84 protein-coding genes and 2 tRNA genes (2 of these 86 only partly in view) are annotated in these 115,343 nt (G+C 58.5%); 41 read left to right on the forward strand and 45 right to left on the reverse strand.

All coding sequences use genetic code 11. The features are described 5' to 3' along the window. Both H4317_RS02090 and H4317_RS02095 read left to right on the forward strand, forming a co-directional pair. Positions 1-807, forward strand: the 3' portion of a protein-coding gene (locus H4317_RS02090; RefSeq protein WP_185888545.1) for a DUF3616 domain-containing protein. The gene continues 300 nt to the left of window position 1, outside the view; the window shows 807 of its 1,107 coding nt (coding positions 301-1,107); its start codon lies off the left edge, out of view; the stop codon is at positions 805-807. Between the two features lie 120 nt (positions 808-927). Beyond that, the gene (locus tag H4317_RS02095; protein ID WP_185888546.1) at positions 928-1,434 is read left to right on the forward strand and encodes an acyl-CoA thioesterase; all 507 of its coding nucleotides are present in this window, start codon (positions 928-930) and stop codon (positions 1,432-1,434) included. A gap of 125 nt (positions 1,435-1,559) precedes the next feature. Here the strand turns inward: H4317_RS02095 and H4317_RS02100 are convergent, their stop codons facing one another. Together H4317_RS02100 and H4317_RS02105 are read right to left on the reverse strand one after the other, a co-directional pair. Continuing rightward, positions 1,560-2,087, reverse strand: coding sequence for a DUF6992 family protein (locus H4317_RS02100; RefSeq protein ID WP_185888547.1), 528 nt, complete (start codon positions 2,085-2,087; stop codon positions 1,560-1,562). 80 nt (positions 2,088-2,167) lie between these two features. Continuing rightward, positions 2,168-2,857, reverse strand: coding sequence for a porin family protein (locus tag H4317_RS02105; protein WP_185888548.1), 690 nt, complete (start codon positions 2,855-2,857; stop codon positions 2,168-2,170). A 198-nt stretch (positions 2,858-3,055) separates the two neighbouring features. On the opposite strand from H4317_RS02105, the gene H4317_RS02110 reads away from it, so the two are divergent. Both H4317_RS02110 and H4317_RS02115 read left to right on the forward strand, forming a co-directional pair. Beyond that, positions 3,056-3,130: transfer RNA gene (locus H4317_RS02110), tRNA-Val, on the forward strand. 76 nt (positions 3,131-3,206) lie between these two features. Further along, the gene (locus H4317_RS02115) at positions 3,207-4,115 is read left to right on the forward strand and encodes a histone deacetylase family protein (RefSeq protein WP_185888549.1); all 909 of its coding nucleotides are present in this window, start codon (positions 3,207-3,209) and stop codon (positions 4,113-4,115) included. 28 nt (positions 4,116-4,143) lie between these two features. Here H4317_RS02115 and H4317_RS02120 read toward each other — a convergent pair whose 3' ends face one another. From H4317_RS02120 to H4317_RS02130, 3 genes are all read right to left on the reverse strand, one after another. After that, entirely contained in the window at positions 4,144-4,890 is a 747-nt protein-coding gene (locus H4317_RS02120; protein ID WP_185888550.1) for a methyltransferase domain-containing protein, read from the reverse strand. Positions 4,891-4,916: 26 nt separating this feature from the next. After that, the gene (locus H4317_RS02125; protein ID WP_185888551.1) at positions 4,917-6,023 is read right to left on the reverse strand and encodes a type III polyketide synthase; all 1,107 of its coding nucleotides are present in this window, start codon (positions 6,021-6,023) and stop codon (positions 4,917-4,919) included. Between the two features lie 148 nt (positions 6,024-6,171). Continuing rightward, a complete protein-coding gene (locus tag H4317_RS02130; protein WP_185888552.1) occupies positions 6,172-7,287 on the reverse strand; it encodes an NAD(P)/FAD-dependent oxidoreductase in 1,116 nt (371 codons plus the stop codon). Between the two features lie 186 nt (positions 7,288-7,473). Here H4317_RS02130 and H4317_RS02135 point away from each other — a divergent pair, with 186 nt between their 5' ends. Then, complete coding sequence (locus tag H4317_RS02135; protein ID WP_185888553.1) at positions 7,474-7,851, forward strand: T9SS type A sorting domain-containing protein; 378 nt, start codon at positions 7,474-7,476, stop codon at positions 7,849-7,851. 329 nt (positions 7,852-8,180) lie between these two features. Here the strand turns inward: H4317_RS02135 and H4317_RS02140 are convergent, their stop codons facing one another. The 3 genes from H4317_RS02140 to H4317_RS02150 all read right to left on the reverse strand — a co-directional run bounded on the left by H4317_RS02140 (position 8,181) and on the right by H4317_RS02150 (position 14,268). Beyond that, positions 8,181-9,236, reverse strand: a complete 1,056-nt coding sequence (locus tag H4317_RS02140) for a flavin-containing monooxygenase (RefSeq protein ID WP_185888554.1) — start codon at positions 9,234-9,236, stop codon at positions 8,181-8,183. Between the two features lie 51 nt (positions 9,237-9,287). After that, entirely contained in the window at positions 9,288-12,839 is a 3,552-nt protein-coding gene (locus tag H4317_RS02145; RefSeq protein WP_185888555.1) for a PAS domain S-box protein, read from the reverse strand. Between the two features lie 64 nt (positions 12,840-12,903). Beyond that, the gene (locus H4317_RS02150) at positions 12,904-14,268 is read right to left on the reverse strand and encodes a sigma-54-dependent transcriptional regulator (RefSeq protein WP_185888556.1); all 1,365 of its coding nucleotides are present in this window, start codon (positions 14,266-14,268) and stop codon (positions 12,904-12,906) included. 756 nt (positions 14,269-15,024) lie between these two features. On the opposite strand from H4317_RS02150, the gene H4317_RS02155 reads away from it, so the two are divergent. Beyond that, positions 15,025-16,749: a T9SS type A sorting domain-containing protein gene (locus H4317_RS02155; RefSeq protein WP_185888557.1), complete on the forward strand. Its 1,725-nt coding sequence runs from the start codon at positions 15,025-15,027 to the stop codon at positions 16,747-16,749. 87 nt (positions 16,750-16,836) lie between these two features. On the opposite strand, the gene H4317_RS02160 is transcribed toward H4317_RS02155, so the two are convergent. Next, on the reverse strand, positions 16,837-18,456 hold the full coding sequence (locus tag H4317_RS02160) for a hypothetical protein (RefSeq protein WP_185888558.1): 1,620 nt from the start codon (positions 18,454-18,456) through the stop codon (positions 16,837-16,839). 327 nt (positions 18,457-18,783) lie between these two features. Between H4317_RS02160 and H4317_RS02165 the strand changes: the two genes are divergently transcribed. Then, positions 18,784-19,668, forward strand: a complete 885-nt coding sequence (locus tag H4317_RS02165; protein WP_185888559.1) for a DNA/RNA non-specific endonuclease — start codon at positions 18,784-18,786, stop codon at positions 19,666-19,668. Positions 19,669-20,038: 370 nt separating this feature from the next. Here H4317_RS02165 and H4317_RS02170 read toward each other — a convergent pair whose 3' ends face one another. Further along, on the reverse strand, positions 20,039-20,587 hold the full coding sequence (locus H4317_RS02170) for a DUF4468 domain-containing protein (RefSeq protein ID WP_185888560.1): 549 nt from the start codon (positions 20,585-20,587) through the stop codon (positions 20,039-20,041). 1,011 nt (positions 20,588-21,598) lie between these two features. Between H4317_RS02170 and H4317_RS02175 the strand changes: the two genes are divergently transcribed. The 11 genes from H4317_RS02175 to H4317_RS02225 all read left to right on the forward strand — a co-directional run bounded on the left by H4317_RS02175 (position 21,599) and on the right by H4317_RS02225 (position 34,566). Next, positions 21,599-22,462: a dihydroorotate dehydrogenase gene (locus H4317_RS02175; protein ID WP_185888561.1), complete on the forward strand. Its 864-nt coding sequence runs from the start codon at positions 21,599-21,601 to the stop codon at positions 22,460-22,462. After that, positions 22,450-23,211 (forward strand): orotidine-5'-phosphate decarboxylase, encoded by a 762-nt coding sequence (gene pyrF, locus H4317_RS02180; RefSeq protein ID WP_185888562.1) that lies wholly within the window; start codon positions 22,450-22,452, stop codon positions 23,209-23,211. The genes H4317_RS02175 and pyrF overlap by 13 nt, the downstream gene beginning before the upstream one ends. Before the next feature lie 325 nt (positions 23,212-23,536). Next, on the forward strand, positions 23,537-24,166 hold the full coding sequence (gene pyrE / locus H4317_RS02185; RefSeq protein ID WP_185888563.1) for an orotate phosphoribosyltransferase: 630 nt from the start codon (positions 23,537-23,539) through the stop codon (positions 24,164-24,166). A 124-nt stretch (positions 24,167-24,290) separates the two neighbouring features. Further along, the gene (locus tag H4317_RS02190; RefSeq protein ID WP_185888564.1) at positions 24,291-27,317 is read left to right on the forward strand and encodes a phosphoribosylformylglycinamidine synthase subunit PurL; all 3,027 of its coding nucleotides are present in this window, start codon (positions 24,291-24,293) and stop codon (positions 27,315-27,317) included. A gap of 2 nt (positions 27,318-27,319) precedes the next feature. Beyond that, positions 27,320-28,381 carry a phosphoribosylformylglycinamidine synthase subunit PurQ gene (locus tag H4317_RS02195; protein WP_185888565.1) on the forward strand — a complete coding sequence of 354 codons (1,062 nt, stop codon included), beginning with the start codon at positions 27,320-27,322 and terminating at the stop codon, positions 28,379-28,381. Positions 28,382-28,420: 39 nt separating this feature from the next. After that, positions 28,421-29,356 (forward strand): phosphoribosylaminoimidazolesuccinocarboxamide synthase, encoded by a 936-nt coding sequence (locus H4317_RS02200; RefSeq protein WP_185888566.1) that lies wholly within the window; start codon positions 28,421-28,423, stop codon positions 29,354-29,356. A gap of 1 nt (position 29,357) precedes the next feature. Beyond that, positions 29,358-29,741, forward strand: a complete 384-nt coding sequence (locus H4317_RS02205; RefSeq protein WP_185888567.1) for a nuclear transport factor 2 family protein — start codon at positions 29,358-29,360, stop codon at positions 29,739-29,741. Positions 29,742-29,807: 66 nt separating this feature from the next. Continuing rightward, the gene (purD, locus tag H4317_RS02210; RefSeq protein WP_221899178.1) at positions 29,808-31,091 is read left to right on the forward strand and encodes a phosphoribosylamine--glycine ligase; all 1,284 of its coding nucleotides are present in this window, start codon (positions 29,808-29,810) and stop codon (positions 31,089-31,091) included. Then, on the forward strand, positions 31,030-31,722 hold the full coding sequence (gene purN / locus H4317_RS02215; RefSeq protein WP_185888568.1) for a phosphoribosylglycinamide formyltransferase: 693 nt from the start codon (positions 31,030-31,032) through the stop codon (positions 31,720-31,722). Before purD ends, purN begins: the two co-directional genes overlap by 62 nt. Before the next feature lie 92 nt (positions 31,723-31,814). Beyond that, positions 31,815-33,320, forward strand: coding sequence for an amidophosphoribosyltransferase (gene purF, locus H4317_RS02220; RefSeq protein ID WP_185888569.1), 1,506 nt, complete (start codon positions 31,815-31,817; stop codon positions 33,318-33,320). Positions 33,321-33,447: 127 nt separating this feature from the next. Continuing rightward, positions 33,448-34,566, forward strand: a complete 1,119-nt coding sequence (locus H4317_RS02225; RefSeq protein WP_185888570.1) for an AIR synthase-related protein — start codon at positions 33,448-33,450, stop codon at positions 34,564-34,566. 131 nt (positions 34,567-34,697) lie between these two features. Here the strand turns inward: H4317_RS02225 and H4317_RS02230 are convergent, their stop codons facing one another. The 5 genes from H4317_RS02230 to H4317_RS02250 form a co-directional block, all read right to left on the reverse strand. Then, positions 34,698-34,913 (reverse strand): heavy-metal-associated domain-containing protein, encoded by a 216-nt coding sequence (locus H4317_RS02230; RefSeq protein ID WP_185888571.1) that lies wholly within the window; start codon positions 34,911-34,913, stop codon positions 34,698-34,700. Positions 34,914-35,236: 323 nt separating this feature from the next. Further along, on the reverse strand, positions 35,237-37,396 hold the full coding sequence (locus H4317_RS02235; protein WP_185888572.1) for an ATP-binding protein: 2,160 nt from the start codon (positions 37,394-37,396) through the stop codon (positions 35,237-35,239). 40 nt (positions 37,397-37,436) lie between these two features. Next, positions 37,437-37,949 carry a VOC family protein gene (locus H4317_RS02240; RefSeq protein WP_185888573.1) on the reverse strand — a complete coding sequence of 171 codons (513 nt, stop codon included), beginning with the start codon at positions 37,947-37,949 and terminating at the stop codon, positions 37,437-37,439. 24 nt (positions 37,950-37,973) lie between these two features. Then, positions 37,974-38,567, reverse strand: coding sequence for a hypothetical protein (locus H4317_RS02245; RefSeq protein ID WP_185888574.1), 594 nt, complete (start codon positions 38,565-38,567; stop codon positions 37,974-37,976). 68 nt (positions 38,568-38,635) lie between these two features. Continuing rightward, entirely contained in the window at positions 38,636-39,184 is a 549-nt protein-coding gene (locus H4317_RS02250; RefSeq protein ID WP_185888575.1) for a hypothetical protein, read from the reverse strand. Between the two features lie 599 nt (positions 39,185-39,783). On the opposite strand from H4317_RS02250, the gene H4317_RS02255 reads away from it, so the two are divergent. Beyond that, the gene (locus tag H4317_RS02255) at positions 39,784-40,758 is read left to right on the forward strand and encodes a YitT family protein (protein WP_185888576.1); all 975 of its coding nucleotides are present in this window, start codon (positions 39,784-39,786) and stop codon (positions 40,756-40,758) included. Between the two features lie 63 nt (positions 40,759-40,821). Beyond that, positions 40,822-44,025 carry a cyclic nucleotide-binding domain-containing protein gene (locus tag H4317_RS02260; protein ID WP_185888577.1) on the forward strand — a complete coding sequence of 1,068 codons (3,204 nt, stop codon included), beginning with the start codon at positions 40,822-40,824 and terminating at the stop codon, positions 44,023-44,025. 14 nt (positions 44,026-44,039) lie between these two features. Here the strand turns inward: H4317_RS02260 and H4317_RS02265 are convergent, their stop codons facing one another. Then, a complete protein-coding gene (locus H4317_RS02265) occupies positions 44,040-45,527 on the reverse strand; it encodes a nicotinate phosphoribosyltransferase (protein ID WP_185888578.1) in 1,488 nt (495 codons plus the stop codon). A 56-nt stretch (positions 45,528-45,583) separates the two neighbouring features. On the opposite strand from H4317_RS02265, the gene H4317_RS02270 reads away from it, so the two are divergent. Then, the gene (locus H4317_RS02270) at positions 45,584-46,273 is read left to right on the forward strand and encodes a DUF1345 domain-containing protein (protein ID WP_185888579.1); all 690 of its coding nucleotides are present in this window, start codon (positions 45,584-45,586) and stop codon (positions 46,271-46,273) included. Here H4317_RS02270 and H4317_RS02275 read toward each other — a convergent pair. After that, positions 46,260-46,649: an STAS domain-containing protein gene (locus H4317_RS02275; RefSeq protein WP_185888580.1), complete on the reverse strand. Its 390-nt coding sequence runs from the start codon at positions 46,647-46,649 to the stop codon at positions 46,260-46,262. The genes H4317_RS02270 and H4317_RS02275 overlap by 14 nt on opposite strands. 276 nt (positions 46,650-46,925) lie before the next feature. After that, on the reverse strand, positions 46,926-47,570 hold the full coding sequence (locus H4317_RS02280; protein WP_185888581.1) for a response regulator: 645 nt from the start codon (positions 47,568-47,570) through the stop codon (positions 46,926-46,928). Positions 47,571-48,023: 453 nt separating this feature from the next. Between H4317_RS02280 and H4317_RS02285 the strand changes: the two genes are divergently transcribed. Further along, positions 48,024-48,674: a response regulator gene (locus tag H4317_RS02285; protein ID WP_185888582.1), complete on the forward strand. Its 651-nt coding sequence runs from the start codon at positions 48,024-48,026 to the stop codon at positions 48,672-48,674. A 3-nt stretch (positions 48,675-48,677) separates the two neighbouring features. On the opposite strand, the gene H4317_RS02290 is transcribed toward H4317_RS02285, so the two are convergent. The 3 genes from H4317_RS02290 to H4317_RS02300 form a co-directional block, all read right to left on the reverse strand. Next, the gene (locus tag H4317_RS02290) at positions 48,678-49,034 is read right to left on the reverse strand and encodes a hypothetical protein (RefSeq protein WP_185888583.1); all 357 of its coding nucleotides are present in this window, start codon (positions 49,032-49,034) and stop codon (positions 48,678-48,680) included. A 199-nt stretch (positions 49,035-49,233) separates the two neighbouring features. Beyond that, positions 49,234-49,305, reverse strand: a tRNA-Arg gene (locus tag H4317_RS02295). A 49-nt stretch (positions 49,306-49,354) separates the two neighbouring features. Next, a complete protein-coding gene (locus tag H4317_RS02300; protein ID WP_185888584.1) occupies positions 49,355-50,602 on the reverse strand; it encodes a Pycsar system effector family protein in 1,248 nt (415 codons plus the stop codon). A 251-nt stretch (positions 50,603-50,853) separates the two neighbouring features. Between H4317_RS02300 and H4317_RS02305 the strand changes: the two genes are divergently transcribed. Together H4317_RS02305 and H4317_RS02310 are read left to right on the forward strand one after the other, a co-directional pair. Further along, positions 50,854-54,744 (forward strand): metallophosphoesterase, encoded by a 3,891-nt coding sequence (locus tag H4317_RS02305; RefSeq protein ID WP_185888585.1) that lies wholly within the window; start codon positions 50,854-50,856, stop codon positions 54,742-54,744. 180 nt (positions 54,745-54,924) lie between these two features. Further along, positions 54,925-56,061 (forward strand): DUF6268 family outer membrane beta-barrel protein, encoded by a 1,137-nt coding sequence (locus H4317_RS02310; RefSeq protein WP_185888586.1) that lies wholly within the window; start codon positions 54,925-54,927, stop codon positions 56,059-56,061. Positions 56,062-56,152: 91 nt separating this feature from the next. Here the strand turns inward: H4317_RS02310 and H4317_RS02315 are convergent, their stop codons facing one another. Next, the gene (locus H4317_RS02315) at positions 56,153-56,566 is read right to left on the reverse strand and encodes a hypothetical protein (RefSeq protein ID WP_185888587.1); all 414 of its coding nucleotides are present in this window, start codon (positions 56,564-56,566) and stop codon (positions 56,153-56,155) included. A 194-nt stretch (positions 56,567-56,760) separates the two neighbouring features. Between H4317_RS02315 and H4317_RS02320 the strand changes: the two genes are divergently transcribed. Next, positions 56,761-58,002: a hypothetical protein gene (locus tag H4317_RS02320; protein WP_185888588.1), complete on the forward strand. Its 1,242-nt coding sequence runs from the start codon at positions 56,761-56,763 to the stop codon at positions 58,000-58,002. 41 nt (positions 58,003-58,043) lie between these two features. Here H4317_RS02320 and H4317_RS02325 read toward each other — a convergent pair whose 3' ends face one another. From H4317_RS02325 to H4317_RS02360, 8 genes are all read right to left on the reverse strand, one after another. Then, on the reverse strand, positions 58,044-58,457 hold the full coding sequence (locus H4317_RS02325; protein WP_185888589.1) for a hypothetical protein: 414 nt from the start codon (positions 58,455-58,457) through the stop codon (positions 58,044-58,046). 331 nt (positions 58,458-58,788) lie between these two features. After that, positions 58,789-59,124, reverse strand: a complete 336-nt coding sequence (locus H4317_RS02330) for an ASCH/PUA domain-containing protein (protein WP_185888590.1) — start codon at positions 59,122-59,124, stop codon at positions 58,789-58,791. A 121-nt stretch (positions 59,125-59,245) separates the two neighbouring features. Further along, entirely contained in the window at positions 59,246-61,360 is a 2,115-nt protein-coding gene (gene ppk1 / locus H4317_RS02335; RefSeq protein WP_185888591.1) for a polyphosphate kinase 1, read from the reverse strand. A 106-nt stretch (positions 61,361-61,466) separates the two neighbouring features. Further along, the gene (locus tag H4317_RS02340) at positions 61,467-61,964 is read right to left on the reverse strand and encodes a SixA phosphatase family protein (RefSeq protein ID WP_185888592.1); all 498 of its coding nucleotides are present in this window, start codon (positions 61,962-61,964) and stop codon (positions 61,467-61,469) included. Between the two features lie 184 nt (positions 61,965-62,148). After that, the gene (locus H4317_RS02345; RefSeq protein ID WP_185888593.1) at positions 62,149-63,861 is read right to left on the reverse strand and encodes a GEVED domain-containing protein; all 1,713 of its coding nucleotides are present in this window, start codon (positions 63,859-63,861) and stop codon (positions 62,149-62,151) included. 330 nt (positions 63,862-64,191) lie between these two features. Next, positions 64,192-65,463, reverse strand: coding sequence for a M43 family zinc metalloprotease (locus H4317_RS02350; protein WP_185888594.1), 1,272 nt, complete (start codon positions 65,461-65,463; stop codon positions 64,192-64,194). Positions 65,464-65,679: 216 nt separating this feature from the next. Next, positions 65,680-67,014, reverse strand: coding sequence for a GTPase HflX (gene hflX / locus H4317_RS02355; protein WP_185888595.1), 1,335 nt, complete (start codon positions 67,012-67,014; stop codon positions 65,680-65,682). Positions 67,015-67,095: 81 nt separating this feature from the next. After that, positions 67,096-67,887 carry a c-type cytochrome gene (locus H4317_RS02360; protein WP_185888596.1) on the reverse strand — a complete coding sequence of 264 codons (792 nt, stop codon included), beginning with the start codon at positions 67,885-67,887 and terminating at the stop codon, positions 67,096-67,098. 204 nt (positions 67,888-68,091) lie between these two features. Between H4317_RS02360 and H4317_RS02365 the strand changes: the two genes are divergently transcribed. Next, complete coding sequence (locus H4317_RS02365) at positions 68,092-69,207, forward strand: glycosyltransferase family 4 protein (RefSeq protein WP_185888597.1); 1,116 nt, start codon at positions 68,092-68,094, stop codon at positions 69,205-69,207. 84 nt (positions 69,208-69,291) lie between these two features. After that, positions 69,292-69,834: a dTDP-4-dehydrorhamnose 3,5-epimerase gene (gene rfbC / locus H4317_RS02370; protein WP_185888598.1), complete on the forward strand. Its 543-nt coding sequence runs from the start codon at positions 69,292-69,294 to the stop codon at positions 69,832-69,834. 139 nt (positions 69,835-69,973) lie between these two features. Here rfbC and H4317_RS02375 read toward each other — a convergent pair whose 3' ends face one another. After that, positions 69,974-71,278 (reverse strand): UDP-N-acetylmuramoyl-tripeptide--D-alanyl-D-alanine ligase, encoded by a 1,305-nt coding sequence (locus H4317_RS02375; RefSeq protein ID WP_185888599.1) that lies wholly within the window; start codon positions 71,276-71,278, stop codon positions 69,974-69,976. 76 nt (positions 71,279-71,354) lie between these two features. Between H4317_RS02375 and H4317_RS02380 the strand changes: the two genes are divergently transcribed. Next, a complete protein-coding gene (locus H4317_RS02380) occupies positions 71,355-73,649 on the forward strand; it encodes a T9SS type A sorting domain-containing protein (RefSeq protein ID WP_185888600.1) in 2,295 nt (764 codons plus the stop codon). A 95-nt stretch (positions 73,650-73,744) separates the two neighbouring features. Here the strand turns inward: H4317_RS02380 and H4317_RS02385 are convergent, their stop codons facing one another. The 4 genes from H4317_RS02385 to msrA all read right to left on the reverse strand — a co-directional run bounded on the left by H4317_RS02385 (position 73,745) and on the right by msrA (position 77,692). Further along, on the reverse strand, positions 73,745-74,548 hold the full coding sequence (locus H4317_RS02385; RefSeq protein ID WP_185888601.1) for an amidohydrolase: 804 nt from the start codon (positions 74,546-74,548) through the stop codon (positions 73,745-73,747). 248 nt (positions 74,549-74,796) lie between these two features. Beyond that, positions 74,797-75,957 (reverse strand): methionine aminotransferase, encoded by a 1,161-nt coding sequence (locus tag H4317_RS02390; protein ID WP_185888602.1) that lies wholly within the window; start codon positions 75,955-75,957, stop codon positions 74,797-74,799. Positions 75,958-76,045: 88 nt separating this feature from the next. After that, positions 76,046-76,846, reverse strand: a complete 801-nt coding sequence (locus H4317_RS02395) for a PAS domain-containing protein (RefSeq protein ID WP_185888603.1) — start codon at positions 76,844-76,846, stop codon at positions 76,046-76,048. A gap of 162 nt (positions 76,847-77,008) precedes the next feature. Next, positions 77,009-77,692, reverse strand: coding sequence for a peptide-methionine (S)-S-oxide reductase MsrA (gene msrA / locus H4317_RS02400; protein ID WP_185888604.1), 684 nt, complete (start codon positions 77,690-77,692; stop codon positions 77,009-77,011). A 279-nt stretch (positions 77,693-77,971) separates the two neighbouring features. Between msrA and H4317_RS02405 the strand changes: the two genes are divergently transcribed. Continuing rightward, complete coding sequence (locus tag H4317_RS02405; protein WP_185888605.1) at positions 77,972-78,235, forward strand: hypothetical protein; 264 nt, start codon at positions 77,972-77,974, stop codon at positions 78,233-78,235. A 359-nt stretch (positions 78,236-78,594) separates the two neighbouring features. Here the strand turns inward: H4317_RS02405 and H4317_RS02410 are convergent, their stop codons facing one another. Then, a complete protein-coding gene (locus tag H4317_RS02410; protein WP_185888606.1) occupies positions 78,595-79,302 on the reverse strand; it encodes a hypothetical protein in 708 nt (235 codons plus the stop codon). 140 nt (positions 79,303-79,442) lie between these two features. On the opposite strand from H4317_RS02410, the gene H4317_RS02415 reads away from it, so the two are divergent. The 4 genes from H4317_RS02415 to H4317_RS02430 all read left to right on the forward strand — a co-directional run bounded on the left by H4317_RS02415 (position 79,443) and on the right by H4317_RS02430 (position 86,201). Then, positions 79,443-79,913 carry a Clp protease N-terminal domain-containing protein gene (locus tag H4317_RS02415; RefSeq protein ID WP_185888607.1) on the forward strand — a complete coding sequence of 157 codons (471 nt, stop codon included), beginning with the start codon at positions 79,443-79,445 and terminating at the stop codon, positions 79,911-79,913. A 143-nt stretch (positions 79,914-80,056) separates the two neighbouring features. Continuing rightward, complete coding sequence (locus H4317_RS02420) at positions 80,057-80,506, forward strand: DUF2141 domain-containing protein (protein WP_260625786.1); 450 nt, start codon at positions 80,057-80,059, stop codon at positions 80,504-80,506. Positions 80,507-80,638: 132 nt separating this feature from the next. Next, entirely contained in the window at positions 80,639-83,509 is a 2,871-nt protein-coding gene (locus H4317_RS02425; protein WP_185888608.1) for a TolB-like translocation protein, read from the forward strand. Between the two features lie 145 nt (positions 83,510-83,654). Next, positions 83,655-86,201 (forward strand): TonB-dependent receptor plug domain-containing protein, encoded by a 2,547-nt coding sequence (locus tag H4317_RS02430; protein ID WP_185888609.1) that lies wholly within the window; start codon positions 83,655-83,657, stop codon positions 86,199-86,201. A gap of 4 nt (positions 86,202-86,205) precedes the next feature. Here H4317_RS02430 and H4317_RS02435 read toward each other — a convergent pair whose 3' ends face one another. Further along, the gene (locus tag H4317_RS02435) at positions 86,206-86,691 is read right to left on the reverse strand and encodes a YdeI/OmpD-associated family protein (RefSeq protein WP_185888610.1); all 486 of its coding nucleotides are present in this window, start codon (positions 86,689-86,691) and stop codon (positions 86,206-86,208) included. A 268-nt stretch (positions 86,692-86,959) separates the two neighbouring features. Between H4317_RS02435 and H4317_RS02440 the strand changes: the two genes are divergently transcribed. From H4317_RS02440 to H4317_RS02465, 6 genes are all read left to right on the forward strand, one after another. After that, positions 86,960-89,239, forward strand: coding sequence for an NADP-dependent malic enzyme (locus H4317_RS02440; RefSeq protein ID WP_185888611.1), 2,280 nt, complete (start codon positions 86,960-86,962; stop codon positions 89,237-89,239). A gap of 192 nt (positions 89,240-89,431) precedes the next feature. Next, the gene (ruvA, locus tag H4317_RS02445) at positions 89,432-90,037 is read left to right on the forward strand and encodes a Holliday junction branch migration protein RuvA (protein WP_185888612.1); all 606 of its coding nucleotides are present in this window, start codon (positions 89,432-89,434) and stop codon (positions 90,035-90,037) included. Positions 90,038-90,075: 38 nt separating this feature from the next. Beyond that, the gene (gene sov, locus H4317_RS02450) at positions 90,076-97,566 is read left to right on the forward strand and encodes a T9SS outer membrane translocon Sov/SprA (RefSeq protein WP_260625787.1); all 7,491 of its coding nucleotides are present in this window, start codon (positions 90,076-90,078) and stop codon (positions 97,564-97,566) included. 162 nt (positions 97,567-97,728) lie between these two features. Beyond that, complete coding sequence (gcvH, locus tag H4317_RS02455; RefSeq protein ID WP_185888613.1) at positions 97,729-98,109, forward strand: glycine cleavage system protein GcvH; 381 nt, start codon at positions 97,729-97,731, stop codon at positions 98,107-98,109. A 25-nt stretch (positions 98,110-98,134) separates the two neighbouring features. Then, positions 98,135-98,542, forward strand: coding sequence for a VanZ family protein (locus H4317_RS02460; RefSeq protein ID WP_185888614.1), 408 nt, complete (start codon positions 98,135-98,137; stop codon positions 98,540-98,542). Between the two features lie 26 nt (positions 98,543-98,568). Continuing rightward, positions 98,569-99,948: a M28 family metallopeptidase gene (locus H4317_RS02465; RefSeq protein ID WP_221899179.1), complete on the forward strand. Its 1,380-nt coding sequence runs from the start codon at positions 98,569-98,571 to the stop codon at positions 99,946-99,948. A gap of 83 nt (positions 99,949-100,031) precedes the next feature. On the opposite strand, the gene H4317_RS02470 is transcribed toward H4317_RS02465, so the two are convergent. The 4 genes from H4317_RS02470 to H4317_RS02485 all read right to left on the reverse strand — a co-directional run bounded on the left by H4317_RS02470 (position 100,032) and on the right by H4317_RS02485 (position 106,310). Beyond that, positions 100,032-100,577, reverse strand: coding sequence for a hypothetical protein (locus H4317_RS02470; protein ID WP_185888615.1), 546 nt, complete (start codon positions 100,575-100,577; stop codon positions 100,032-100,034). Between the two features lie 325 nt (positions 100,578-100,902). Further along, entirely contained in the window at positions 100,903-101,799 is an 897-nt protein-coding gene (locus H4317_RS02475) for a YicC/YloC family endoribonuclease (protein ID WP_185888616.1), read from the reverse strand. A gap of 140 nt (positions 101,800-101,939) precedes the next feature. Then, a complete protein-coding gene (locus H4317_RS02480) occupies positions 101,940-103,376 on the reverse strand; it encodes a beta-helix domain-containing protein (protein WP_185888617.1) in 1,437 nt (478 codons plus the stop codon). 51 nt (positions 103,377-103,427) lie between these two features. Beyond that, positions 103,428-106,310, reverse strand: a complete 2,883-nt coding sequence (locus H4317_RS02485) for a TonB-dependent receptor (protein ID WP_185888618.1) — start codon at positions 106,308-106,310, stop codon at positions 103,428-103,430. A 257-nt stretch (positions 106,311-106,567) separates the two neighbouring features. On the opposite strand from H4317_RS02485, the gene H4317_RS02490 reads away from it, so the two are divergent. Next, positions 106,568-107,746 (forward strand): glycosyltransferase, encoded by a 1,179-nt coding sequence (locus tag H4317_RS02490; protein ID WP_185888619.1) that lies wholly within the window; start codon positions 106,568-106,570, stop codon positions 107,744-107,746. Positions 107,747-107,798: 52 nt separating this feature from the next. On the opposite strand, the gene H4317_RS02495 is transcribed toward H4317_RS02490, so the two are convergent. The 4 genes from H4317_RS02495 to H4317_RS02510 all read right to left on the reverse strand — a co-directional run bounded on the left by H4317_RS02495 (position 107,799) and on the right by H4317_RS02510 (position 113,955). Next, positions 107,799-110,957, reverse strand: a complete 3,159-nt coding sequence (locus H4317_RS02495; RefSeq protein WP_185888620.1) for an FG-GAP-like repeat-containing protein — start codon at positions 110,955-110,957, stop codon at positions 107,799-107,801. A gap of 181 nt (positions 110,958-111,138) precedes the next feature. Further along, complete coding sequence (locus tag H4317_RS02500) at positions 111,139-112,263, reverse strand: MBL fold metallo-hydrolase (RefSeq protein WP_185888621.1); 1,125 nt, start codon at positions 112,261-112,263, stop codon at positions 111,139-111,141. 141 nt (positions 112,264-112,404) lie between these two features. Further along, entirely contained in the window at positions 112,405-113,286 is an 882-nt protein-coding gene (locus tag H4317_RS02505) for a universal stress protein (protein WP_185888622.1), read from the reverse strand. Between the two features lie 183 nt (positions 113,287-113,469). Then, positions 113,470-113,955, reverse strand: coding sequence for a DUF4890 domain-containing protein (locus tag H4317_RS02510; RefSeq protein WP_185888623.1), 486 nt, complete (start codon positions 113,953-113,955; stop codon positions 113,470-113,472). Positions 113,956-114,251: 296 nt separating this feature from the next. Between H4317_RS02510 and H4317_RS02515 the strand changes: the two genes are divergently transcribed. Beyond that, a protein-coding gene (locus tag H4317_RS02515; protein ID WP_185888624.1) for a lipopolysaccharide biosynthesis protein crosses the window boundary here: on the forward strand, positions 114,252-115,343 show its 5' portion. It continues 168 nt past the right edge of the window; the window shows 1,092 of its 1,260 coding nt (coding positions 1-1,092); the start codon lies at positions 114,252-114,254; its stop codon lies beyond the right edge, outside the window.

Here is a 115,343-nt window from a genome sequence, read left to right on the forward strand (position 1 = left end):
CTCAAGCGCAAGCAGCCCAAGCCCGACGAGGAGGATGTCGCTAAGCAAATTGCGAAGCTGGCGAAAGTAGAGGAGGAGCCCAGCCGCTACCTGCTGGCCCGGGTGCCGCTACTGCTGAATCCCGAAACCGGCGACTACGAGCTGTTCAAGGAAGCTCCACACCCCACTGATTCTACGCAGACTCTGCGCGCCGCCCAGATTCGGGCCGACGACACCACCAACGACCTGCTCGATTTGTTGGCGAAGGACCCGCACCTGAAACCTTTCATGCAGATTCCGGGCAAGGATAATGGCTTCGATATAGAAGGGCTGGCCGCTGCGCCTGATGGGCGGCTGTTTGTAGGCTTGCGCGGACCCGTGCTCCGTGGCTGGGCCATTGTGCTTGAACTACTGCTCCGGGAGGATAAGCACGGCCGTCTGCGTCTCGATGAGGTGCCTGGCGCCACGGAGAAATACTACAAAAAACACTTTCTGGACCTGGGTGGCATGGGCCTGCGCGAACTGCGCCAGCGCGGCAACGATATGCTGTTGCTTGCCGGTCCCACCATGGACCTCGACGGCACTATTGCGGTATACTGCTGGCCTGATGCACTGCGCCAGGAGCAAGACAGCCTGATTGGGCCCGATAAGTTGCAGCGCCTGTTTGATGTGCCGCATGGCTCGGGCCCCACTGCTGGCCAAGACAAAGCCGAAGGAATGGCCATACTCGATAAGGAACACGTGCTCATCGTGTTTGATAGCCCCACCGACGCCCGCAAAAGCCAGCCGCACTGCGTGGTAGCCGATGCCTACCGAGTAGAACAGTAAACAGCAGCTAGGCTGGCCGAAACAAAAACAACAGTTACTGCTTGCTGAGAGGCAACAACCAAACGCGCGCACTTTTGGTCCGCGTTTTCCTGCTTTTATTCCTCTCCACACGCCACACCTATGGTTCGCACCCCCGAAACCACGCACCGCATCCACTTCCAGGACTGCGACATGCTGGGCCACCTCAACAACGCCCGATTTCTAGACTACTTCCTCAATGCCCGCGAGGAGCAGGTTATTCAGCACTACTCCCTGAACATGGGCAAACTGGCCCGCGAGCAGAACGGGGCCTGGGTGATTACCAAGCACCACGTAAGCTACCTGCGGCCCGCCAACCACGGCGAACTGGTCCGCATTCGTACCCAGCTCATCCACTTCGATAACTCCAACCTAGTAGTGGAAATGCAGATGCTCAGCGAAGACAGCCAACGGCTGAAAGCCTTGCTCTGGTCGGAAATGGCATTTGTGGCCGTGAAATCCGGTACCCGCTCCGAGCACTCTGATGAGCTGATGGATTTGCTGGAAAAGCTGGACGTAGACGAAATTGACTACGACCCTGATGGGTTCGATGACCGGGTAAGAATGGTGCGCAAGCAACTCAAGCAGCTACGCCGCGACGAAGAATAGGCAGCACTAATGCAACTCAAGTGGCAGCTTCTGCACCAACAACCTGCTACTGTTAGCGAGCTTATATCTACAAAAAAGCCGGAATGCACTAAGCATTCCGGCTTTTGCTTTCTGCCCAATTCCGCTTAGGGTACCAGCTGCAGCAGAAGCGCGGCATAGCGGTGATACACTACGTAAAAACTGATATCAAACAGCAGCAGAAAAATGCCTTGCACCCATAAGGAGCGGCCAAAACCCCGGAGCCGTTCGGGTTTGAGAGCCGCTGTGCCGGCGCGGGCACGCAGCCAGCTCCCAATGCAGATGTATGCGGCATCGAGGCCGACATTGAGCAGCAGTATCTTCTCAAAATTGAACTGAGCCGTAAGGCTGTCGGTGAGTGTGAGGCCGGCCACCTGATTGGGGTGCGCCTGCACCAAGCCCCAGACGGCTAGCAGCGCATTCACAAATCCCCACCCGATGTTCATCTGGTGAAAATAATGCTGCTCAGAACGGGTGTCCGTACGCGTGACGTAGTAGCCACTTACCAGCAGGTTGAGTAGCGCCCAGGCCCCCAATACACCCATGCCACGTTCTGCCAGCAGTTCGCGGGCTGTATTAAGCGCAGGCAAAACGGTAGCAGCCGACAACGACAGAAATACAGATGTAACTGCCATGCAGGAAAGGTAGAAACGGATACAAAAAAGGGAAGCCGAAGCTTCCCTTTTTGATTATACAGAACGCAGTAGCAGTAAGGCTAGTTGTTGAAGCCCACGCCTACATACAGCTGGAACACGCCGTTCTTTACGTTGTCGTAAGCGCCGGCACCAGCATCTTTAGGGTCGTTGTAGATGTCGGCCAGGCCCAGGTCGTAGCGGGCACCAATGCGGGCAGGACCAACACGGCCTTCCACACCGCCTACTACACCATATTCGAGGCTATTGAGGCCTACGCTGGAAATCTGACGCTCCGTACCGGCATACTTGGCCTTCACCAGCAACGATACCTGCGGCCCAACGTGCACGCTCACATTATCAACAATGTTGTACACCAGCAGCACGGGTACCTGAATGTAGTCTAGGCGCGTTTCGCGCGTTTCGCCCGTGGTCTGGCCCGGCGTCGTCGACTGAACGGTGAACTGCTCAGCATCAAAGCCTTTGCGGGTGAACAGTATCTCTGGTTGCAACGACACTTTATCGTTGAAGCCAAACTGCGCATATACACCCGCGTGGTAGGTTTTCAGGCTGGACAGGTTCTTATAGGCGTCTTTGTCGCCGCCGCGCAGGTCAGCCAGATTGAAGCCGGCCTTTACACCAAACCCATTATTGCGCGAGTCGCTGGTACCTGGAGCGTAGTCTGTGGAAGAACGCGTGCCGATAGGACCGTCTTGGGCTTGAGCAGCCATGCCAGCACCAAACAGGCAGAGGAGAAGGAAAATCTTTTTCATATGGAAGAGAAGTGAACGGGAGAGAAGTGTGGCTGCAAACAGAGGTAGCAGGCCGGTTTTACAGCGCTATACTTGCCCGGCCGTGTAAGTGTTGCATGTCGGCCCGAAACCAGGGCATAATTTTTTGTTGGATCTATGCCGCTGCATTGCGTGCAGCTACTATCTTTGGCGCTTTCCGGCCGCCGCCAGAGGGTTTGCGGGGCGTTAGCTCAGTTGGTTCAGAGCACTACCTCGACAAGGTAGGGGTCACTGGTTCGAGCCCAGTACGCCTCACGCATTCCTTCCCCGAATCCGAAGTAACCGCTCTATAGGGCGGTTATTTTCGTGTAAAAGCCAGCCTGCCGCTCCTATGATTTCCATTGCCTGGGCTCCACTGTATGCCCATCCGCTGCCCGCCAACCACCGGTTTCCTATGCTCAAGTATGAATTGCTGCCGGAACAGTTGCTACGGGAAGGTGTGGTAGCAGAAAGCGCATTTTTCCGGCCCGTGCCACCGCCGGCTGAGGACATTATGCGCACCCACACGACCGACTATTACCAACGGCTATGTAGCGGCCAGCTCACGCGCCATGAGGAGCGCGCCACCGGCTTCCCGTGGAGTGCGCAGCTGATTGAGCGCGAAGTCATGATTCTGGGAGGCACGCTGGAATGTGCCCGCCGGGCGCTGCAGGGCGGTGTAGCGCTGAATATTGCCGGCGGCACCCACCATGCCTTTCGTGACCGGGGCGAAGGGTTCTGTTTGCTCAACGACCAGGCCGCGGCCGCCGACTATCTGCTGGCCCAGCCTGAGTTTGGTGTCAGCAAGGTGCTCATTGTGGATCTGGATGTGCATCAGGGCAACGGAACAGCCCGTATTTTTCAGCACGAGCCGCGAGTCTTTACGTTCAGCATGCACGGAGCCCGCAACTATCCGCACCGCAAGGAACAATCTGACCTCGACCTGGCCCTGCCCGATGGCACCGACGATGCGACCTACCTTAGCTTGCTACACGACACACTGCCGCGCCTGTTACAGGAGCAGCAGCCTGACTTTATCTTCTACCTAAGTGGGGTAGATGTGCTGGAAACCGACAAGCTCGGCCACCTTGCCCTGAGCCGTGCCGGCTGCCGCCAGCGCGACGAATTCGTGCTTGGTCTTTGTCACCGCCACCAGATTCCGGTGGTGGTATGTATGGGCGGCGGCTATTCCCCGCGCATCGCCGACATTGTGGAGGCGCACGCCAACACCTTTCGCGTAGCAGCTGATTTGTGGAGCTGAGAGGTGGAATGGCGACAATGTGAATCCGCTACCTAGTTTGCTCTTCTGGGGCTGGGCTACTCTTGTGCTCCCGCCGAAGAATCAACTGCCAGCGGAAGGCCCACCGCCAGCGCAACGCATAAGTTGTGATGCCTGCTGCAGCTAGCAACTGTTGCCAGTCGGGGCGAGTGAAGGCACGGGCTACGGATAGGGGCGCATCGTGCTGCACAAGGTAGGAGCCCCGAAACAGGCGCGTCAGCCAGCGGATGCTGTAATAAGCCAGCGGGTGCCGGTGCAGGTCGTTGATGATGACCGCCAGACCCGCCTGCTGCTGCCACTGCGGAAGCAGCTGCGCCAGCGCCGCATCAGAGAAATGGTGGCAAAACAGACTGCAGGTCAGGATATCGAAGGGCTGCTGCTGAAAATCGGCGGAAAAGATGTCTTGCTGCCGAAATCTGATTTCAGGATAATTCCGGGCTTTTCGAGCCGCATACTCCAGCATAAATGGGTTGGCATCAATACCGACCAGTTCTATGGGCACTGCGTGTTTCCGGGCCCAGCGGGCAATATGCCGCAACGTGTCGCCGCCGCCACTACCTAAGTCGGCGAGGCGAAGTGGGCGGTTTTGAGGAAACTGGGGCCGCAGCTTTTCCAGGGCATTCAGTACCGGCGCGTAGCCTCCCAGCCAGGTGTTGATGGTTTCCAACTCGTCGAGGTTGCGGCGCAACGCGTCCGACGCCAGCGACAGGTCGTCCATCAACTCCTCTTCCGTCGCACGGCTCGAAAAATCAGGCATAGCTATACCGATGAAGACATGGCCGGCTACACCACGCGCAGCAGCATGGCCTCCAGCGTGAGGCCGGGCCCGAAAGCAAAGCTGAGCACCGGGGCGCCGCTGTCGGCTGCCGTGAAACCGGCCAGCAATTCGCGCAGTACAAACAGCACCGTTGCCGACGACATGTTGCCGTATTCGCGCAGCACGTGGTAGGCCGGCCGGTTGTCCTGGGTAGTGAGGCCCAGTTCCTGCTCAATGGTTTCCAGAATGCGCCGCCCGCCCGGATGAATGGCGAAATGCCGGATGTCGCGCAGCTGCACGGGCAGGTTGCGTAGCAGGTCGTCGGTGAGGCGCCGGATGCCGCGCTGAATCAGCTTGGGAACGTAAGAAGAGAGGGTCATCTCAAATCCGAAGTCGTTGACGTGCCAGGCCATATCAGCGTGCCCGTCGGGCTCCAAGCCACAGTGGAAGGCTTCCAGGGCTAGGTGCGGACGGTCGCCGGAGGGCCGACCCAGTACCAGAGCCGCCGCCGCACCGTCGCCGAATAACGCGTTAGAAATGAGGTGATCTTCTTCGTGATGCTTCTGGAAGTGAATGGTACACAGCTCCGTGCAAACTACCAGCACGCGGGCGTCGGCGTCGGCCCGGCAAATGGCATCGGCCAGCTTCAGAGCATTGAAGGCAGCATAGCATCCCATAAAATTCACGCAGGTGCGCTGCACATCAGGCCGCAGCCCCAAGCGGTTTACCAGCTCAATATCCAGCCCTGGCGCATACATACCCGTGCAACTCACTGAAATCAGGTGTGTCAGCGAATTGGCAGGCACGTCAGGTGCTTGGCTCAGGCAGCTCTCAGCAGCGGCGGCAGCCAGCGGCAGTGCCTCCTGGCGGTATATCCGCATCCGGGCTCCTACCGACGGAAACGGCTCCAGGTCCGGTGTATTGGGAAAGAAGGTGAATTCGCCGTTGGTGCGGCCGTAATCGGGTAGCACGGTATAGCGGTGCCCAATGCCCGACACCCGGTAGAGGGCCCGCAGCTTACGGGTCTGGTCAGTATCGAATTGCAGGGCGCGGGCCATGAAATCCCCGATCTGGGCTTGTGGAAGACGGTGGGGCGGGTTGGCCGTGCCAATGGCACTCAGGTAGCTGATCATTCGGTGCAGTATACGCAATTAGGAGGCGGTCAGAACAGGGCAGGGGCAGAATGCAAAAAAACTATACGGTGCTACAACCTATGCAGCGCCATTTGCTACTCAGCACGTGTAGCAGCGTGTTACTTACGTTATTTTATTCGATGGAGAATCAGAAAGCGGTGCCGTGCGTACGACGCATAAGGGCCTGTACGCCATCTTGCCAATGGCGCAGGCCGCCTACTACCGCCTCACTCAGCACAGGCCGCCCGAATAGGCCCTGTACCAGCCGTCCCACTTGCAGCCGCTGCCCAAACTGTGCCTGCCAGCTGTGGCGGTAGCGCGTTTCCAATGTCGTGCGGGTGATACGGCCTTGCAGAAACTCATGCAGGTGGGTGCTGGCCAGATAGGCACCGTGTATAGCCATAGCCATACCGTTGCCGCAGAGCGGCGTAATCAGGCCAGCTGCGTCGCCGCAAAGTAGCATGTGGTCTTCCACACAGCTTTTGGGCGCGAAGGAAATTTCGTTGATGACTTCCGGTTGTGGATACAGAAACTCGGCGGTTTCCAGAATTCGGCGCAGGTGTGGATTGCGGGCCAGTACATTCTGTTCCAGTGCGGCAATGGTGCCCTGCTGCTTCAGGTTGTGGCGCGTGGTGAGGTAGCAGAAGCAGTAGCGCCCGTCTTCCACCGCCGAGATGCCCGCGTAGCCGTCCTCAAAATTATGCAGCGCAATCTGGTCAGTCGGGTAGTCGAGGCGCAGGTGGTGCTTCACACCGAGGTACGGAGAGCGTTGCTGAAAAAATGGCCGTTGCAATTGCCGGTCGAGGGCACTGCGCTTGCCGAAAGCCCCCAGCACAACGCGTGCTTCCAGTTGCTGCCCGTCGGCCAGCGTTGTGATGTGGCTGTCAGTGGCTGACGCATAGGCTACCGCTGCCACGGTAGTCCGCTGGAGCACCACAACGCCACGGGCCTCTGCCAAGCCCGCCAGATGATAGTCGAGAGCGAAGCGGCTGATGCCGAATCCACCCATGTCAAGCGGGGCGGATAGCGTGCGCCCCGCCGGCGACGACAGTTGAAACCGGGTAATCCGGGTTGGGCGCAGCTCCGCCGGATCGGCATCAAGGCGGCGCAGATACGGCAGCACTTCGTTGGAGATATACTCGCCACACACCCGATGAAACGGATAGTGCTGCCGTTCCACCACCGTTACGCTGTAGCCACGGTCTCGTAGGTCGAGGGCAGCGGTGAGGCCTCCCAGGCCGCCGCCAATAATGAGAACGTCCAACTTGTTTTGTCTAGTAAAGGGTTGGTTCAGAGGGTGAAATAGGGCGGTTAGTCGAAGATGAGTTATATTTTGTTCATCTAATGAATAATACCCGGTATCTTTGCAAACCTAAATGGTTGCCTAACGTTTTAGCAGGTATCCTATCCGCGCCTTTTTTACGCCCCATTTCCACCCTTACGGCCCGCTATGATGCCACGCCTACTCTACTTTCTGTTTTTGATGCTTCTAGCCATCGGTCCGGTGCGCAGCAGCATATCTTCTGCTTCCGCTACCCCAATCGGAGTTACTAAGCGCGCCGGCCGCCCAGCCGATGAGCGTACGATTTTGGTGTACCCGAATCCCAGCACAGGCATTGTTCATATTGCCATTAATGGCTTCGAAGGCCGTAAGCTAGAATTGCGCGTGCTCAACGTAATTGGCTCGGTAATTTACCGCGAAACCATTACGGAACTCAACGACCGGTTTACCAAAACCTTGGATCTAAGCAAGTTTGCTAGCGGCCTGTATTATGTGAAGCTCGAGGGCGACAACGCCAGCGAGATGCGCAAACTGGTAATCCGGTAGCTGCCAGAACTGGTTTTCATTCAGTTAAGCTCAAAAGAAAAGCCCCATCTGCTACAGATGGGGCTTTTCTTTTATCGGATCAACGACTTAGCGGCGGTTTTTAGCGCGAACCGGTATCGGTTTCAGGGACGCTTTTACTTGTTCAAACGTATTGAGGGCAAGCAGGGCCGTGGCAAGTGCTACGCCTAGAAAAATCAGCAGAGACATCGTAGGGAAGGTTAGAAGAACGAAAGAAAGTGCGTCAACGGTGCTATCCGGAAGGATAGTATGCCCGAGCAGGCGCGTATATGTTCTAGAACCGCGAAAGGGCCCAAGTAGTTGCAGTATAATTATGTGCTGCCCAGTAACTGCGCCACTACGTAGCGGGCATCGGTGCCTACGCCGCCCATCAGAGCCGAACTGCGGCTATTCAGCCACGGAAGTCCTAAAAACGCAATACCCCGCGCCTCAGTAAGGCCGTAGTGGTGGCGTGGCGTGCCGTCGGCCTCAAAAATGGGCAGCTTTATCCAGTCAAATCCAGGCCCGAACCCGGTAGCCCAGACAATGGCATCGAGCGGCGGTGTTGCCAGCCGTTGGCCCTGTAAGCCGCCAGCCGGTGTGCTGCTGCTGGCCCGACCAATAAACTGCGCGTTAGAAAAGCGGCGCAGCCGTTGCAGGTCGCCTCTTACCACTGGCTCTGGCTGCAGCATAGCATAGCGGCCTAGGGCATTGTAGCGCGAAATGCCGAGCATTCCGGTGCCTTTCAGCAGTGCCCAGGTGGCTTGGTTATTCGGAAAGGAGGGCGTGCTGTCGTCGAAGGCAGCATAAACCGGGCGAATGGTGGCTACATCGGCGGCAATCTGTAGGGCCGAATTGCCGCTTCCTACTACCCCTACCGCTCCGGTGCCTGGTAGCTGCTGCGGGTTGCGGTATTGGCTGCTGTGGAGCTGCTGCACGGCAGCCGGCAGCTGCGCCGCAAAGCCTGGTATACGCGGCATAGAATAGGCACCGGTACTCACAATCACGCGATGCACATGGTACAGTTGCCCTGTGGCCGTCTGCACGGTGTACCCATTGCCTACTGTGGCCGGTGCTAGACTAACGGCACGTTGCCCGGTATGTATCGGAAACCGGAAATGCGCTGCATACTGACGCAGGTAGGCTGCCGCTTCGTCTTTGGTTGGGTAGCCGAGGGCGCTGCCGGGCCAAGGTAGCCCCGGTAGGCCGCTGGCCCAGCGCGGCGAAAACAGCCGCAGTGCATCAAACCGGGAGGCCCATACGTCGCCGACAGCAGCGCGCTCTTCCAGCAACACAAAATCGATGTTGCGCTGCTGCAGATAGTATGCTGCCGCCAGCCCTGCCTGGCCCGCCCCAATAACGAGTGTATCAAAAGAAAATTCAGTCATGTAGCGCCTTTAAAGGCGGAAGATACTGCATGTGGTACTGGAGCTGCTTGGCTACAGTCCCGGAAAATCCCGCCGCAGTCCGGCCATCACCTGCTCGGTCACCTCACGAACCAGGGTTACCAGCTGTTGCGCTTCCTGTGGTTCCAGAGGCGTGTCGCGGCAGGCTTCCAGGCGGCGGATGGGCGCGTGCAACTGCCGGATGTGCAGTCCATCGAGGGAGCTTTTGAGGTGATGAGCGGCAGCGGCTAGCTGCTCGCACTGCCCGGATGCGGCATGTTGCTCCAGCTCACGAACGGCCGGCGGAGTAGTCTGGATAAACAGATGCGCGAGGCGCCGCACAAATTCCTCGTTGCCGTGTGCCAGCCGCCGAATACCACTCAGGCTGTAAAGTGGAGCGTTAGCCGTTTCTGCACCGGAAATAAACTCCGCTGATTCTACCGCCGGCCGCTTACCCAACGCGGCAGCAATAGTCCGGAAAAGGTCTTCTTCCCGAAATGGCTTGGATAGATACCCTGAGAAGCCCGCTTCCGCGTAGCGCTCCGCCTCGCCGCGCAGGGCGTGGGCCGTGAGAGCCAGCACCGGCGTAGCGGCTCTCTGCGCCTCCGGATGTTGACGCAGGCGCCTAGTAGCGGCCACTCCATCCATACCGGGCATCTGAATATCCATCAAGACAATATCGTAGCTGTGTTGGTCAAACAGTGCCAGCGCATCCGGGCCGGTGCTGGCGGTATCTACCGTCCAGCCCCAGCCCCGCAGCAATGATTCTACCAGAAACTGGTTTACGGCATTGTCTTCGGCCAGCAGCACCCGGCGGGCCCCCAGCTCCCGGTAGTTGGTGGCTGCTTTGGCCGGCACTTTCACGGCGGTAGGCTCAGCGGGGCGGAAGGTGAGCGTAAAGCCGAAGGTGCTGCCTTCGTGCAGGCGGCTTTCGGCCATCATGGTGCCTCCCATCAGGTCTACCAAGCCGCGCGAAATGCTCAGGCCCAGGCCGGAGCCGCCATATTCGCGGGCCGTGCTGGCCGAAGCCTGCGTGAAGGGCTCAAACATTTCTTGCAGCTGATCGGGTGGAATACCGGGCCCGGTATCCAGCACCTGGAACTGAAACAGGGGCTCTTCGCCGGGCTGGCTGAGGCGGCGGCACGTGAGGAGCACCTGCCCGTGCTCGGTAAACTTTACGGCATTGCTGAGCAGATTAAGCAACACCTGACGCAGCCGATGCGGGTCGCCGAGCACGGTAGTGGGCACGGTGGCCGGCGGCAGCTCCAGCTCAAGCGCAATACCTTTCTCCTGTGCCCGTGGCAGCAACGACTCCTGACTGGCCCGCAGTACTTCCCGCAAATCAAAAGGAATATTTTCCGGCCGGATTTTGCCGGCTCCCAGCTGCGCCATTGCCAGCACATCATTGATGACGACTAGTAGATGGTCGGCGGAGTGGCGGATGTGGCCCAGGAACTGGCTCTGCTGGTCGTCGAGCGGCGTCTTGGATAGCAGCCCGGCCATGCCCAGAATCCCGTTGAGCGGTGTGCGGATTTCGTGACTCATGTTGGCCAGGAAGTTCTGCTTGGCCTGTGCGTTTTCTTCGGCTGCTTCCTTGGCAGCGTGCAAATCAAGCTGCGTGCGTTTCAGCTCCGTGATGTTGATATCAACACCCAGCACCTGCATATTGCCATCGGCCAGCACAAACGGGCGTTTGATGCTGTAAAACCAGAGAATCTCGCCGTCGGGCTTGGTAAACGTTTCTTCCTGGATGAGCTCCTGCCCGGTGCGCAGCACTTGTTCGTCTTGCTGGCGGTAGCGCTGTCCATCGGTCAGCATGGCCGGCAGCTGGTCGGGCTGAGCGCCTACAATCTGCTCCGGGGTCATGCCGTATAGCTCGGCGGTGGCGCGGTTGGCCAGCAAATAGTTGCCTAGGTTGTCTTTGAGGTAGATGAGGTGCGGCGTAGTGTCGATAACTTGGCGGAAAAGACGGTTTTGCTCGGCCAGCCGCCGGTTGGCAGTGCGGCGCTGCTCATCGGCTACTTTCCAGCGCGTAATGTCTTCTCCAACGCCTACTATCTGGCGCACTTGCCCGGCCGCATCCCGCTCAAAAGGAGTGTCCGTAACGCGCAGCCAGCGGGCTGATCCATTGCGGTGGGTGAGATGAAATTCCAGGGACAGGATTTCACTGTCCGCTAGTTGGGCTACGTGCTCATAATGTTCCCGCAACCGCTGTACTTCCGTCGGGGGCATCAGCCGCTCCAGCACTTCCCCGCCCATTTCCTGGATTTCCTCCTCCGTATATCCCAGCATGACTTCGATGTGCCGGTTGGAGTACACATTGCGCTTTTCAGCCAGGTCGTAGATGTAGATAAGGTTGGGGGCTGTGTAGGCGACGCGTTCCACCAGCAACTGGCTTTGGCGCAGGGCTTCTTCGGTGGCTTTACGCTGAGTAATATCCTCGGCGCTGCACAGCACTTGGTACACGAGGCCGTTTTCGTCGCGCGTGAAAGCCGTGCTCCGAATCCAGAGCCACCGCCAGTTGCCGTTCTGGTGCCGTACCCGGTACTCGCCGGTGCTAAGTTCCCCATCTGGCAACGCCTGCAGGTAGCCCCGTTTGTTGAACAGACTCCGCAGATCCTCCGGATGAATAATCTGCTGCAACAGCCCCGCCTGGGTTTCAATGGTCTGCTCGGGGTAGCCTAGTACCCGCTCTATCTGCCGGTTGATGTAGTTGAGGCGGTGTGCCTGCAGATCGTAGAGAAAAACAACCGCCGGAATGGTGTCGTTGATGCGGGCCATGAGCAATTGGCTGTGGCGCAGCTGGGTTTCGGCCTGGCGGCGGGCCGTAATATCGGTGAGGTAAATGTTAGCTGCTTCCTCTTGGAGCAGCGGTACAATGGTCCAGTGGTAAAACGCCCCATCGAGCTGACGCTCCACAATGCGGGAGGTATTCTCCTGCAGAGCCGATTTTACTTGCTGGTGCAGAAACTCCCGGTCGGGTTGCCACTCTGGCCTAGCCAGGGCCCGGAGTACTGGGCCAGCTGCCGGATTGGCGTAGCGGGCCTGGCCGTCGTGCCCGAAACAGATAATAGGGTCCGGGCTCTGCTCTGCCAGCTGGCTGAGTTCCTGCACGTGGGCCTGCACCTGCCGCTGGCGAGTTACGTCTTCGTAGCTCCAAAGGTGTAGCATCGTGCGCCCGTTCTGTACCACCGGCAGGTACTCGCGCTGCAGAACACGACCGTTGGCCAGCTCTACCAGCTCGGCCCGGCGCAGCTGAGCCCGCATCGCCTCATCCGCCTGCTGCAGCACGTCGTCGGGCCGTCGGAAAGCTGCCGACTGGCGCAGAACCTGATGGCAGTCCTGGCCAATGTAGGCTGCGGGAGGATCGGGTAGCGCCAGCAAGTCGCAGAGCCGCTGATTGATGAGCTTGATGTGGCAATGTTCGTCCTGCGCTAGTAGGCCGGTGCTGATTGTCTGGAGCAGCGCGGTAAGCTGCCCAGCGGCAGCCTGGCTCTGTAGGTGCGACTGTTCACGCAGTTGCTGCAGTTCCTGCCGCAACGCTTGTTGGGCTTGCTCCGCGTGCCGGAGGCGGCGCTGTAGCTGGCGTTGACTGATAGAGCTCATAGCACACGGTTTCAGGCAAGAAGGGGAAAGGCAGCCTGAGTGTCAGTGGCACGCCTGCACAACATTAGCGCAACCGCACCTCGTTGTTCTGAGCCATACGATAAATAGTAGACTTCCCGATTTGCAGCTTGTCGGCAACCTGCATAATATTTCCTTGGTGTGCATCTAAATAGCGCTGCACAATGGCCGCTATCTGAGTCCGCAGCGACTCGGCGGCTGGGGCCTGCCCATTGGTGCTGCTACCCTGTATGCGCAACGACAGGTCCTGGGGCAGAATGGTATCCTGCTCGGCCAGCACAGCCGCCAGCTCTATAATGGCTTTCAACTCGCGCACGTTGCCAGGGAAGGGGTAGCGCAGCAGCAGGTTGCGGGCCTCATCAGAAAGGCGGCAGGGAGTCATCTTATTCTGGTGGCAGAAATCACTCAGGAATGACTCTGCAAGCATCAGGATGTCTTGGCCACGCTCACGCAGGGGGGGGAGCACAATCGGCAGGCCCAGCAGCCGGTAGTACAGGTCTTCGCGGAAACGGCCCTTCTGTACTTGCTCTGCCAGATCATGGTGGGTGGCCACCATCAGGCGGGCATCGAATGCAATGGGCTGGCCTCCACCTACCCGCAGTACCTCCCGTTCCTGCAGCACTCGCAGCAGCTTAGCCTGCAGGTCCAGTGGCATTTCGGCAATTTCATCGAGAAACAGGGTACCGCGGTGCGCTTCCTCAAACCGCCCGATGCGGCGGCTGATAGCTCCCGTAAACGCCCCTTTCTCATGGCCGAACAGCTCACTTTCCAGCAACTCCCGCGGAATGGCTGCTACGTTTACGGCCACGAATGCCTGCTCGCGGCGTGGCGACAAATAATGAATGGCTTTGGCCACCAGCTCCTTGCCAGTGCCAGTTTCGCCGCTCAGCGACACGGTGATATTGGTGCGCGCAGCTTTTTCGATAAGGGTGCTGAGCTGCTGCATCTGAGGGCTGCTACCCAGAATGGCGCGGCCCGGCTCGTACTTCATGCCAATCTGCTCACGCAAACGCTCGTTTTCACGGCGTAGCAGCAGCTGCTTGCGCACGTTATTCACGGAGTTCCAGAGGCGGTCAGCAGTTTCCTCATCTTTCACTAGGTAGTCATACGCTCCCTGGCGCAACAGCCCGATAGCCGTACGCACATCTTCCTGACCCGAAATAATGATGACAGCTACCTCGGGCAGGCGCTCCTTAATCTGACGCAGTACCTGGTCGCCTTTGCCATCAGGCAGCGAGTAGTCCAGCGTAATCAGGTCAGGCTTTTCACTCAGATGGTCGAAGCACGCTTGGGCAGTAGTGAAGCGCTGGACCTGATAGTCAGGGTTCTGGGCAAGCTTATATTCTAGAAGCTCGCCATACCAGGCGTTGTCCTCGACAATAAAAATATTAACAGCGGAAGAAACAGACATTTGAATCAGAAGGGATTAGCCTGCCGTAGCCTGAATAATTGGATAGCAGAAGCACCTGCCAATTGCTGAAGTACCACGCATTGGGAAAGGGTTTCATACCAATTATACAGTTTTCAATAGCTCAGGTAGGAGTGGATGGAGGCGGAGTGCGAGTATAGGGGGGGAAAACGGGCTTTGCCATATTTTCTCTAAATGGGAAGCGTAATCTACTATTGGGAAAATATATAATTTATATTATATTATTAAGGTATTGATAATCAGTGTGTATAATTTAAAAATATACAATGGCAACTGTATTGTACAAGTAGGGATAACGCTCTTGGGATTGGTCCGGGAGCTTATTTCTGCTCTACTATGGAACGCACCTTCTACTCCCGTATACTCGCACTAGCTGCCCTGTGGCTGCTAGGCACCTCTACCAGCATGGCCGCCAGGCCCGCCATCTATGGCTCAGGCCCAGCACAAGAAATAGTTTCGTGTGGGGTTTCGCTTACCTGTGGCTCAGTTTCATTCAGAAACAGGGCTTCAAACAATGATTTTACTGATTATGCCACTCTCAACCTGCCCTTACTAGGACTCGGGGTTGTGCCGGTTGGGGTCAAAGTGGAGATGTCGGACCGGGTGCTGAAGAATTCACGCGCCGGATTTGTAATCGGTTCCAGCAGCATCTTATCGGCGATAGGTCCTATCAGAATTAAAACATACGACGGAACAACAGAGAAAGAGTCTCTGCTAGTTACGTCTCTTGCCACCACGGTGCTTGGCTCCGGCACGCCAGGCCGGCTGGAATTCGTCGCGAAAGAGGAGTTCGACCATCTGGAAATTATAGCCACCTCACTAATAGGAGTCGACTATGATATTCGGGTGTACTATGCCTACGGGGTAGATGCCAACGTGGTAGAAACAGCCACAGGGGTAGTGTCGCGGTTTCCGAGCCCAGCTGCCGGTGTGAACTACAGCACGGAGGTAGTAGATAATGGCGTAAGCGTCTGCGTTAATTCCGGTGTTCAGAACCCGTCGTTCGCGGCCGATGCGTCCCTGACTAACCACGCCACCTTCAACTCCGTGCTAGGAGTAAGCTGCCCGAACTCCCTGAAAGTAAAGCTAGAAAACAGCGTGCCGGGTGGCTACTATGCCGGGTTTGTAGTAGGTAAACAAGGTCTTGCCGATATCAGTCTGCTGGGCGGGTTGCGCATCACGACCTACCTAAATGGCGAGCCACGGGAAAGTGTCACCGGCTTTGATCTGCTAACAGTTACGGCGCTGCCCAACGGCCAGTATCAAATCAGCTTTCCAACAAATCGGGCGTTTGATGAGGTGAAGTTGACGCGCAGCAGCGGGTTGAGCGTGCTAGACGGCCTGGAAGTGTACTATGGCTTTGGCCTGGAGCCGGGTGTATTCAAAGACCAGACCCCAGTGCGCTCAGACTTCTCTAGTGGTGCTGCCGGCCAGGTTACCTACTCGGGAAGCGGTAGTATCCAAAATCCGCAAAACATAGCCAATGCCAGCCTTACTGATTATGCCGAAATCAGAACTAGTGTGGTAGGCGTACTGACTTCGAACACTGTGCGCGTGAACCTCAACGGTAGTGGCCAGGCGGGCAATGCTGCCGGCGTAGTGCTGAACACGGGTGCCGGGCTGCTGAATACGCAACTGCTCAACGACATCACCATTCGCACCTACGACAGCAACAACCGGTTGCTGGAAACAGCTAGCGGTGCGTCGCTGCTTTCACAGGGTTTGCTGACCAACGGGAATACCGAAGTGTATTTCAATACCACGCAGAACTTCCAGCGAGTAGAAGTAGAAATCAACACAACGCTGTCTGTATTCGACCGCACCCGCATTCTGTATGCCTTTGCCGAAGACCGTCCCAACGGCTTCCCGCTGACAATCACGGCACCCGGCCCGCTGCCGGTTGAGCTGGCTGCTTTCGATGCCAAGGCTTCCGGGCTAGCAGTAGATGTTGCTTGGAGAACGGCATCCGAAACTAACAACAGCTATTTCCTGGTAGAGCGGGCACTGCAGGCCAAAGATGGTTTCAAAGCGGTAGGCCGGGTAGAAGGAGCCGGTACCAGCACGGGCCGCGCCTATAGCTTCCGCGACGAAACCGCTGGCAAGGCAGGAGCTGCTACCCTTTACTATCGTCTACGTCAGGTTGATACCGACGGCACCAGTCAGTATTCCCCGGTGGCAGTGGTAACATTGAACCTACCCAAAGCTGAGGTGCTGGCCGTATATCCTAATCCTGCTACCAGTTCCGACGCGGTAACGATTGAGCTGCAGGCTTTCGGCGAGAATGCACTTGGCCTCTTGAAAATCTATGATACTCAGGGAATGTTGGTTCGTCAGATACCTGCTTCCAAGTCGGTCATGAGCCTGCAAGGCGAGGTGCTGCCCGCCGGCCTCTACAACGTGGTGCTAACCGGTAGCCAGGGCCAAAAGCTGGGCAGCCAGCGTCTGGTCGTAACAGGGCGCTAGTAACACAGCCGCCTCACGCATGTGAGGCAACAAAAAGGCCCGCCGGTAGTACCGGCGGGCCTTTTTGTTGTGGGACTGGACTGTCTGCTATTCTGTGTCTGAGCGGAGCAAGCGGGCCACCTGGCGGCCGTCTGCGGTGCGGGCCAAATACAAACCAGGTGCCACCGAAGCAGCTGGCTGCCATTTCACTTCACCGGCTGCCGAGCTGCGCAGCGTTGCTACCTGCCGTCCGAGCCGGTCGAATATGGTTACGGTCTGCACGCCGGCCTGCGCCAGCTGGAAGCTTACTTGGCCTGAGAACGGTGTAGGCACAGCGGCGAGAGTCGTTACTGCCTTGGCAGTTGAAGTAGCCAGCGTTGTGTTCGTGACGCGGAAAGTAAGCGTCTGTTGGGTCACGCCTTTGATGGGGCAGGCATTATCTGTAGTGCTGACCGTGCAGTAGTACAGGCCGGGGCGTAGCGTAGTAGGAGGGAGCCAATTGAGCTGCGCCGTAGGCTGCGCGCTAGGAGCCGAAGGAGTAAATTCGGAATTAGGCAGCATCTGCTCAGCGTTGCTGGTCAGCGTAATGACCTGATTGGGATTGGAATCAATGCCACTCAGGTTCAGACTGATAAGGCGACCAGCTGTGACTGGAATAACGGCGCTAGCTTGTTGAGAAGTGCCTCCAATCGTGACAGGGCCCAGCGAAGGATTCACGTTGCTGCCACAGTCCGACACGACAAACACCATTTCGCGCCGCACGCTGCCGATATGGAAATACGTGTTGCCGGGCTGCCGACGGTACTCATCCACTTTCACGACTACCACATACTTGTTCTGGGCCTGTAGCATCGTAGTGTTGCCCGGTGTGAACAGCACTGGGGTAAACGACATTGAACCCATGGCCGGGTTGAACAGGAAGCTGGGCACAGCCGTTTTCACGGGGCAAGCGCCCGTAAAGGCCAAGGAAGGAAGCGGGAATGTGGGGCTGTACGTAGTTAGTGAAGCGGGAAGCGTTGCTACGCAAGGAGCACCGGTAGTGGGCAAGGAGATATACGTGGCCCCTGCATTGAACTGATTGTAGACATTAGGGCTACCGCAGGACATTAGAGGCCGTTCCAACGAGTAGACCAATGAGTCACCGTCCGTATCATAGGCCAAGTGGCTGAACGTAGTTGGCAGGTTCCAGCCCACGAATTGTACCGCATTGGTTGCAAATACTGGTGAGTGGTTTTGGAAGGTTTGGCCATTTCCCATATTGCTCAGTGTGGCCTCGTAATAGATGTCCGTGTTGCCGTTGATATTGGCCAGATCCGGACGAGCATTGTCCTGTACGCTGATACGCCATTCGGCGGCCGGAGGCAACGTAACGATGGTTTCGTAGCGAGCCATTTCTGTGTTTACCGGAAGGCCTGCACCACATGGGGCAGCGCCACCCGGAGCACCCGGGCAATAGGGCGTACCAATGGTTGAGTTCAGCAGCGGTGCGACAGAAGTAATGGCTCCTGTGCCAGTAGTTGTGCAGCCCGTAGATCGGCACACAAATGTGGCAGTGGTATACACGCTGACACCGCTACAGTCCCGGAATACGGTAAGGGCTAGCTTGTAGCGGTTGTTGCCAAGAGCCTCATAGGTCAGGTCGCCGCCAAGGAAGTGGGAGGCTCGTGCCGCAGGAAACTGTAGCAACAGTAGGGCGGCTAGTAACAGGAAGGGTAAGCGTTTCATCATGGAATAAAAGATATGGTGGAGAAAAATTGCAGATACAAGAACCATGCTTAAAAATATAATTCCAACTATATGGCTATTGATTTTTTCAAGTGTTATGGATTTGCGTTTTAGGGGCGCTGTACATGATTATGGCTGCTGGTCAGGATATTGATATTTTCTGATTAGTATTCGTCAGAAATAAGCAAAATCCAGACATAGCAACAGAATGATAATATTCCTTGCTGTTGCCGCTGTATGCTTTGTCGCACTTTTGCAGTAGCTCCCCCTGCTACTGCTGTGGCCTCCTACCTTCTGCTCTCTTCGCTTTTCGTCCCACTTTCCCTTTCCATGACCAACTCAACTACCCGGTTCCTCGCATGGGGAATGCTCCTGGCCTTGGCCGTGTCGTGTTCTAAAGACGAGCTACCGGCTCCGCAGGCCGGCACTGCCGTCCAGTCGTCGGATGCTAGCGCCACCCGCGACGGCAACCTGGCGCTCGGCAACCCCAGCGGTGCCGTTACGGATGCCAGCCAGTACTGGAATTACCTGCTCGTAAAGCCCCAGTTCACCATGTCCTATCACCGCGACCGGGCTGTGCCGAACTGGGTGAGCTGGCACCTGAGCAGTGCTTGGCTGGGCAGCACGCCTCGCCAAGACAATTTCGCGCCTGACAATACGCTGCCCTCCGGCTGGTTCAAAGCCAGCAGCAGTAGCTACAGCGGCTCCGGCTTCGACCGGGGCCATAATTGCCCCAGCGCCGACCGTACCGGCTCCGTAGCCGACAACACGGCGACTTTTCTGATGTCGAATATGATGCCGCAGGCTCCCAACAACAACCAGCGTACCTGGGCAAATCTGGAAAACTACTGCCGGACGCTGGTTGATGCCGGCAATGAGCTATACATCATCTGTGGTAGCTACGGCAAAGGCGGCACGGGCTCCAGCGGCTACGCTACCACCGTAGCCAGCGGCAAGATTACTGTACCGGCACGTTGCTGGAAAGTGGTGGTTGTGCTGCCCAATGGCTCCGGCGATGCCAGCCGTGTCACGAGCAGCACCCGCATCATTGCCATCAACACTCCCAACGACAATTCTCTGAACACAAGCTGGGGCACCTACCGCACCTCCGTCGATGCAATTGAGCAGGCTACTGGCTACAATCTGTTGTCAGCGGTGAGCACTACTGTACAAAGCGCCATCGAATCACGGGTGGATACTGGCCCCACCAATTAGCCATGTTGTATCTAGGTCAGCGGTTTTTGGACCCAACGCCTACCAATATTCACCGTTTTGCCGGAAGCCGGAATAGCAAGCGTGATTCTGAGGATCACCGACTTAAGAAGTATATTAACATTCTGTTATTCTGACTTTCGCCTCAACTTCCCGACCTACCATCTCGTACCTTTGTAGTGAGTGAAGTAAGTGGGAAATGTGAAGAGGATGGAGAGCCGCGCTGCAACGCGGCTCTCTGCATTTATGCCCATCTGCGCCTGTGCTACTTCGGCCAGCACACGTAAATGGCAGAATCTATTGTCTACGAAAAAGCCCCGCGCATTTCCTGATCCGGAAAGGTCTCGGGGCTTTTTCGTAACTGACAACTGTCTTATTCTACGGCACCAGCAGCGGGCCGGCTATTCATATAGGAGCGAAATGACATGGCAATTTCGCTAGTGAGCGAGCTGGCCTGAGCAGTTACCCGGCGGTCATTGTGCGTGCGGGCATTGGTCCGTTCGGCCGCCAATTGGGCCACAAATTCCTCGAAAGGCACGGTTTCATCGGGCTTCTTCGGGTCAGGCGCTATTCGCAGCTGGCCTACGCTGTAGTCGTAGCCGGAAGCAAGTGTGTGGAAGACAAATTCGAACTGAACAGGTCGTTCCTGAAGCTGGCCTGATGTAGTCGTGGTTTTGACTTTCACGGTGCCCTCAGCCCGTAGCTCTCCTTTCGCCGCATCAGTGCTGATCAGCTTTTTGGGAGAGTACGAGAAATGGTTTTCTACCCAGTCGGAGGCACGGCGAAATAGTACTGTCTGGTCGGGCTCCTCATCCGCTACCCGTTCGGTATAGCCAGCAGGCATTGCAGTGTCTTGGGCCTGCGCAGTAAGTGCCAGGCTCAGGCATCCACCAATCAAAAAACTGAGTACTACTTTTTTCATCAGGTAGGAAGCAAAAGCAAAGAAACGAGTGACGTACTTTCTAGTGACCCGTCACTTGTACTTGGTGAGGTGATGTATGATTTTAGCAAGAAAGCCCAAGTCCACTATATACCCGAATCGGGGGCTATGGTTGCACCTCAAAAAAGACCCTTGTTTACATCACTTAACAAAAACAAGTAGTTAGTGTAAAGTAGGATTATTTATATGCAAAGACTGTGCGCGAGCTGCAGGATATTGTTGGGTGCCAGGCAACTGCCACAAAGGTAAGGAGGAATGATGGTATGAAGGATGAAAAATATGGTTAAGTAAAGTTGTTGATAGTCAGATTCGTACCGAGCTCTATTACTAGTAGGTGTTAGGAGGTGAAATAGCTCGCCTAATGAGAAGAGACAAAGTTTTCTCCACTAAAAAGTGGGAGCAGTATTTGGTGGCAATAAAACGAAGTAGTACTTTTGAGCCGTGCTTCAACTGAATCAATATCATTTGATGAAGCGTGGGACTGAGCGAAATGCTGTCCTGCGAGATGACCGGAAGGTCATTTCTCCCGTTGACTCTTTCGGTTTTATTGGTTTTGCTTTTTTCACCGCTTCCGTTTTCGAAGCGGTTTTTTTGTGCCCGGCCCACTCGGTCGGCAGCGCCAAGACCATCCTTTCTCCTAGCATTTTCTAACTTCTTCTCACCCTACACTGGTACCCACCATGAACGACACCACCACTCTCACCCAGCAGATGGTAGCCGCCGCTCCTGTTGCCACCCGTAACGTGAATCTGAGCACGGACCCCAATCAGATGGCTGTGTTGCGCTAAAGCAAGCCCGACAAAACCTGGCTCCGGAGGCCGGGGAGGGGTGGCTCGACCAACGGGGTGATGGAAGATCAGAGGGGATTCTGGCGCAAGTCGGTCCGTGGTTGACCACCCCGTTTCGGGCGGTATGTTTTGTTTACACCTAGTCCTGACGAACAGCAAGGGAGTGTTCCTTGCCAACCGATGGATTTTTCTATTTCCAGAACCTATGCAACTCGGACAACTTACGCTGCGGAACCCCGTGTGCCTAGCCGCCGCCAGCTGGCAGCTGGAAGGCGCGGGCTACGAGCGGCTGGGGGCTATCTTCACCCGCACCGTCACGATGGAGCCCCAGCCCGGGCTCTACGAGGAAGGCATCTGGCAGGTAAACGAGCAGACCTTGCTCAACGCCACCCACATGCGCACCGAAAGCGCCGAGATTCTGGTGCAGGAGCACTTGCCCAACCTGCGCCGCTACGGCGTGCCGGTGTTTGTGAGCATCACAGCCCCTGGCATCCCTGGCTTCCGCAAGATTGCCCGCTTCCTGGCCCGCGAAACCGCCGGCCTGATTGCCGGCGTGGAAGTGTACATTGCCCAGCCTGACGCCGGGCAAGGGGAGGAGTTGACCGCGCAGTTTGTGCGCGACGCCACCCAAGCCGTGCGCAACGAGCTAGGCCCCGCGGCTGCAGTCATCGTGAAGCTGCCGCCGTGGCCCGAGCATATTCGGAGCCTGGCGCTGGGGGCGCAGGAAGGCGGGGCCGATGCGTTGGCTGCCACCAACTTGCTCAAAGCCCTGCATTTACCCGACGATGCTACGGCCGCGCCGATGGTCGGGGGATTGTCGGGAGAAGCACTGCGGCCGGTGGCGCTACGGTGCGTGTGGGAACTGGCACACGATGAGCGGATTACGCTGCCTATCTTCGGAACGGGCGGCGTGTTCACGGCCAGCCATGTGACGGATTACCTGCGTTGCGGGGCCTCGGCTGTGCAGATTGCCAGCGGTGAGTGGCTGGAGCCCGGCCTCACGGCCCGCCTAGCCACCGAGTGCGCCCACCTTCACCCTGAAACCGTTTCCTCCGAATGGAAAAGCTAACCCAACGAGTTCAGTACGCCAACAGCCTGCTTTGCGTGGGCCTCGACCCGGTGGGCGACGATGCGCAGGTAGCGCGCCGGCTGGCCGAAGTCATTGACCAAACCAGCGAATACGCCGCCGCCTTCAAGCCCAATCTGGCCTTTTTTCTGAGCCGGGAAAACGGCGTGCAGCTGCTGCGCGAAACCGTGCGGCGCGTGCCGGAAGGCATTCCAGTGATTCTGGACGGCAAGTTCGGCGACATTGCCAACACCGCCGACCACTACGCCCGCTTCGCCTACGACATCATCGGGGCCGACGGCGTGACGGTGAACCCCTACATGGGCGACGACGCCATTGTGCCCTTCGCCCGGCCCGGTAAGCTGGTGTTCGTGCTGGCCAAAACCTCGAACAAGCCCGCGCACTCCTTGCAGGATGTGGCCCTCACCCGCGGCGGCAGCCTCTCGGATTGCGCGGCCACCATTGCCCGCAAGCTCGATGAAGTGCACGGCGGCATTGGGCTGGTGGTAGGCGCCACCAACGCCGAGGCCGTAGCCCGCATGCGCGCCCTCTGCCCCGAACAGTGGTTTCTGGTGCCCGGCGTGGGTGCCCAGGGCGGCGACCTAGCCGCCACCCTTCGCGCCGGCCTCCGCCCCGACGGCGCCGGCCTGCTCATCAATACGTCGCGCGCGTTATGGCAGGCCGAAGATGCCGGCGCCGCCGCCCGGGAGCTGGTGGAGCAAATGAATCAGCTGCGGCCGGTAACGGTGTAAGGCCCTAAATAAGACAGTAGGCTATATGGCAAGCATCTTTAAGCTAGGCGATATTTTGGAAATGGACGGTTTGCCCTGTGTAGTCGTCGGGCTAAGTGGCCAAACTCTTGACAAGATGGATAAAGACGAAGTGCCGGTTCCAGAGGACCATATTGCTGTCTGGTTTGGGGATAACAGTACCAAGAGGAGATCTGAAGGAGGAAGACCAATAACAATGACTGATGTATGGTACATCCCTGAAGATTGTTTCGAGGAAGGGCCACAACCAAAAATCAGACACTAGAAATCAGAGTGCAGAACCACGCTTAGGACACTAATTCAAACAATGACTGTAATATCCGCACACACTCCTCCCACTCCCTTCACCCCCGAAACCCTGGAGCAGCAGCTGTTGCAGGAAGATGCGCTGCTGCGCGGGCACTTCCGTCTGTCCTCGGGCCTGCATTCTGATACCTACGTGCAATGTGCCCGGTTTCTGCGCCGGCCCGACTTAGCCGCGCCGGCCGCGGCGGAGCTGGCCCACCGGATTCAGGCGGCCGGTTTGCAGCCCGATGTGGTAGTGGGGCCGGCTATGGGCGGCGTGGTGATTGGCTACGAGTTGGCCCGGCAATTAGGCGTGCCCGGCATCTTCACGGAGCGCGACGACGCGGGCCAGATGACGCTGCGGCGCGGCTTTACCATCGAGCCTGGCCAGAAAATCGTCATTGCCGAGGACGTGGTGACTACTGGTAAGAGCACCAATGAAGTAGCCCGGCTGCTGGAAGCGCTGGGGGCAAAAGTTTTGGCCGTGGTTAGTTTAATTGACCGCACTAGTGGGAAAGCTGGCCTTTCTTTTCCGAACTTTGCCCTGCTGCCGGTCACGGCGGCTACCTACGCACCCGATGAGTGCCCGCTGTGCCGGGCAGGTATTCCGGTAGTAAAACCGGGCAGTCGGCCCGATAAAGCGTTTTCTTAAACCTACTGCGGCGCAACCGGCGCTTCGGCAAGGCATTTTCGGCGTACCCTGCGTGGGTATGCTTCCTCACGGTGGCAATTTCGCCAGGCGTGGGAAACCCGAAAAATAGACAAACCTCCCTCTTTTGGAAGCTAGCCAAAGAACCATTCAGCTGCTGCTCAAGCCCGGCCAACACGACGGCGAGGGCCAGCGCGTAGCCGAAGCGGCCCACCGCCACCTGGGCCTGCGCACCGGCCGCGTACAAAGCACCGCCCTCTACACGGTGCGCTACCCCCTCTCGGACCAGCAGCTGCGCGACTTCGCCACCCACTGCCTTCAGGACCCGGTGCTGCATGACGTGGCCTTCGATGAGTTCCGCCACGACGCCCACTACCAAAGCTACATCCTCGTCGCCAAGCTGCCCGGCGTCACCGACGACGAAGGCATTTCGGCCCAGAACGCCCTCGGCGACCTTCTCAACGAGCCGCTCGATACTCATACCCAGCACATCTTCTCGAAACGGCTCTACTTCCTCGAAGAAGCCCTGCCCGAGAGCAGTCTGCGCCAACTCGCGCAGGAACTGCTGGGCAACAAGATGATCAACCGCTTCGAAACCGGCCCCATCACCGATATCCGCGACTATACGCCGCGGCCCGGTGGCGGGGCCGAATCGATTACGGAAACCGTGCCGCTGGTTGGTTTGTCGGATGAGGAGCTGCAGAAGCTGTCGAAAGACAATCTCTACGCCCTGAACCTGGAGGAAATGCGCGCCGTGCGCGACCATTACACCAGCACCCGGGAGGAGCGCCAGGCCGCCGGTCTGCCCCAGGATCCGACGGATTGCGAGCTGGAAATCATTGCCCAAACCTGGTCGGAGCACTGCAAGCACAAGGAGTTTTCGGCCCTGATTAAATACAAGGATGCCGACACGGGCGAGGAGTTCGAAGTCGATTCCCTGTTTAAAACTTACATCAAAGACGCCACTTCGGAAGTAGACCGGCAGCTCCGCGCCAACGGCAACGACTGGCTGATTAAGGTGTTCAGCGACAACGCCGGGGCCGTACGCATCAACCCCGAGTCGCTGTTCGTGTGGAAAGTCGAAACCCACAATTCGCCCTCGGCCATCGACCCGTATGGTGGGGCCATCACGGGCATTCTGGGCAACAACCGCGACCCGCTGGCGACTGGCATCGGGGGGGCGCGGCTCTTGTTCAACACCAACGTGCTCTGCTTCGGCAACCCCGAGTTTGATGGCACGCTGCTGAGCAACCAGCTGCACCCGCGCCGCATTTTTGAGGGCGTGCGCAAGGGCATCGAGGACGGCGGCAATAAGTCGGGCGTGCCCACCGTGAACGGCAGCATCGTGTTCGATGACCGGTACGCCGGCAAGCCGCTGGTATATTGCGGCACCGGCGCCGTGATGCCGATGCAGCTGGCCGGGCTGGACTCCTGGGAAAAGAACATCGACGCCCAGGACCGCATCATCATGGCCGGCGGCCGGGTGGGCAAAGACGGCATCCACGGCGCGACGTTCAGCAGCATTGAACTGGACGAAACCTCACCCGCCACGGCCGTGCAGATTGGCTCGCCCATCACCCAGAAGCTGGCTATGGACTTCCTGATCCTGGCCACGCGGCGCGGCCTCATCAAGTGCAGCACCGACAACGGTGCGGGCGGTTTGTCGTCGAGCATTGGCGAGCTGGCCACCATCAGCGGCGGAGCCGTGGTGGAGCTGGAAAAAGTGCCGCTGAAATACCCCGGCCTCCGTCCTTGGGAAATCTTTGTTTCAGAGTCGCAGGAGCGGTTTTCTTTGGCCGTAGAACCCGCCAAGCTGAACGAGCTGCTGGCCTTGGGCCGGGAGATGGAAGTGGAGCTGACCGACATCGGCTATTTCACCGCCGATGGCAGCCTCGACGTGCGTTTTGATGGCGAATCGGTGGCGCGGCTGGACATGGAGTTTCTGCACAACGGCGTACCGCGTAAAGTGCTGGAAGCGGAGTGGAGCAAGCCTACGGCGCAGGAGCCGAATCTGGCGGCTGACCTTGACTATACTGACGTACTGAGCCGCCTGCTGGGCAGCCTCAACATCTGCTCCCGCGAATCGGTGATTCGGCAGTACGACCACGAGGTGAAGGGCCGCACGATTATCAAGCCGCTGATGGGCGCTACCGGCCAGGCCCCGCAGGATGCGGCCGTGGTGCGCTTTAATTTCGAGAGCTGGGAAGGCGTGGCCGTGAGCAACGGCATCCTGCCCCGCTTCGGTGATTTGGACGCCTACCACATGTCGGCCGGCGCGTTTGACGAGGCCGTGCGCCAGATCGTGGCCGTGGGCGGCAAACTGCCCAACCTCAGCTACGGCGACGGCAACTTCTGGTCCGTGAACGACAACTTCTGCGTGCCCGACTCGGTGTACGACCCCATCAGCAACCCCGATGGCAAGCACAAGCTGGCCAAGCTGGTGCGCATGTGCCAAGCCCTGCGCGACGCCACGGCGGCCTACTGCATCCCGCTCACCTCGGGCAAGGACTCGATGAAAAACGACTTCAAAGCCGACGGCGTGAAGATTTCGGTGCCGCCCACGGTGCTGTACTCCATGACCGCCAAGATGGAGGATGTCCGCAAAGCCATTACGTCCGACTTCAAGCAGGCCGATGACGTGGTGTACCTGCTGGGTGAAACCTACGACGAGCTGGGCGGCTCGGAGTTCTATCAGCTTTTCGGCGAGCTGGGGGCCAACGTGCCCAAAGTGCGCTTCGAGCAGGCCAAAGCCCTCTACACGCTGATGGGCCAGGCCAACGACCAGGGCCTGATTCAGAGCTGCCACGACTTGTCGGATGGCGGCCTGGCAGTGACGCTGGCCGAGGCGACGTTTGGCTACGGTTTCGGGGCCGAGGTGGAATTACCGGAAGGCCTGCCGGTGCATGTGCAGCTGTTTTCAGAGTCGCACTCCCGGTTTGTAGCCACGGTGGCCCCCGAGGATGTGGTGGCGTTTGAGCAGCACTTCGGCGGGCGCGCCACGCGCCTGGGCCGCGTCACGCCGGATGGCCAGCTGACGGTACAACAGGCGGGTAAAACCATCATTGCGGCCAGCACGGCGGCTCTGCGCCACGAGTGGACCAACGGTCCGGTAAACCGCATTATCGGCTTCGGCCACCCCGAAACCGCGCACTAATCATGGAACAGACTCCCCAACTGCCGGACCAGCACACGCCCCCGCGCCCCCAGCACGACGACCCCGGCCACGAAATCGTGAACCGCGAAGGCCAGATTGTGCTGCCCGGCTACAAAAGCGTTGACCCCGGCCACGAATCCGCCGAGCCACTGAAAAGCAAGGAACAGCCCGTTGACCAACAACCAACAACTAACAACCAGCAACCAGTACAGGCCCTGATCCTGACGGGTTTCGGTATCAACTGCGAGGAAGAGTTTGCCGCCGCGTATAAGCTGGCCGGCGCGGAAGCTACCATCGTGCATCTCAACCAAGTGCTGCACGGCCACGTCAGCATCCACGACTACGACATCCTGAACTTCCCCGGCGGCTTCTCCTTCGGCGACGACTTGGGCTCGGGCGTAGTGCTGGCCAACAAGCTGCGCTACCGCCGCAACGCCGAGGGCCGCACGCTGCTCGATGATATCAAGGAGTTCATTGCCAACGGCAAGCACGTGATGGGCATCTGCAACGGCTTCCAGGTGCTGGTGAAGCTGGGTTTGCTGCCCGACCTGAGCGGCACCGTGACGCCCGAAGTAACCCTGACCCACAACGCCTCGGGCCGCTACGAGGACCGCTGGGTGAAGCTCAAAGTCAACCCAAAGGCAAACTCGCCCTTCCTCAAGGGCCTAGACACGCTGGAAGTGCCCGTGCGCCACGGCGAGGGGCGCCTCATTATTCAGGATGCCGCCACGCTGGCCGCCATCGAAGCCGGTGGTCTGAACTGCCTGGCCTACACCGATTTCGACGGCTCGCCCACCGAAGTCTACCCTTTCAATCCCAACGGCGCCGACCTGAACTGCGCGGGGCTCACGGATACGACCGGTCGCGTGTTTGGACTAATGCCGCATCCGGAGGCGTTTTTGTCGCTGTATAACCACCCGGATTGGGCGCGGCGCAAGCGCCAGAACCCGAATCTGAGTGAGGAAGGCGACGGGTTGAAGCTGTTCCGCAACATCGTGCAGCACGTGCAAAGCCAGCGCCCCGCCACCGTAGCGCAGCCAGCAGCCCACCAGTTTTCATCCTAACGAGCCATCTGCCAGCCCCGCCGGTTGACACCCTCTCATATGAACACCCTCAACCACTTCGATACTCCCCAGCTTGAACTCCTGCACCGTGGCAAGGTCCGTGATTCGTACCGCGCCCCTTCCGGTGAGCGGCTTATCGTGGTTACTGACCGGCTGTCGGCGTTTGACTCGGTGCTGGAAACGCCCGTGGCCCACAAAGGCGCGGTGCTGAACGGGCTGGCCGCTTTCTGGTTTGACAAAACCCGGCACATCATCCCGAACCACGTGATTTCGCTGCCCGACCCGAACGTGACGCTGGCCCAGGAAGCCGAGCCGATTCGGGTGGAGATGGTGGTGCGCAACTACCTCACGGGCTCCATGCTGCGCGGCTACCAGCAGGGCCAGCGCACATTTTCGGGCGTAACCGTGCCGGATGGCCTGACCAAGCACCAGCAGTTCCCCGAGCCCATTGTAACGCCGACCACCAAGGAGGAATCGGACCGCGAGATTACGCCGGAAAACCTCGTGTCGGAAGGCTGGGTGTCGCAGGAACTGTACGAGCAGATGCGGGTGAAGTCGTTGGAGCTGTTCAGCTTCGCTTCGGCGTGGATGGCCGAGCGCGGCATCATTCTGGTGGACACCAAGTATGAGTTTGGCTTGCTGAACGGGGAGCTGATGCTGATTGACGAAATCCACACGCCCGATTCGTCGCGGTTCTGGAGCGCCGAGGACTACGCCCGCAACCCGGAGACGGCCGAGCAGATGGACAAGGAGTACGTGCGCCAGTGGCTGATTGCCAACAAGCAGGACGGCCTGTACCCCCGCGCCCTCACGCCCGAAGTATCTGCCGAAGCCACCCGTCGCTACCTCGATATCTACGAGCGTATCACGGGCGCTCCGCTGCCCACCGGCAACGAAGTCACTCCCGGTGGCGACGTACAAGCCCGCCTCGTGGGCAACCTAGTGCGTGCTGGTATCATGAAAGAAACCATCTGAAATGGAGTCCTCGCAGGCGAAAAAGCTGGTAATCGATTACATCGAAGCGTATAACCGCTTTGATGTGGCCGGTATGCTGGCGCCGTTGCACGACGAGGTGATATTTCGGAACGTAACCGGCGGCGAAGTCAGCCTGACCATCCACGGTAAGGCAGAGTTCCAGGTGCAGGCCGAGCAAGCCAGGCAGTATTTCTCTCAACGGGAGCAGCGGGTCACCAACTGGCAGATAACCGATAACCACGTGGAAGTGCTCATTGACTACTCAGCCGTGGCGGCTATAGATTTGCCTAACGGCCTGAAAGCGGGCGATACGCTGCAACTGCAGGGTAAGTCGGTGTTCCTGTTTTCCGCCGGAAAAATTAGTGCCATTGACGATATTAGTTAGAACGACTCTGCGCACCTCTGCGAAACCTTCTGCGCCCTCTGCGGGAAACAACACTAGAACGACACCGTGACGAATTCAACACCCATAGTACTCCTCGGCGGCGGGGCCCGTGAACACGCCATGGCGTGGAAGCTGACCCGCGACGGCGCTACCGTGCACGTGCTGCCCGGCAACGCCGGCATCCCCAACAGCCACCCCGAAATCAGCGCCACCGACTTCCCGGCCATCAAAGCCTTCTGCGAAGCGCAGGGCGTGAAACTGATCGTGGTAGGGCCGGAGGCTCCTCTGGCGGCGGGCGTCACGGACTTCTTTCAGGGCTCCGATATCCGGGTGTTTGGGCCGGGGCGCGCCGGGGCTACGCTGGAAAGCTCTAAGGTGTGGAGCAAGGATTTCATGCGCCGCCACGGCGTAGCCACGGCCCTGTCCTGGCAGTTCCGCAGCGACAAGATGGACGCCGCCCGCGCCAAAGCCGCCGAGTTGAACGGCGACGTGGTGGTGAAATTCGACGGGCTGGCCGCCGGCAAAGGCGTGTATGTCTGCTCCTCGGTAGAAGAAGCCCACGCCGCCCTCGACGAGTTGGCCCGCCTGCACAGCGGCTGGTTCAGCTTCCTGCTCGAAGAAAAGCTCACCGGCCCTGAAATTAGCATCATCGGCATCACCGATGGCAACCGCATCCGGCTGCTGACGCCTTCCCAGGACCACAAGCAACTGCTGGCCGGCGACCAGGGCCCCAACACCGGCGGCATGGGTGCCTACTGCCCAGTCCCGTTCGCCGACGACAACGTGCTGGCCGCCATCCGCACCGATATCATCGACCCCACGCTACGCGGGCTGCAAAACGAGCAGTTCGACTTTAACGGCTTCCTGTACTTCGGTATCATGCTCACGCCGCAGGGCCCCAAGCTGCTGGAATACAACACCCGCCTCGGCGACCCCGAAGCCGAAGTCCTGTTACCCGCCCTGGAAAGCAGTTTGCTCGAGCTGATTGAAGCCACCCTCGACGGCAAGCTGCAGCAAACCGTGGTGCGCCAACGGCGTGGCTACTACGTGGGCGTGGTGCTGGCCTCGGGCGGCTATCCCGCCGCCAGCTTCCCCACCGGCTTCCCCATTACCGGCCTCGACCAGCTGCACCCCAGTATTCTGGCCTTCCACGGCGCCACCAAGCGCACTGAAACCGGCGAATTGGTAACCAATGGCGGCCGGGTGCTGGTGCTGGTCGGCCACGGCGAGGAACTGGAAGACGCGGTAGCCCACGTGTACCGCGAAACAGAACGAGTTAACTTCCAGGATGCCTACATCCGCACTGACATCGGCCAGCGGCCGGAACCGACCCTTGCCGGCAACTGGTAACCATAGCACCCGCAAACAGCGCCTGGCCATTTTGCTGTCGGGCCGGGGCTCCAATATGGTGGCCCTGGTAAACGCCGTGCAAACAGGCGTGCTGCAGGACTTGGCCGAAGTAGCTGTAGTATTCAGCAATAAGCCCGATGCGCCCGGTCTGGAAACGGCGGCGGCTTTGGGCTGCCCTACGGCCAGCCGCAGCAGCCAGGGCCGCAAGCGGGCCGAGTTTGATGCCGAAGTGGTGGAGGCACTGCAAACGTATCAGCCCGACTACGTGGTGCTGGCCGGCTACATGCGGATTCTGTCGCCTACGTTCATCCGGGCGTTTGCGGGCCGCATCCTCAACATTCACCCCGCCGACACTCACCAGCACCAAGGCCTGCACGCCTACGAGTGGGCCTTCGACAACCACCTGCCCGAAACCAAAATCACGGTGCATCTGGTGGACGAAGGCCTCGACACCGGACCTATTTTGGCCCAGCACGCTGTTGACTTGCAGGGTGCCACCACCCTGGCCGAAGTAGAGCGCCGCGGCCTGGCTGTGGAGCACCGCGTGTACGCCGAAACCTTAGCGGAACTCATCAAAAAAGAACTTCATACTGCGCCTGTCGGAGCATCTCGCGTGGCGTCGTCTGAATAGTAATCCAACGTCAGCATGCGAGATGCCTCGGCAAGCGGCCGCTAGATCAAGCATGACGTTCTTAAATTTTACCCTGTAACCACCCGATTGCCATGTGCGGAATAGTAGGTTTTTACGGTCCTGATGACGTTGCGCACGATATCGTGTTCGGCCTCACCGCGCTCCAGCACCGCGGCCAGGACGCGGCCGGTATTGCCACCTTCGACGAGAACTTTCACCTCTGCAAGGGCAACGGCCTCATCTCCGACGTGTTCAAGCCCAAGCAGCTCAAGAAGTTGAAGGGCAACATCGGCATCGGCCACGCGCGCTACACCACCCAGGGTTCCGGCGACGCCGAGTTGGCCCAGCCGTTTACCACCAGCTACCCGTTTGGGCTCTCGATGGTGCACAACGGCAACGTCATCAACTTCCGCTCGGCTGCCAAGCGCCTGCACGAGAAGTACCACGTGCTGCCCAAAACCAGCAACGACCTGGAACTGATCATGTACACCTTCGCTTCGGAGCTGCGCCTGAAAAACCTCGATGCGCTGTCGGTGGTGGATATTTTCGATGCCGTAGAGACGACGCAGGAGCTGGTGAAGGGCGCCTACGCTACCATCACCATCATTGCCGGGCACGGCCTGCTGGCCTTCAACGATCCGCTGGGTATCCGGCCATTGGTGCTGGGCCGCCGCGAAACGGAACGCGGCCCCGTTTTCGCCTTCGCCTCGGAAAGTACCTGCTTTGATTATCTGGGTTTCGAGTTCGTGGAAAACGTAGGCCCCGGCCAGGCGGTGTTCATCGACAAGAACTTTAAGGTGCACCACAAAAACCAGCAGGAGCAGCCCAAAAACTTCTGTGTGTTTGAGCACATCTACTTCGCCCGCGAAGATTCCACCATCCACGGCCGGCTGGTGGCGCGCGAGCGGGTGCGGCTAGGCAAGATGCTGGCCCGCAAGGTTATCGAATCAGGCATTCAGCCCGATATGGTGATTGATGTGCCGTCGTCGGGCTATTTCTCGGCCTCTGGTTTGGCCGAAGCTATTGGGGTGCCCTACCGCCGGGCGCTGGTTAAGAACAATCACATGGGCCGCTCCTTCATCGTGAGCAGCCAGGCCGGCCGCGAGGATATCGTGAAGAAAAAGCTGAACCCCATTCGGGAGTTTGTGGAAGGCAAGAAAGTGGCCGTGGTGGACGACAGCATCGTGCGTGGTACTACGTCGCGGCGCATTGTGCGCATTCTGCGCGAGGCCGGCGCGGCTGAGGTGTACTTCATCAGCAGCGCCCCGCCCATCATTGCGCCCTGTATCTACGGCATTGATATGGCCATGAGCACTGAGCTGATTGCGGCCAACTACACCGAAGAAGAAATCTGCCGCTACATTGAGGCCGACAAAGTGATTTACCAATCGGTGGAGGATTTGCAGGAGTTGTTTGCGGAGGACAAAGGTCACGGCGGCTCTTGCTTTGCCTGCTTCACCGGCAACTACCCCACCGGCGACGTGACCAAGTACCTGCGCCATATCCAGGAGGAGCGCCAAAGCCACCGCTCCGACAAGAAAGGCTCTGATGTCATTCCGTCCGTCAGCGCCAAAGCCCCCGAGCCTACCGAGCACTAACTCAATCTGCCTGTCATCCTGAGCGGAGCGAAGGACCCTAGCATCTCTGAATTACTCGTTCCTGAGTAATAATGTCCTTCGCTCCGCTTAAGATGACGACAGACGCATTTCCTGATTAGACTCTCTCATGAGCCAGACTTCCGCCGATACCAACCTCAAAGCCACCGCCGGCTACTCCATCGAAGAAGGCAACGCCGCTTCCAAGAACGCCTATAACTGGGCGCAGAAAACATTTAGCACCCGCGCTGGCAAGCCCGGTGAGCCGGCCCAAGACCTGGCGGGCGGCTTCTCCAACGAAATCCGGTTCGGGGCCGAGCGGCTGGGCATCGGCTCCGATGGTATCGGAACCAAGATTGAAGTGGCTGAGCGCCTGGACCGCTACGACACGTTGGGCTACGACCTGATTGCCATGGTGGCCGACGATTTGGTAGTGGCCGGTTTCATCCCCACCAACCTCTCCAATATCATCGACGTGAACACCCTCAACTACGAGGTGGTGGACGAGCTCATGCGCGGCCTGCACGACGCGGCCCAGTTCAGCCAGGTAGCCGTAACGGGCGGCGAAATTGCCGAGCTGGGCAACCGAATCGGCGGCTACCCCGGCGCGAAAATGAACTTCAACTGGTGCTCGACGGCCGTGGGCGTGCTGCACCCGAGCCTGGAGCGCCCTCTGAGCGGCGCCAACGTGCGCGCCGGCCAGGCCGTGGTGGCGCTTCGTTCCCCGTCCTTCCGCTCCAACGGTTACTCTCTGGCCCGCCGTGCTCTCACCAAAGCCTTCGGTGAGAAATGGCATGAGGCACCCTACACCGGCGCTGATGCTGCCGAAATGGGCCAGACCTGGGGCGAGGTAATGCTGGCCCCCTCGCTCATCTTCTCGCCGGGCGTGGCGGCGGTGCTGGATACCAGCCTGCCCCTGCACGCAGCCGCGCACATCACCGGCGGCGGCATTGCCGACAACTTCCGGCGCGTGCTCAAGAATGGGGTCGGTGCGGAACTAGATAACCTGTTTGCGCCCCTGCCCGCTATGCAGCAGCTGGCCGAGTTGGCCGGCATCATGCCCACCGAAGCCTATCTCTACTGGAACATGGGCAACGGTATGCTGCTCGTAACGGAGCCCGAGCAGGCCGAAGCCGTAGCCGAAACCCTGCGCACCCACGGCTACCAGGCCCAGGTAGCCGGCCGCATCACCCCAGAAACCGATGTGGTATTGCGCGTAGGAGCCGGCGAGTTGCGCTATAAGGCGTAGCCTTGGTAGTTAAAACGCTGTCATCCTGACAAAGGAAGGACCTTATTACGCTGAAACGCCGTGCGAACGACTGATGTCAGCGTAATAAGGTTCTTCCTTTGTCAGGATGATAGGTGGGAGCTGCGTGCTTGCTAAGCTGTTACCGGCTCAATATCAAATCCGGCCTGCAACACAGCCTTCATCACCTGTTCCGGAATGACGTTTGCGCCTTCCACAGTCAGGATTTTGGCGGGGTTATCGGTGTCTACGTTCCACTTCTGCACGGTAGGTTCGGCGTCGAGGAAAGGCGTGACGGCGCGCAGGCAGTTAGCGCAATTGATGCTGGTTTTGAATTTCAGAGTGGGCATAATAAGTTGGCTGTAGGCTGCTGCGGTAACTGGGGCAACCGGCAGCGGCGGGTGAGTTGCCATAACAACGAAACAGTAGCAAAAGTAGCTGCCAGCATACGCTTTGAAGTATAGACTTTGGCTGGCTTAGTACAGAGTTTTGCCGGGCTGTTTACCTCATAGGGTTCATGCTTGAAAGCCCGCCATACTTCGCCAATCTCATTACCACAGGCTTCCTCAAGACTCCTTTACAACAAAATCAGCTCGCTGCACTGGCTACAGCAACTGCTTCTCCAAAAATCAGCTTCGTGCAGAGCTGCATTTAGGATAGCTGCCTCCATAACTCAAAGCGGCAGACAAATAGTTACTTCCGTACCCTGGCCTTCCTGGCTCGTGACGCTGAACGTGCCATCGTGCCCTTTCACGATAATGTCGTAGCTGAGCGACAGACCCAGGCCGGTGCCTTCGCCGGGTGGCTTGGTAGTGAAGAAAGGCTGGAAGATTTTCTGCTGTATTTCCTCACTCATGCCGGTGCCATTGTCCTGCACCCGAATCTGGACCTGCTGGCTTAGGCGCTTTGTGTGAATTATCAATTCCGGCGTGTAGTCGGATTGGCCTAGCGCCTGGCGCTCCTGCAGCGCATAAAAAGCGTTGGTGCACAGGTTGAGCATCACCCGGCCGATGTCCTGCGGCACTACGTTCAGCTTCGGCATCAGGGCATCCAAGTCAGAAACCAACGTGGCGCCAAACGACTTGTTTTTGGCCCGGAAGCTTTGGTAGGCCAGCGACAAGTGCTCGGCTACCAGCGTATTCAGGTCAGTAAGCTCGCGGTGGCCGGCGCTGGCGTGCGAGTGCTGCAGCATACCCTTCACAATATTGTCGGCCCGCTGGCCGTGCTGTGTTATCTTCTGCAGATTCTGCGTCAGGCTTTCCAGTAGCTCGGTGGCATAGGCTTTTTCAGCTTCGGGAAGCTGCTGCCACGGTCCGTCCATAAATTCCTCCACGAGTTCAGTACTGACTTCGGAAAAGTTGTTGACGAAGTTGAGTGGATTCTGGATTTCATGCGCAATGCCTGCCGTAAGCTCGCCTAAGCTCGCCATTTTCTCCCGCTGAATAAGCTGGTTTTGCGCAGCTTTTAGCTCCGTTAAGGCGCGTGTCAGGTCGTCGCGCTGGCTGGCAATCTGGGCGTTCTTCTCGTTGAGGTGGCGGTTAGCGCGCTGCTTTATATAGACGTTGCGCCACAATAGGCCCGCCATCAGTACGGCCCCCGCTAGTCCCGCCCACAAGCCATACATCTGCTGCCGCTGGCGGGCACTTTTTTGCTCCTGTAGCTGGCGGGTTTTGGTCAGCAGCTCAATCTGGTTTTGCTTTTTGTCCAGCTCGTACCCGTAGCGCAAGGCGCTGGTTTTGCGCTGGGTCGCCTCGCCCGCCAACGTGTCCTGATAAGCAGCAAACAGCCGTTGGAAGCGGTAGGCTTCCTGGTAGTTGCCGACGTCGGCGTATGCCTGGGCCAGAATTTCGGTGGCGTCGCTGAGGTTGCCATTGCTGCGGTTTTTTTGGCTGAGCTGCATGCCATGGCGCGCCAGTGCAATAGCACTGTCAGGTTGGTGCAGGAGCAGGTAGGCACGCGCCAGCAGTATCTCTACTGCCGGCAGGTTGAACCCATCACTGGTTGCCCGAACCAGTTTTCGGGCGCGCTGACCATGCCGCAAGGCCCGGGCCGCGTTGCCCTGTTGGCTATACACCTCGGCCATTCCAATTTCGTTGACCAGCTGGTTCTGCGTATCACTCATGCGCCGGCTCACGGACACCGCCCGCCGAAAGTAGTACAGTGCTTGGGGCCAGTTCTGCTGTTGCTGGTAGGTGCTGCCAAGGCTATTGAGCACGGCTGCCACTACTTGCTGGTCATCGAGCTTGCGGCCGTCTTCGAGGGCTTTGGTGAGGACTAATTTAGCCCCTTCGTAGTCCCCAATTTTCCAGTAGATGCTGCCCAACGTAGCTCGCAACTGGGTTTGGGTGGCTAGGTCGTTGCTTTTTTCGGCCAGCGGCAGGCCCCGTAGCGCCCAGGCCAGCGCGGCGGTGAGGTTGCTCTGCTGCAAATCAATGAGGCTCAGTTCCAGGCAGGCCCGGGCTTCGCGGCGGTGGTCGTGGCTACGCTCAAACAGTTCCTGTGCCTGCCTCGTGTATACTCGCGCAGAGTCGTAAGCCGCGAGCCGTCGGTGCAGGATGCTCAGCCACAACAAGCTGCGCCCGATACCGGCTGTGTCGGCTACCTGCTGCGATAAGCCCAGTGCCTGCCGGCTCAGATGAAGGGCTTGGGGCGCATCGGTAGAGGCTAGCTGCAATACCAAGGCGTGCAAACGCCGCACCCGCGTTGTATCGGCGCGGGCTTGAGTGCGCAACAGGTGCCGCAAACTGTCAACCGCACGGTTCTGGGCGTGGCCGGGCCCGATGCAGAGCATTCCCAGTGCCAAAAGTAGTAGTATGGCGCGGGAGCTGTGCATAGACAATAGAGTGAAAGAAAGACGCTTAAAACGTGGGTGTTTATTTCTCGGGTTCAGGAGACATTGTAGGAGGATATATAGGGTTATTTACCACACCAACTTTATTGCCGCATGGATCGATGACGACATATTTCTTTATTGCTTTTCCGGCTGTATTAGCGTCGGTGCTGATATCTGTCAGAATTGTTTCTATCGTAGTGCCGCTTATTTTCTCTACACGCGCATAATCCTTTTCAATGTCAGCTGTGTTAGGTAGCCGCCAGTAGAAAATAGGCTCTTTCGTTTGGCGATAACTGGCACTTGTAGTTAAGATTACTACAATACTACCAACTTTATAGACAGCATATCCCTCACTTCGCTCTGATGTTTCTTTGCCCAGAAACTGATTATACCATTCTATCAGCTTCACCAATTCGGCTTCTGTCTTTGCTGTGTAAACTACCGTATCATGCTGGGCATAAATAGGGTCTGGTTTATCCTCAGAAAAATTACTGCGCCAGCAGGATGAGGCTGTTAGGAGCAGCAGGAGTAGCAGAAGCTGGAGCGTTTTCATGCGGTGGAAATAAGCACTGTGCATCTATCGAGTCGGGACATAAATGGGATTATTAATCACCCCTATTTCATTCCCTAACGGATCCTTGACTGTGAATTCCTTTACTTCTTGCGTAGCCACATTTGCTGAGACGCGGTTATCTGCCGTGTGTTTGCCTTTGCTTATTTTACGGAGCTTGAAGAATGGTAACCCTGCAAAGCTGTTGCCCTCGTCCTGCAGCTTATTGTATTTGGTATCGACTTCTTCTGCCGAAGACAATACCCAATAAAAAACAGTTTTATCAAGTTGGAATGAAGTGAGCAGTGTGGAAGAGCCAGAGCGAGAAGCAGGATCTAAGCCCACGCACACTTTTATGCCGTCTATTTCATAAATAATATATCGGTCCTCTCCCTCAAGTTTCATTTCTTTGGGGGACGATTCGAAGAAGCCGGTGTACCAATCCAGGATTTCCCGGTCTATTGTTCTGCCATTTTTTGCTGGATATATAATCGTCTTTTGACTCTTAAATCCTGAATTTCTATTGCCACCTGAGTCCGATGTTGAGGAAGTATTTTGGGCCTGAATGTTTGCCTGAAAAGCTAGAGCAAACATTATTGCGAGTAGCAAGCTGATTTTCATGGTAGGCGAGATATTGGAAAGTGAATAAAAAGACCAGAGCGAATACCTAGAAACGGCGTCTGCAACCGTCACTCCCCATCTATTTTCGGCGGATATACTGGGTTATTTATTACCCCAACCTGGTTGCCGGCCGGGTCTACCACCACAAATTCTGCTACTTCAGTCACGGCTCCGGTGCCTCGGGAAAGGGTTTTGTCAGGCCGGCCGTCTTCAATGTTCCTGAACTTCTGAAAGAGGGTGCGTTCGAAGCGGTTAGTACGGTCTGCGTTGAGTGTGTTGTACTTGGCCTCCACATCTTTAGAAGTCGGGAGCATCCAGTAGAAAACAGGTTCCTTCAGTTTTACTAGCTGCGGGTTGGTATCCAGCCGGACCTCTACTCCGTCAATGTGGTAGGTGGCATAAGGATAGGTAGCCTCCAAGTCAATCTTGGTCGGTTGGCTGCCGAAAAAGGAGGAGTACCACGCTATGGTGGCAGACAGCTTTGCCGGGTCCCGGACAGGGTATACCACTGTTTTCTGCACCGAAAACCGAGGAGAAGCACCCGTATCCTGTGCGGCTGTTTCGGTACCGAAAGCCAGACAGAGCACAAGCAGAAAAACCGGAAGCGCGCTTTTCATGTGCTACAAGGAAAAACATCAGGGGTAGATACTTCCCAGCAGAACGGGCTCTGCGGTTGGCATATCTGCGTTTCTGGCAGCAGAGTGGCAGAAGGGCAATGTCCGCTGAACTATGTGCCAGTGGTACTAAGTTAATATAAAATATTGTTAATGCTTGTTGGTGATGGTTCTGTTATTGCAGGAACCCGAAACTGGGTAAGGCAGCAGATCTGCTCTTATATGGAGTTTTTATGGCAGCATACTGCCGCAACTACTCGCAAGTGAGATTAGAAGCAATAGAGCCGCTCGACTTCTATAGTATAAGTATTTTGATTTATTTTTTACATATTAGTGGTTAGAATGAGTTGATTTGCCATTTCATCGGCTTCATGCAGACTGATTTGGTAGTTGAAAGGAGGGTCTACAGCGGTAGAAAGTGTGCACGGCCGTCGTCATGGCCAGAGGTGAAAGTTCATGGAGCGACGCCTAACCAGCTGACGCTCATGTGCCCCGGTACCAGCCGACGCTGGGTGTGTTCTGCATAGCCTGCCAAGTGGCAAAGAGAGTTGCTGCCTGCTCGGGTCTGGATTAAATGGGTCTGCTTTGCTACTGCCCGCGCGATGATATTTGATCAACCTGTTTCCCCACCGGCCCAAGCCCGTAAGCTGGCTCATCAGTTGGATTTGCCCACTTCGTCTACTGGGCCCGCACCCGGCACGCTTCTGGCCTCTTCTGCTTCGCAGCTTGGGCAGAAGGTGCTGCAGTTTGTGCTTCTATTGGCGGGTGTGTTTTCGGCAGCGCTGGGCCTGAAAGGGTTTCTGCTGCCGAACGAGTTCATTGATGGCGGCGTCACGGGCATCTCTATGCTGGTCAGCCACGTCACGGGCATTTCGCTGTCGGCCCTGATTCTGCTGATAAATATTCCTTTCGTTATTCTGGGGTACTACCAGTTGGGTTCGGCGTTTGCGCTCAAAACCCTACTCACTATCACGGCACTGGCCGGTGCTCTGATGGTCGTATCATTTCCGGCCCTCACGCAGGACAAGCTGCTGATTGCCGTGTTTGGCGGCTTCTTCTTGGGGGCGGGCATCGGGCTGGCTATGCGGGGCGGCGGCGTGCTCGATGGTACCGAAATTCTGGCCGTGTATATCAGCCGCAAGCTTCCGGGCTCCATTGGTGATATCATTATGATAATCAACATCATAATATTCGGGGTGGCTGCCTGGCTTTTGTCAGTCGAAACGGCTCTGTATTCGATATTGGCGTATCTGTCGGCAGCCAAAACAGTTGATTTTATCCTGGTTGGCATCGAAGAATACACCAGCCTGACCATCATTTCCTTTCACAGCAATGAAATCCGGCAACTGATAACCGACAAGCTGCACCGCGGCGCAACGGTGTATGAATGTACGCAGGGGTTCGGTTCGCATGGGCACCAGCGGCTCAAGGTAGAGGCCGTTTTTACAGTCGTGACGCGGCTGGAAGTCATTAGTCTAACTAAGGCAATCCACGCCATTGACCCGCAGGCATTCGTCGTGATGCAGAGCGTCAGCGACACGCGCGGTGGCCTCATAAAGAAAAGAGCCCTGCATTAGAAGAAGGCCAGCAACGTGGGACTTGCAGGAATGAAGCAGGTAAGCTCCAGGAGGAGAACGAGCATGAATACAAACACGTGGTACCGTTTTCTGGGAGTGCGGCCGGGCGAGACGAAAACCGTTTGGCTGTTTTTCCTGCACAATTTTCTGCTGGGCATCGGCACTATTCTGGTGTATGTGGCGGCCAACGTACTGCTGCTGGAAAACCATCCGGAGCGGAACCTGCCGCTAGGCTACTGTGCCGGGGCTGTTGCTATGCTGCTGGTGGGGCGGCTGTATGCGTACTGCGAGCATAGATGGCCGCTGCAAAAGCTGGCTGTGCGGGCGCTGCTGGCGACGCTGGTGCTAACCGTGGTACTGAGCGTGCTGCTGGTCACGGGAGCGTCGGTGGTGGCGGCAGTTGCCATCATGGCCGGCTACCGGCTGATTTATCTGCTCACGAACCTGGAGTTCTGGGGCATGTCGGCGGTGGTGTTTAATGTGCGGCAAAGCCGGCGGCTGTTCGGCATCATCAGTGCCGGCGACATGCCGGCCAAGGCGTTGGGAGCCGTGCTGGCCGTGTTTGTGCACCTGCACTACGACCTGTATTTTCTGCTCCTGACGGCTTTTGGCATGTATGTGCTGGCTCTTTCCATGCAGCGCTATACGTTCCGGGCGCAGGCTATGGCAGCGCAGCCAGTAGCCCTTGCTTCACCACATCAGTTGCACTCGTCACCTAGGGGCCGCAAACTGGTTCTGTACATGGGCCTGAGCCTGACGGCAATTGCTGTAGTAGCAGTCGGTGTGGAGTATCTGTTTTTTGTCAACGTGAAGCAGAAGCTGCAGAGCCAGGGCTCCATGTTGCAGTATGTAGGCAGCGTGCTGGCCCTGACGTATGGGCTGGCAACGGTGTTCAAGCTGCTGGTAGCCCGCCACGGGCTCGACCGGCTGGGTATTCGCTGGACTCTGGCCGTGCTGCCGCTGGCGGCACTAGCTGGCGTCGTGCTGTTTGGAGTGCTACGGGCGGGCGGTGTAGGCCCGATGGGCCAGATGGCGTATTTCTGTGGCCTGTATCTGGGGCTGGAAGTACTGCGGCGGGCCCTGTTTGAACCGGTTTTTCTGGTGCTGTTTCAGCCGCTTCCGCCTGCCGGGCGGTTGCAGGGGCACACCTGGGTAAAAAGCTTCTATGAGCCGTTGGGCCTCGGGCTTGGCGGTTTGCTGCTACTGCTGCTACGTGGGGCGGGCGGCCTGCCTGTATGGGCGGGGCTGGGATGCATGGCTGTGTTCCTGCTGGTTGCTTTGCTGCTGCTACAGAGCGCGTATCAGCAGTATCTGAGCGAGCTGAAGAATGCGTTAGGCCTGCGCTTCACCACCGACGAGCTGGCGTTGGCCCCGGCAAGCGAATCCCGAACACAACCTGCCGTGCCCACTGTACCCGCTGCCGAAGCCCTGAGCGCCTTGCAGCACCTACACCGGATAGATGCCCCACTGCTGGTACAACACGCCCAGACTCTGCTCCGCCATCCTGCAGGAGAGGTCCGCCGCCGGGTGCTGCTGATGGTAGGCGACCGGGTGAAACTGAGCCTGCTCCGCTACCTGCTCCTGCACGACCCCGATGCTACAGTACGGGAAACGGCCAGCCAACTGGTATGTCGGCATCCTAATGCCACCGACCTGCTGCAGCACACCGATATTGCGGTGCGCAAAGGCGCCATTCGGGGCAGACTAGAGGCCGTGCCTTCCGACGTGCAGGCCCAAGCCAGTCTGGCTGAACTGGCTGCTACCGCCCACCACCACGTAGCGGCTCTGCAACTCGTGCGTTTTCTATTGCCCGACCAGCAGGTGGCCCTCATCACCACAGGGCTTAGTAGCCAGGAAACAGCCCTGGTGCAGGCCGCCACTACGGCCGCTACGGCCGTTTCGCCTACGGTCTTGGCTAGCCAGCTGCTGGGGCTGCTGCGGTCTAAAGCCGCCCGCCGCCCCGCTGCCGACTGTCTGGTGCAGATAGGCGACGGTATTCTGCCGTATCTGCAGGATACTTTAGCTCATGAAACCGATGCCCGGTTTCTGCGGGAATTGGCGCAGGTATGCAGCCGGTTAAAAACAGAAGCGGGCCGCCAGGTGCTGGTGCGCATGGCGCAGGACGCTAATCTGCACGGCCGGGCTGCCGCGCTGCGGGCCCTGAGCAGCCTGCCCGCAGTGCCCACCGATGCACCTCTTTTTCAGCACTTGGTTGAGGAAGAAATGCGACTTGCCCAGCACATGCTGCACAGTATGACCAATGCCAATGCGGAGCTACGAAGTACCCTGCGCTACGAACTGCGCAAAAGCCAGCAGCGCCTGCTTGGACTACTAATCCAACTCTACGACCAAGGCCCTTTGCTAAACGCACAGCGTGGCTTGGCCCATGCCACTGGTGAGCGGCAGGCAAATGCCCTGGAAATTCTGGACAACCTGATTCCGCGGCCGTTGTATCAGGGCCTGCAGGCATTGCTGGATGTCGGCCGTCTCAGCGAGAAAGTCCAAACGTTTGATGACTTGCTGGGCCCCGCTGTCCTGACGGAATCCATCCAGACCACCATTATCCGGCGCGGTATAGCGGCCTTCTCCGCCTGGACGGTAAGCGTAGCCCTACGCCAGTGGCATCCCACCCCCGAAAACGTGACCTACTTGCATCCGCACCTGCAGACAACGAATCGTTTGGTGCAGGAAAGTGCCGAAGAGGTGTTGCGCCGGCTGCCGCTGCAGCGCCCGGCCGCCTACGACCATCTGCTGCAGTTCTATCCCACCCTCGCTTCGTATTCCGCCATGACTGACCATGCCTCACCCTCAGCTGTTTCGTTTCTGGAGCGTGTTCGAATGCTGAAAAGTACCGCGCTGTTTGGCCAGACCCCCGAGAATAGCCTCGCCACCATTGTGCCTATCATGCACGAAGTAACCTATGGGCAAGACGAGGAGATATTCGCGAAAGGGACCTTAGGCACTTCGCTGTTCATCATTTACGAAGGCGAAGTAGGAATTTTCAATAAGCGGCAGCTGCTTACCACTTTCGGCAAAGGTGAGTTCTTTGGAGAGCTGGCCCTGCTCGATGCGGAACCTCGTTCTGCGTCGGCGGTAGCCCTGCAGCCCGTTCGCGCATTTCGTATCGACCAAGAGGACTTTTACGACGTGACAGAGGAGTGCACGGAGGTAGTACGCACCATTATGCGGGAGCTGTGCCAGCGGCTACGGCGCCAAAACGAGAAAATGCCCCAGCCCGACAACGAACCCGCAGTGCATTCTGAGTAGTAGACTGCTGCCCGCTACGTTTTCTGCTGTGGGCGTTTCTCCAGGATGAGGTTGGTGCGGAAGGTGTTGAGGCTTTCTTCAAGACCCACTGGATAGGTGTGCGGGTTCAGGAAACGGCGGATGCTGGGGTCGAGGCTTTGGACTTCACGCTGGGCATGTGCCCGGCTTTCGGCTAGCGTAGGCAACTCGTGTACCAGCTTGCCGCGCCGAAATACGGGCTTCAGGAGTTCCCGGTACGGGGCCTCGGGTCGCACTGAGCGGCGGCGCGTCGCATCCAGCGGATCGACGATGGTGAGGTGGTCGGGGAGGGGCTCGGCGGCGTTGTAGAGCATGTCGGCGCGGGGCTGGCCATTCTCGGTTTCGTAGCGCCGCACCTGCAGAATGCCCGGAATACTGGTTTTGGCCAGCTGCTCCGAGAGCTTGATGGTGAAGTCCCAGCCCGAGTCATCGGGTTTGCGCAGGGCGGCCAGCTTGTATACCCCACCCAGCGCTGGCTGGTCGTAGGCCGTCACAAGCTGCGTACCAATGCCCCAGGTGTCAATCCGGGCGCCCTGTAGCTTCAGGCTGGTAATGAGGTTCTCTTCGAGGTCGTTGCTGGCCACGATGCGCACATTAGGAAATCCGGCTTCGTTGAGCAATGCCCTGGCCTCACGGCTGAGGTAGGCCAGGTCACCGGAATCGAGGCGGATGCCGCCCAACTCGTGCCCTTGGGCGCGCATCTGGCGGGCCACACTGATGGCGTGCCGTACCCCTTCCAGGGTGTCGTAGGTGTCTACTAAAAATACGGAGTCATCGGGAAAGGCCTTCGCATACGCGGCAAAGGCTTCTTCCTCATTCTCAAAGGCCATAACCCAGCTATGGGCGTGCGTGCCTTTCACCGGAATACCGAAACGCTGCCCCGCCAGCACGTTGGATGTGGCATCAACGCCGCCCAGGTAAGCTGCCCGGCTGGCACTCAGCCCCCCATCGAAGCCCTGGGCCCGGCGGAGGCCAAACTCCAGCACCGTGTCGGAACCGGCGGCTTCTCGGATGCGGGCGGCTTTGGTGGCTATCAGCGTCTGAAAGTTGACGAGCGTGAGCAGGGCCGTTTCTACCAACTGAGCTTGGAGCAGCGGACCCTGCACCCGAATTAGGGGCTCATTGGCAAATACGGCTGTGCCCTCCGCAATGGCATCTACATCACAGTTGAAACGCAACTCGCGCAGATACTCTAGAAACTCCTGAGGAAACATCACGCCGCCTTTCGAGCTCTGCAGGCCTCCCAGGTAGGCAAGATCATCTTCCGAAAAACGTAGGTTCTGCAGAAAGTCGACGGCGTGTGCCAGCCCGGCTGCTACAGCATAGCCCCCTTGGAAAGGCGGCCGGCGAAAGTACAGATGAAAAACGGCCTCTCGGTCCTGCAGGCCCTGTTGCCAGTAGCCATACGCCATTGTAACTTGATAAAGGTCGGTGAGGAGGCTGAGCGAAGGCGCGTAGAGGCCGGAAAGCGGAGCTGAGTTCATGCGGGCAACGGTTGAGATGCCGTAGCTTACGCAGAATATTTTATTCTGTCGTGCTTATGGTCTCTTCTGCTCCTACTCGCGGGTGGGCCGCCCTGCATCAGCTGGAAGTGCTTGCTGCCTGGAAGCGCCTGTCCATCGGGGTGTTGCCAGCGGTGCTGCTGTACATACTGGTGCCTGCTGCCTGGCCCCCGCTACTACGGCTCACGGCAGCCTGGGACGTCTTTGCCCTAACTACGCTGCTCGTTACCTGGAGCATTATCCTCACCGCCGATGTGGGCCACATCCGGCGCATTGCCACGCGGGAAGACCCGGGGCGTGTGCTGTCTTTCGGATTTGTATTGGCGGCTTCCAGTGCCAGCCTACTGGCTATTGTTACGCTGCTGGCTTCCACGCGCCTACCTGGGCATGTAGTGCAGCTGCGGCCGGCAGTAGTTGGGATTGGGGGCGTGCTGGCGGCCTGGCTCCTGGTGCACACGCTGTTCACGCTCCGCTATGCCCACCTATTCTATGACACTGACAATGGGCGAAAAGAAGGTGGGCTGGAGTTTCCGGGAGACGAAAAAGAGCCGGACTACCTCGATTTTGCCTACTACTCCTTCACCATCGGCATGGCAGCCCAGACGGCAGACGTGGGAGTTTCGGGCCGCACCTTGCGCCGGCTGACCTTGCTGCACGCGCTGCTGTCATTTGGCTTCAACACGGCTATTGTAGCGCTTACGGTCAGCAGTCTGGCTATGCTGCTATAGCAGTAGTGCGCCGCACACCTCCGCGCTGGGAGCGGCAATAGCAGGCCGCTTCCAGCAGCGTGGCTACCACCGGCGGACGCTGCGTGCCTGGCAGGGCCTCAATAGCCTCGCGTAGCTCATCGGTCAGATGGCAAAGCACCAGGTGTATATGTCTGTGCTGTAGGGTTTCGTAATAAGCACCCAGTAGTTGAAGGGCCGCGGCCGGCAGTTTGGGCAGTTGGCTGCAGTCTACCCACACGCTGGCCTTGCCACTGGTGCCGGCTCGGTGCAGAGCCCGCCGAAGCACCTCGTTTTCCGGTGCATTTGGTACATCAGTCAGAATCAGCAGGTAGCTGTCTGGTAAAATCTCGCGGTACACATCCAGCATAGAAGCCACTTTTAGTTAATGCCCAACAGCTACACTCATGCTAACACGGCGTACTGGCAGTAAGCGCAACTCAAACATTATTCGTTCAGTCACTAGCAAGAAACTTCTTGCTCACCGCCTTTCCATTTCTTGGCGTAAGCATTGTTCTATCCGATACTGTAAAAGTATAACGTTATCAGAAAATAAAAAAGAGTTAACTACTGATTTTCAGTGCAGTTATAAATACGTACCGATGCTGGGTAGGCATCCGTAGGTAGTACCGTGCGAGTTGCTAAGTATACCTGATTACACCAACCCATTGGAGACGGCGAACTTGATGAGGGCGGCGGTATTTTTGGCCTGGGTTTTCTCGATGATATTCTGGCGGTGGGTTTCGATCGTGCGTTTGCTGGTGAAGAGGCGGTCGGCAATTTCGGCGTTGGTCAGCCCTTCGGCAATCAGGCGCAACACCTCCAACTCCCGCTTCGATAGGCCGTTCTGGGGCCGGATCAACTCCGCCGGGGCTTCGGCAGTGTGGTGCAGCTTGCGCAGCAAGTCCAGCGCAATAGTGGTGCTGAGGTACGGCAGGCCCCGCGACACTGTGGTTATGGCGTAGATTAGCTCAGCTTGGTCTGTGTTTTTGAGGGCATAGCCTAGCGCTCCACACCGCAGCACCTGCGCTATATACTGCTCATTGTCTAGCATAGAAAGCACCAGGATGTGCAGGTCGGGGTATTGGTCCCGCAGCAGCGGAATTGTGTCGAAGCCACTCATGCCCGGCATGTTCAGGTCCAAAACCACTATATCGGCCGGGGTGGTAGGCAGCAGATCGAGCAGGGCCTGCCCGTCGCTGGCTTCCCCTACCACAGTCATACTATGCTCGTTTTGAAGTAAAGACCGAATTCCGTCCCGGATTATAGGGTGGTCATCGGTTAGTAGTACGCGAATCATTTTAAGCGAATAGAAACACTGGCTAGAGGCGCCGCTTACCGTTCCTAAGCCAAGGCAGCGGTCAGAGAAATGGATAGGAGCCCGCCCGGAAAGCGTCTGGCACCCTATGACCGAAAGTAGAACATAGGAATCACGGGGCCGAATACAAGGCCTAAAAGCAGTATTTACCCTGATGCAGTTCCTGCCCGAACGCCGGTTTTGTCCGTACAAATACGGGTGGTCTGCGCGCGGCACTACCGTGACAGGGACCTACGGCAAACACCGCTTGCGCTGCATCTGCGTACAGTTGGGGTTAAGAATCCGCAGTGAGCCAGCCCCAATCAGCCACTGAACCTAAGCCTGGGTTTCCCCGTTCCGCCTATACGCTCAGTGCTGGTTTTTTGCACACAGTACAGGCTCGTATCCGTGGTCTGGCTTGTCCGAAACGCCATATTCCTCCTGCGCCTCCAGCATATGATCCGAGTATTCCTGACCGATGACCACACGATTTTGCGCGACGGTATTCGGGCCCTGCTCAGCCTGCAGCCCGATCTGGAAGTGGTGGGAGAAGCTTCCAATGGCGAAGAACTCCTCACTATGCTTCCCAGTACTCCCACCGATGTAGTGCTGATGGATATTAACATGCCCGTGCTGGACGGCTTTGCTACCATGAAGCGGCTGCACGATGAGTACCCAGATCTGCGCGTGCTGGTGCTGTCTATGCTCGACCATGAAAACTATGTACACCGAATGCTGGAAGCCGGCGCTACTGGCTACGTGCTGAAGAATGCCGACATCACAGAAATTACGCACGGTATCCGTACGGTAGCGGCCGGCCGGCCTTTTCTGTGCACGGAAGTTGGGCTGGATATGCTCTACAAGCTGGTGCGCAACGTAGCGGCCCCGCACGAAAATCGGGGCAAATCCGGCGACCTATCAAAGCGGGAACTGGAGGTGTTGCGCCTGATTGCCGAAGGGCTGACCAACGCCGAAATTGCCGACCGCCTCTTCACCAGCAAACGCACGATCGAAACCCACCGCCAGAATATCATCGAGAAAACCCAGGCCAAAAATACCGCCGCCCTTATCAAGTTCGCCGTCTCCAGTGGGTTGCTGAGCGAGTAGTAACTACTCTGGTTCTTCGCCTATCAGAATCTCCTCCGGAATGCTGCCCGGTGAGTATTCCAGCCCGGCGGCCAGCTTGGCTACTGCCGAAAGAAACGACGCACGGGCCGTCTGAAGGCCGGGGCCGCCTTTGTCAGGTTGCTGATAATCGAGGAAAAGCGCCGGATTGGTGGGGTGTCGCGCTACCCAGCGCTGGGCTTCCGCCTCCGGCATCAGTGCGGGGTTACCCCGCCATCGGGTTTGGTAGTCTGGCTGCTGGGTGAGTTCGGTGTGTTTGAAGTACAGAGGGATGCCATCGGGCACGGCATACAGGCAAACCCGACGGCCATGCGGCGCCGGGGACAGGAAGAGGCATTCCATTACTGGTAACTAACGGGCAAAAGGTGTGTAAGCAGGGTACTCGGAGCGTAGCCCATGTACGACGATAACCGGCGTAATGGGTTGGTTTGATGTAACAAAATCGGTATTACTTGTCAATTATCGGCGTCTCAGGGGCCGCTATTTATTCATCGAAAATGAAAAACCCTCTTTGCAGGCAGCAAAGAGGGTTTTTTGAGAGTAGCCGCGACGGGAATCGAACCCATATCAAGCGTTTAGGAAACGCCTATTCTATCCGTTGAACTACGCAGCCGGCGAATCGCTGCAAAGGTAGCTCGAAACCAAAGACTGCCCAAACGAGCTTACATCTTGTAAAGCAGGGCAATACCGAAGGATAGTGCCGTCAGAATCAGTCCGACCATGAAGATAGTGTAGCTGATGCGCAGCAAGCGGTACTTGCGCGTCAGCACGTCGCCGAGGTAGTAAATGTCCGTCACCATGTTGGTATACAGCGCGTCTTTCTGGCCCATCAGTTCGTTCATGCCGTGCTGGAAGTCGTCGAGGCTGAGCTTATTGAAGTTGCCGAAGAACAGCAGATTTACACGGCGGTTTGTCGCAATCTGAGGGCTGCGCTTCAACCACTTGAAACTGGTGACATCAGGCTGAGCGCACAGAATGGCCGATACCACCGAGCCCAGCGCCGTAGCTAGCAGCAGCCCGATTGGGATGGTAAGCACCGGGTTGTTCATAATGGTAGGGCTCAGCACACCGGACTTGGTGCCAGCCTTGGCTCCGAGGTAGGTAATAATAACCGACAGTAGCACTGCATTGAGGCTAATCATCATGTTAGCCTTTTTATCGGCCATGTCCGAGAGCTTCATGTGGTTGCTGTACATGGTGCGGAACATCGTTTCGATGCCGCGCTTGGGCTCTGCAAAAGTGCCGGTTTCCTCTTCGGTCTTCTTTTTCTTTTTCTTCTCGGTCTTTTTCAGCCGGTCACGCTGCTCCTTGATGTTGGCCTTAAACTGCTCCTGATAGCGGCTGTTGGCTACCTCTGTGTGGAACTTGGCCCCGTGCAGAAAGTCCAGCTGCGACTCAGCCCACTCCACGTTGGAATAGGTCTTGCCCAGCGTAGTTTCCCATTCGGCCCGTAGCAGTTCCGCATTGGCAAAGAAATCTTCCCGGCCCATGCCGCTCATATCGGCATCAGCCAGCAGTTGCTGCAGCTGAGTTTCACACTCTTCGTTGCGGTGCGTGCCCCGGATGGTCTCCTTCACCAAGGTAATGCGCTCGGCCGGGTAGCCCTGCTGGCTTAGCCACTGTTCCGCCAGTTCCATGCTGCGGTATTCGTGCCCATCGTATACTTCAATGTAGCCGGCATCATGAAACCAGGCGGCCAGTAGCAGCGCCTCCTGGTCGGGGGCGTTCAGGCCGGCATCTTCTCCCAGCTTGCGCGCTTCCTTCACCACAGCCGTGGTATGCGCCAGCGAATGGTAGACTATCTGCTTGGGGAGCTTAGCCTCAAGAAGCTGTGTAATGTACGCCTTGGCCTGCTTCAGAATCTCTGATTTTTCGGCTTTGGGGAGCTGGAGCGTTTCCGTGGGTTCCATGGAGGAAGAAAGGGTGTGCAACGGTGGCAGAGGCCTCCCGACCGCCTTTCAACGCGAATCAGGCGACGGGGTTTTTCTGGCACCACTCAACCGTATAGTGTTAGATTGCGTAGGGCAGGCACCCGGCCTGCTTTGGACGCGAAGCTCGGTTAGCCGTTTGGGTAAGTTACTCGTATTTCTACGAACTACCTGAGTGAGCCAGCCGCCAGCCAACGGGGTACGTACCCGCAATTTCTCCCTATAGCCTTTTTATGAAGCGCTTTTTATTGACTTGTGGCCTAGTGCTGACGGCTTGTACGGCCCCGGTGTGGGCCCAGAAGCCAACGCAGACACCTCACACTACCCGGCCGAACTACCATCATGGCGCCGAAAACTGGGAGGCCAAAACGCCTCCCGACAGCTCCCGCATCCGCTACACGGTCTTCCTGATCGGGGATGTGGGCAAGCCCATTGAGACGGCTAAAGGTGGCGAGCCTTCACTGAACTATCTGCGCAAGCAGATTCTTTCCGCCGGCACCAAAAGCACCACCATCTACCTCGGCGACAATATCTACGAGTACGGCATGCCCGAAGAAGGTGCCTACGACCGTAAAGAGTCGGAGCGCCGCATTGTAGATCAGCTGAATGTGCTGCGTGACTACCAAGGGGAGAAGTACATGATTCCTGGTAACCACGACTGGAAGCAGGGCAACAAGGGCGCCGTAGACCAAGTGAACCGCCAGCAACGGTTCGTGGAGAATTTCATGACCAACGATTCGGCGGCCTTCTCCTATACAGGCGACTTTTTCATTCCGCGTGATGCCTGCCCCGGCCCGTTTGAGGTGCGCCTGCAGGACAATGTGGTGATGATTGCCATCAACTCGCAGTGGTTTTTACAGGGTGAAGGCGAGCGGCCTTACGGCTCGAACAGCGGCTGCGGCGTAGCCAACGAGACAGACTTTTTCACGCAGCTCGAAGACATCATTACTCAGAACAAGGACAAGAATATCGTGGTAGTGGCGCACCACCCCATTCAGTCAGATGGTATTCACGGCGGTTTCTTCACGCTTGGTGACCATATTTTCCCGCTTTCTATCGTCTACAAATACGCGTTCCTGCCGCTGCCCATCATCGGGTCGGTGTATCCATTTGCGCGCAAATACGGCGGGATTTCGCAGGACATTCCCCACCCGCTATACCAAGCATACAAAAAGGGGCTGGAAGATATTTTTGCCAAGCACCCAAACATCGTGTACGCGGCCGGCCACGAGCACAATCTGCAGTATTTCAAGGCCGATACGTACCACCAGATTGTGAGCGGCTCGGGCTGCAAAACTCAACACGTGCGCACCGGCCGCGACGCCAACGCGCACTTCTCGGATAAGGAAAAGGGCTTTGCGCGGGTCAATTACTACGATGACGGCCAAGCATGGGTAGAGTTCTGGATTCCGAATGCTGCCGGCGAAACCGGACGCTTGGTATTCCGCACTCCACTCTACGCCCAGACTCCGGTTGCAACTGACAGCGTAGCCGTGCCACTGGCTGGCAAGCGTCCTAACTTCCGCGACAGTACCGTGACGGTAGCCGTAAACTCTAGCTACGAGGAGCGTGGCAAGTTTCACAAGTTTCTGTTTGGAGAGCATTACCGCAAGGAATGGGCGACGCCAGTGACATTCCCGGTGCTGGATCTGGCTACTGAGAAAGGTGGTCTGACTCCCTACAAAATCGGGGGCGGCAAGCAGACAGCTTCGCTGAAAGTGCGTAACGAGGAAGGCCGCAACTTCACCATTCGCAGCCTCAACAAAGATCCATCGGCGGTGCTGCCAGAAGCGCTGCGTACCGGCGCCGCTGCCGACATTCTGCAGGACCAGATTTCGGCGCAGCACCCCTATTCGTCGCTGCCGATACCGCCGCTGGCCACGGCCGCCGACATTCTGCATACCAACCCGGAGCTGCGCTACATTCCGCAGGATCCGCTGCTGGGGCAGTATCTCGAGCGGTTCGGCAACACGCCGGGCGCCATTGAGGAAGATGCCAAAGACGACCAGAGCGACGTCGCTTCGCTTGGCAACGCCAAAAACCTGGTGGGCACCGACAAGGTGTTTGAGCGCATCACCGACGACAATGACAACCGCGTCAACGAAAAAGCCTTTGCTCGCACACGCCTCTTCGATATGTGGATTGGCGACTGGGACCGGCACGAGGACCAGTGGCGCTGGGCCGAGAAAAAGGACAAAGACGGCGACCGGAAATTCACGGCTGTGCCTGAGGACCGCGACGTTGCCTTCTTCAAAGGCGACGGCTTGTTTCCGTACCTGGCTTCGCGCAAGTGGGCCATTCGCAACTTCCAGAACTTCGGCGACGACTATGCGGACTGGAAAGGCCTGAACCTGACAGCCCTCAGCAATGACCGGGTGTACTTGGCTTCCGTGACGAAGGAGCAGTGGGTGAAAGAAGCCAACGACATGAAGGCCGGCCTCACCGACGAGGTGATTGAGAAGGCATTTCGGGAACGGTGGCCCCAGCAGATCTACGACCTGCACGCGCAGGAAATAATCGGGAAGCTGAAGAAGCGCCGTGACCTACTGCCCGAAGTAGCCGCCAACTACTACACGCTGCTGAGCCGCGTGACGGAGGTAAAAGGCTCTAAGAAGCGCGAGAAGTTTGTGGTGGAACGACTGCCCGACGACAAGACCCGGGTATCGGTGCAGAAGATCAATAAGGAAGGCGAGCTGACCAAAATGCTCTTCGACCGCACCTTCGACAATAAGGTGACCAAAGAACTGCGTCTCTATGGGTTCGATGGCAACGATATATATGACCTGAAAGGCGACGTGAAAAGCGGCCCGCGGGTACGCGTCATTGCGGGCACGGGCCGCGACTCTATCGTGGACCGCTCAAACGTGGCTGGCTTCCGGCACTACACCCACATCTACGATGCCGACACCGGCAACGTGATAGTGCCCGGCCGCGATACGCGCCTACGCACGGAGCCTGGCATTGATGTGAGCCGCTACGATGTGCACAACCGCTCCGACCGTAAGGACTACACCCTGAACTACTTTGGCCCCACGCTTTATTTCGGCTACAACGTAGATGACCGACTGTTTTTTGGCGGCGGCGTTGTGTACCGCACCTATGGCTTCCGCAAGGAGCCCTATGCTTCGGAGCAGAGCCTAGCCGCCAACTATTCGCCTTCGCAACAGGCGTACAACGTGCGCTACCTGGGGCACTATGTAGATGTAATTGGTAAGTACGACCTGCGGGTGAATGCCCAGTTCTACGGTCCGCAGCTGCTTTATAATTACTTCGGGGAAGGCAACGACACCGAAAACATTCTGTCCGACGACAATGACACCCGTGCCCGCGACATCAACGACACGTACCGGGTGCGCTTCTCGCGGCTCTATGTGAGCCCAGTGCTGGAGCGTGACCTGTTCAGCTTCCTCAACATTGGCTTTGGTCCGCAGTACGACCAGTTCCGGGTGGAGCGCAACCCCATTGGCAGCCAGATTGCGCTGGGCCTCGATGAGAACAACAACGGCACCAGCGGCGCCGCACTAGGCATCCGCTCCTCCGACTTCCAGCTGAACCGCTACCTGGGTGGCCGCGCCTACCTCAACATTGACGCGGCTTCGTCGCCGAAGAACCCCCGGATTGGCCTGCGCTGGTACAACTCAATCGAGTACAACTACCAGCTCAATGCCGAGCAGCTGAAATACGGCCGCATGGCTTCCGAATTCCGCTTCTACCTCACGCCTAATTTTCCCTTCCAGCTGACGTGGGCGGGTCGTATCGGGGGCAACCGTAACTTCGGCGACTACCGCTTCTACCAAGCCAACACGCTGGGCGGCACCACCAACCTGCGTGGCTACCGCCGCACGCGCTACGCCGGCCGCTCGTCGGTGTTTGCTAATGCCGAGGTACGGCTGCAGCTCTTCGAGTTCAATGCCTATCTGGTGCCCGGCAAATTCGGGATTATGGGCCTGGCCGATGCAGCGCGGGTGTATTCGCAGTATGATGTGAAAGACGGGGCCAAAGCATTCCACACTGGTTTTGGTGGGGGCGTGTGGGCCGACATCCTGAAGCAGGCTGTCATCAACGCTACGTATTCGGTAGGCGAGGAAAACCTACTGTTCGTGGGCTTCGACTTCCTGTTCTAGCCACGTAGCCGACGTTTCGCTTTTTAGGAAAAAGCCCGGCCGGTTTCATGGGCCGGGCTTTTTGCTGCTAGGAAATCCTGACCCAGAACCGGTAAGAAAATGCCAAGCCAAACTCAGCCTTTTTGCGCACTCCTCCGTTAAGAGCCAAGACTCCACATGTTGCTGGCTGACCTTCTGTTTATGCGTACTACCGTTACTCAACGGGCACGTCTGTTGCGTGCTTTGCCTTTTTTTGCGCTGCTGGGCGCTGCTACTGTTCCGGCCGCTGCCCAGGTATTTCCGCCACCCGCTCCCACGCCCGGCGACACTACCGCCAGCGGTGCCATTGATCAGCAGGAGTTTGCCACGCCTTCGGTTGTGGGAATGGGCCCTAGTAAGGGTCTGATCTTCCACTACGAGCGGATGCCCACATTCAAGGTCAATTCGGATGCGCAGGTGGTAGGACTACAGGACTACTCGGCTAACGCCGAAAAGAACGCGCGGCTCGTCATCAAGGGCTACATTCCGATGCTTAACCGTCCCCATCTAAAGCTTATTCTGGGAGTCAACTATGAGCGGGAGGAGTTCCAGTTTAAGCAGAACCCAACCAACTACGAGCTCTACGATAACATTGAGAACAAGGCGCTCAAAACGCTGGGCGCGCAACTGGCCGTCATCCGGCCAGTGAACACCGACAATTGGTACATCTTCCGGATAAAGGGCGAACTGAGTGGCGACTACACCTCCTCGGAACTGAACGTGACGGACTATTTGCGCGTGTCGTCGGAGTTTCTGTATGGCTGGAAGCGCAGCCCTACTTTTTCGTGGGGTATCGGGGCGCAACTGGGCTACACCTTTGGGCGGCAGAGCATCTACCCGGCAGTGCTCTACAACCGTACCTTCAACAACCGGTGGGGGGTGGAAGCACTGTTTCCGGCCCGCGTAACGATGCGCTACAACGCTTCGCCCCGTTCCCTGTTCTTTGCCGGCTACTCAGTTGATGGCTTCAACTACATCATCAAACTGCGCAATGAGCTGACGCGCAAAAACCCGGAAACCGGCTTGGCCTTGTCTGACAAAAGCCCGCTACGGACGCTGGAACTTCGTGAAACTGAAGTGAAATTCCGGGGCCGCTGGGAGCGTGAAATCTATGACTTCATCTGGTTCGGCGTGGAAGGTGGCTACCGCTATAATTACGCTTTCGACGCCTTCGACCGCACCAACGCCGACCGGGAGAAGATAGTTGACAGCAAGTTTGCCGGGGCGCCATATGCCTCTCTCGAAATCTTTATTGTGCCGCCTCGTAAGTTCCTGAAAAAAAGCAGCGCCCCGCGCTAGGCGCTACCGTAACTAGTAAACACGAACAAGGGCCTTTGTCTGTCAAGATGGAGGACCTTGTTTGTGTTTCAGCGTACTGCCAACTGGCGCATCAGGCAGAAAGCCATTGAATAGTGGCTCCCTCATCCAGAAACAAGCGCAGCTGGTAGCGTTGTTCGGGAGCAGTTCCTTCCTCGATTATGGCTTTTTGCTCGGCGCTGGTATCATAAGCGGTGAGGCGGGCGGGGGAGCAAAGCGCCGCAATGCGTAGCTGCTGGGGTGCCAGCATGGCGGCGGCCCGCGGAAAGAAATCATGCACAGTCCAGTGGGCAAAGTCAGGCTGTAGCGCGTCACGCCGACGCACGTCCAGTAGCCAGCGGGCGGTGTCGCTTTCCATAGCGGCCCGTAGCAATGCCTCGAAATCAGTCTGGAGCTGATACACGGAGGCATCCGAAGGCCAACGGGCTACCAGCAGCCCCAGGTCGGGGCGGTGATGAATAGTGCAGGAAATGTCTGGCGACGACATGGTAGCTAGGGGAAAGCCTGCCAATATACAGAACTGCCCCCTTCATCGGCAAGCGTTGAGCCCACAAGGCGAACTGGCCGTGTTCCTAACCCCGGCTGGCCTGGTAAAGTCGTAAAACAGTGGCCGCTACATGCCTACAGGTTTGAAACCCCCTGCCTATTTAGTATCTAGGTAAGACAAGTAAGCTCCGCTCTATGAGAAAGCCTGTTTTCCTGCTTTTGCTGCCTGGAATACTGGCTGTGCTGCTAATAGTGTGGTGCCTGCAGTACTATCCTGACCACTTGGTTAGTCTGCTACGCTGGGATGCCCTGTGGTATGAGAGCATCCGGGCTGATGGGTATCATTTCGAGGCCAATGCCAAGAGCAATACTGGTTTTTTTCCGCTCTTTTCTTACCTGTGGCGGTGGCTGAATCTGAGCCCAGCAGGTATCAGCGTGCTGAACGGCATGCTCATGCTGGGTACTACGTATGGGCTTGCCCGGCAGCTTCGGCTATGGTGGCCGGCAGTCTGGTTGTTCGTAGCGCTGCCAACCAGCTTGTTTTTTTATGTGCCCTACACCGAGGCATTGTTTTACGCGGCGTCCGGGCTGGTAGTGCTGGGGCTGGCCCGGCAGCGGCCCGCACTGGTAGCGGCCGGATTGCTGCTGGGTGGCATTGTGCGTCCTTCAGCGCTATATTTTCTGCCGGCGGCGGTTGGGCTGGGGCTAGTCGAAATCAGACATTGCCCGGCAGAATGGCGTCGGTGGCTTGGTCGTAGTGCTCTGTATCTGGCGTCAGCAGCGACGGGAATTGGGTTGGTGGTGCTTGGGCAATGGTACAGCACAGGCATATGGCTGGCGTACGTGAAAACCCAACTGCACTGGGGTCACACTTTCAAGTTACCGGTATTGCCTTTGACCAGCGTAAGCCAGGGTATTATGCTACTGGACGCTATGGCGCTAGTGGCCGGGCTGGCTTTGGGGGGCTGGCTGCTCTGGGTACTGATACAGCGCCAGCGTCCTGCCCCGGAAGTAATATTTGCGGCGGGCTTTGTAGTGGCAACAGTACTCAATACGCTCTTGTATGCCCCGCTGCTTCGGGGTTCTACGTCTCTTATCAGTGTAGCACGCTACGTATTCTGTACACCGTTTTGCCTGTTGCTACTGCACTTTTTTTTACCCCGTCAGCGGCCATCCGGGCTTTTGCTGGCTGCTACCGCTGCTGCCGGAATAGTGCTGACTCTGTTGCTCGGGCTCTGGCAGATGCCGGTCCTTAATTTCCGGAGCCTGCCTGGCATTGCCATTGCGGGGCCTTTGCTGGCCCTGCTGCTGCTGGGGTATACACTGCTGTGGGCAGGCGTCGGCTACCGGCTGGTGCGTTTCAGCCTCTACAGCCTGAACATACTGCTGCTGCTAGTGCTGCTACGCAATTACCTGCTGGGCTATTGGGTAGGATAAGGTTAGCTGAAGCTGCCAGTTGCCCTCCAGTTTGTCTCTGGCTAATGCGCCAATAACCACTCAGTAGCCAAGCCTTCGTCGTTGAAGATGGCTACATCGTAGCCCCGGGTTGGGCTAATGGCGGCCTGCACGCTTTGCTGCAGCGAAGGACTAGCCTTCAGAGCTTCTTCACGGCTCGGCGAAATGAGATAGGCCAGGCGGGGGCGTACCGGAGCCAGCGCCGCTACCACTTCCGGGAGCCACACGTTGGCTGCCCAGTCGGCCATTTCGGGGGTAGGATGGGGGCGGCGGCGCACATCCACGAGCCAGCGAGCAGTATTATTGCTCCGCGACTCCGCCAGAATAGTATGATAGTCCTGCTGAAACAAGTCAGGATGCAGAGCATCCAGCCAGCGCACCGTGAGCAAATCCAGGTCGGGCCGGAACTGAATGTTGAGAGTAGAAGAAGAGTACATAAGGGGGAAATGCGGAAACCAGGCCGCCGCTCGGCCAGCCCTATATACGGGCTGGATAGTATTTGGGCGTAAACCAGCGGTTGGCACGCCATAGCAACACGCTCATCCAGCAAACTGTTAGCGTGGAAGGCCAGCGTGGCATGCGCGTAAGTGGGCCATGCATTGTGTCACATAGCCACCAACATTCTATCCCCAGATAGCACTGGCAGCTTCTGCTAAGCAGGGAAAGAAAAACGAAGCCGAAGGCTAAGCGCCGTAGCTAAAAAGTCCGGTTGCTACACCACCGCGTAGCAACCGGACTTTCCAAATTAGATGATGTTGACAGATGGTGCTACCACAGGCGCGTGTCATGCACGCCGGCTGGCAGGGGTGGGTGTTCGGCCAAACCCAGTACGCACCAGCCTTGCTCGAGCCCGAAGGAGCCACCCTGTAGCAGGTAGCTAACCCAACGCTCTGTGCTGCGGCCGCTGTACTGTTCGCTTTCAGGTTCGTACTCGCGCAGCAGCAGAGCGTCGCCTACTTTATACTGCCGGTCGTTGAAGCGCACATCGAAGGGCTTATTCCCGTTGAGTACGGCTGCGAAGCAGGCTGGCCATACTTTCAACTCGTGGAAGCTGATGTTAGTGGCCGGAGTAGAAACCAGTGCGGAAGAGGAGGTATATGTCATGGTGAGGAAATCTGAAGTGCAACAAACACGTCTGCTCCTGCAGATCGTTCACCCTGAATATATGGTTTTTACAGTGGCGACGCTGCAGTAGCCATTCATCACCCTGCTTTTCAACTGGTAACTATGCTGGTTTCCGGCGGCGGGAAGCCAACTTTTTGAGGTAGGCGTAGGTGTCAAACTGGGCCCGCACACGGCCCGCCTCCGCTTCGTCTTGGCCCACAAAATTGTTCTGCCAGTCCCGCGACTTCACATTATCCTGGCGTTGCAGGTCCAGCAGGTGGCGCACTTCAGCCCGCAGTTCAGGTTGCAGAATTGGGAAGGCCACTTCCACGCGCCGGTCCAGGTTGCGTGCCATCCAGTCAGAAGAGGCTACGTATAGCTTCTCGTCGCCGCCATTGCCAAATACGTAGATGCGGGCGTGCTCCAGGTAGCGGTCCACGATACCACGCTGGCTGATATTCTCGCTTTGGCCCGCTCGGCCCGGAATCAGGCACGAAATGCCCCGGATAAGCAGCTCGATACGCACACCAGCCTCGCTGGCTTCGTAGAGCTTCAAAATCATACGCTCATCCTGCAGGGCATTCAGCTTGAGAATGATGTAGGCATCTTCGCCTTTTTTTGCCCGCTTGATTTCGCCGTCTATCAGTGCATTTAGTCGTTCGCGCAGTTCAAACGGCGCCACCAGCAAGTGCTCAAACTGGCCGGTTTTGTCCTGCCGGTCGTGGAAATAGCGGAATACCTCACCCACCTCACTGGTCAGGCGCGGGTCACTCGTAAACAGGCCGTGGTCGGCGTAGATGCTGCTGGTCACTTCGTTAAAGTTGCCGGTGCTCAGGTAGGCGTAGAGGCGGTTCTGGCCTTCCTCGGCGCGCGTAACAAGCAGTAGTTTACTATGTACTTTCAACTCCGGAATGCCATAGATAACGTTGGCTCCGGCCTTTTGCAGCTTCTCGGCCCAGTACATGTTGCTCTCCTCATCGAAGCGGGCCTTCAGCTCTACTACCACGGTCACCTGCTTGCCGTGTTTCACAGCTTTCAGCAGCGCTTTAGCTACTTCGCTTTTGCTCGAAACGCGGTAGAGCGTGATGCTGATGCTACTCACCTGCGGGTCCTGCGCGGCTTCTGTAATGAAGCGTGTCACATAGTCGAACGACTGATAGGGCAGGTTCAGCAGATGGTCCCGTACGGCAATGGCCGGTATCATTTTGCCGGTGCGCGGCAGCGTTGGGTGCGGCAGCGGCGGGTGCGGCTCGTACACCAGATGCGTTAGACCCAGGTCAGGGAAGCCGAAAAAGTCGCGGAAGTTGTGGTAGCGGCTGCCTTCCACTAGTTCTTCTTTGCCGATACCGGTCTTCTGCATAATAGCTTTCAGCACCTCTTTGGGCATGGCCGGGTCGTAGAGCAGGCGGGCCGGATAGCCGGTTTCGCGCTTCTGCAGGCTACTCTTGATTTTGGCCATCAGGTTGCCAGATACTTCCTCCTGAATGTCGAGTTCGGCGTCGCGGGAGAGCTTAATGGCGTGCACCTGCACCTTCTCGAACTTGGGGAACAGCGTGTGGGCACAGCACCGCACCACGTCGTCGAGGAACATCACAAACCGTTCGTCGCCTACTACGGGCAGCTGCACAAACCGGCTGCCGTGGCGCTTGGTGGGCATTTCCATCACCATCACCCGCTGATCGTCGGTGTGCTTTTTCTTCTTGCCTGTGCTGGTTGGCTCCGTGAGGTAGAACGTGAGATATACCGTCTGGTCCTTGAGAAACAGGTGGTGCAGGTTTTCATCCAGAATCACGGGCGAAAGCAAATCCTGCACGTGCTGCTCAAAATACTGCTGCACCCATTTACGCTGCTCTTCGCTCAGGTCGTGCTCCGATACCAAGTGAATGTGCTGCTCGCGCAGTGCGGGCAGCAAGCCATTGCGGAACGTGTCGCCGAATTCTTCCTGCTGCCGGCCCACCTCATCCAGTAGGTTCTTGAGCTGCTCGGTAGGGTCTTCGCCCAGCTTGGCGCGGGTTTTCTTTTTGAGTTTCACCAACCGCCGCAGCGTAGCCACGCGCACCTTAAAGTACTCGTCGAGGTTGCTGCTGAAGATGGCCATAAACTTAAGGCGCTCCAGTAGCGGCACCTGCGGATTCTGTGCTTCTTGCAGTACGCGGCGGTTGAAAGCCAGCCAGCTCAGCTCCCGGTTTAGTAGTTCGGGCTTCGCCGCAGCGGGCTTTTTTTCGGTCTTTTCCATGGGGGTGAAATCAAATGTATACAGCGCATTGCACCGTAAGAAGCCGAGAAGTCAAAAGCAGAAGTGCTACTTCGAGGCTGGGGAACTGGCGTTCAGTGTTGGTGCGCTACTCGGCGTTGCGCGGACAGTCGAAGAAGTAAAACTCTGCGTTGCTGCGGTCCACATCGGCCCAGTGTTCCGTCTGGAAATGCAGGCATACAATAGAGGCCGTGGGCATCTCCTCGCTCAGCGGGCTTTCCATTAAGTGGTTGGCCAGGTCAGTGATGGTGTTGTTGTGGCCTACCAGCAGCACGGAATCTGCCTCGTCCGGCGACTCCCGGACCACGCGTAACAAGGTCTGCAAATCGGCGTGGTAAATTTCGGGACGTACCTGAATCTTCTCGTGCGGGTAGCCGATTTCCTTCGCCACCAGTGCGGCGGTGGTTAGTGAGCGAACGGCGGTAGAAGCCAACAGCAGATCTATATGGGTGTCACGCTGAGCCAACGCCTGGCCCATGCGGGGGGCATCGTCACGGCCCCGGTCGTTGAGAGGGCGCTGCTCATCAGAGAGGTCGTCGAAGCTCCAGCTGGATTTGGCGTGGCGCATCAGGTACAGGATTTTCATACGGCAAGTAGGTGGGTTGGAGAGAGTAGCGGACCGGAGGCAGGCCTCTTTACTACGACCCCGGCAAAATGGTTATTTCGCAGCGCAAGCACAACGGCAAAATAATATGCCACGCTGCCGCAGGCCCAAAAAGAAAGCCCGCCATGTGGCGGGCTTTCCTGTTTTAAAAAAGGAAGAGCAACTACTACTCTTTCACGAAGCGCTGGTTCGATACCTGCTGGCCATCCGTAATGGTCACCATGTAGATACCTTTGCTCAGGCCCGAAATATCAAGCTGTCCTTCGCCGCTGTAACGAAGCTGGCGCTGCTCGGCACCACGCATGTCGTACACTCGTACGCTCACGGCGGTAGCATCGTGGTCAGCGGGAATAGCAATGTTCAGCACATTGGTTGCTGGGTTCGGATACACGCCATAATCGGCAGAAGCTAGGCGGGCCGAAGTGCGGGCCGTACCGCCGGAGATGGTGATGGAGTAGTCCTCGGTTTCGCCGTAGCTGAAGCTGCCGCAGCTGCTCGTGGCCGAGGCGTCGCTCATCACCACCCGCAGGCGGGTCTTGCCGTTCTTGGCCGTGGCCGGCACCGTGAACGTGCTGCTCAGCGTCGTGGCGCTGCTCGTGCCCGCCCGGTTGACCACCGTCTCGCCGCTGTCCAGGAAGTCGCCGTCCTGGTTGTAGTCGATGTACACTTTCCAGTACTCGGTGTAGGCCGTGGAGGCGAAGCCGGCGCTGTAGCTGATCGTCTGCGAGGAGCCGGCCGTCACGGTCGTGTTCAGAGCCGTGCCGTCGTAGTAGCCGGCGTTGCTGGCCGAGCTGCGGGTGATGCTGCCCAGGCTCACTAGATCAATCCACTCATACGACACGCTCGTGCCTTTGCTGGCGCAGTAGGTAACGGTGGTAGGAGGAGGCGTAGTGCCACCGCCGGGGGCCGTGCCGCCCAGCGAGGTGAGCAGCGAAGCACGGCTGCCGCCGGTGCCGAACAGAGCGCCCATGCGGGTGCTCTGGCCCGTCGAGAACATGTACATGCAGGCGTCGTTGGTGTAGTCCATGTAGTTCATGAACATGTCACCGTTGGTGGTGTTGCCGCAGGTGCGGCGTGGGAAAGTTGGGCAGCCGGCGTTGTCAGCCTGCTGGGTGGGTGTGTCGCTCACCAAGTCGTTGCCACAGTTGGCATCTCCCCAGATGTGGCGCAGGTTCAGGTAGTGGCCTACTTCGTGCGTAGCCGTACGGCCCAGATTGAACGGAGCCGACAGGTAGCCGGTACGCCCAAAATAGTTTGGTCCGATTACTACGCCATCAGTGCTGGCCGGGCCGCCCGGGAACTGCGCGTAGCCTAGGATTCCGCCGCCGATATTGCACACCCATATGTTCATGTACTGACCAGCAGGCCAGGCGTTGAGGCCACCCGTGCTGGTGCTCTTCATGGCATCAGCAGTACCCCAGGTTGTTTTGGTGCTCGACTTACGCTCGATACCCGTGGTAGCATTGCCGTTGGGGTCGCGCTTGGCCAGCACAAACTGGAGGCCGGCGTCAGCAGCCAGCCCGGCGAAGGCCGCCGGCGTCTTGCTGACATCGGAGTTGAGCTTGCGGAAGTCCTCGTTGAGTACGGCAATCTGCGAGGCAATCTGCGCATCCGAGATGTTCTCGTTGGTGTTGCTGTAGAGTACGTGTACTACCACCGGAATTGTACCGAGCAGTGCTGTGCCGCGTTGCCCTGTTGGGTTTGCCTCGAACTGCCGGGTCTGGCTTTCGATGCTTTGCAGGCGTTGCGACATGTTGGGGTCAGATGCGAGCTGACGTTCCAATACGTCCATTGAGGCGCACTGGCGCTGTGCTACGGCCTGAGTTGTTGTGCCCAAGCCGAGAGCGGCTAGGGCTAACGCGTAGAAGGTTTTCTTCATGCGAGTGAGAAAGGAGTTGGTTGTGGAAAAGAGAACGAGAAGGCCAATTTATTGAAAGTATTCAAACGTAATGGATAAAAAGATGTGCGGAATTATGGCTATTCTTAAAAAAGCCTGTCCAGATGATAAAATGGCATCATTTGGCCATGGAATATTTGGTAGACAAACGTTTGTTTTTGAACTATATCAACAACTGGTATAAACTCGCGCCTTGGTGTAAAATAGAAAAGCCCGCTATAAGGCGGGCTTTTCGTGTTGGTGAGTGTAGGAAATTAGAGGGGACAGGATACCGGCGTGCTGCAACACCGTCCGGAATCGGCGCTAAGTAAGTTAATCTTTTTGGAAACGCTGACGAATCGTCTGCTGTCCATCTGAAATAACTGCCTGATAGAGGCCCTGTGGAAGAGCCGCTACGCCAATATGGCCCTGGCCGTCGTAAGCAGCCTGCTTCATTTCGTAGCCGCGCAGGTCGTATACCTTCACGCTATAGGCACTGGCCTTCTCAACTGGCACCGACACGTTCAGCGTCATGGTTGCGGGGTTAGGATACAGGCGAATAGCAGCTTGATCAGCCGCTGCATCTGTCGTTGCCATCTGGCGGAGTGCCGTGCCACCTAGTGAAGTAGCCAGCGAAGCGCGGCTGCCGCCGGTGCCGAACAGCGCGTTCATGCGCGTGCTCTGGCCCGTCGAGAACATATACATGCAGGCGTCGTCGGTGTAGTCCATGTAGTTCATCGACATGTCGCCCTGGTTATTGCAGGTTATATGCGGGAACGAGGGGCAGCCATAGTTGGCGGTCTGCTGGGTGGGCGTGTCACTAACCAAGTCATTGCCGCAGCTGGCATCTCCCCAGATGTGGCGCAGGTTCAGCCAGTGGCCTACTTCGTGCGTGGCCGTACGGCCTTTGTTGTATGGCGCAGCCGAGCCACCGGGCAAAGAGGAATACAGTACTACCACGCCATCGGTGCTGGCTGCGCCGCCCGGAAACTGCGCATAGCCGAGCAGTCCATTGCCTAGGTTACACACCCACAGGTTGAGGTATTGGCCAGCAGGCCAAGCATCATCGCCGCCGCGCTTCGAGTTTTTCACGGCGTCGTTTGTGCTCCAAGAGCGGGTTTTGGTCGATTTGCGGATGATGCCGGTCGTCGCATTGCCGCTAGGGTCACGCTTCGCCAGCACAAACTGGATGTTAGTGTTGGCCGCCAACCCTGAAAAAGCCGCTGGTACTAGGCCAGCATCAGAGTTCAGTTTGGCAAAATCCTTATTCAGAACATCAATCTGCGCCGTAATCTGCGACGCAGGCACGTTCTCAGCGGCGGTGTTATAGAGCACGTGCACAACCACCGGAATCGTAACGATGCCCGCTGTGGCACGGCTGGCAACCGGGTTGGCTTCGAAGGCGCGGGTCTGCGCTTCTACCGTGGCCATACGCTGAGCCAAGGAAGGATCGGCGGCCATCTGAGCCTGCAGCACTTCCATGGCAGCACAGCTGCGGCCGGATAGAGCAGGAGCGCTAGTGGGAGCCAGACGAGCTTCCTGAGCGAAAGCAGCCGAAGTCAGGCCAAGAAGAGAAAGTGCGAGGGCGTAAACATTTTTTTTCATTCGAGTGAATTGAGTGGTTGTGTGGTGGCAGAAGCAAAATGTGGAATCCAATGTATTGGGAATAATTCAATAACACACGGCTTAGAATGCGAGAATTTTATGAAAATGGCCTTTTTGGCGAATGAAGAGGCAAAAAAAGTGTTGATATTCTGGAAACTGCCAACACAAAAAAAGCCCCGACATCTTGTCGGGGCTTTTTGCCATTATTTCGAAAAACTACTCCTCTACGGAGAAGCCCGGAATAAAGTTTGGGTAGCGTTCCATGTGAATCTTGCTCACGTGCCGCGTGATGAGGGCCCGCAGTTCGTCGATGTTTTCACGCTCCTGTGCCGAGATGAAAATGACCGGGTCATGGAGCTTGGCCATATACGTGTCCTGTAGCTGCTCCAAGGTAGGCCGCACCGGCTCGTCCTCATCAATGTTCATATCCTCGAACTCGGGCGAGGCAGGGGCGTCGGCGCGGTACTGGTCAATCTTATTGAAGACGAGTAGCATGGGTTTGTCGGCGGCTTCAATGTCCTTGAGCGTCTCATTCACTACCTCCATCTGCTCTTCGAAAGTAGGGTGGGAAATGTCCACTACATGAATCAGCAGGTCGGCTTCCCGGATTTCGTCGAGGGTGCTTTTGAAGCTCTCAATCAGGCGGGTCGGCAGCTTGCGGATAAACCCAACGGTGTCGGAGAGCAGGAAGGGAATGTTGTCGAACACAATTTTGCGCACCGTAGAGTCGACGGTGGCAAACAACTTGTTTTCGGCAAATACATCGGAGCGGCTCAGCAGGTTCATGATGGTGCTTTTGCCCACGTTGGTGTACCCAACCAAGGCCACTCGCACCACGCCGCCGCGCGACTTGCGCTGAGTGTGGCTCTGCCTATCGAGGTCCTTAAGCTTCTCTTTCAGGAAGTCAATCCGCTCCCGCACTACGCGTCGGTCCGTCTCGATTTCGGTTTCACCTGGTCCACGCTGGCTCACGCCACCGCCACGCTGCTTGTCCAAGTGAGTCCAGAGACCGGTGAGGCGGGGTAGCAGGTACTGGTACTGGGCCAGCTCTACCTGCGTGCGGGCCGTGGCCGACTTAGCCCGGCTGGCGAAAATATCGATGATAAGCAGGCTGCGGTCCACAATTTTGACCTTCAGCTCAGCTTCTAGGTTGCGTAGCTGCGAAGGCGAGAGGTCATCGTCGAAGATGACCATGCTGGTCCCCGAATGCTGCACGTACGCCTTGATTTCCTCGAGCTTACCCTCCCCCACAAACGTGCGGATATCGGGCTTGTCGAGGCGCTGTACAAAGCGTTTCGTGACCGTCACGCCGGCCGTTTCGGCCAGAAAGGCTAGCTCGTCAAGGTATTCCTGGGTGCGGGCGTCAGCCTGGCGCTTGTCAGGCACGGCCACCAGCACGGCTGATTCGGCTTCCACCGAAGTTTCGTAGGTGGCTTCTTTGTTGCCTTTGGCCAGAATGCGGCCTGCGCGGCCCTTGGCGCTATCCACGGCGCCAGGGTGGCGGGTGCTGTTGGTATGCTGGCGGCCGCCGGAGTTGGGTTTCTTCGCCATGAGGAGAATGAGCTAAAGTACGGGAGGGAATAGGGAGTGCGGGGATGGGCAGACAAGCCGTAGTACGCTCTACGTTGAATGCTACTTCAGGGTCAGCGAATAGGCAACTACCTGCTGAATCTGGGCTTCGGTGAGCTGGCCTTTGAAAGCGGGCATCTTGCCCAGGCCCTGCGTCACCATGTACACGCGGCCAGCGGTATTGAGGTTGCTCTTGGTGAGGTCGTGGGCGCCGTTGATGCCGCGCTTACCATCGAGGCCGTGGCAAACTTCGCAATTCTGCTGAAACAGAGCCTTACCTGCGGCTAGAATAGGCTTTTCGGGACTAGAAGCTGTAGCGCTGGCATCAGTAGCAGGTGGGGTAGCCGCTGCAATAGTGGCCGCATCGGTAGTGGAGAGGCCACTGGCGTGGCGAGCCGTGGTGTCTTCGATGGGCACGGCAGCATCAGGGGTGGCGGTGGTTTCGGCGAGGCCAGGCAGCACGGCGGCCGTGGCTGGCACAGCAGGGCGTTGCAGGGCAAGGCTACCGGTTTCGGCCAGGCCGTATACATACAAGAAGCCCAGCAGCGTGAGCACCACACCTAGTTTATTCTGGCGGCGCATGGCCGCAATACCTACCGGCAGCAGCAATAGTACCAAGGCTAGTTTGGTCCAGAGCCAGGCGGGTACCCGGCCCGGGTACTGCGCCAGCAGCGCGCCTCCCGATACCAGAATCAGCAGGCCCAGCACCGAATCCACGATGCGGGTGCGGGCACGCAGGCTGCGCAGCGCCTCTTGGCGGCTCAACAACAATAGTCCCGCTTTCAGGGCGAAAAACAACAGAAACGCCAGCACTACCACAAGGTGCAGGCGCAAAAGAAGGCTAGAAACGGCCATTTTGTGAGGTGAGGAAGTGAAAAGTGCGAAGGCGACGCTCCCGACAGTCGGGCAAAGGTACTGCACGCACAAGCGCGGCTATAGCATCGGCTGGCAACAAGTTTCGGCTGCACATTCTAACCGCACCCCGGTTGCGCCGTACCTTTGCGCCGGCTCCGATGTCTCCCGGCCACCTCATTGCTACTTACTTCCTGACCACAAAGAATGCGCGTCGCCATCGTCATCAACACCTCCTGGAACATCTGGAATTTCCGCCGCAGTCTGGTGCAGGCCCTGCAGGCCGCCGGGCACGAGGTGCTGGCTATTGCGCCGCCCGATGCCTACTCGGAGCGCCTCGAAACAGAGCTTGGCTGCCGCTACGTGCCCATTCCGATGGAAAACAAGGGCACCAATCCCATCAAGGATGCCTTGCTCACGCGCCAGTTCTACGACATTTACCGCCGCGAAAAGCCCGATGTGGTGCTACACTATACCATCAAGCCCAACATCTACGGCACGCTAGCGGCCCGGCTGGCCGGCATCCCAAGCGTGAACAACGTGAGTGGGCTGGGTACGGTGTTCATCGTGAAAAACCTGGTGAGTAAGGTGGCACTAGGACTCTACCGCTTCGCATTTCGGTTTCCGCGCAAAGTGTTTTTCCAGAATGACGATGACCGGCAGCTGTTTCTGCAGCACGGCCTGGTGCGCCCCGCCATTACAGACCTGCTGCCTGGCTCCGGCGTGGCCACCGACAAGTTCCGGCCCGCGGCCACCTTCACCCGCAACCAGCCCTTCACGTTTCTGATGATTGCGCGGGTGCTCTACGAGAAGGGGGTAGAAGAATATTTTGAGGCGGCCCGCTTGGTGCGCGAGGCTGTGCCCGGCACCCGCATTCAACTGCTGGGCGGTATTGATGAGAGTGGCGGCGTTGGCGTGAAGCGGGCTGTGTTTGAGCAGTGGCTGACGGCCGGCAACGTAGAGTACCTGGGCACATCCGACGACGTAGCGGCCCAGATTCGGCAGGCCGACTGCGTGGTGCTGCCCAGCTACCGCGAAGGCACGCCCAAAACCCTGCTCGAAGCCGCCGCCATGGCCAAACCTATCGTCACGACGGACGTGCCCGGCTGCCGCGAAACCGTGGTAGATGGCCAGAACGGCCTGCTCTGCGAAGTGCGCAACGCCTCGGACCTGGCGGCCAAAATGCTGCAGATTCTGCGTCTTTCCGATGCTGAGCTGGAGCAGATGGGCCGCGCTGGCCGCCACCTCGCCGAAACCAAGTTTGACGAGCGAATCGTCCTGAATAAATACCTGCAGGAAGTAGCCGCCGTGGGCCGCAACTAAAACCAGCGCGTTCCGGCTGAGGCCAAATCTGCCTACCTTGCGGCGCGGTAAAGCCCTCCGTACCTATAGAGATAAATCAGTTACATGGAGTTTAAGCAGTTCGATATTCCGGACGTGGTGGAAGTGCTGCCGCGGGTATTCGGAGATGCCCGCGGGGCATTTTTTGAGTCGTTCAGTGCCCAGCGTATGAAGGAAGCCGGCATCGAAGGCGACTGGGTACAGGACAATCAGTCGCGCTCCGACCGGGGCGTGGTGCGAGGCCTGCATTTCCAGCAACCACCTTATGCGCAGGCCAAGCTAGTGCGCGTAGCAGCCGGCCGCGCCCTAGATGTGATAGTAGATATCCGCCGCAACTCGCCTACTTATGGCCGGCATCTGGCAGTGGAGCTGGATGCGGAGCGCTACAACATGCTGTATGTGCCGGTTGGGTTTGCCCACGGTTTCACGGCGCTGGAAGACAACACGCTCTTCCTATATAAGTGCACCAACTACTACGCCCCACAAGCGGAAGGTGGTCTACTCTGGAACGACCCTGCGCTAGGTATTAACTGGGGAGTGCATAATCCTACCATCTCTGCCAAAGACCAGGTGCTGCCCACCCTGGCCGAATTCGACAGCCCCTTTTAGGATAGGAGGGAACAACCCCCTTGGCATCGTGAGCAAAGCGAAGGACCTTCTTACATCTGAACAGAATCGTTCAAGCGTAAGAAGGTCCTTCGCTTTGCTCACGATGAGTGCATTACTCGTGCACTTACCGCTACCTGACTTATACCAGTTCCAGCAGTGTTTCCAGGCCCATGCCGCGCGAGCCTTTAATCAGGATTTGGCGGTCCTTCATGTTTTGGGTTTGTAGCCAGGCCGCCGCTTCGGGTTTGGTGGCGAAGTAGTGGAAAGCAGAACTGGCCTCGGCAGCCCGCACCATATCCGACCCGATGAGCACAACGGTGCCCAGTGGCAGGCCCTGTAGCAGTGTGCCCAGTGCCTGGTGTTCTGCAAGGCTTTCTTGCCCCAGCTCAAACATGTCGCCGAGAATAACCACCTTGGCCGAGTTCGGAACGCCGGGCCGAGCGGCAAAGCTGCGTAGAGCCGCCGCCATGCTGCTGGGGTTGGCATTGTAGGCGTCCAGCACTACCTCGTTCTGGCTGGTTTTTACCAGCTGTGAGCGGTTATTAGTAGGTGCGTAGTCGGCCAGCGCCTGCGCAATATCAGCGGCCGGTACCTCAAAATAAGCTCCCACAGCAGCGGCGGCGGCCAGGTTCGGGAAGTTATAGTCGCCGGTGATGTGAGCCTCCGCCACCGACCCATCGAAGAGGCGCAACACTACCTGCGGCGCCGCACTGATAAGGGTAGCCGGATACGTGTCGGCGGGGCCGGGGTATGTGACGCGCTGTTGCACTACCTCAGCCAAAGCGGGCAACTTCGGGTCCAGCGTATTTACGAAGGCCGTACCGTCTACTTTCGCCAGGAACCGGAACAGTTCCGACTTGCCCCGCGCAATGCCGGTTTCGCCCCCAAACCCTTCCAAGTGGGCCTTGCCAATGTTGGTGATAAGGCCATGCGTAGGCGCCGCAATCCGGCACAGAAGATCTATTTCGCCTTGGTGGTTGGCCCCCATTTCCACAATGGCCAGCTCATGCTCGCCGGGCCGGATGCTGAGCAGCGTCAGGGGTACCCCAATGTGGTTGTTGAGGTTGCCGCGCGTGTATTGCACCCGGTAGCGGCGGCTGAGCACAGCATGCACCAGTTCCTTGGTAGTGGTTTTGCCATTCGAGCCCGTGATGGCCAACACCGGAATAATGAGCTGCTGCCGATGGTAGTGGGCCAGATCCTGCAGCGTTTGCAGTGGGTCGGGGGCGTAGGTATAGCGGTCTGGCGCCTGCTGGGCCAGTGCGGCATCATCTACTACAGCGTAGCGGGCACCTTGCGCCAGTGCCTGAGGGGCGAAGTCGGCCCCGCGAAAGGTGGGCCCGTTGAGGGCAAAGAACAGCGTATTCGCTTGTTGCTGGCGCGAATCGGTGCTGACACTGGTGCAGGCGCGAAACCGGTCGTAGAGCGCCGCTATATCTTCCATGAGTAGTAACTTAGGGCTTGATTTTTGTGTTCTGCTGGCAATAATCGGTGTTCTCCCGGAAAACAACTTCTCGTCTATGACTCAACGCGTTATTCATTCGTTTTCCGTTCTGATTCTGCTGCTCGCGGTTGGTTTGCCCACTGTAGCAACTGCCCAAAATACGGCTTTTGGCTTTGAATTCCGGGATGTGGCAAAAGTAGTGCAGGCCGGCGATACCCTGCGCAGCCCCTGGGCCGGTGGCCTCGACTCGCCCCAGTTTTCCAGCCTCGACCTGAACGGCGACAGCCAAAACGACTTGTTCATCTTCGACCGGCGCACACGGCGGGTGCTGACGTTCCTCAATGCGGCCGCGCCTGGTGGCGGCCGCCAGTGGCAATATGCTCCCGACTACGCGCTGCTGTTTCCGGCAGACCTGCAGAACTGGGCCCTGCTGCGCGACTATGATTGCGACGGCCGTCCGGATCTGTTTACCAGCGCCAACAATGGTAACGATGTCCGGGTATTCAGAAACGTGGCAGGCGTGGGTGGGCGGCCGCAGTTTCAGCTCGTAGTTGCTCAGATTCGGGCTGCATTTGCCGGTTCCTCTCCCATCAATATCAACACGGGCAATAACCTGCCTTCTATTAAGGATGTGGATGGCGACGGCCGCCTCGATATTCTGGTCGTCGACTGGGACAGTAACCGCATTATCTCACAGTACCAGAACATCAGTACCGGCTCCTGCGGCGGGCTCAGCTTTGAGCTGACCAATCAGGTGTGGGGCAACATCCGGAATTGCCTGGGTACATGCGGCTCCTACCTGTTCAGCGCTACGCCTGTCATTTGCCGCCCCGGCCAGGTGCAGCACACCTTTGGCAGCAACCTGACGCTCGTTGACCTAGACGGTGACGGCGACCAGGACGCGCTGATGGGCCGCGACTATTGCACCGAGTTGGTATCGATGCTGAACCAGGGCACGCCGCAGTCGGCTGCCATGACCAGTGCTAATACCAACTTCCCAACGGCTGCTACTGCTGTCCGGCTTCCCTATTTTCCGGCTGCTTATCACCTTGACGTGAACTTTGATGGCCGCCCCGATCTACTGGTGGCGCCCAACGTTTACGACAACCTCGACAGCATTGAAATGCGCCGCACGGTGCGCTACTACGAAAACACCAGTACCGGTGCGGCACCTGTTTTTGACTTTCGGCAGCCCGATTTTCTGCAGAAGGAGATGATTGAAACCAGCACGCAGGCCGCGCCGGTATTTCTGGACGTAGATGCCGATGGCCGGCAAGACCTGCTGGTTTCTGGTCTGCGCCGCGACGCGCCGGGTGGCTTTCTGGTAGCGTCGCTGGCTTATTACCGCAATACTGGTACCGCTACACGCCCGGTATACCAGCTCATCACGAGCGACTATCTAAACCTGTCGTCCAAGAAGTTCGGTGGGCTTCGGCCTACCATCGCCGACCTGAACCGCGACGGTGCGCCGGACCTGGTGTGCATCGGCTACTACTCCATTGGTCGGCGGCAGTTTTTGGGCTACTACCAGAATCTGGCCGCTGCCGGCCAGGCCCCGAATTTCGACACGGCCACGATGCGGTACATTGAAAACGTGCCGAACGATGCCGATGATGCCGTGACGTTCTTTGACGTGGATAACGACGGCTACCTGGATATGCTGTACGGCACCTATTCTAACCGCTCTGACTTTCCAGCGGGCCAAGGCCTGTGGTACTTCCGCAACAATGGCACCAGCCCGGTGGAAAGTGCCTTTGTGTTGACCAACAGCGACTTTGGACAAATTCGTACGGCAGCGGGCACGCGTCCGGCTAAACTGTACCCAATTGTGGCGGACTTTGATGGCGACACCATGCCGGATCTGGTAACTATAGATGCTACTGGCACGGTAAAGTTTTTTGCCAACCTCCGGGCCCAAAACGGCATTTTCCTGGAGCGTACCAGCCTGTTTTATAACGCCGCCACCGGCGCCTACGATGATGGCTACCTCGGCAACCGGGAGTCTAACCACTTCGCGCTGGCTGCCGCTGATGTGAATGGGGATGGTGCCCCGGAACTGTTCATCGGGACGGAAGCCGGAGGCGTGCTGGCTGCCACCACGCGAAACCGGGTGCTGAGCACCCGTGGTGCTGCCACCCAGGCGCTGCCCCTCTCGCTCTACCCCAACCCCGCCACAGCTACTACCACCGTGGAGGCCGCGCGCCCCGTAAGCCTGAGCCTTCTCGACCTCACTGGCCGGGTGGTCCGTACTGCCGCTACGCCCGCTCGCCAGCACCACCTCGACCTGCGCGGCCTAGCCGCTGGCCTCTACCTGGTTCGTTGCCAGACTGCTGACGGCCAGATAGGTATTCAGCGGCTGGTAGTGAAATAACCCAAAAACAGCCGAAGTCTCCACCTAAGTAAAATGCCCCTGTTACCACATTGGTAGCCGGGGCATTTTACTTGGGTTAGTGAGAGCAGTTGAGTTTAGCGTGCTACCTCTTCTGATTGGGTCAGTTCGAAGGGGTCGGCGTCCTGGAGCGCTGGAAACCGTTCCCTGAACGCCTCCAGATCGGCGCGGCGGAGGGAGCGGGTGATACCGGTTTCCTGGTTTCCCACCTCCACCAGATATTCGCCACGCATGTCAAGCAGGGCAGAGTCGCCGGCGTAGGCCAAGCTGTTGCCATCGATGCCCACGCAATTCACTCCCATTGTATAGGCCAGGTTTTCTATGGCCCGGGCCCGTAGCAGCGTCATCCAGGCGGTGCGGCGCGAGGCCGGCCAGTTCGCTACATACAGCAGTAGGTCGTAGGGCTGGTGCATGGGGTTGCGGCTCCAGACCGGAAAGCGCAGGTCGTAGCAGACCAGTGGACAGATGCGCCAGCCGCGCCATTCCTCAATCAGGCGCTCAGTACCGGCTGTGTAAACGTTCTGCTCGCCGGCTATCGAAAACAGATGGCGCTTGTTGTAATAGCTGATGCTGCCATCGGGGCGCACCCATAGCAGACGGTTGAAATAACTCCCCTGCTCGTCCCGAATAATAATACTGCCGGCAATAACGGCATCACGGGCAACGGCCAATTCCTGCATCCAGGCCACAGTTGGGCCCGACATGGTTTCTGCCAGTTGGGGCGCATCCATGCTGAAGCCAGTAGTGAACATTTCGGGCAGTACAATCAGGTCGGTGGCAATGGATATTTCACCAATATGCCGCTGCAGCTCCGCACGATTAGCTGCCGGATCGTGCCACTGTAAGGAGGCTTGCACAAAAGAAACGGTGAGGTCAGCCATGGAGGTGAAGCAACAATGAAGAGCAGGGCAGAAATACGGTGTACACCAACGCCTCAAAAGGTAAGCTATTGGCAAGTAGAATAATGCTATAATTTATATAATTATTTCATATCAATGGGGCCGCGGGTTTGCTATTGTATCTTAGATATAGTGCTTGAAATATACGAGTAGTTGTAACTGAGTAGATTGCAACAGAGGCAGGCTGCAAGTATGGCGCTTACACTTATAAGGGTGAGTGGCCTGCGCAGTTACAGACCAACCAACCGCTGTGCCGCCGCATGCAATGTGCTATCCTGCTTCGCGAAGCAGAATCGGATCAGCCCGTCGTCGTGGCCATCATGATAGAAAGCGGAAACGGGCACTACTGCCACACCCGCTTCACGTGTGAGCCGCTGGGCAAACGCCACATCCCCTTCGGCAGAAATCTGCCGGTAGCGGGCCAGCTGAAAATAGCCGCCGGGCACGGGCAGCAGTTCAAAGCGGGAGCCCGCCAGTAGGCTGCGGAACAGGTCGCGCTTGTACTGGTAGAAGTCTGGCAGGCTCTGGTCGTGGGTAGTATCGGTTTCCAGGGCATCGGCCAGCGCGTGCTGCGTAGGAGTACTCACGGCGAAAGTCAGAAACTGATGCACCCGGCGTACCTCTGCCGTAAGAGCAGCCGGAGCTATGCAATAGCCCATTTTCCAGCCCGTAGCGTGGTACGTTTTGCCGAAAGAAGACAGTACGAAGGCCCGCTCCCGCAACTCCGGATGCAGAAGCACGCTTTGGTGCGGCTGCTCATCAAATACCATATGCTCATACACTTCGTCGCTGAGTACGAACGTATCGGTGTCGCGCAGCAGGTCCGCAAGCAGGTGCAGATCCTGAGCGCTCAGCACCGCGCCGCTGGGGTTGTGCGGTGAGTTGAGCATAATAAGCCGGGTGCGCGGCGTGAGAGCGGCCCGTACCCGGTCCCAGTCGGGGCGGAAGTCGGGGGCTTCCAAAGGCACATAAATCGGTACGCCTCCCTGAAGCCGAATGGCCGGACCATAAAGGTCATAGGCAGGTTCTAGCACCAGCACTTCATCTCCCGGATGCACCACGGCTGCCAGCACCGCATAAAGCGCCTCCGTTGCGCCGCAAGTTATGGTTACTTCTGTGGCTGGGTCGGGAGCCGACACGCCGTAGACGCGGGCCGTTTTGTGGGCAATGGCTTCGCGCAGGCGCAGCAGACCCGGCATTGGAGCATATTGGTGATGGCCGGGCGTGGTGGCGTGCCGAGCCAGCGCCTGCTGCAACGCCACTGGTGGGTCGTAGTCTGGGAAGCCCTGCGCCAGATTGATGGCACCACACTCCTGCGCCAACTGGGTCATCAAGGAGAAAATGCTGGTACCGATGTCGGGCAGCTTGGAAACGAGGACAGGACGGGCCATGTGGGTATTTCGGCAGTCAGGATGAACGGCCAAAATACACAACGGTCCGCAGATCAGGTGCCCGTACCAGCCTTGCAGTAGCTACTAACTAGTGCGCGGCTACCTCTGCCGAGATATTGCGCATAGCGCCTACCATGCGCACCGGCAGGCCAGTGGCATCATGAATAACGCAGGCACGGTCCTGAATGGTGAGGTATATGCCATCGGAGCGCCGCAGCCGGAATTCAGATTCCAGCAGCTTGGCGCTGGTCGTCAGGTCGTCCTGCACGCCGTTGGTCACCCGCTCCAAATCATCGGGGTGGATGAGACTGAGCCAGAACGAGACAGTCTCGGTGTCCGGGCGGGGTGGGTAGCCCACCATCTGCCAGAACTCTTCGCTGTACCACATGCGGCCCGAAGTCATATCCCAGTCCCACATCAGGTCGTTGGTGGCACGGGCCATCAACTCAAACAGCTCACGGCCGCGGCGCTCCTGAATTTCAGTGCGCTTCTGCTCATCAATGTCGGTGGAGGTGCCCAGCCAGCCGAGCAGACGGCCACCGGTGGCATACAGCGGTACTACCCGGTCGAGGTACCAGCGGTAGCGGCCGTCCTGGCCACGCCAGCGCAGATGCAGCTCCATGGTTTTGCCATTAGGCAAATGGCGCAACTGGGCTTCGGCAGCTTCCGCCCGGTCTTCGGGGTGCAGATATTCCACGAAGCCGCCGTCAGCAAGGGCATTGGCAGGCGCTCCAGTATAGCTGTGCCAGCGCTTATTGCAATGAATGACGGTGCCATCAGGCGTGGAAAGCCAGGCCAAGTGCGGCAGCGCATCGAGCATGGGTACCGGCTGCAACTCCCGCATCAGGGTTTGGGCGGCAGCAGTTTCAGTGATATCAGACCAGAGCATAGGGGTGTGTCAGGGGGCAGGCAGAGCAGGCACGAAAGATACGGCAACTGCAAGGAATATAGGGGCGGCGGTATACCTGTACTTGACTATAGAGCAGCCATTGCCTGAAAACCGGCCGCAACAACACAAGGCAACCGATTTTCAGTGGAAGACAATGCGGGGCTACAGCGGATTTTTGAGAAGCTGCGGAAAGGCTTTGCGGAATTTCAGCACCTTCGGAGTCGAGACAGACTGCACATAGGGGTTGTCGCCGTGCAGGCGGAAATAGCCCTGGTGATAGTCTTCGGCGGGCCAGAACTTAGTGAAGGGCGCCACCTGCGTTACAATAGGATTCGGGTAGTGCTTGGAGGCGTTGACGCGCCGGATAGTGGCGTCGATGAGCTGCTTTTCCTGCGGCGTGCGGTAAAAGGCAATAGAGCGGTACTGTGCCCCCGCATCAGGACCCTGGCGGTTGAGAGTGGTGGGGTCGTGGCCGGCCAGAAAAAACACATCCAGAAGCTGCTGGTAACTAATTTGCTTCGGGTCGTAATACACCTGGAAGCTTTCGGCGTGGTCGGTGCGGCCGCTGCCTACCTGTTCGTAAGTAGGGTTGGCCTCCTTACCGCCTGCGTAGCCTGATACCACATATTTCACGCCTTTCAGCTCCTCAAATACTTCCTCGGTACACCAGAAGCAGCCGCCCGCCAGTGTAGCTACCGCCAACCCTTTGGCCTGAGTATCGGTGGGCAGGCCGCCGGCCGTAGAGCGGCTTAGCGTCTGGGCATCGGCGGGGCGCTGCTGCGAGCAGGCAGCTGTCAGGAGAAGCAGCCCCAGAATGTAGGATTTTAGTTTTAGCAACGAACTCATTGGGAATAGGGAAGGGAGTGAAAACGGACCAACTTACGTAGTGCACCTGCTGCCGGACGTAGTATGCTGAGCCCGAAACAAGTATTGGAGGCTGAACCGTTCCAGGCCGGCAAGCCCAACCAACAAGCCCTTGGAGGCCCTGTGCCTGAACTTGAGCCGCCAAGGAAGCAGATATGCATAAGAGCCTGCTTGGCTGAATGTTTTCAGCGTAAGCCCAACAGTTGATAACCCTGCTTACTTATCTGTCGTAACACAGTTTTCTTCAAATTAATATTGATTATGTCAAATTCAGATCCGCTGGAGAGTACCGGATTGCCGGCTGCCGACAGTCCGCGGGTACGGGAGCAAACGGCAGCTCACCTGCGCAGCTTTCATAAGGAGCATGTGCATCAGCTGGGCCAGAGCGAGATGTTGAAAGCCTATTGCCAGGCTATCAGCAACTGGATACTTAACCCGAATACCAATGCGTACCAGATTGAAATGCTCTGCGACGAGATTTATCACGTAGCCCGCAGCGAAGACCTGGGAGAATGGGAGCTGTAAGCTGATGCGCGCCAGACAAAAACAAGCTGGAATTACCGCAGCACGCGTTGATGCACGGCAATGCCAGTTGGTTGACAGCAGAAACAGTAGAGGAGACAAAGCCCGGTATCCCATGAAAATGGGACAGAGTCGGAAACGCGCAGGGAAGCAGGACTACTTGCGGCAGTAGTACCAGCCACGGGCCAGACGGCCGGCTACCTGGTGTATTTGCATACCTGAGGAGTAGCGTGAAACTCTCTCTTAAACAACGAATTTGCCGGTACAAAGGCAAGCTCGTCACAGAAAGATCACGCAACGGCACCCCGGATTGCCGGTATGCCGTTGCTTTCTCCCGATCTACCAGTGGATGTAACGCCAGTTTAGCGCCGGTACGGAAAGCTGCGGCGGGCGGCTTTCACTAGGTCTTTGCTGAGGCGCTCCGGGTTGAGGGAGGCACTACCGGCGCGCTCGTAGTCGAAGCGCCATGTGAGCTGGCCGTTGCGGCAGTCATGTAGCATCAGGTTGGTAGTAGCCGTATTGGAGGGCAGACCAGCCGTAACACCGTCGTTGAGCAGGATGCGGGCGGCCAGATTGATGCCGTTGGGCATGGGTTGGTAGAGCAGCGTCTGGCCCGACAACAGTGCATCGACTCCTAAGGCTTGCTGCAACTCCTGCATCGTGTGGTTGGGCAGGTTCTCGTAGGTGATGCCAGCCGCCAGCAGGCGTTTGTTGGTTTCGCGTACATCCTGAAACTGCACGGTATAGCCATTGCCGGGTTGCTGGGCCTGCAGCTGGTCCTGCACTTGCTGTTGCAACTGATAGCCTAAGTTGCGCCGCTCCAGCAGCTGTGCCGCCGTCCAGTTCTGCTGATGCTTTTTCACGTCCTCTTCGCTCGGATTCGGCCCGGCGTAGCGGATGTCACGCAGACGAAGGCGGTCCTGTTCCACTTCAAACGGCATAATGGCTACCGTGCGGTGCGCGGTGAGGGCCGGCGCATCCAGCGTGTTGGTCGTGTAAGCCTGGCGGGTGCAGGCAGTAGCAGCCAGCAGACTGCCGGCTAACAGAAAACAGTAAACAAAGCGTGGCATACGAGGCTACGAAGTAGGAGTGAAAGCAAACAGGTTAGGAAATAGATGAGGGGAAAGCCGATGAAGTTGCCTCGCCCGTTTTACCTTACGGCGGAGCTGTTATCGGCTAACCGGAGCGCAAAAAGTAAACCAAGAAAGTTATGTGGCCTTTCGCCAAGCGCCGTTCAACGCCCTTCCTTTCTGAAAGCTTAAAGCATATTATCAGCCAGAGCCGCGAAGTGGCCATCTGCTCACGCAACGATTTTGTGGGTGCCGAGCATCTGCTGATGGCTGTTCTGGCCGAACCCACGACGTCGGCTGCCCGCGTGCTCGACCACCTGCTGGTGAGTCCACAGCTGTTTGGGCTGTGCCTGGAAGCACACATAGCGGCATACCAACTAGCACCGGAAGAGCCGCCGCCCAGTGGCAGCTTGCCTCTGACCAAAGAGCTAGAACACGCTTTTAGCAACTGCGGCCGCGTAGCCCGCGAAATGGGCACCATTGAAATAGAAGCCCTGCACCTGTTGCCGCCGCTGCTGGCACTGCCCAACGGGGCTGTGGCCAAACTGGGTGCCGAGTTTGGGCTGACATTCGAGGTGCTGCTGCCGCTGCTCAAACCATCGGCAGCATAGCAAACAGAGGAAGCGCGCCACAGTATTTCTCGGTATCTTGATGGTCCCCTTTCGCTGCGGCCGGCTTTTACATTAGAAGTGGCACTTTTTCAGCAGAACTGGGTGTTGGCCCTACACTGTTCCATTCGCTTAATCGTTTGCTTATGAAATTCTTAACGCTTGCCTGTGTGTTTGGCGGATGTAGCATGCTGGCCGCCGCGCCGGTAGTAGCCGGAAATCCGACGGGAACTTCTTCCGTAACGGTGGTAGTGTCGGCGCTGGCTTCCTCGCAGTCGGTAGTGAAGCTCTACTTCTACAACCTGCGCGACCAGTTTCTCAAGCCACAAGGCTATGCGTTTAAGAAGGTGGTGCAGCCTGGCGGCCAGCGCCAGATTACGCTGCCCGTTGATCTGCCGCACGGCGAGTGGGCCGTGGCCATCACGCAGGACATGAACAACAACGACAAGCTGGACAAGAATTTCGTGGGCATCCCGACCGAGCCGTTTGCCTTCTCCAACAACGTGCGCCCCGTAATGGCCCCACCCGATTTCAACGAGTGCAAGTTTGTGGTGGCCGGCCCCGGCAAAGTGGTCAGCATCGTCCTGACCAAGTAAGCGCCGTTACTTTTTCATCAGTATAAGCCAAAGCGGATTTCCGGTTTGCCGCCTTCTATCAGGCCACGCCGGAAATTCGCTTTGGCTTTTCCATGCCGACGGGGTTTCTTGCACTTCGTCCATTCCCAGCACATGCGTAAGCTCCTGTTGCCCGCCCTGGCGGCCCTGGCTTCGGCCGTGGCCGGCCACGCCCAAAGCCTGCCCATCCTCGACCAGAATCCGCCGGCCCTGCGCTGGCAGCAGGTGAGCACGCCACATTTTCGGGTGCTGTACCCGGCTGGGCTGGAAGAGGCGGCGCAACGCACAGCTACCCGGCTGGAGCAAGTGTATGGCCCCGGCGCGGCTACGCTCAGCGTCAGTCCGCGCCCCATTTCGGTGGTGATGCAGACGCGTACTAGTGTCAGCAATGGCTTCGTGACGTTTCTGCCGCGCCACGCCGAGTTTTTCATCACTCCGCAGCAGGGCATGGGCCTCGGCACTGTCGATTGGCTGGATGGGCTGGTGGTGCACGAGTATCGGCACGTGGGGCAGTTTGAGAAGGGCCGGCAGGGAATCGGCCGTTTCCTGAGCCCCTTGCTCGGAGATGGAGCACTGGGTGTGGCGGCGGTAGGCGTGCCGCAGTGGTTTTTTGAGGGTGACGCCGTGGGCACCGAAACGGCCCTCACGCGCAGTGGCCGGGGCCGGATTCCGGAGTTTGGCGTGGGCCTGCGCGCCAACCTGCTTTCCGGCCGCTTCTACAACTACCAGAAAGCCGCCAATGGCTCCCTGCGTGACCAGGTGCCCAACTGGTACGTGCTCGGCTACTACCTGACCTCCTACGCCAAAGCTCATTACGGCCCCGACGTCTGGGACCGGGCCCTGACCCGCTACTACCGCTTTCCGTTCTACCCGTTTTCGTTTTCCGATGGCCTGAAGCGCACCACGGGTTTGCGTGTGGAAGACCTGTACCAGCGCACCGTGCAGGAACTGGACTCGACCTGGCGGGCCGAGCAGCGCACCCTCCAACTGACGGAGGCGCAGGAACTGGCCGGGCAGTACCAAGGCAAGGTATTCACCGAGTACCAATACCCGCAATACGTGAACGACAGCACGGTGCTGGCCCTGAAAAGCGGCCTCGGCGACATTGCGCAGCTGGTGCTGCTGGACCGGCGCGGCACAGAGCGAAAAATCCATGTGCCGGGCCTGCTGAACCTACCCGAGTTGCTAAGCGTGGGCGGCGGCAAAGCCGTGTGGCCGGAGTTGCAGCCCGACGCCCGCTGGGGCCAGCGCATCTATTCCGAGTTACGCGTGCTGAACCTGCAGACCCGCCGCGTGGCGCGCCTCGGCCGCCACCACCGCTACACGGCCGCGGCCCTCTCGCCCAATGGCCAGCGGCTGGTGGCCGTGGAAACGGATACAGCCTACCACCATGCGCTGCACCTTCTGGATGCCGGCACCGGTGCCGTACTCCAGACCCTGCCCAACCCGCAAAACGACCTGTACCTGCAGCCCCGTTTTCTGCCCGATGGCCAGCACATAGCAGCCGTAGTGCTCAAGCCGGGCGGCAAAACCATCGAGGTCCTGGAGCCGGCTACCGGCACGACGCGGCCCCTGCTGCCCGTGGCTAACATCAACCTGACCAACCCGCAGCCCTGGGGCGACTATGTGCTGTACAACTCGCCGCAGTCGGGTATTGATAACATCTATGCGGTGCACGTTACTACCGGGCAGGTATTTCAAGTAACATCGAGGCCGCTGGGCGCCTATCAGGCGGCCGTTTCGCCGGATGGCCAGCGGCTAGCTTTCCACGATTACCGGGCCACCGGCGCACGCGTAGTAGAAATGCCCCTGAACCCGGCCGCCTGGCAGCCGGTGCCGGCCGCTCCGGCCGATGCGGTGCAGCCCTACGCTGCGGCGCTGGCGGCGCGGGAGCCGGGCGCGGCGGCCGTGGTGCCGCTGCTGGGCGTGGCGTCGCGCCAGGACTCGGTGGCGCGGTATCCGATGCGGCCGTATTCGGTGCTGCGCAATGCATTCAACGTGTTCAGCTGGGGTGTGGTGCAAAGCCCGACCGGCAACAGCGTGAGTCTGGGCGTCCGGTCGCAGGACGTGCTGAGCACCACGCAAGCCATTGCGGGTGTCAGCTACGACCAGAACGAGCGGACAGCGGCCGTATTCGGCGGCTTCAGCTACCAGGGCCAGTATCCGGTGCTCGATGCCGAAATCAGCCACGGCGGCCGCGACGTGACCATCCGCCGCAACGGTGCTCTGCTCCGCGACCAATGGCAGGCCACCCGCCTCACTACCGGCCTGCGCCTGCCGCTCACGCTCACCCGCTCCCGGATGCTCTCGGCCCTCACTCTAAGCAGCTACTACCTGCACGAGCGAGTCAGCGGCTACGACCTGCCGGTACGCTTCCGCTCCGAACCCGGCCCCGACCAGCCCGTGCATGCGCTCCAGACCACGCTCAGCTACGTGGCTCAGCTCAAGCAAAGTGCCCGCGACGTGGCCCCATGCCTGGGCGGCACGCTGTTGCTCACGTCGCGGCTTACGCCTTTCAGGACCGGGCTGGACGCGCGGCAGTGGGGGGCGCAAGGCAGTGTATTTCTGCCCGGCCTGGCCAAGCACCATGCGCTGCGCTTGCGCGCTGGCTACCAGTATCAGCAGCAGAGCCAGTATCAGTTTGCTTCGGCCGTGTCGTTTCCGCGTGGTGAGGGCTACGTGAGTTTTGATAGGCTGCGGGCTGCCTCCGTAGACTACTATTTGCCGCTGGCGTTTCCGCATTGGTCAGTGGGGCGGGTGCTGTACGTGCAGCGGCTGCGGGCCACTACCTTTCTGGATGTAGCGCAGGGCCGCAGCGCGGGTATATCTGGGGCCGGTAACTACCGCAATGTGGGCCTCGATGTGGCGGCACTGTTCAATGTGCTGCGCCTGCGTACGCCGCTGGAAGCTGGCTTGCGGCTGGTGGTGAACACTTACACCAATGAACTGATTCTGGAGCCGCTGGCTTTCAGCATCCGGCTGTAGGAGTCTGCCTCATATAGTCGCGAAACGGGTGCGCAGGCTGGGGTGTTTCTCATGGGGTAAGCCACTACTGCCAGTACAGGCGGCTTTTGGTGATACATTTACCTCAGTGTCCGACTATATATCTACTTAATTCTTACTGATACCCGTGAAATTTCCGCCTATTCCTGCCTTGCGTTACCTGACTATAGGTGCCACCACTACTTCCGTTATTGCTATTAGTCTTGCTTTTCGGCTTCCCGCCGATCCGGCTGAAAAGCTGGTGGAGCGCCTGCTGGCGTTTTATGCCGAAGCCCAGCCTGAAGTCAGCTACCTGCACCTCAACCAAGCTGCCTATGCCGCCGGCGAAACCGTGTGGTTTAAAGCCTACGTGGCCGATGCCCGCTACCACCGGCTCGATTCGCTCAGCCGGGTGCTGTATGTAGATGTAGTAAGTCCTTCCGGACGCCGCGTACTGCTGCGCCGTACGCTGGCGCTGCGCGGTGGCCTGGCCCACGGCGACCTGGCCCTGCCCGATACGCTGGCCCAAGGCGTGTATACGGTGCGCGCTTATACCTCCTGGATGCGCAACGCCGGGGAGCAGCTGTTTTTCTCGCGCCGTCTTCCTGTATGGCAAATGGCTTCACCGGCTACTGATGAGGTGGGCACCCCGGCCGGCAAAACAACCTCCGCCCGCCGTAGTTCGGCACGGCCAGCCGCTGCCCTGCGCCCCGACGTGCAGTTTTTTCCGGAAGGCGGCGACTACGTGGCCGGTCTGGCTACGGTAGTAGGAGTGAAGGCCATGGATGCCACCGGCACTGGCTTAGCCGTGCGCGGCGAAATCCTAGATGAGCAGAACCAGGTGCAAGCCAGCTTCAGTACGCCCGCCCTGGGCATGAGTTCTTTCAACTTCACGCCGGCCCCTGGCCGCCGCTACCACGCCCGCGTCGTATTGCCAACCGGCGCCACCGCCGACTACCCGCTGCCGGCTGCCTTGCCGGATGGCTTTGTGATGAACACGCGGGAAGCCGGCAACTCGCTGAAAGTATTTATCCGGCACCGGGCGGCAGCCGGGACATCGGCAAAACCTGCCGGGTTTAGGCTGCTGGCGCATGTGCGTGGCACACCGGTGTATATGGGGCAGGGGCAGATTCAGGCCGACGAAACCTTCTCGGCTTCATTGCCCAAAGACAAGATGCCTGCCGGCGTGCTGCACCTCACGTTGTTCGATGACCAGCAGCAGCCTCGCGCCGAACGGCTGGCGTTTGTACCCGATGCCCGCCCGCTACGCGTAACCGTGCGCCCCGATAAGTCCGGCTACGGCCCGCGCGAAGCCGTGACCGTGGATGTGGAAGTGCGCACGGCCGACGGAGCGCCGGCCGCCGCCGAGTTGTCGCTGGCCGTAACCAGTGAGGCAGGCCTGCCAGCTACTGCTACCACCGATGCTACCATCGAGTCGCAACTGCTGCTGACCTCGGAGCTGAAAGGCTACGTCGAAAATCCTGGGTACTACTTCCGCAACTCCACACCCGAAACCCGATTGGCCCTCGACCAGCTGCTGCTGACGCAGGGCTGGAGCCGCTTTGTGTGGCGGGAGCTGCTGCAGGACGTTTCGCCCGTAGCCAACTACCAGTTTCTGCCTGAGCAGAGCCTTTCGCTGGGAGGCCGGCTGGTGCGCGCCAATCAGAAGCCCGTGCCCAACGGTAGCGTGACGCTGCTGCAACAACCAAGCAGAAGCGTAAGTACCGGCCAGGCGAATGCGCAGGGGCAATTCCTGTTTATGGGCTTCAGCGGCCAAGATTCAACGAAGGTGGTAGTGCAGGCCCGCACCGAGAAAGGCAGCAGCAACGTGCTGGTGCAGCTGAATGAGCTATGGCCGCTGCCAGCTAAACCGCTACCCCTGCCGCTACTGGTACCCGCAGCTGCTCCCGAAGTAGCGGCCTACACCCAGCGTAGCCGCCGCCAGCAGGTACTGGAGCAGCAATACCGCCCCGATTCGAGCCGGAGTATTCAGCTCCGCAACGTCACGGTGAAAGGAAGCCGACCAGCAGAGCCCGCGCGTGACATTCGCTCTATTCATAGCAACCCCAGCGCGGTACTGAATCTGCGCGACATTCCGCAGGCCAATGCCTACACTGATATTTTCCAGCTGCTGCAGGGCCGCGTAGCCGGCGTGCAAGTAACCCGCAGCGGCTCTTCTTACAACGTATTGATACGGGGTATTACCAGCCTGTCGGGACCCAGCCAGCCGCTGTTTCTGCTGGATGGCGTGCCGCTGTCGGATGCGGATGCGCTGATGGGAATTTCGCCCTCCATTGTGGAGCGTATTGAAGTGCTGAAAGGCCCCTCGGCTGCCATATACGGCATGCGGGGCGGCGCTGGGGCCATTGCCGTTTTCACCAAAACCGGCAACCCCGACTACGACTACAGCAAGGAGCCCGCTGCGGGCATCGTAACGCGCCTGCTGCCGGCCTACTACCGGGCCCGCGAGTTCTATGCCCCGCGCTACGAAAAAGCCCCGGCTGCTGCTCGCCCCGACCCGCGCGCTACCACGCTCTATTGGCTGCCGCGCCTGGCCGTTTCCGCGTCCGGCACGGCCCGCTTTACCTTCTACACTGCCGACCAGGGCGGCACCTTCCGCGTCAGCGCCGAAGGCATTGGGGCTGCCGGCCAGCCGGCGCTGGGCGCGTCGGCCCTGCGCGTCACGCCCCGCTAATACCTTAGAGTTTTCGAAACGGGTGCCGGCCCAGCGCCAATCGTTCGGCCAGCTCCACGGCGCGGCGGGCGCGGGTTTCGGGTTGCTTGGCGCTGGCTACGTGCTGCGCCATGGCCCGCCGCATGGCCCCTGTCTGCCCGGCAAAGGTGGCAGCGGCCTCAGGCCACGCTTCCAGTGCTTCGGCTAGCTCTTCGGGCGGGTCCACGTGGTCGGGGTCCGGGTCGGGAGTGAGGCTGACGGTGAGGTGCTGGCCCAGCTGAATGCCGATGGCGCGGCACAGGTCTTTGTTGAGCATGAGGTAGCGCCCGCCACCGGGCAGCGGCAGCAGCCCCAGCCGCACGGCGTGGCCGTTTACGGTACCTGTCACGCGTTTCGCGCTTTTGCCGCCCAGCGCCTCCACCATTAGCGGCGGCACTACTACTATCTGGGTAGGCATGAAGCTGGGGCCGCCGGCCTCCAGCTGCGCCTGAAAAGTGTGCGAGGTTTCCATGCAGTGAAAGTAAAGTGCCCGGCTGTAATGTCAGATCAAGCCAGCCCAGCAACAAGTGGTGTCTGGTAAGCAGGCTAGGCTACGGCTCTTTTGTAGCAAGTGTAACAGAGGTAGGGGTTTTATTCAGCTAACGTTCTGCTTTATGCTGATCTGTATGCAGCGCATTTATGTCCTCGGCATGCCTCCTAAACTTTGATTCTGGCGGATTTGGCCCCAACTTGCCTAATCCGTGGCCGCCCCAGCGGCAATTCCCTCCGGAATCCGACTTATGCTCAAAATCAACAAACAAGACGCCCTCGACTACCACTCCCAGAGTCCTGCCGGCAAGATTGAGGTAGTGCCCACCAAGCCCGTCAGCACCCAGCTGGACCTGGCGCTGGCCTACTCGCCGGGCGTGGCCGAGCCCTGCCTGGCCATTGCTGCCAATCCCGACGACGTTTATAAATACACTGCCAAGGGCAACCTGGTGGCCGTTATCAGCAACGGTACGGCCGTGCTGGGCCTCGGCAACATCGGGCCGGCTGCCAGCAAGCCCGTCATGGAAGGCAAGGGCGTACTGTTCAAGAAATTCGCCGGCATCGACTGCTTCGACATCGAAATCGACGCCACCGACCCCGACGAGTTCATCCGCATCGTGAAGGCGCTGGAGCCCACGTTCGGCGGCATCAACCTCGAAGACATCAAGGCCCCGGAGTGCTTCCGCATCGAGACGGAGCTGCGCGAGAAGATGAACATCCCGCTCATGCACGACGACCAGCACGGCACGGCCATCATTTCGTCGGCGGCGCTGCTCAACGGGCTGGAAGTGGTGGGCAAAAGCATCAAGGAAATCAAGCTGGTGGTGAGCGGCGCGGGCGCGGCTGCCATCAGCTGCCTGCGCCTGTACCTGGCGCTGGGCCTCAAGCTCGAAAACGTGGTGGTGTTCGACAAGGATGGCATCATTCATGCCGGCCGCACCGACCTGGCGCCGCTGCAGATGCAGTTTGCCACCAGCCGGTCCATCAGCACGCTGGCCGAGGCTATGGAAGGTGCCGACGTGTTCCTGGGCCTTTCGGCGGCCAACGTGCTGCCCGCCGAGCTGCTGCTGAAAATGGCCGACAACCCCATTGTATTCGCGCTGGCCAACCCTTCGCCGGAAATTGCCTACGAACTGGCCGTGGCCACCCGCCCCGACCTGATTATGGCCACCGGCCGCTCCGACCACCCCAACCAGGTGAACAACGTACTCGGCTTCCCCTACATCTTCCGGGGCGCGCTGGACGTACGGGCCACCGAAATCAACGAGGCTATGAAGCTGGCCGCCGTGCGCGCCCTCTCCGACCTGGCCAAGGAGCCCGTGCCGGATATGGTAAACCGCGCCTACGGCGACAATACGCTGGCCTTTGGCCGGACCTACCTCATTCCCAAGCCCCTCGACCCGCGCCTGATTACGACGGTAAGTCCGGCTGTGGCCAAAGCCGCCATGGAAAGCGGCTCGGCCCGCCGCAACATCGAGGACTGGACTGCCTACGAGGACGAGCTGCGCGGCCGCCTCGGCGTGAACCAGAAGCTGATGAACCGCATCACGTCGGCGGCCCGCGCCAACCCCAAGCGGGTGGTCTTCGCCGAAGCCGACAACTACAAAATCCTCAAAGCAGCCCAGATTCTGTTCGACGAAGGCATTGCGGTGCCCATTCTGCTCGGCAACCGCAAAAAGCTGGAAGGCATTGCGCAGGCCAATAACCTCGACCTGAATGGCTGCCAGATTATTGATATTCTGGAAGAGGACGCCAAGCGCGAAGAGTACGCCAACCTGCTGTATGAAAAGCGCCGCCGCCGCGGCATCACGCTCTACGAAGGCCGCCGCCTGCTGCGCGAGCGGAACTACTACGGCTCGATGATGCTGGAAACCGGCGAGGCCGACGCCTTCATCACTGGTCTCACTAAAGACTATGGCAAGAGCATTGTGCCCTCGCTGCAGGTGATTGGGGTGGAGGAAGGCGTGAAGCGTGTGGCCTCTATGTACATCATTCAGCACAAGAAAGGCCCGTTCTTCTTCGCCGATACTACCGTCAACATCGACCCCACGGCCGAGGAAATGGTGGACATCATCGGCCTCACGGCCGAGGCTGTGCGCTTCTTCGACGCCGAGCCGCGGGTGGCCGTTATCAGCTACTCCAACTTCGGCTCCAACCCCGGCGAGCTGCCCGATAAGTCGCGCCGCGCTACGGAGTTGGCCAAAAAGCGCTACCCCGACCTGATTCTGGACGGCGAAATGCAGGCCAACACCGCCCTGAACCCGCAGCTACTGCGCGAACAGTACCCGTTTTCGGAACTGGCCGACAAAGGCGGCGCCAACACGCTCATTTTCCCGAATGTGATTAGCGGCAACATTGCCTACAAAGTGCTCCAGGAAATTGGGGGCGCCGAGGTAATCGGGCCAGTGCTGATGGGCATGCGCAAGCCGGTGCACATTCTGCAGCTGGGCGCCTCCGTCCGCGAAATCGTGAATATGGCTTCCATTGCCGTGGTCGACGCGCAGCAAAGCCAGGTGAGCCGCGGCCTGTAGTGGCACTTTTTACCGGTGGGCCTGCTGGCACAGAGCCGTAGGCACACCGGTAAAAGCCGCTGCTGCAGTGCCCAAATATTTAGTTGAAAATGCTAGCTGGTTTGGGATAGAAAACGCCCTGCCCGGTGTTGCCTCTCCGCCGCCGAGTATGCACCCGGCAGTTCCTGTTTTTCCCGCCTCCAACTCTCTCTCATGATTGCCTACATCGAAGGAAAGCTTGCCTATAAAGACCACGCTCAAGCCATTCTGGATGTGGCAGGCGTCGGCTACGAAGTCCGTATTTCGCTCACCACGTTCAGCAAGCTGCCCGCTGAGGGTGAAAAAGCCAAGCTCTACACGTTTCAGCACATCAAGGAAGACGCACACACGCTCTACGGCTTCCTCGACCCCAATGAAAAGGCGCTGTTTATGCAGTTGATTTCGGTGTCGGGCATTGGCCCAGGCACAGGCATTGTGATGGTGAGCAGCATGAGTGTGGGTGAAATCCGCCAAGCCATTGTCAACGAGGACGTACGCGCCATTCAGAGCATTAAAGGCGTCGGCCCCAAAACAGCGCAGCGCGTAATTCTGGAGCTCCGCGACAAGCTCCGCAAAGACGAATTGCTGGCCAAAGCCGGCGTGGATACCGTGCCGCTGGCCCGCACGCACAATACCAACCGCTCCGAAGCGTTGTCGGCTTTGGTAACGCTGGGCTTCGCCCGCTCGGCAGCCGAGAAAAACCTGGATCAGATTCAGCAGCGCCACGGCAACGACCTGAGCGTGGAGGAATTGATTAAGTTTGCTCTTAAGTCAAATTAGCGTTTAGCGCCACCCGCATCCTTTTTTATTTGTAGCACTTGAACTCCGGTAAGAAGTCCCTCACCGCCTCCGTTGTTGTTGTCGCGTCGTTGCTCATTGCTTGGTGGTCGCAGGCCGAACCTGTTGGGGCTTCTGCCTTCGATCTGCAACAACTATGGGCCTGGTTGCCGCTAGCCGGAGAGCATGGCCGGCTGCCGTGGCGCATGCCTGCGCCCGACACGCCGCGCACGGCCCTGCCCGATACCAGCCGCTACCGTCCCAGCCGTCGCCCCAAGGTAGACCCTGAGGACCGGGCCGGTACGCCGTTTTCGCCGCAGCGCCGCCGCTCGCCGCTGGTGCTGCCGCTGCCCGGCAACGTGCAGCAAACCGTGACGCCTGATGACAGCCTGCAATACTTCGATGTGGAGGAACGGGTGGGGCAGGAGTTTGACTTCCGGGACCCCAGCCGCCTGACGTTCGAAGAGTATTCGCGCTGGCAGCAACAGCAGGCTATACGGGACTATTTCCGAAATCGTTCGGCCGGAGGCGTAACAGGCCCCACCAGCCCCGACGTGGCTAGGCGCCTTATTCCCAAAATCTACCTCGGCCCTATGGCCGACCGGATTTTTGGTGGCTCTTACGTAGATATTCGGCCCGCTGGTGCCGTTACGCTGCGCATGGGCGCCCGCTTCAACCGCAACCAGAACCCTACGCTGACACTGCGTCAGCAGCGCATCGGCGACTTTCAGTACGACCAGAACCTGAACCTGAACCTGACCGGGCAGATAGGGGAGAAGTTGCGCCTGACGTTCAACTACGATACCAAAGCCGCCTTCGACTTCGAAAACAACATGAAGCTCGATTACACGGGCTTCGACACCGACATCATCCGCAAGATTGAGCTCGGCAACGTGAGTCTGCCGCTCAATAATTCGCTGATTGTGGGCGGCCAGAACCTGTTTGGGGTGAAGACGCAGCTGCAGTTTGGGCGCATGAGCGTGACGGCCGTGGCCAGTACCCTGCGCGGCCAGGCCGATGAAGTGCGCGTGCAGAACGGTGGCCAGAGCCGGCAGTTCGAAATTAAAGTAAGCCAGTACGAAAAGGACCGGCACTTCTTCCTGAGTCAGTTCTTCCGCGACCGGTACGACCAAGCCCTACGCAACCTGCCTACGGTGCAGAGCGGCATCGAAATCCGGCGCCTGGAAGTGTACGTCACCAACGACAACCGCCAGAGCGACAACCTGCGCAACGTGGTGCCTCTCATGGATTTGGGCGAAGCCAAGCGCGTATACCGGCGTCCCCTGCTCAACGCCGCTGGTACGCTGCCTTCCAGCCCTGTCAACAACGCCGCCAACCAGCTGGGCCAGCTGCTGACGACCAACGCCGAAGCCCGCGGCGAGCTGACCGTAGACAACTACCTGAGCCGGGGCGCTGTGGCAGGCCAGCCGCTAGTAAAGAACGTGGACTTTGAGCACGTGCGGGCTCGTAAGCTTGATGAGCGGGAATATACCTTCAACGCACAGCTGGGCTACATTTCGCTGAATACGCAGCTACTGCCCGAGCAGGTGCTGGGCGTGAGCTATGAGTACCTGTACAACGGCAAAACCTATAAAGTAGGGGAAGTGGTGGACGACTACGGCAACCGCGGCCAGGACGAGGTAGTGTTCCTGAAGCTGCTGAAAGCCACCAATCCAGCAGTAGGTATTGCGGACCCCGGTCAGAACCCTGACAACGAGAACCTGCTGACGCGCAATCTGCCGACGTGGGACCTGATGATGAAGAACGTGTACCCACTGAATGCTTCGCAGCTCAACCGGGACAATTTTCAGCTTCAGATTATTTACAAGGATGACATTACGGGCGTCGACCTGATTTCCATCAAGGACGGACGGCCCAATATCATTCAGAATATTCCGCTGATTGAGGTGCTGAACCTCGACAACGTGAACCCCAACAACGACCAGAACCCCGACGGTAACTTCGACTTCTTCCCCGGCATCACCATCGACCCGGAGTTGGGCAAGATTATCTTCCCACTGGTCGAGCCGTTCGGGTCGTTCCTGCGCTCCAAGTTCGATCCGGGGACTGAGCAGCCGCTGATTGATAAGTACGTGTACCAGGAGCTGTACACGCAGGTGCAGAGCGACGCCCAACAGCGTACCGAAAAGGACAAGTTTGTGCTGCGCGGCCGGTTCCAGGCCACGGCTACCGACGAAATTACGCTGCCCGGCCTTGGCATTGCGCAGGGCTCGGTGCGGGTGCGCGCCGGCTCGGTGCTGCTGGAAGAAGGCCGCGACTACCAGGTTTTCTACGACCAGGCCAAAGTCAAAATCCTGAACCCGGCTTACCTCAACTCGGCCAACGAGCTGCGGGTGGAATTCGAGAAAAATGCGCTGGTACAGGTGCAGCCGCGCAAGCTACTTGGGGCCCGCTTCGACTACCGCCTCAGCCAAGATGTCAACTTCGGCGCGACGATTCTGCACCTGCGCGAAAACCAGGCGCCAGGTATCAACCGCGTAAACATCGGCGACGAACCGGGCAACAACACGCTCTACGGCTTCGACGTGAATATGCGCCGCGACTCGCGCGCCCTCACCAAGTACCTCGATATGCTGCCCTTCCTTTCGACGAAGGAGCCTTCGTCGGTGGCGTTCAGCGGCGAGTTTGCGCAACTGCTGCCCGGCCAGTCGAAGCTAGGCAACGGCGAAAACGGCGTATCGTATCTGGACGACTTCGAGAATGCGCGCACGCCTTACACGTTGGGTGGCCTGAACTCGGCGGTAGCCTGGCGGCTGGGTTCCACGCCGCGTACTTTCCCCAACTTCGATGTCAACGACATTACCTCGGCCTACCGCCGTGCCAAGCTGGCGTGGTATTCCGTCGACCAGACGTACTATACCGATGGCCCCAGCCGGCCCTCCAATATCGGGGTAGCTGATCTGGACAACCACTACACGCGCGGCATCGAGCGGATTGAGGTGTTCCCGAACCGTGACGTAGGTGCTTCCGGCAATGGCTTCGAGTACTCACTGGACCTGGCTTACTACCCATCGGAGCGCGGACCGTACAACTACAACCCCAACATTGGGGCGGATGGCAGAACGCTGCCGAACCCGCAGCAGAACTACGGTGCTATTTCACGCGAAATCACCTTTGACACCGACTTCGACAACGCCAACGTCGAGTACCTGGAGTTCTGGATGATGGACCCGTTCCTGAAAGGAGTAAGAGGGCAGGTTATTGATGGCGAAAACGCTCCGGTCAACAACGACACGGGTGGGCGGCTCATCATCAACTTGGGCAACGTGAGCGAAGACGTGCTGCGCGACAACAACCAGTATGAGTTTGAAAACGGCCTGTCGGTTACAGATCCGGCCGACCCGAATGATACGCGCAATACTGCATGGGGCCGTGTTTCGCGCCAGCAGTTCCTGACCGATGCGTTCAGCAACACGCCCGGCGGCCGTGCGCGGCAGGATGTAGGCCTCGACGGTCTGAATGATACGGAAGAGTCGCAGTTTTTCGGAAAAGCCTATGGCGACCCTTCCGGCGACAATTTCCGCCACCACCTCGACCCGTTCTACGACCAGAACAACGTGGGTATTTTGGGCCGCTATAAGCAGTACAACGGTCTGGAAGGCAACTCACAGGAGAATAGCCAGCTTTCGTCCACAGCCTTCCCCGACAAGGAGGACCTGAACCGAGACAACGTTATTTCGGAGACGGAGCGCTACTACGAGTACCAGCTGGAGCTGCGCGACGGCCAGTTGGCCGTGGGCAGCAACTTCGTGGTCGACAAAATCACGAACACAATCAAAGGCGACCAGGTGTCGTGGTACCAGTTCCGGATTCCAGTGCGCAGCTACAACAATGTGCGCAGCGCCGACGGCCAGCCGTTCGGCTTCAAATCCATCCGGTTCCTGCGCATGTACCTCACTGACTGGCAGCAGCCCGTGGTGCTGCGCATGGTGCAACCCCAGTTCATTGCCAACCAGTGGCGCCGCTACCTGAGCCCGATTTCGGAGCCCAACCAGCCCTGCCTCAACTGCGGCGAAACGGCAGCAGCCTTCAACATCAGCACGGTAAGCATCGAGGAAAACGGCCCCGGCAACAAAGGCGCTATTCCGTACGTGCTACCGCCTAACATCCAGCGCGATAAAGAGTACGGCTCCAGCACCGTAAACCGCGAGCAGAACGAGCAAAGCCTGCGCCTGTGCGTGGAAGAGCTGCGCGACGGTTTTGGGCAGGCGGCCTACAAAAATCTGAGCCTGAGCCTGCTGCGCTACAAGCAGCTGCGCCTGTTCCTGCACGCCGAAAGCGAAAACCCTAACCTGCGCGACGGCGACGTGCAAGCTTTCATCCGCCTCGGCACCGACTACAACCAGAACTACTATGAGTACCGCCTGCCGCTGGTCGTAACCCGCACCGGCGCTACCACGCAGTCGGAAATCTGGCCCGATGCCAACCAGATTCAACTGGCGCTGCAGGACTTCATCGACGTGAAGGCCGAACGTAACGCGGCTATCAACTCTGGTGGAGCCAGCTATGCTGGTCCGTATACCAAAACCTTCCCCAACGGCGCCAGCATCACAGTGTTCGGCAACCCCGACCTGAGTGCGGTGCAGGGGGCCATGATTGGTATTTTCAATCCCACCGACGACGGCAACTCCAAGAGCATGTGCCTATGGGCCGATGAGTTCCGGGTGTTTGACTTCGATAAGGAAAACGGCTGGGCCGCTACGGCGCGCTTCAATACCAAGCTCGCCGATGTAGCCAATATCACGGCTACCGGCAGCTACACGTCGGTTGGTTTTGGCGGGCTGCAGGACAAACTGGCTCAACGCTCCCTGGAAGACATCAAGCGTGGCGACATCAACGCTACCATAGCCGCCGACAAGTTTTTCCCGGAGAAGCTGGGCCTGCGCGTACCAGTTCTGATTCAGGCGGGCCACGAAAGCCGTGCGCCACAATACGACCCGCTCGACCCCGATACCAAGCTGGAGCAGTCGTTGCAGAAGTTTAGAAAGTCCGACAACACCATTGACGAGGAGAAGCAAGCCGCGTACCGCAAGGAAGTAATCGACCAGACTTCCAGCCGAAGCATATCCGTGCTGAACGTGCGCAAGGAGCGCACCAACCCGGAGAAGAAACCAATGCCGTATGACATCGAAAACTTCGCCGTCAGCTACTCCATCACAGAGCGCACGCACACTGATATCCGCACGGACCGGGACTACACCCGTACGTACACCGGAGCGCTGGCGTATCTGTACCAGATTACGCCCAAGAGCTACACGCCGCTGGCCAAGGTGAAGGCCTTGGACAACCCCTACCTGAAGATTTTCCAGGACGTAAATTTCACACCGTTGCCTTCGCGCTTCTCGTTCCGCGCCGATATTGACCGGCGCTACAACGAGCGGTTCCTGCAGCGTGTGCTGGAACCCGGCCAGCTTCCTGTGACAACCGGCATTCCCGGCGTGTTCCAGAAGTCGTTCTACTTCAACCGTATCTACGACATGCAGTGGGCCATTACGAAGGCCCTGACACTCGACTACACTGCCAACAACCGGGCCGTGATAGACGAGGGCGTGGGCAGTGCCATCGGCGACTCGCCGGAAGCCCAGCGCAACCGCGAGATGCTGCGCGACAACCTGATTAAGCTGGGCCGCACCACCAACTTCAACCAGACTGTAGCCCTGACCTACCGCCTGCCACTCGACAAGTTCCCCCTCACCGACTGGCTGTCGGCGGATGCGCGCTACGCGGCCAACTATACCTGGCAGGCGGCCTCCACGGCGCTGCGGGTGCCGGCACCGCTGCGGTATCTGGTGGACGGCAGCCCCGACCCGACCGATACTACCACGACGGAGCTGAACCTGGGCAATACCATCCAGAACAATGGCGAGCTGAGTGCCAACGGCAAGATTGATCTGGTGAAGCTCTACAACAAGGTGCGCTTCCTTAACATCATCAACAATGCCCCGCCGCCCGGCCAGGATGCCAAAGGCGCCCGCCGCTCTCTGGGCTCGGCCATCGACCAAGCGGGTATGCAGGCCAAGGAAGCAGGCCAGCCGGCCGCCGATACCAGCAAAGGACCAGAACTGCGTTTCCTCAAAGCCGTGCTCCGCTCCCTGATGACGGCGCGCTCCATCAACTTCACCTACACCCGCTCCAATGGTACGCTGCTGCCGGGGTATTTGCCCAAAACTCGCTTTTTCGGCCTGAACAGCGACTTTGACGCGCCGGGTGTTCCGTTCCTGCTGGGCAAACAATACGACCTGGATGCCCTGTACGATCGGGCCGCGTCGCGCGGCTGGTACACCGACCGGAGCGACTATCTGAACACGCCGCTCAGCTCCCTGCTCACCGAAAACCTGACGGCCCGCACTACGCTGGAACCCTTCCGCGACTTTAATATCCAGCTGGAGGCCCGCCGCCAGCTGGTGCGCAACCGGGAGGTGTTCTACCGCCGGGCTATTGATGAAGTATCGCTCCGGCCACTGGACGAATTAGCTCCCACTCAACCGTTGGGCTCCGGCTCGTTCAGCACGTCCATTATCAGTATCCAGACGCTGTTCGGCGACCGGACCTCGGACGGGGAAATATCGAAGGCCTTCAACCGGTTTGTGGAAAACCGTGGCTTTGTGCAGCAGCGGCTGTCCGCTGCCAATACGAATGGCACCGGCACCTACGGCTACAACTCGCAGGATGTGCTGATACCGGCCTTCCTGGATGCGTATCAGGGTCGGTCATCGGATGGCTACAAAGCCGACGGCTTCAAGCCTTTCGCCAAAATTCCGATTCCGAACTGGAACATTCAGTACAACGGCCTGGCTGAGCTGCCTTTCGTGAAGCGCTACTTCCGCTCCATTGCCATCACGCACGCCTACGCTTCGGTCTACAACATTGCCGGCTACACCACTAATACCAGCTACAACCGGGAGCTGGGCGACAATGAGCTGAGCTTCCTCACGAACGCTTCCGGCCAGTACATTCCGTACTATGTCATTGGGCAGGTAAGCATTGCGGAGCGCCTTTCGCCACTGATTGGCATCAACTTCCAGACGCTGGAGAAGGTAACAGGCCGCGTGGAACTGCGCACTGAGCGCGCCATTGCCCTGAATACCACCAACGCCCAGGTAACGGAGCTGCACACGCAGGAGCTGGTCATCGGCTTCGGCTATGCCACCAACCGGCTGCGGCTGCCGTTCCGCATTGGGGGCGAGCAGCGGGTATTGCGCAACGAGCTGAACGCCCGCCTCGACCTGAGTATCCGCGACAATACCACCATTCAGCGCACGATTGAGGATGTGGTGGATGAGTCGGAAGCTACCTCGAATAATCCTGCTTCCGTAGGTCGGGCCCGGGGCCTTACCACCAACGGCACCCGCCAGCTGCAGCTGCGCCCTACTATTGATTATGTGCTGAACCAGCGGCTGAACCTGCAGTTCTTCTTCTCACGCACCGTCACGGACCCGCGCGTGCAGAACTCGTTCAAGAACTCGACGACCGAAGGCGGTATCCAGCTGCGCTACAGCCTGTCACAGTAGCAGGTACGCTAACCCACCAGTAGCAGGGGAGTTTGATGGTCCACCAACGTTGGTTACCCATCAAACTCCCCTGCTACTATTTCACCACTTCGCCATTTCCGCGTACTTTTGAGCAACCGGGAAGCTGCCCGGTTTATCCCCTACTTTCCAACCCCGCACTTTATGAACCTGCCTGCTGAACTGAAGTACACGAAAGAGCACGAATGGGTACGTATTGAAGGTGACGTTGCCTACGTAGGCATCACCGACCACGCCCAGAAGGAGCTCGGCGACATCGTGTATGTTGATATCGACACGCTCGATAAGGAAATTGCGCAGAACGAGGTATTCGGCACGGTAGAAGCCGTGAAAACGGTATCGGACCTGTTCAGCCCTATTTCTGGTACGGTGCTGGAAGTAAACAACCACCTCGATGGCAGCCCTGAGTCAGTGAATTCTGACCCCTATGGCGACGGTTGGATGGTAAAAATATCTATTGCTAACCCCGCTGAACTCGACGCATTGCTGTCGGCAGAGGCCTATGGTGAGCTGGTAGGCGCATAAGCCAACTCTTACTGCGGTACGCACAATGACTGAACTCGCGCCGCCCGCGCCACGTGGCCGCTCCTTGGTGGGGCTGCCGCTGGCGTGGGCGGCGCTGGTGTTGGTACTGACCCTGACACCAGCCGAGGACATGCCAGTAACGCCGCCCTGGGAGTTGCTGTCGTTCGACACCGCTGCGCATGCCTTTGTGTTTGTAGTGCAGGCGGCACTGGCAGTCATCTCAGCACGTCGGCAGACCCGGTGGCCCTGGCTGCGCCAGCATGCCTACCTGTTGCTGCTGTTCGCCTGTGTGGGGTTTGGCCTGCTGATAGAAGTACTCCAAATGACGATGAATCTGGGCCGCCACGGCGAATGGTCTGATGCCCTCAGCGACGGACTGGGGGCGGCTATTGGGCTGCTACTGGCCTATGCCGGCCGCCGTTGGTGGGAATAGCCCTGCTCAACCCTTACTGCTTGCTAATGCCTTACGTCCCGATAAAGTGGTGGCAAACTCTAGCCCTGAGTGTAGCGCTGGGGCTGCCGCTGGCCCCGGCAACTGCTCAGGAGATGCCGCGCGTACGGCGCACTATTCAGGCCCTGACGGCTCCTGCTATGCACGGCCGCGGCTACGTAAACAAGGGCGAGCAGAAAGCCGCTGCTTATCTGCGCAAACGGTTTCAGGAATTGGGGCTTCAGCCTCTTACGCCTGACTATACCCAATCATTTACGCTGGATGTGAACACCTTTCCGGGGGCCTTGAACCTGGAATTGAGCTTGGGAATGCTACGCTTTCCAGTGTTGGGGCATTCCCGAAAGCTACGAGTAGGAGAGGAGTTTATTGCGGCTCCTGACTCTGGCCCGGGCATAGTAGGTGGCGCGTTTTCGGCTGTGCCAATCGTGCGCTTCGATACGCTGGTTTTCACCAACCCGGTGGCGCAGCAGCAGCTGTTGCAACGCCGCTGGCACCAAGGCGGCTTGGCAGTGCGGGCTGCCGACGAACAACGACTGGCAACCCTGCCACAGGCTCTTCAGCAGCATATCGATTCTGCTGCGCTCCGACTTACACTAGTACCGAAACTCACAGCTTCACTGGCGCCGCGGCAAGCCGGGCAGATGCGGTTGGAAGTGCTTGAATCCGTTTGGAATAAGATACCCTCAACCGCCAGTGGCCCTACAGTGGCGCTGGTGGCCGTGCGCGTAGACGCCGTCTTGCAGCGCCAGTACCAGACCCAGAATATCGTCGGCTTCGTGCCTGGCCGGGTGCAGCCCGATTCCTTTTTGGTCGTGACGGCCCACTACGACCACCTGGGTACAATGGGCAGCAAAGCGTACTTCCCGGGAGCCAACGATAATGCCAGCGGTACCGCAATGCTGCTGGAACTGGCTGCCTATTATTCACGCCCCGAAAACCGCCCTTCCTACTCGGTGGTGTTCATTGCTTTCGGTGCTGAAGAAGCTGGCCTAGTAGGTTCCCGCTATTTCGTCGACCATCCGTTGGTGCCCTTGCCTCGCATTCGTTTCCTGCTGAATCTGGACTTGCTAGGCACCGGCTCCGAAGGTGCTACCGTCGTGAATGGTCGTGAGTTCCCGGCGCAATTCCAGTTGCTCCAGCGCCTCAACGACAAAAGCCACACACTGCCCAGCCTGGCCGCCCGTGGCCGCGCCGCCAACTCCGACCATTTTCCTTTCTCGGAGCGGGGCGTACCCGCGTTTTTCCTCTACACACGCGGTGGCATCACGGCCTACCACGATGTGCAAGACCGGTCTGAAACACTCCCGCTCACCGCTTTTGCCAGCACCTTTGGCTTGCTGCGGGATTTTCTCAATACGCTGGGCGCATCATCCAGCCCGGCCCGGTAATTTTGTGCATACCGTAAAGCAGAAGCCCCGAAATGACCAGCATTTCGGGGCTTCTGTATGGAAAGCGTAGGTGAGTCGAACGACTAGCCGTTTGCCTTGATGGAATTCATGATCTGTTTGGCAACTGTTTCCCATTCCGGCTTCTGACGGTCGGCGCAGGTGAAAGTGCACATCAGCAGCTTACCTTCCACGTCAGTGAAGAAGATCAACTGATATACTTCGTGACCAAGCTCGGGCTTCATCAACTCGAGGTAGCCTACTTTACGACCAGCAATTTCCTTTACACCGTTACCGAACCATTTGGCTTCCTTGAATTGCTTGGAGTAAGTTTTGTAGAAGTTGCCGGCGTACATGTCAATCATGTCCTGGTCGGCAGTGTTGTCGGTGTAGGTGAAAGAGATGCTGGCTTCCTTGCTGTTTGTGTAGATAACGCTCGGACGGCTCTGTGCTCGGGCATAGTTGAAGTCCATCTGCTGCTCGCTCATCACTTCAAACCCTTTGGGAATGAGGATTTCGACCCGCTCGCTCAGCACGCGCTTCTTGATCAATTCTATTTCTGCAGCCGGACGGAATGCTGTCATCAACAGCATCAGGCAGAAGGTAACTGGAAAGAGTACTACTTTTTTCATATGTCTAAAGGCTGAAAAAAGATGAATGACAAAGCAAGTTTCGCCGACGACTACACAAGGGCCAGTCTGCTCGGATAACACAATTTACGTAAGAAACTGGCAACTGCAAGCTGTTAGCGGGAAAATATTTTCTATCTGTTCCATTCATTGCTCTATAATCATCGAAAGGGATGAATCAGCAATGTTTTTCGGACATAGAAAAAAATGGGTGTTTCTGGAATGATTCACGGATATCCTGTAAAATATCAACAAGTTATAGTTAAAGCACTATTCTATAATTTACCCTAAAAGTTCAATTACTTTATAGCAGATGCTCGGTTTGCACTTACAGAATGTTGTTGATCTGTTCCTTGATTTTTTCCAGTTCTTCCTTCATGCCTACGACTAAGTGTTGTACTACTGAATCGTTGGCTTTCGAACCTATCGTGTTGATTTCTCGACCTATTTCCTGCGAAATAAACGCTAATTTCTTCCCTGTGGGCTCTGGTAGATATACCGTTTCGGTGAAATAGTGCAAATGACTGACCAACCGTACTTTTTCCTCGGCGATATCCAGCTTCTCGATGTAGAAAATCAGTTCCTGCTCAAAGCGAACCGGGTTAAACTGCTCACTGGTTGTGAGGTCGGCGAGGTGGGAGCGAAGCCGCTCACGCACGTTTTCAACGCGGGTGGGGTCGTGGCGCTCTATCTCAGCCAACTGAATCCGGATGCTGTCGATGTAGGCTAGGATTTCGGTGGTGAGCGTCTGGCCTTCGGTGCGGCGGAACTCGTTGGTGCGCTCCAAGGCCTCCTGTACCAGTGGGAGCAACTCATCCCAAGTTATTTCATCCTCTTCCTCAGCCATTACCGGCAGCTCGGCCGGTAGCCGAAGCGCGCCGGGTAGTGCCTTGGCAATTGCCGTCAGTTGCTCCAATGACGCTCCCGTGCGTGCGCTCAGCTCCAGCAACTCCTGGTAGGCAGTGGTCAGGACGGCTTGGTTGACTACGCTACCCTGAGCCGCGGCGCCCCGGGCCCGCATGAAGTCGAAATTGAGGTTGACTTTGCCCCGCACGAGAGTTTTGGTTACCAGATTGCGGATTTCCAACTCTCGCTCCTGCAAAAAGCGCGGCAGGCGCAGCGTGAGGTCCATCGATTTGGAGTTGAGAGACTTTACCTCGACGGTGGCGGAGTAACGGTCGGTGTCGCGGTGCGCAACGCCGTAGCCGGTCATAGACTGGAGCATGGCAGGAGGGTGTAGCAAAGAAGAGCCAAAAGTAACAGACGGCGCAGATACCCGCGTGCTGAAGCAGGCGCAAAAGCAAAGAAGCCGGAACGTACGTTCCGGCTTCTGCCCTGGATGCTGCACAGCAGCCAATTATTGCATTAATAATCGGTGTTCTGCGGATCGAAGTTGGTCCAGCCTTGCGTCCAGTTGTCCGTGCCGTTGAAGGCGCCGCGATAGGCACCATTAGTAAAAAACGAATCGGCGGTTTTGCCGGTGAATACAGCCCCTGTCAGCAGCGACGAGCCGCTTTGCAGCGTGAAGGCCGGCCCGCTCAGGTTGAATGAGTTGGCATTCAAGCCCAGCGCCATCAGGCCGGTGCTGGCTACTACCGAGTTGTTTTTGCCGGTGCCGTTGAACCAGGTTTGTACTTCGGCGTCGGTGAAGGCGCCGGTGCCGGTGTTGCCGGCCGCGCGGAGCGGCGTATTGGTATTGGCCACTGTTATGCCGCGCAGGTCTAGGCCACCGGCTTGCACGTTGGCCCAGGTAGAGGTGCCATCAAGGCGCAAGCCTTCAGGGTAGCCGGCGAATACCGAGTTATAGATGCTGATGGACGTGTTGCGGCGCAGGTGCATAGCCGACTGATACACTCCGCTACCGGATGCCTGCGTGGTAGGTGGCGCGCCAGCCGTCAGGAATACGCTCATGTTGCTGAACACAGGCGCTGTGAGGGGCAGGCCGGCGTTGGAACCGCTGGCTGGGGTGCCGGGGTTGAAGTTGTCCGACTCGAAAGCATTGGAGCCCGACTGGTCGGCGTACTGCGGGTCGCGCAACGACAGGCCGTACTGAATCTTGCCGGTGAAGCCAAAGTCGGTATCAAAGTCATCATCGAAGCCGCGGTAGGCCACCAGGTGCTTGGCATTCACGGTGCCCCCGAACCACTCGTAAGAGTCGTCGCCGGAGTAGGATACTTGCACGTAGTCGATTTGGGTGCCAGTGCCAACGCCGTACAGGGTCAGGCCGTTGATTTCACTGTTGGCAGTAGTCGAAAGCGGAATGCCGGCAAACTCAATGCGCACGTACTTCAGGCTGCCTGAGTTGTCGGCGGCATTGGTGCCCCCAAAGTTGCCCCGGATGCCACCTTCCATGTTCGTGCTCAACGACTGGTTGATGGGGGCACTGCCTACTAGCACCACACCGCCCCAGTCGCCGTAGCTGCGGCTGCCCTTGGCCTTGGCCGACGTGAAGACGATAGGGTTGCTTTGCGTGCCTTCTGCCATGAGCTTGGCGCCGCGCTCAACGATGAGGGCTCCTTTGGTGGTCTGGTCGCCGAAGATTTTGGTGCCGGGCTCAATGGTGAGTGTCGTGCCGCTGGTGACATATACGAAGCCCTGCAATAGATATTTCTCGTTGGCCTTGAGCGTACGGTTGGCCGTTATTTCACCCGACAGAATAACGCGCCCCGCGCTGTCGGTAGGGCCGCTGGGGTTGTCCGTTACTACTGGTGCATTATCGTCGTTGTCCTCGCAGCTGCTGAGCGGTGCAGCACTGGCCAGCGCCAGCATAGCAAACAACAGCGTTTTCGGAAAGCGTTTCATAAAGAAAGGTTGGGTGAATGAAACAAAAAGGAGGATGATGACAACTGGTGATTACCAGGAGAAGATGAGGCCCAGGGTGGTATTGGAGCCGCGACGGAACGAGCGGTAAGCCGAGTCGCTGCTGGAGAACTTGTTGTTGCGGTCGGTGTCCTGCACCAGCTTCACAGGCTGGTTGAACACGTCCTGCCAAGCGGCGCGCAGCTCCCAGTGCTTGGCCAGGCGCTTGGTCAGGACTAGGTCAAGAACATTGCGGGGCACCTCATACAGCGTAGGGTTGTCCTTGTTGCCGACGGCGAAAATGCGCGGGCCTACCACGTTGTAGAGCAGGCTCAACTGCGTGCCCCGGTCTTCGTCGTTGTAATATGCACCCAGGTTGATGAGGTAAGGCGACTGGCTCTGGAGTGGGCGGGTCAGGGTCTGCGTGTCACTTACATCGGTGGGCAGTACCCGGCCGCTGGCATCGGGCACGTTCAGCACGTCGCCGAGGTCAACCTGGCTGAAGATGTAAGAGGCATTGCCCACCAGCGACAGGCGCTGCAGCAGACTCGATTCCGACAGCCCCGCCAGCGACTTGCGCACTTCCGCTTCCACGCCGTAGCTCACCGCCGATTTGGTGTTCACGAAGGCATAGTTGAGGCTGTTGGCGCCGCCCACCGACGTGCTCAGGTAGTTTTCAATGGGATTAGCGAAGTGCTTGTAGAAGGCGCCCAACGTCAGCATCTCGCCGGAAGTCGGGTACAGCTCCCAGCGCACGTCCACGTTCTGCACCTGGGCCGTTTTCAGGGCGTAGTTGCCCTGCACATCAGCATTCAGGTTGAAATCGTAAAAGCGGAAGGGGGCCAGCTCCCGGAACTCGGGGCGGTTGATGGTGGAGGCGTACGCGGCCCGCACTAGCATCTGGTCGGTGAGGTTGTAGGAGAGGTTGAGCGAAGGCAGCGGGCTGAACAAGCGGCGTCCGCCGTTGGTGAGGCCCCCGCCGCGCAACTCGCTGGTCACCACCTGGTCGTTGTATTCGCCCCGGAAGCCAACAACGCCCGTGAACTTGCCCAGTGGCACGGTCAGGCTGGCGTAGCCGGCCAGCAGCGTATTGCTGGCGTTGTAGGAGTCGTTGGGGTCGGTGCCTTCCTGCAGCGAGAAGCCGCCTTCCTGGCCCGTCAGGTTGCCCGGGCCAAACACCTGGTCGATGGTCTGTGTCCGTACGCCGCTGCCAGTCACGCCAGTGTTGCCCACGTTCGTGTAGCCGAAGTAGCGGGCCTTGAAGTCTCGGTCTTTGCGCTCGGCATACAGTCCTGCTTTCAGCTTGATACCGCCTTCCTCTTTCGTAGAGTCCTGCGTGAATTCGTGGATGATGTTCAGCGCGCCGGATTCTACCCGCTCGTTTAGCTCGGAGAAGTAGCGGCTGGCTTCCGTCAGAACGGGCTGGTTAGACGTGGCCACACCGAAGGGAGCTGGCGTGCCGTCGCCGTTGGTGGCGCCAAAGGGGCGCAGGTAGCGCACCCGGCGCCAGTCGGGCTCGGTGCGGTGCGTGTAGGCAAAGCCGCCCACCCAGTTGACGGTGGTTTTGTCGTTGGCTAGCTCGTGGTTGCCAATCAGCTGGCCGGAGTAGATGCTGCGGCTTTCATACCGCTCAGAAAATGCCCGCACATCGTTGGTGACTACCGAGTCGGCACCCTGGCGCACCACGGTTTCGGCGGCTCCCAGCTGGTTGAACAGGTTCTTGAATTCCAGAGTGCTGCGGCTGTTCAGGCGCATCCAGAAGTTCTGCACCACACCCAGGCGCACCTCGTTGCTGTATGATTCGTCCTGAAACTGCGCGTCTACGGCGTTGCGGTCGGCCCCGTTCTCGTAGAACGTGAGCGTAGGGGCGGTAGCCACGTGGTAGTTGCCGTAGTTGAGGCTGGTAAGCGTGCCCACCTGTTTTTCGCCCAACTCGAAGCGGCGGCCCATGCTGAAGGATAGGCGCAGGTCTGGAGCCGCTTTGGCCGAGTTGATGGCCCAGTTATTGGGCAGCTGGCGGGCATACGCCGCCCGCAATGGGCTGGAAATGTCGCCGTTGAGGGTGCTGGGCCAGTTGCTAGGAATGGTGCGCTTACCGCTGTCAAACCCCAGCCAGTCGTATTTGCCGCCCTCATACTTCTGCACATCGGAGAAGGTAGTGTTGGTGCGGTAGCCGCCCTGCAGGCTAATATTGGTGAAGTTTTCCTCCGGGGCCCGCTTGGTGTATACTTTGATGACGCCGCCCGCAAAGTCGCCGGGCAGTTCGGCGGAACCGGACTTGAAAATCATCATCCGGTCAATCACGCTGCTCGGAATCATATCGAAGGCGAAGGCCCGCGTATCAACTTCCGAGCTGGGCGTCAGCACATCGTTTAGCATCACGGCGTTGTAGCGCTGCGTAAGGCCCCGCACCAGTACGAAGCGGTTGTCTTGGATGCTGACGCCGGGCACGCGCCGGGCAATCTGGGCCGCGTCGCGGTCCTGCGACTTCACAATCTGCTCAGCCGAGACACCTACAGCTACCAGCTGCGCCTGCCGCACTTCGCTGATAACGGCTACCTCGGTGTTGGTGCGGCGCTGCGCCGTCACCACTACTTCACCAAGTGCTGCCGATGAGCTACTAAGCACGGTATTTATCACTACTACCTTGCCGGGCTCTACCTGCAGGTTGGGAATGGTTTTTGGCGCATAGGATACCGAGTTAACGACCAGCGAATAGGTGCCAGCTGGTACCTTCGTGAGTGTAAACGTACCGTCGAGGTCGGTGGCGCCGCCAATGGCAGTGCCGGGCACCCCCACGCTGGCCCCGATGATGGGTTCCTGCGTGCTGGCGTCTTTCACCGTTCCTTTGATGGTGCCGGTTTGCGCCCAGGCGGCCGAAGTAGTACCCAGCAACACCAGGAGCAGGGCTAGAAAACGAGTGAAGGTCAGGTTCATGCGGTTGAATTATGCCGCAAAGCTCCTTCTCTAGCGTTACCTCATTGTCACCTCACTATTACCAAATTATGAATGGGGCTCTGTTGCCTGCAGAACGCACTATATAGTATATGGAGGGCTGAAATAGAGGTGCGTTACTCTTTGATGATCAGTTTCATTATGCGGTTGGGTGATGCTTGCGTCAGAACAGCTAAAAGGCTGGACGCCGGAAAACCATTTATCTTTTCAGCTCCAACCGCCCACTTTTTCCTCTGCGAATGCGCGTACTGATGCTGCCCAAGTGGTACCCAAACCGCTACGACGACCAGGACGGAGACTTTGTGGGACGTCATGTAGCGGCTGTTGCGCCACACGCTCAGGTGGCTGTTCTGTTTGCAGCTGTAGCCCGCGGCCCGTTGCCCAGCTTCATCAGCCTCGATGCCGACCTGAGTGGTCCGATACCCACGTTGCGGTATTATTACCGGGCACAGCCCACCGGTTTCGGGCCACTGGATAAGGTGATGAAGCTGGGACTATACTTCTGGTGTATGGTGCAGGGCTATCAGCGGCTGGTGCGGCACTGGGGTGCTCCGCCAGAGCTGGTGCATGTGCACGTATTGCTGCGCACCGGTCTGTTTGCCTGGTGGCTAAAGCTGACGCGCAACCTGCCTTTCGTGGTGACGGAGCACTGGACGCTCTATTTGCCGCAAAATGCGCACCGCATTGGCTGGCTGCGGCGGTGGCTGACACAGCGGGTGGTGCAGGCCGCCGCCGGACTGCATACCGTGTCAGATAACCTGCGGGGGGCTCTCGCGCAACTGGGTGTTCGAAATCCGCGCACAGTACTGATTCCCAATGTGGTAGATACAGCCTTGTTTCATCTACCGGCTGAGCCTAGTAAGCGCGCCGGCTTGTTGCATGTGGCCGCATTCAACGAGCAAGCCAAGAACCTAAGCGGCCTGCTGCGGGTGGTAGCGCGGCTGCGCGCTACCCAGCCTAATATTCGCCTGCGGATTGCGGGGTATGGCCCTGCAGAAGCGCAGGTGAAAGAGCTAGCCGCCGAACTGGGCTTGCTGCAGGAGGATACCGTTACGTTTCTGGGCAAGCTCACTACCGAAGCCGTAGCCACCGAAATGCGCCGGGCTGCCTGCTTTGTACTATTCAGCAACTACGAAAACCTTCCCTGCGTCCTCATCGAAGCCCAAGCCAGCGGCTTGCCGGCGGTGGCAACGGCCGTAGGCGGCGTACCCGAGCTGCTGCCCCCCGACGGCACCCGCGGCTACCTCGTGCCCGCCCGCGACGAAGCTGCCCTGGCCGAAGCCTTAGCTCATGTGCTACGCCAGCCCGAGCAGTTCGATGCCGCCACCCTACGCCGCTACGCCGAAGAGCATTTCAGCTACTCGGCCGTGGGCCGTCAGTTTGTAAGTTTTTATCAGATAGCTGTGTCTACACCATGAAAAAGGCTGCTTCCCGAGCGGGAAGCAGCCTTTTCTTAGCAAATCTTGGTCGTTACTGTACTACCACTTTTCGGTAGATAGGCTCCAACCCATCCACCGTTAGGCGCAGCTGATACACGCCAGAAGGGAGCCCGTCTACTTCTACTACGGCCTGCAAGTGTCTTCCGCTGATGGCCACCGTTTGCTGCTGCACCTGCTGCCCCAAGCCGTTCAATAAAAGCAGTTGTGCCGATTCAATGCCTGCTGCCATGGGCATCCGAAGCGTGAACTGCTGCCGTGCCGGGTTTGGGTAGAGCTGCAGTTGCTGCGCGGTGGTGGCCGGCTTGTTGGCCAGCGTACCACCGTTCAGGCGCACACTCACCGTATTGGCAAACAGGGCAGTGTTGGCCGCCGCAACGTCTATGTCGCCGTCGTTGTCTAGGTCGCCAAGGGCAAGGCTGGTGGGAGAGTTGCCGAGCGGAGTGGAAAAGGCACCGGAGAAGTTGCCGCTGCCGTCGTTAAGGCGGGTACTGGCGGTGGTGCCGGTTGCGGTACCGCCGCTTATCAGCAGGTCCAGGTCGTTGTCGGCATCGAGGTCGGCGAGGGCGAGGCGGAGCAGGCCGGGGGCCACTGCCACGGTGCCAGCCGCCACAAAACTGCCGGTGCCGGTGTTGCGCAACACGCTCACAGTGCCGCTGCCCGCATTTGCCACCGTGAGGTCCAAGTCTCTGTCTCCGTCCAAGTCACCCAACGCCACATCTTCGGGCTGGTTTCCGACCGGCAGATCGGGCGTGAGGCTAAACATGCCGAGGCCGTCGTTCAGCCGGACGCTGATGGTATTGGCGTCGTAGTTGGGCGTCACGATGTCCAGGTCGCCGTCATTGTCCACGTCGCCGACTGTAAAGTGGTGTGGGCCCGCGCCAGTCGGTACTTCCATAGTGCCATAGAACATGCCTGCACCCGTATTAAAGCGCACCGAAACCGTATTGCGGTCCTTGTTGCCAATCAGCAGGTCTAGGTCGCCATCGGCATCCATGTCACCTAGCGCCAAGGTATGACCTTCCAAGAACGTGAAGACCCGGTCGCCGTCGGTGAAGGTGCCGTTTCCGTTGTTGAGGCGGATGGGCAGGGTGTTGCTCGAAGAGTTGGCCACGATGAAGTCCAAGTCCCCATCCCCATCAATGTCGCCTACTACAATATCGGACGGGGCTGCATCTACTGAAATATCCGGTGCACTCGTGAACGTGGCGTCGCCGTTGTTGAGGCGTACCATCACGCCGTTGTAGCCGTTGGGCATAGCACCCGACACTAACAAGTCCAGGTCCCCATCATTGTCGATATCGGCAGTAGCTACGGCGCGGGCCTGTCCGGGCATGGGCAGGTTGAGGCTACCCGAGAAGGAGCCCCGTCCGCTGCCCGTAGCTGCTGCCCGTAGTTGCACCACTTCCGGTCGGGCCGTGCGCGTCCCGTCGCTACTCACAATGCTGCCCGGCACCGTCACGCTGATGGGCTCACCTGGCATAAAGTCGCGGGTGGGGTCGAAGGTGAGGGTGGCGGTGCCAGCCCCGCCGGCCGTGCCCTGCCGCAGCCCCTGCCGCTGACTGCTGAATACGGCTAGCGGTGCCGTGCCGCTGGCCGTGGCCTGGCCGAAGCTTACGGCCAGGTTGGCATTGCGGGCTACGCCGACACTATTGCGGGCTGGCGTGAGGCTGGTAACGGGCATCGTGACGGTAGGCGGCTGGTTCAGGCGGATGGTCACGGTGCGGTCTACGGGCGTTACCAGGTCCAGGTCGCCGTCATTGTCCACGTCACCGAGGGCGGGGCCGTAGGGGTTGTAGCCCACAAAAGCATCGGGGCCTGAGATGAAGCTGCCGCTGCCGTTGTTATACTTCAGGTGAATGACGTTGGAAATACCGTTGATGCCACCGTCCATATACATCAGGTCTAGGTCGCCGTCGGCGTCAATATCGCCGAGCCGCACTTCCCGCGGATGCACCGTATAGTTGAACGAATGCAGGAGGATGTGGCTGCCGAATGTAGCGTTGCCGTTGTTGAGGCGCAGACCCAGTAGGCCGCTGGTGCCGGCACTCAGGATGTATTCGGCACTCACAACGTCCAAGTCACCATCGGCGTCTACGTCGCCCAACACCACGTCCTGCGCGCTGCCGCTCATGGTCAGGCTGGCGCCCACCGTGAATGTGGCAGCACCATCGTTGAGCAGGACATTGTACTGGGGGCTGTTGCCGTCGCCGGCCAAGATGTCTAGGTCACCGTCGTTGTCCAGGTCGCCTACTTCCAGCGAGTTGATGTACTGGCCGCTGGTGAGGAGCGCACCCGGGCTGAACGTGCCAGTGCCATCGTTCAGGCCCACCTGCACGCGTCCGGCACTCACGAGTAGCAGATCCAGGTCGCCATCCGCGTCCACGTCGCCGAGCCGGAGCCGGCGGCCGTTGATGAAAGGCCAAAACCCCGTAGCCACCGAGAAGTGGCCGTTGCCATCGTTGAGGCCCACGCCAACAGGCGTTACAATGTCCAAGTCGCCATCAGCATCCACGTCGCCTAAGGCCAGATAGGCCGGCTCGGTATTCATCATCAGGCTGCTCCACGACGAAAACGTGCCATTGCCGTTGTTACGCTGGATATCCAGAAGGCCGTAGTTGCCGCCGCTGATGTTTTTTGCCGTCACGATGTCGAGGTGGCCGTCGTTGTCCACGTCGCCGAGCACAAGTGTATGCGGCGTACCCTGGCCCGCCAGGGTGCGGGCGGAGCCATCAGCAAAACGGCCCCGGCCAGTGCCCCCGGTAGCCGCCGTAAACTGGTACACGTGCTTGCTTAAGGCGCTACCGTTGCTGGCGCTTAGCATGGTGGCTGGCAGGCTGACGCTCACCACCTCGCCGGGGGCGAAGTCCTGGGCAGGGTTGAAGAGGAGGATGCTAGAGCCCTGGCCTATGAGCGTACCTAGCCGCCGCCCGTATAGCTGCGAGCCAAATACGCGCAGGTTGCCAGCCGACGCGCTGGAAATATTCAGTGTGAACCGGGGCACTACGTCTGCCGTGCGGGCAACATTAGTAGCGTTGCGGGTAGGAGAGAGGCTAGAAACCGTCGGATTCTGGGCTTGCGTGGCCACGCCTAGTGCCAGCCACAAGCCAGCAAGCAAAGGTGCACTACGGTAGAAGCCCGGCACCGGAGAAGCCACCTTGCGGGCAGCTAACAGGAAGGTAGAAGTGTACAAGCAGATGAACCTGATAAGTGGAATTGTCCCATAGATGCCCGCTAGTCGGGTATTGGGTCAACAAAACAACAGGAAATAGTTGGTCTGTAATAGGATTGGCTTAGACAATTTTATCGGCGACTAACTGCTTGAACAATAGGCGCAAATTTTCAACATAATATTGTAGTTGCAGGCGGCTCGTCTACTGCCACCACCGTTCCTGCGGCAGTGGTTCGGTACCTAGCACAATAGGTTGCCCCAGCCGTGGTGTGGTGATAGGTAGTAGCAACCGTGCTGCCTCCGTACTGGCCCGGCGCACCGGTTCGTTCCAAGCATGACGCGCCTCCGTGAAAGCGCCCCAATGCACCGGCAGCAACACCCGGCCGCGCACATCCTGCGTCGCCCGCACAGTCTGCTCGGGCATCATATGAATCTGTGCCCAGTTCTCGTTGTACTGGCCACACTCCATAATAGCCAGATCGAAGGGGCCATGCTGCGCGCCGATAGCCTGAAAGTGCGGGCCGTAGCCCCCGTCGCCGCTGTAGAACACGCGCTTCGTGGCCGACTTCAGCACCCAGGAGCTCCAAGAGGTGGAGTTGCGGTTGGTGAGGCCGCGCCCGGAGAAGTGCCGCGCGGGTGTGCTAACGATGGTGAGGCCAGGCAACTGCACCGAGTCGTTCCAGTCCAGTTCCCGAACCCGCGCCGAATCGACGCCCCAGGCCAGCAGGTGTGCCCCCACACCCAGCGGTACATAGAAATGGGCCACCTTGTCCTTGAGCCGCTGGATGGTCTGGTAGTCGAGGTGGTCGTAGTGGTCGTGTGAAATCAGTACGGCGTCAATGAGTGGTAATTGCTCGGCCGTAATGGCTAGGGCTGGGTTGTAGCGCTTGGGCGTCAGGAGTGGCAGCGGGCCCATTTTTACACTCAGCATGGGGTCGAGCAAGATGTTTTTGCCGCCTATCTCCACCAGACTGGCCGAATGTCCGAACCACGTCACACGCACCATATCGGGCGTTTTTCGCGTGATGCTCAGTGAGTCGAGCTGCTGCGTAGGCAGGGGCGCAGCAGGCGTTTCGTTGGGTACAGAGCTGAACAGGAATTTCCACATCACCGATACCAGACTGCCCCCCGTCAGCTGCTCCGTAGGCACCAGATTCTGAAACTCCCCGTCGCGGTAATGGCCCGATTTAGCGTAGGCAGCGCGCTGTTTTCTAGTAGGCTTGCCACCTAGCTCCGGGCTCAGGTTGGCAAAAGCGACGCCAGCCACCAGTAGCAGGGCCACCATTACAATGGCCAGGCGGCCGACAATACGTAGGTATTTTCTCATATCAAGCAGATGACTCCTCAACCTGTAGGAGTTTGGTTGGGTAGTCGTAGTAACAGATGGAATATTTGATTCGCAATGCGCCGGCAACAACTAGCCCCAGCCGCTCGGCGGCCGGGGCTATATTTGGCAGGGTGCTTGGAGCTAGCGGCCCTGTGCGTGCAAATGAAAGGTGAGAACGGGCGGGAAAGCACTGCTGGCCACGTTTTCGGCGACGCTGCTATGGAACAAACGGCTCAGACCCGAACGTGCATGCGTAGGCAGTACAATCAGGTCGGCCTGCACTTTCTGGGCAAACTGCTCGATGCCGGTGGTCGTGCTGCTCGCATCAAAAATATGGGTGGTGGCGTTGGGTAGACTGTGCTGCTGGAGAAACATCTGCATGTGCACTAGTACCTGCTGGTCGTGGCTGGAGCCGATGTGCAGCAGGTGCACGGCCGCTTCCGGAAAAAGGGCCAGAATCTGTTGCAGTTCCGAGGCGGCATTGGCCGTTTCGGCAGTGAAATCGGAAGGGAATACGATGTTGCGTACGTCGAACTGTGCCTGCTGGTGCTTCACGGCCAACACCGGGCAGGGCGCCAGCCGTACCATGCGCTGGGTGGTAGAGCTATTGAAAAACTGCTCCATTGTGTCATGCTCCTGCGTGCCCATCACCACCAGTTCAATGTTGCGCTCCGCTACCACGCGAAGAATGGCATCGTCGAGGTCGGCGGTGCCAGCTGCGTCGTGCACGGCTACACCGGGCGCGCGTTGGGCCGCTTCGGCCAGCAAGGCGTGCATGCGCTGCTTGGTCACTTCCAGTAGCTTAATGGCGAAAATGCCATCGGGCACACCCTCACTGTTGGGCAACTCCGCCCCGTTTACGGGGCCGCCATAGGAGCTAAAATTGGCCGAATTGTCGCCTAAAGATTCCAGTACGTGTAGCAGCGTGACATTGCCGCCCGTGCGCTGTGCCAGCTGCAGCGCCACTTCAAACGCATGGTGCGCCTGGGCAGAGAAATCAGTCGGAACCAGGATGTTCTTCATGCTGAATAAGAATATGGTGGAAGACAAATCGGCCGGTTGGGCCACTGCCTTGCGTACGTAAGTTGCCGGTTCAGCGTCTATCAGACAATTAGTTATGTGTGGTTTCTTCCTAACGCACAACGCGCCGCCCGGCAAAGCCGAACGGCGCGTTGTGCGTTGTGCTAGATGGAGGAAGCAGGAGGACTAGCTGCGGCTCCGGCCACCTACGTCACGGCGGTCATCGGTGCGCCGGTCATCGTCGCGGCGGCCGTTACCACGCTGGTCGTCGTCACGGCGGTTTCCTTGCTGGCTCATTTGCCGCTGGCGCTCCTGGCGCTTGGCCTCAAACTGGGCGTACTGCTTCTTCGACAGCACATCCTTGAGCTTCTTGTCGGAATTGTCGTGGATGCGCTTGACTTCGCTCATCGACTGGCTACGGTCGGCGGAGCCAGAGCGGCTGCGCAGGGCCTGCATCTGCTGCTGTTGCTCCTGGAATATCTTCTCGACTTTGGCTTTCTGCTTGGCATTCAGACCGAGTTCTTTGGCCAGTTCGTCGCTGCGTTGGCCTTTGCCGAAATCCTTACGTTGCTCGCGGCCGTCACGTTTGCCAAGGTCGGCGGCGAAGGAAGTGCCGGAGAAGGAAGCGCTGAGGCTGAGGAGAAGGGCGAGGCTGAAGAGTTGCTTTTTCATGGTAGTAGGGAAATTAGAGTTGTTTTCTTGTGAGGTACTAGACGCTGCGTTCTGTCTCCCTTCATTCAAACCAAGTGCCCCATTAGTAGCTCCAGGCCCAACTATCTGCTGAAGCGCCCAAACACTCGACAGACCGCCACATTCTCCCGACGCCTTCAGTAGAACAGCTTTTGCCGGGTAGGCCAGTGGCACTACTACTAAGCTGAGCCAGGGCAAATGCTGCATCTGTTCTGGCCTGGCAGCTGCTGAACCCTTCCGGCGAATACCTTTGTCGCCTCACCACCCGTTCGTCTGTAGTGCTACGCCGCATCTTCCACACGTTTGCTACCCGCCTTTCCGTGGCGCTGCTCAGCTTTGCGGTGGTGTGGCTCACGGCCCGCTCCTTGGGCGCAGCCGGCCGGGGAGTAGTCAGCCTATTCGTGACGGACTGTGCCGCACTGCTGCTGTTCATTGGGCTACTGGGCGGCTCGTCGCTAATATTTCTGGTACCGCGACGCAATGTGTGGCACCTGCTGGTGCCAGCCTATGGCTGGGCGCTGGTGGTATGCACGGCCGGCACGGTGCTGGCCGGATTGCTACGACCAGTGCCGGTCAGCTACCTTGGGCATTTGTGGGCACTGGCGCTGCTGCAGGCATTCCTATCCATCAATATCTCGCTGCTGCTGGGGCGCAAGCAGGAAGCGGCGTATAATGCGCTGAACATGGCGCAGGTTGCGCTGCTAGCTGGTTTTCTGCTGCTGGCTTTTATGGGGCTGGGCTGGCGCGAAGTACCCGTGTACTACTATGCCGCCTACGTTGCCTACGGAGTACCGCTGCTAGCTAGCTTCGGGCTGCTATGCCGCCTGCCCGACCAGTGGGAGGGCGGCCGGGGCCTGCGTGCAACGGCCCTGGAGCTAAGCCACCACAGCCGCGGAGCGCACCTCTCCAATATTCTGGCATTTGCCAATTACCGCCTCAGCTACTATTTCGTGGCGCATTTTGTGGATGCCCGGGCCGTGGGTGTACTTAGTGTAGGAGTAGCGTTGGCCGAAGCCATCTGGCTTATTCCGCGCAGTGCCGCCCTCATTCAGTATGTAGACCTAGTGCATGCCGACGATAAGCACGCCCAACTGGCACCCACGCTACGGGTGGCCCGGCTGGCAGCCTTGGCAACAGCCGCCGCCGTAGCCGTACTGGCGCTGTTGCCACCGGCGCTGCTAGCGGCGGTATTCGGGCCGGAGTTTGGGGCGGCCCGGCCCGTTATCGGGTGGCTGGCGCCGGGCGTGGTAGCCGTAGCCCTGAACGTAACGTGCAGCAGCTATTTCGCCGGATTGGGGCAGTACCGCATCAACAACTGGGCTACTACCCTGGGCCTGCTCGTGACGGTGCCCGCCTGCTGGCTCCTGATT

This window comes from Hymenobacter sediminicola (assembly GCF_014250515.1).
GTDB classification, from domain to species: Bacteria; Bacteroidota; Bacteroidia; order Cytophagales; family Hymenobacteraceae; genus Hymenobacter; species Hymenobacter sediminicola.

Bases quoted from the DNA above. Each gene is read 5' to 3' on its own strand.
- H4317_RS02250 (WP_185888575.1), bottom strand. From the start codon at position 39,184: ATGAAAAGCGCGCTTCCGGTTTTTCTGCTTGTGCTCTGTCTGGCTTTC.
- H4317_RS02410 (WP_185888606.1), bottom strand. From the start codon at position 79,302: ATGCCACGCTTTGTTTACTGTTTTCTGTTAGCCGGCAGTCTGCTGGCT.
- H4317_RS02145 (WP_185888555.1), bottom strand. From the start codon at position 12,839: ATGAGCTCTATCAGTCAACGCCAGCTACAGCGCCGCCTCCGGCACGCG.
- H4317_RS02265 (WP_185888578.1), bottom strand. From the start codon at position 45,527: ATGAACTCAGCTCCGCTTTCCGGCCTCTACGCGCCTTCGCTCAGCCTC.
- pyrF (WP_185888562.1), top strand. From the start codon at position 22,450: ATGGAAAAGCTAACCCAACGAGTTCAGTACGCCAACAGCCTGCTTTGC.
- H4317_RS02360 (WP_185888596.1), bottom strand. From the start codon at position 67,887: ATGGCCGTTTCTAGCCTTCTTTTGCGCCTGCACCTTGTGGTAGTGCTG.
- purN (WP_185888568.1), top strand. From the start codon at position 31,030: ATGCCTACATCCGCACTGACATCGGCCAGCGGCCGGAACCGACCCTTG.
- H4317_RS02500 (WP_185888621.1), bottom strand. From the start codon at position 112,263: ATGAGAAAATACCTACGTATTGTCGGCCGCCTGGCCATTGTAATGGTG.
- H4317_RS02280 (WP_185888581.1), bottom strand. From the start codon at position 47,570: ATGATTCGCGTACTACTAACCGATGACCACCCTATAATCCGGGACGGA.
- H4317_RS02290 (WP_185888583.1), bottom strand. From the start codon at position 49,034: ATGGAATGCCTCTTCCTGTCCCCGGCGCCGCATGGCCGTCGGGTTTGC.
- H4317_RS02365 (WP_185888597.1), top strand. From the start codon at position 68,092: ATGCGCGTCGCCATCGTCATCAACACCTCCTGGAACATCTGGAATTTC.
- H4317_RS02240 (WP_185888573.1), bottom strand. From the start codon at position 37,949: ATGAAAACGCTCCAGCTTCTGCTACTCCTGCTGCTCCTAACAGCCTCA.
- H4317_RS02440 (WP_185888611.1), top strand. From the start codon at position 86,960: ATGCTCAAAATCAACAAACAAGACGCCCTCGACTACCACTCCCAGAGT.
- H4317_RS02150 (WP_185888556.1), bottom strand. From the start codon at position 14,268: ATGTCTGTTTCTTCCGCTGTTAATATTTTTATTGTCGAGGACAACGCC.
- H4317_RS02135 (WP_185888553.1), top strand. From the start codon at position 7,474: ATGATGCCACGCCTACTCTACTTTCTGTTTTTGATGCTTCTAGCCATC.
- H4317_RS02315 (WP_185888587.1), bottom strand. From the start codon at position 56,566: ATGTCGTCGCCAGACATTTCCTGCACTATTCATCACCGCCCCGACCTG.
- H4317_RS02465 (WP_221899179.1), top strand. From the start codon at position 98,569: ATGCCTTACGTCCCGATAAAGTGGTGGCAAACTCTAGCCCTGAGTGTA.
- H4317_RS02245 (WP_185888574.1), bottom strand. From the start codon at position 38,567: ATGAAAATCAGCTTGCTACTCGCAATAATGTTTGCTCTAGCTTTTCAG.
- H4317_RS02395 (WP_185888603.1), bottom strand. From the start codon at position 76,846: ATGCTCTGGTCTGATATCACTGAAACTGCTGCCGCCCAAACCCTGATG.
- H4317_RS02170 (WP_185888560.1), bottom strand. From the start codon at position 20,587: ATGAAAAAAGTAGTACTCAGTTTTTTGATTGGTGGATGCCTGAGCCTG.
- H4317_RS02420 (WP_260625786.1), top strand. From the start codon at position 80,057: ATGAAATTCTTAACGCTTGCCTGTGTGTTTGGCGGATGTAGCATGCTG.
- H4317_RS02200 (WP_185888566.1), top strand. From the start codon at position 28,421: ATGAACACCCTCAACCACTTCGATACTCCCCAGCTTGAACTCCTGCAC.
- H4317_RS02285 (WP_185888582.1), top strand. From the start codon at position 48,024: ATGATCCGAGTATTCCTGACCGATGACCACACGATTTTGCGCGACGGT.
- H4317_RS02405 (WP_185888605.1), top strand. From the start codon at position 77,972: ATGTCAAATTCAGATCCGCTGGAGAGTACCGGATTGCCGGCTGCCGAC.
- H4317_RS02480 (WP_185888617.1), bottom strand. From the start codon at position 103,376: ATGAAACGCTTTCCGAAAACGCTGTTGTTTGCTATGCTGGCGCTGGCC.
- H4317_RS02140 (WP_185888554.1), bottom strand. From the start codon at position 9,236: ATGACTGAATTTTCTTTTGATACACTCGTTATTGGGGCGGGCCAGGCA.
- H4317_RS02095 (WP_185888546.1), top strand. From the start codon at position 928: ATGGTTCGCACCCCCGAAACCACGCACCGCATCCACTTCCAGGACTGC.
- H4317_RS02345 (WP_185888593.1), bottom strand. From the start codon at position 63,861: ATGAAGAAAACCTTCTACGCGTTAGCCCTAGCCGCTCTCGGCTTGGGC.
- H4317_RS02385 (WP_185888601.1), bottom strand. From the start codon at position 74,548: ATGGCTGACCTCACCGTTTCTTTTGTGCAAGCCTCCTTACAGTGGCAC.
- H4317_RS02260 (WP_185888577.1), top strand. From the start codon at position 40,822: ATGAATACAAACACGTGGTACCGTTTTCTGGGAGTGCGGCCGGGCGAG.
- H4317_RS02300 (WP_185888584.1), bottom strand. From the start codon at position 50,602: ATGGAACCCACGGAAACGCTCCAGCTCCCCAAAGCCGAAAAATCAGAG.
- H4317_RS02305 (WP_185888585.1), top strand. From the start codon at position 50,854: ATGAAGCGCTTTTTATTGACTTGTGGCCTAGTGCTGACGGCTTGTACG.
- hflX (WP_185888595.1), bottom strand. From the start codon at position 67,014: ATGGCGAAGAAACCCAACTCCGGCGGCCGCCAGCATACCAACAGCACC.
- H4317_RS02330 (WP_185888590.1), bottom strand. From the start codon at position 59,124: ATGACATATACCTCCTCTTCCGCACTGGTTTCTACTCCGGCCACTAAC.
- H4317_RS02160 (WP_185888558.1), bottom strand. From the start codon at position 18,456: ATGATGAAACGCTTACCCTTCCTGTTACTAGCCGCCCTACTGTTGCTA.
- H4317_RS02310 (WP_185888586.1), top strand. From the start codon at position 54,925: ATGCGTACTACCGTTACTCAACGGGCACGTCTGTTGCGTGCTTTGCCT.
- gcvH (WP_185888613.1), top strand. From the start codon at position 97,729: ATGAACCTGCCTGCTGAACTGAAGTACACGAAAGAGCACGAATGGGTA.
- H4317_RS02470 (WP_185888615.1), bottom strand. From the start codon at position 100,577: ATGAAAAAAGTAGTACTCTTTCCAGTTACCTTCTGCCTGATGCTGTTG.
- H4317_RS02225 (WP_185888570.1), top strand. From the start codon at position 33,448: ATGAGCCAGACTTCCGCCGATACCAACCTCAAAGCCACCGCCGGCTAC.
- H4317_RS02115 (WP_185888549.1), top strand. From the start codon at position 3,207: ATGATTTCCATTGCCTGGGCTCCACTGTATGCCCATCCGCTGCCCGCC.
- H4317_RS02485 (WP_185888618.1), bottom strand. From the start codon at position 106,310: ATGAACCTGACCTTCACTCGTTTTCTAGCCCTGCTCCTGGTGTTGCTG.
- H4317_RS02205 (WP_185888567.1), top strand. From the start codon at position 29,358: ATGGAGTCCTCGCAGGCGAAAAAGCTGGTAATCGATTACATCGAAGCG.
- H4317_RS02340 (WP_185888592.1), bottom strand. From the start codon at position 61,964: ATGAAAATCCTGTACCTGATGCGCCACGCCAAATCCAGCTGGAGCTTC.
- H4317_RS02380 (WP_185888600.1), top strand. From the start codon at position 71,355: ATGACTCAACGCGTTATTCATTCGTTTTCCGTTCTGATTCTGCTGCTC.
- rfbC (WP_185888598.1), top strand. From the start codon at position 69,292: ATGGAGTTTAAGCAGTTCGATATTCCGGACGTGGTGGAAGTGCTGCCG.
- H4317_RS02100 (WP_185888547.1), bottom strand. From the start codon at position 2,087: ATGGCAGTTACATCTGTATTTCTGTCGTTGTCGGCTGCTACCGTTTTG.
- H4317_RS02235 (WP_185888572.1), bottom strand. From the start codon at position 37,396: ATGCACAGCTCCCGCGCCATACTACTACTTTTGGCACTGGGAATGCTC.
- pyrE (WP_185888563.1), top strand. From the start codon at position 23,537: ATGACTGTAATATCCGCACACACTCCTCCCACTCCCTTCACCCCCGAA.
- H4317_RS02390 (WP_185888602.1), bottom strand. From the start codon at position 75,957: ATGGCCCGTCCTGTCCTCGTTTCCAAGCTGCCCGACATCGGTACCAGC.
- H4317_RS02510 (WP_185888623.1), bottom strand. From the start codon at position 113,955: ATGAAAAAGCAACTCTTCAGCCTCGCCCTTCTCCTCAGCCTCAGCGCT.
- H4317_RS02435 (WP_185888610.1), bottom strand. From the start codon at position 86,691: ATGGAAACCTCGCACACTTTTCAGGCGCAGCTGGAGGCCGGCGGCCCC.
- H4317_RS02230 (WP_185888571.1), bottom strand. From the start codon at position 34,913: ATGCCCACTCTGAAATTCAAAACCAGCATCAATTGCGCTAACTGCCTG.
- H4317_RS02125 (WP_185888551.1), bottom strand. From the start codon at position 6,023: ATGATCAGCTACCTGAGTGCCATTGGCACGGCCAACCCGCCCCACCGT.
- msrA (WP_185888604.1), bottom strand. From the start codon at position 77,692: ATGAGTTCGTTGCTAAAACTAAAATCCTACATTCTGGGGCTGCTTCTC.
- H4317_RS02350 (WP_185888594.1), bottom strand. From the start codon at position 65,463: ATGAAAAAAAATGTTTACGCCCTCGCACTTTCTCTTCTTGGCCTGACT.
- H4317_RS02490 (WP_185888619.1), top strand. From the start codon at position 106,568: ATGCGCGTACTGATGCTGCCCAAGTGGTACCCAAACCGCTACGACGAC.
- H4317_RS02375 (WP_185888599.1), bottom strand. From the start codon at position 71,278: ATGGAAGATATAGCGGCGCTCTACGACCGGTTTCGCGCCTGCACCAGT.
- H4317_RS02415 (WP_185888607.1), top strand. From the start codon at position 79,443: ATGTGGCCTTTCGCCAAGCGCCGTTCAACGCCCTTCCTTTCTGAAAGC.
- H4317_RS02175 (WP_185888561.1), top strand. From the start codon at position 21,599: ATGCAACTCGGACAACTTACGCTGCGGAACCCCGTGTGCCTAGCCGCC.
- ruvA (WP_185888612.1), top strand. From the start codon at position 89,432: ATGATTGCCTACATCGAAGGAAAGCTTGCCTATAAAGACCACGCTCAA.
- H4317_RS02475 (WP_185888616.1), bottom strand. From the start codon at position 101,799: ATGCTCCAGTCTATGACCGGCTACGGCGTTGCGCACCGCGACACCGAC.
- ppk1 (WP_185888591.1), bottom strand. From the start codon at position 61,360: ATGGAAAAGACCGAAAAAAAGCCCGCTGCGGCGAAGCCCGAACTACTA.
- H4317_RS02505 (WP_185888622.1), bottom strand. From the start codon at position 113,286: ATGAAGAACATCCTGGTTCCGACTGATTTCTCTGCCCAGGCGCACCAT.
- H4317_RS02120 (WP_185888550.1), bottom strand. From the start codon at position 4,890: ATGCCTGATTTTTCGAGCCGTGCGACGGAAGAGGAGTTGATGGACGAC.
- H4317_RS02325 (WP_185888589.1), bottom strand. From the start codon at position 58,457: ATGTACTCTTCTTCTACTCTCAACATTCAGTTCCGGCCCGACCTGGAT.
- H4317_RS02320 (WP_185888588.1), top strand. From the start codon at position 56,761: ATGAGAAAGCCTGTTTTCCTGCTTTTGCTGCCTGGAATACTGGCTGTG.
- H4317_RS02425 (WP_185888608.1), top strand. From the start codon at position 80,639: ATGCGTAAGCTCCTGTTGCCCGCCCTGGCGGCCCTGGCTTCGGCCGTG.
- H4317_RS02270 (WP_185888579.1), top strand. From the start codon at position 45,584: ATGGTCTCTTCTGCTCCTACTCGCGGGTGGGCCGCCCTGCATCAGCTG.
- H4317_RS02460 (WP_185888614.1), top strand. From the start codon at position 98,135: ATGACTGAACTCGCGCCGCCCGCGCCACGTGGCCGCTCCTTGGTGGGG.
- H4317_RS02195 (WP_185888565.1), top strand. From the start codon at position 27,320: ATGGAACAGACTCCCCAACTGCCGGACCAGCACACGCCCCCGCGCCCC.
- H4317_RS02105 (WP_185888548.1), bottom strand. From the start codon at position 2,857: ATGAAAAAGATTTTCCTTCTCCTCTGCCTGTTTGGTGCTGGCATGGCT.
- purF (WP_185888569.1), top strand. From the start codon at position 31,815: ATGTGCGGAATAGTAGGTTTTTACGGTCCTGATGACGTTGCGCACGAT.
- H4317_RS02255 (WP_185888576.1), top strand. From the start codon at position 39,784: ATGATATTTGATCAACCTGTTTCCCCACCGGCCCAAGCCCGTAAGCTG.
- H4317_RS02165 (WP_185888559.1), top strand. From the start codon at position 18,784: ATGACCAACTCAACTACCCGGTTCCTCGCATGGGGAATGCTCCTGGCC.